Genomic DNA, 89650 nt, shown 5'->3' with positions numbered 1-89650 from the left:
CTAAAAACAAGAACAAAAAAAAATTCGAAAAAAGTTAATTATGAGACAGCCTCAATTATAATCCTTAACCTTGAAAACAATAAATCAATGCTTAAATAAATCATTTAATTCAATATAATTTTTTAGAGATTTACAAGTTTGTATAATTAACAAAATTATAAATAATTATTATTGAACAAACAAATAAAGCAGAATATTAAATGAAAGGATATTTAGTCTTGATTTATAGAATAAACATTCAAAAATATGTTGATATAAATACATTATATAAAACAATATAAAATAAATTTTCTGGATTGGAATTTTTTAAACTTGATTTTATAAATAACTGCATATAAATGAGTATTTTTTATTAATTAATAAATTTTCAACTAATTATCTTAAATACAAAATAAAAATACTTAAATATTCTTAATAGTGATGTTAAATTGTTTATTTTGAAATTTTCTTTTCAATGATACTCAAAAGAAATCCAAATATAGAATTTATAACAAAGTAATCAGTGATATAGGTGATAAGACATGCTTGATATGTTTAATGCTAAATCAGTTGCAGTAATAGGTGCATCTGAGACAAAAGGTAAAATTGGATACGATTTAATGACATCTCTTTTAAATAATTATAAGGGAAAAATTATCCCAATCAACCCTAAAGGCGGCAAAGTATTAGGGATTCCTGCTTTTAGTTCAATAAAGGAATATGGTCACGTGGATCTTGCAGTAATAGTTATACCTGCATCTTTAGTTCCATTAACTGTTGAAGAATGTGGAGAAACCGGAATCAAAAATATTGTTGTTATCTCAGCAGGATTTAAAGAAGTTGATAAGGAAGGTTTCAAACTTGAGAAAAAACTGGTTGAAATATGCAAAAATTATGATATTGAACTTGTTGGTCCAAACTGTTTGGGAATAATGGATACATACAATGATATGAACGCATCATTTGCATCTGATATTGCACATAAAGGCAAAATAGCTTTTATGAGCCAATCAGGAGCTATAATGGCAGCAATACTTGACTATGCTGATAAAAAGAATATAGGTTTTTCTCGGATCATTAGCCTTGGAAATAAAGCCGGGATCAATGAAAATGATTGTATTGAAGATTTTATGGAAGATGAAAATACTGAAGTTATAACTGGATATCTTGAAGGCATTGTGGATGGTCAAGGATTTATAGAAGCAAGTAGAAAAGCATCCCAGAAAAAACCAATCTTACTTATAAAATCTGGAACGACAGCCAAGGGATCTGAAGCTGTTTCTTCCCATACAGGTACAATTGCAGGTTCTGATTCAGCATACGATGCAGCATTCTCACAAAGTGGAATTATACGTGTAACTTCTCTTGATGAAATGATGGATTATAGTAGTGCTTTTGCATTATCACCACTTCCAATGGGGAATAGAATAGCTATAATAACAAATGCTGGCGGTCCTGCAATTATGACAACAGACGCTGCGATTAAGGCCGGTCTTGAACTTTCAAAGCTTACATGTGATACCCAAGAAAAGTTAAAAGCAGGATTACCTTCTACTGCTAATGTTAAAAATCCTGTGGATGTGTTGGGTGATGCAAGTCCAGATAGGTTTAGATTTGCACTTGAAATTGTTTTAAAAGATCCAAATGTTGATGGAGTAATTTATCTGGTTACACCCCAGTCAGTAACAGATCCTGAAGGAACAGCTAATGTAGCAATTGAACTGGCAAAAAAATCCGAAAAACCAGTTTTATGTAGTTTCTTTGGTGGAACACGTTTTGAAGGTGCTGAAAGACTTCTTGCAGGAAAAAGGGTTCCAAATTATTTGTATCCTAAAAGAGCTGTTAAAAGCATGAAAAGATTGTATGATTATTCCATTATAAAAAATCAAGAATATCCAAAACATCCTAAATTTGATGTTGATAAGGATGCAGTTAGGAATATAATCAATGATGCAAAGAAAAAGGGTGTTAACACATTTGGTCTTGAATCATTTGATATACTAAAGGCATATGGAATTCCAACCGTAGGTACTGCTCTTACTACAACAGTTGAGGAAACTGTGAAAGCTGCTGAAGAAATTGGATATCCTTTGGTTATGAAAATAGTTTCTCCACAAATTTCCCATAAATCTGATGTTGGTGGAATAAAACTTTATTTGAATAATGCAGAAGAAATCAGAACAGCCTACGAAGATATGATGGAGAATATACCTAAAAAGGAACCAGAAGCACAACTTGAAGGTGTGCAATTACAACAAATGTTGTCGGGAGATAAAGAAGTAATCATAGGTATGATCCAAGATCCTACTTTTGGACCTATGTTAATGTTTGGACTTGGTGGTATTTACGTTGAAATTGTAAAGGATGTTAAATTTGCAATAGTTCCTGTAAGTGAAATTGAAGCAAACAATATGATAACTGGAATTAAAACCCATAAACTGCTTGAAGGAACAAGAGGAGATAAAGCAAGCGATATCGATTCTATTTCGGATATTATATTGAGGATTTCACAGTTGGTAACAGATTTCCCTGAGATCAATGAATTTGAAATCAATCCATTGATGGTTTTTGAGGAAGGAAAAGGAGCATTAGCCGTCGATATGAGGTTGATACTGAAGGAAGATTAAACTCTTTAATAATTTTTTTTCAAAATTTTAGATTCATCTCAAATAGAAAATACGTATTCTTTTGGTTAAATAAGATAAATTAGAGATAAATATATATTTAAAAAAAGTCTACAGTATAATTAAAGATAATTTCATTTGATTGAATCCACAAAGTAATCTATTAGATGTAAATAATATTTATCTTAGGATGATCAAAATCTTCATTTTTTTTCTTTAAATGTGGGAGGTCAGTTTATGGATGAAGAAAAAAGTAAACTACTTGAAGCTGCAGAAAAGGGAGTAACTAAAAATTATTTACTGTCCAAGGCTCTTTTAAAAAAATATTTTAGAACACTATATGAAAATAATGGAATGGAATGGACACAAGAAAATAATAATGAAATTGAATTTATTGTTGAAGCAATTAAAAATAAGGCAGTATTCCAGTCTATAAAAACAGTGAATGATTCATTAGACAATAGATCATCTGAATAATGCTAACTACCATTTATTTGGATAAAAGATATTTTAAAGAAAATGAACAAATATTATGTAATTAGTATGGTGTTTTTTCTATCTCTTCTAAATAAAAAACAGCGGGTTTACCAACTACACCTGCTTTTAACATTGTATTTTTCAAATCATCAGATTCAGTAAAATCTTTGGCTTTTTCCAAGTTTTCCCATTCGGTTATTACTACTAAATGATTGGGATCTTTTGTATTTCTAAGAACAGAAGCACCTTTAGAACCTTTGGCTTTTCGTGTAGCACCATCTTCATCATATACTGGTTTCCATTTAGTATAATCCTCTACTCTGTGTATCACCAAAACAAATGTCATATTCTATCAACTCCTATTTCATTGGATTCAAATATTTCTATTTTATATTTCTGTTCTAGGTGTCATTTTAATTTTTATAGAAATATATAGGAAATAAATAGACTTTATAAAAAAATTTCATTTGATTATTATCTGAAAAATCTATATAGAAAAATCAATATATTAACCATATGACAAAAAATGTGGATGAAAAACATCATTTAAAATTTAGGGTGGTTGTTGAAAGGGATAAGTGTACATCATGTGGTTCATGTGAGGATTTATGTCCAGAACTTTTTGAATTAGATGAAGGTGGCATAGCACATATCATTGGTTCAGAAAGGGTAGAAAATAATGATGAACTTGAAATGGAAGAAGAAAACTGTAGTGTTGATGCCGCAGAAAGCTGTCCAGTTATGATCATCCATGTATACAAAGATGATGTGGAACTCCTATAAAATATGTAGTATATTATTGAAAATAGGGAAGTAAAAATAATGGAAAATGAATCAATAACTTATAAATTATTTTTAAGTCAACTAAAAGAATCAACTTATGAATATGATAAATTAATTGGTAAATTGGAATCTGTTAATGATTTTCAATACATCAATCATAGTATTGCAGATAAAACAGATAAAGATGATTTAAAAGAACAGATGAAATCTGTTGATGTTGTTGTAATATTATCTGGCCTATATTCAGCGGATAAAGATTTGATTCAACGTGAAATAGACGTTGCTGTGGAACTTGGCAAACCCATTGTTATGATAAGACCATATGGTTTAGAAACAGTTCCAGGAAACATTGAAAAAAAAGCATCAGAAGTTATTGGTTGGAATGCGGGATGTATTGTTGATTCAATACATGAAAGTTTAGATGAAGAAGGATATGATGATTAAAATTATCCTATATTTAAATACCTGAATGTTTTAACTAAATCACATATTCTGTATAGACATATCTAGAAGTTCTAAAGTTTTATTATAAGCTTCAATATAACCTGATAATCCGGGCATTTCATAAACAATTGCCCTATATCCCTTTTTTACAAGTGGATCTGTGAAATGGATATTAGAAGTACCTTTCTCAGAGTTATTATTATTTTTGTAGTAGTTAAAATCTGGAATTTTCTGTTTCAATGATTCGGCAAATTGTACAGAGTTGGCATCCATTTCAGGGGTTGCAAAATAAAATCCTTGCCCATATCCTGGCTCATGGTCATGACATACTATTATCATTTTATAATTTGATTCAGCTATGTCGAGGAGTATATATGTGGCTGCAAGGGTTTCACCATTATTTCTTCCCAATGTAAAATCATCAGGCTCATCAACAACGTTGATATCATATTGAACAATTTCAATACCTGGTGGCACATTATAATTCTTCAATAGATCGGTCCAAACAGTCTTTGAAAGATGTTCCCTGGGATGTATGCCTGTAACAATAGCTATTTTATTTGAAGTTTTGTTTAATTTAGAAGATTGATAAATATATTTGGTTACATAACCCTTTGTATTGTGTCCAAGTGTGTATTGATTGGAAATGCTGTTGTTGTCTTTAGCTACAAAACTGTTGAATGATGCAGCTGCTACTAAAGAAATCATAAAAATGAATAATACTAAAAATGTGAATTTATATCCTCTAATCGGATTTTTATCTTCCAATGTGTTTTCAGAAGAATGTCTTAAATCTACATCATTATCATTGATAATATCATTGGATGCCATTGTTGATTGTTTCTTAGCATTATCTCTAAGTTCATTGAAAAATGTTAAATTTCCACCACATTGACACTCTTGAAAATCTTCCTTTGATTCTCCTTCCTGGAGCTCATAATAGCCATTACATCTGTCACATATCAAATATGGCATTTAATCCCTATCTATTAGTTGTATTTACTCATTTAAAATATTTTTTTTTATTATAATTAAAATTGTTCATATAGATATAATTCCTCATATTAGGAAAATTTATAATTTCGTTTGGACAATACAAATACTTATGAAAGATAGTGAAATTACTATGGAATCACTTAAAAATAACTTAATTAAAAACCATTATATACCTGATAATAGTACGGTTACTACGATATATCTAGCTTTTAAATTAAAAAAACCTGTTCTTGTAGAAGGTCCTCCGGGTGTAGGTAAAACAGAACTTTCAAAAGCTGTTAGCAGGTCATTTGGAATGGATTTTTTCAGAGTACAATGCTATGAGGGTATAACATTCGAACAGATAGTCGGTGAGTGGAATTATCAAAAACAATTACTTCACCTAGAGATGTCAAGGATAAAAGAAATTGACCAAGACATATTCAACGAAGAGTTTTTTATTAAAAGACCGCTTTTACAGGGATTTATGAATAAAAATCCATCAGTAATTTTAATAGACGAAATAGATAAGGCTGATGAGGAAGTTGAAAGTTTTTTACTACAAGCTTTGGGAGAGGGACAGATCACAGTTAACGACCTTGGAACATTTGACATTCAAAATGATTTAATGGTTATAATGACATCAAATTCCCAGAGATCCCTTTTAGATGAAACTAAAGATCGTTGTTTATTCCTTTACATTGATTATCCTTCTTTTGATAGAGAAGTGGAGATCGTAAGTGCAAATGTACCTGCAGCTTCCAGTGAACTAGTTGAAAGCGTAGTTACTATGATCAATAAATTAAGGGAAATGAATCTCCTTAAAAAACCATCAATTAGAGCTACTGTTGATTGGGTTAAAACACTACTGGAATTTAATTCAGAAAAACTGGACGATGAAACTTTCAAAAAAACAGTTTCAGTGGTTTTAAAAAACGAATCAGATAAAAAAAAGGTTTTGAAAAAATTTTCTAGTGAAAGATAACTGAGTGAATTAATATGGAAAAGATAGTTAAGTTTTCAAGGCTTCTACGGGAAAATAATATACCTGCCAGTTTAAGAAGCACCCAAACAGCTCATGAAACAATGCAAATGTTCAAAGACAATGAAGAAATTTTGAATGATGCTCTAGCTTCGGTGTATATAAAAAATAATCAGCAGCGTGCTAAATTTGATAAAGTTTTTAGATCGGTATTTGGTGATGGAAATGAAAGTGATGAATCTGTTGGATCAGATGGTTCTTCTAAATCAAAAACATCTAATAATAAAAATCTTTTAAAGGGTTACAACTATTCTTTCAAAATGTTAGACCCTTCTAAAACCAAAATATATGTATCTGAATCTGATATTACAAGTTATAGACCTCCACTTGATGAGTTAAACAGAAATATGGATGAATCTGAACTCCTTAGAAAAGATATTAACCATTTAACAACATTTGAACCTGAACTATTGGATCTTTGCCAGAAACTAGGGAATAAAATTGCAAATAAAAGGGTTAGAAGACGTAAACAATCCAAAAATATGCGTCCAGATATAAGAAAAACACTTAGAAAGAATCTTAAATATGGTAACACTTTGATTGAGATTATCAAAACAAAACCTAGAATGAAAAAAAACAGACACTTCTTTCTTAACGATGTTAGTGGATCCTGCGATTGGATAAGTAACTGGTTTTTCTTAATGGTTTATGCAGCACAAAATTCATTTAAAAAGGCAAAAACTTTCGAATTTGATAATAAAACAGTAGAAACAACATCTGCACTTGAAGAACCAAATCTTTTAGATGCTTTTATTAAGGTTAGGGATATTCGTCAAAAAAATCAGATGATACATGGAACTTCAAACATGCACAGTGCTTTTGAAAGTTTCAAAGAACAGGCTGATCTTAACAATAAATCTTATGTTTTGATTTTAAGTGACTGTCGTGACTGGGCAGGCCCTAAATCCGGTAAAAGACCGTTAAGTTCTGATGGTATGGAGTATATAGTAGATAAGTCCAAAAAAGTGATTATTCTAAATCCTGAGCCGCGAAACAAATGGAATGTTGTTGATAGCTGTGTTTCATATTATGAAGACTCTGGTGCAGAATTCTTTGAGGTAAGAAACCTCGAACAACTTGCAGAGCTTATCTCAACAATATAATGGGCATTATTAATTGTTTGTGATAAACAGCGGATTAAAATTATTTCATTAATAAATCTATTTTAAATTTAATTATAAATTCTCTTTGTAATATGCTTGCCAAATATTAATGGATGCATACATGTTCCAGTGACCAAAAAGTTTTCAATGAATTAAATTATAAGACAATCAAAAATATCAAGTACTCCCAACAAACAGATGTTTGTGATGTTACTAGGTACATCTCAATGCAATGATCTTCATGTTTCTTCAATATAACCAAAAATTTAAGTCCAATTTAAATTCTACTAGATCCAAATAATAATGATTTCCTGTCCTCATTTGGTAATTCAACTAGTTTCCTATTGAATTAAACCCAGTATTAATAACCAATCTTTTAGTATAGAACAAATGAATATAAAATCTTAATAAAATTAATATAAAAATTTTGATATTAAGAAAAAATATAGATGAATTAAAACCTTCAGAAAATCCAATTTATCCACAAAAAATATGATTTTATGATTACAATTTCATGTATTGAAAAAGGATATATACTATTCTAAACTATTTATTTACTGGGAATTATTACGCTTATTATTAACAATATCTTATTATTATAATGGAAGAATCTTATGTACAAGTATATACCCATTAAAAAGACAAATAGAAATTTGGTAGCATTCATAATGTCTTTTGGGGTCTTTATATGGTCTTTTAGTGCAGGTATTGTTACTATAGCACTTCCAACAATTTCCCAATATCTCGACGTTAGCACTTCGCTTGTTTCGTGGGTTGTTGTGGCACATCTTCTGGTTTTGACAAGTTTTCTCCTGATATTTGGAAAAATAGGAGATTATGTGGGATATAAGAAGATTTTTTTAGGAGGATTATTCCTATTTACCATTGGATCATACTTTTCTGGAATATCATTGGATATATATCAGTTGATATCTTCAAGAATTCTTCAGGGCATTGGTTCTGCAATGTTACTATCCATGACCCCTGCTATTATATCAACCACATTTCCTCATATTACAAGAGGTAAAGTATTCGGATATATTTCACTTGCAACAACAGTTGCCCTATCATTGGGTTATGGTGTGGGAGGATTTATCACAGAATATTTTGGATGGCACTGGATTTTTTTCATTACGGTACCTTTAGGTATTATTGCAATGATTCTAGCCTATCAATTTTTACCTGAAATGCATGCCACTGAAGATTACCAGGGATTTGACTTAATTGGATCACTTTTAATATTCCTTGCTGTAATCGCTCTTATAATATCACTTGAAATGGGTGGAAGATTGGGTTGGACCTCACCATTAATTTTAAGTGGTTTTTTATCTTCAATAGTTCTTATATTCCTGTTTTATAAATGGGAATTACTCTATCCTCACCCTCTTTTCAATATGTGTCTTCTTAAACAGAAATATCTAAATCTTTCAATAGCAGCGGGGTTCATGACGAGCTTCGTGCTTACTGGTACCATATTTTTATTACCATTTTACCTTGAACTGATAATGAATTACAGTACAGATATTGCAGGTCTCATCATACTTGTACCAACGCTGTTAATTGTATTTGTAGGACCTTTATCTGGTAGGATTTCTGACCGCATGGGTTCTAAAATACCATCTCTTGTTGGTGCTATTTGTCTTGCAATTGCACTTTTCGTTTTAACAGTTTTAGACCCTACAATTGGTAAATTTGGGATATTATTTGTGTTGATAGCACTTCTAATGAGATCCCTTTCTGATGGTATGTTTTCACCAGCCAATAATAAACTTGTTATGAGCCACAGCCCTCCAGGAATGATGGGATCAGTTTCAAGCCTTTTAAACACAGCCAAATATCTTGGACTTGTAATGGGTGTTGTGATCTTCGAAACAATATTTGACAGTACAGTAAGCCATATATCTTCCAATGTTGAGGGTGTTACATCAACTGGTGCTTTCCAGTTTAGTGTACCAGTTGAAACACTTCTCACTGGTTTCCACCAAGCATTCCTAATAGGTGCCATCATAAGTGTTTTGATTATCGTTGCATCATTATTCTCCAAGGAAAACCCTTTAGCCAATGAATATGATACAAAAAATTCAAAAGAAGATATAAAAAAAGAATTAATGTTAGAAGATGATTTTAATTAGTTTTAATATTAAAAAATAAAGAATTAATATTAGATTATGTAGGTAAGAAATTCAAATCTAATACTTGTTCAAGTGTTAAATTATTCTTTACATAACCCAACTCTTTTTGAACATCAATTAATTTAATTATCTTAGCATCAAATTCAGGTGTAGGTATTGCTATAAATTCAACATGTTTTAATGCTTCATGTTCTACATTAATATTAGTACCTAATTTTTTTGATAAAATTGCTGCTGTTTCATTTCTATGGGTGTTAACATAATCAGTTGCTTCTACATGTATCTTAAGGAATTTTCTAAGTTGATCTGGCTTTTGTTTCATAAATTTATTTGTTGTAATAACAACACAACATGGATGATTCGGCCAAATATCCTTAGAATACATGAAAACATCATCATTTCCTATGAAATCGGCTTGAGATACGTATGGTTCCCAAGCAATGTATCCATCAACCTTTCCCGCAGCCAGTGCATTCTGCATAAGAGGAGTTTCAAGTTCTGTTATGTTAATGCTTGATGAACTTATATTATTGTTCATAAGCAGATATCTGAAAAGAACATCCTGAATTCCTCCCTCCTTGGGTACTAAAAATTTTTTATCAACAAATTGGCTAACATTGGTTATATTATTATTTTCAGAAACAACAATTCCACTACCTTCCTGATTTACAGCTGCAACAATTTTTACAGTTGAATTTTGATCTATTGCACTGGTTACAGGAGTGATTCCACAGTATCCAACATCAATCCTGTTTTGATTGGCTGCATCTGTTATCTCAGAACCAGCCCTGAAAGGAACCAATTGAACCTTAAGACCCTCCTTTTGATACATTCCCAAAGCGTCCGCAACAAATAAAGCAGAGTCATGGTTACTTGGTAGGTATCCCACAACAATAGTATCCTGTGTAACAGTATAATAGTTGTATGTTCCAAACACTAATAATATTACTAAAACAACCATTCCCACAGCTGCTAACAATTTTTTTTTCATTTGTTCCCCATAAAAAATTCTTAATTCAACATGATAAATGATTATAAAATACTAAACTTAATAGTTTTTTGAATCAGCTTGATTGAAAAAATCTAATGTTAAATTTTTATCATTTCCAAATTCCCTAGGCGGTTCCAAAGATTTATATTCCAGTTTATATTCCTCAAGAAGTTCTTCGGCATCCCCAGTGATACTTGGAGCTACTAGAATACCTCTAACAAATTCTTTATGATCAGAAAAACAGTCCAAATACTTTTTGAGTTGTTTAACAGCATTAATACCTGCACGTCTACTTTTTAATTCAATAACCATCAAATTTCCGTTTTTGTCCTTACCCAAAACATCAATAAATCCATTAGGTGTTGAATATTCTCGATTTGATGGTCTGAAACCTTCTTCTATTATTTCAGGGTTTTCAAATACCAGTTCTCTCATATTTTCTTCGTAACCCGTTAACTCTAGGTCCTTAGAATCTTCTCCATTAAAGTAGGATGCAATGTAAGTGTTGTGTATTTCAACTTCAAGTCTTTCAGGAGGGTTTCGTCGCTTTCCTTCAATATACATAATTCCTTTTTTTAAACTAGCTTTGCACTGTGATTTTGGTGGCTGCCAGTTAACTGGTTCAAGGTTTCTATCTTGATGGATCATGAACGAACCATCTGATTTTATAATAATCATTCTGTCCCCAGAAGCTAGTTTGCTCCTCGCTCTTCCTTCATAAATAACTCTACAACATACCATTAACACAATCACTGCTTTCTTGGATAATCCTTCATTTATTATCTCAAATGTGCGTTGTTGATCTGGATTCTTTTCAGATAAAAATTTCATAAATATCTGTTTAAACGAACTATAACAAATATTTCACCCTACATTGTATTCATTAAAATTTTATAGACTAAATTTGTTCTTGACATTATAATTTAAAAAAAGTATACTTTCTCAAAATAATAATTTGGAATTAAATTAAATAATATTTAAGAATATTTAATATTTTCAAAAACCATATAGTTTTAGGAAATAAAAAATGCAAAGGTAAACTTATATCCTCTAATTAAATAATCAATATATTATGAACCTAGATATTTAACTGATTAAAGAGGTTTAATTGATGAATAAAGATGCGTATTTACTTGCTAAAGAAATTGTAACCAAACAATTTAAATCTCAGGGAGAATTCAACAATTATTATGGAGAATCTGAATTTAAAAAGTACATTGAAGATACTGAATATAGTCTATCATATCTTTTTGAGGCAATTGAAGCTTCAAGTCCGGATTTATTTGCAGATTACATATCATGGGAAAGAATCTTCCTTGTTAATTTAGGCTTTCCGGAAGAACGTCTAAAAGAGAGATTGGAAATTATGGAAGATGTGATTATTAAAAATTTACCTCCCAAAAAGAGTAGTGTTGCAGTTAAGTATATTGAGGAAAGTATTGATAATTTAGCCATACCCTCAAATTACGCATCCTTTGTGAATGCAGATAAACCACTTGTAAAACTTCTTGAACAGTATTTAAAATTACTACTTGATGGTGATCGCCATTCAGCAGGAAAAATGATTATGGAAGCTGTTGATAATGGAATAAGTGTTAAAGATATTTATCTTCATGTTTTTCAAAGTTCACTCTATGAAATTGGTAGGTTATGGCAGGAGAATAAGATTACAGTAGGTCAAGAACATTACTTTACAGCAGCTACTCAGCTAATAATGTCTCAACTTTATCCCTATATTTCAATGAACGAAAAAACAGGCAAAGTTCTTGTTGCAATGAGTGTTAGTAGAGAACTTCATGAAATTGGTGTGAGGATGGTTGCAGATTTCTTTGAAATGGATGGTTGGAATACATTTTATTTAGGAGCTAACACTCCAAAAGATAGTATAATACAGACCATAATAAGTAAAAAAGCTGATCTGGTCTTGATATCTGCTACCATTGGTTCGCATATTGGTGAGGTAATTGATCTTGTAAAATCTGTTCGTGGGTGTAGCGAATGTAGTGATCCCAAGATAATTGTAGGAGGATATCCTTTTAGAATAGATATGGATCTTTGGAAAAAAGTTGGTGCTGATGGACAGGCAGAAGATGCTGAAACTGCAGTTGAAATGGGTGAAAAACTCGTAATGGAAAATTATAATGAATTTTAAAATAAAATATAAATTTTTGGTAATAACATAAACAAAAAAAGTCCGGTGCGATTCCATAAGCTAAACATTTTATTTTTCTGTTTCTTTTGATTGAATATCCTTAACTGCTTCTTCTATTTGAAGCCTAACATACCATTTTTCATTTTTCTGAGCATCCCGAAGTGGTTTTATAGCTTTTTCATCTCCGATTTTTCCAAGTGCTCCTGCTGCATGTCTTTTTACACTCACATCATTATCATTCAAAAGTTTGATCAATGGTTCTACTGCACTAACATCCCCTATAATACCCAATGCTTCCTCTGCAGCCGTTCTATAAGTGAAATCATCTACTTTAAGAGCATTTATTAGATATTTCACTGCTCTGTCATCACCCAACATTCCTAAAGCCAATGCTGCGTGGTTTCTAACTTTTTCAGAGTTTAATTCTCCAATTAAGGGTTCAACAGCACTAATATCACCTAACATACCTAGTGAATCAGCTGCATGAACCTTTACATACGATTTATCATGTTTAAGCGTATTTATTAAAGGTTTTACTGCTCTTTTATCCCCAATCATGCCAAGTGCACTAGCAGAATTCCATCTTACGTCCTCACTTTCATCTTCCAATGATTCTAATAGACCATTAACTGCTTTTTTATCTTTAAGTCTCCCAAGAGCTCTTGCAGCATCACATCTGGTGTTTTCATCACCATTTTTAAGAATCTTAAGAATAACGTTTATATTTCGATCCTTTTCAAGTTTTTCAAGATCTTTATTCCTAATACCGTCCAAAAAACCCATGTTTACACCTTTAAACCTTTAATATTTTTTTTATGAATTAATTTTTATAAAAAAGTTTCACAAATTATTTATGTAGTTTTTATTGTGTTATTAAGTATATTTTGGTTTAAACCAATAAAAATTCTTGGATTTCTTAGATTGATAATTGGATGGGATCTATAAAATTTTGAGAGATATGTTAAATGGTTTTTATGTTGGTAATTTCCCATTTTCTCATAATATTTAAATGAATATAATAATTCATCTGTATTTGCCAAATTTCAGTAGATTCTGCGAACTTTTTTAATTTTTTTATTGTTGTAACGTCTAGAACATGTTCCATGGAACATGCATCTTCAACTGCTGTTGCCATATCTACACCAATGATATGCAAAAAATTTTTAAGAATTTTATGTTTGTGTATCACATCTTCAGCTATTTCAACTTTTTATTTATATTCCTCTTTAAATTTCCATTCACCAACTTAAACGAACCAGTGATACAATACAAAAATTCAAATCCATAAACCATTTTTTTATTTTAAATGGTACTAAAGTTTAATCTTTATGATACAATCAAATATTAAGTAAGGTTTCAATTTTAAAACCTATATAAAATGTTTTATTTGTATTTGGCAAATAATGAACTCTAAAAATAATAATAATGTAATTTTTAAAAAAATATTAACGATTAAGAAGTTTAATAATCAATAGAGTTAAATTCAATAAAAATATTTTAGTAACATTTAACTGTAATCAAAAAGGATAACTATCCGTAGAAATAATTTTATGTCATAATGTTCACACTATAACAAGTATTACTATATTTATTTTGGGAGTATCAAAATGCCAAATTTCAATATTGAAACTGCAATAATTATTAGCTTCATATTAGGTATTATCCTACCTTTAGTTGGTATTGGAGGGGTTATCTCTCTAATAATTATGGGATTTATTGCAACTTATCTTACTCGACCTGAAGATACAAGTTATAAGGTTGGAGGTATTGCAACAGGCATTTTCTGCATATTCTTTTTCTTTTTCGGATTTATAACACCCCCAACATTACCATATGTTCTTCCAAATCCACTTTCACTCGGTGTTTTAGTTGCATTCAGCGGCATATTAAATCTTATATTCAGCTTAATTGTTTCGCTAATAATATATGGAGGATTTGGTTTATTGGGAGGATTTTTAGCAGTTAGATTCTTCATGGAAAAAAAAGAGAAAAAACAGGAATTTAAGCCAAGCCAACCTCGTAGAACACTGAAAAGAGCTTAATTTTAATCTAAATTTAATGTTGATGATTTTATGAAAAAATTTATTATCGTTGGATCGGGCGCAGGTGGCGCAACAGTTGCTAGGGAACTAGCAAAAAAAGGAAAAAATGTTACCCTAATAGAAAAAGGACCGTATACCAAAATTAAAGATGCTTTTAAACACTATGAAAATGCTGAAGTTGGTGTTGAGCTATTAAAAACTAGTTGCGTCGGTGGAACAACACTGGTAACTGCAGGAAATGCTGTTCGAACATGTCAAGAACAGTTAAAAAATATTGGTATTGATCTTGAAGATCACTTCAAAGAAATTGAAATTGAAATGGGTGTATCAACACTTCCAGATTCACATTTTGGACCTGGCACTAAACTTATAATGGATAAGGCAGAATCACTTGGTTTTAAAACACAAAAAATGCCCAAATTTATTAATCATGAAACTTGTAAACCCTGTGGTAAATGTACTTTTGGATGTCCAAGGGATTCTAAATGGACAAGCAGAAAATATGTGGATGAAGCAGTAGATTTTGGTGCAAAAGTTATTGATAACACAGCTATCACGGAAATTATCATTAAAAATGGTGAATTAAGGGGTGTAAAAAGTAAAGACAAAGAATTTTTAGCTGATTGTGTTGTGTTGTCTGCAGGTGGTATTGGAACTCCTAGAATATTAAACAGATCAGGTATAGATGCTGGTAACAATCTTTTTGTTGACACATTTGTAACTGTAGGCGGGATATTAGGGAAAATAGATTTTAACACTGAAGTAACAATGAATGCTCTAATTACATTAGATGACGTTATTTTATCTCCACACTACTCAGGCATACTCAATAATAAACTCATGAAGTTCAACGTCAGTAAAGGAGATATAATAGGATTAATGATTAAAATAGCAGATGAACCAAGCGGAACTGTTCTTGAGAATAGTGTTAAAAAGTATAGTACATCCAATGATGTAAGTCTTCTTGCCAAAGGATCTGCTGTCGCAGGAGCCATATTAACGGAGGCGGGCGTTGATCCTACCACTTTAACATCTACCCCTGCTAGAGGAGCCCATCCAGGAGGAACCGCTGCAATTGGGCAAGTAATTGATAAAAATCTTGAAACTGAATTGTCCAATCTATTTGTTGCAGATGCCAGCGTTTTCCCAAAGGCTCCAGGAGCACCTCCTGTTCTTACAATTGTTGCTTTAGCAAGGAGACTTGGTAAATATCTTGGAAATGAATTTTAAAACTGTAAATTTTCTTTTTTATGGAATATGTCTTTTAAATATATTAAAATATAAAATTAATATATGAAGATATTTTTTTTTATTTAATCATTTATGAAACGCTTCACATCTATTATTGATACTTTAAACTCTTTGAATTTCTCTTCTTTATCATATATTGGGTTGGTTTCAATATAAGATTTGAATGAATCTCCTTCGGCCCTTACAATTTCGAGTTCGTATCCCAGTTTTTGTCTGTTTTCAATTGCAGTTTTATTATTTTGATTAAATTTTGTCCTTGAATCTGGTTTAAGGAAACTGATGAAGGAAGTTTTAATTAATCCTGTTTTTGAAATGCCTAAAATTGATGCTCCAGTATTATTTATATCGAGTATTAATCCATTTTTAAGTATTGTGAAGTATCCTATCGGGGCGGAATTGTAAAGGTCCAAATACTTTTTCTTAGTATCAATGTTCTCTTTTCTTAATCGTTTTAATTCTTCCTTCTGCATATCATTTTCAATCTGTTGTACCTGAAGATCCTGTATCAATTCTCTTAAATCCTTGGGCATATCTCCCCAATTATCAATACTATTACTGAACAGTTCTTTGGCGTGTCTTCTGAGTTCTCTTGATTGATACGCAGTCACAATTGTTTCTTTAATTCCTGCCCTTGTTTCATATGTCAATTCTTCAAATAATATACTGAATTTAGTGCCATTTTTAACATCCAAATCAATTTTTCCGTCGAGCTGATTTGTTAGATTGTTGATTAGTCTGAATCCGAGTGATTGGGTGTTTTTGAAGTCTATATCTGTTGGTAGTCCAATACCATTATCTTTGATGGTTAATAAATATTTGTTGTCGTTGTTATGCATTAAACTTACATAAATTTCGCCTTTACCATTGGGAAATGCATATTTTAGAGCATTTGAAACTAGTTCATTGATGATCAATCCGCAAGGTATTGCTGTTTCCATGTTGAAGGAAATATTTTCTATGTCTGCCTTTAGTCTGATACCTGGTGGGGCCCTATGGGAACTGAAAAGATCGTTTAAAAGACTCATTCCATATTCTGCAAATTGGACGCTTGAAAGATCATTTGATTGATATAATCGTTCATGTATCTTTGCCATTGATTTAACTCGATTTTGACTGTCTATAAAAAGATCTAAATCTCTTTTATCCTTTACCTGTGTTGATTGAAGAGATAACAGGCTTGATATAATCTGCATGTTGTTGTTGACTCTGTGATGTATCTCTCTAAGTAGTGTTTCTTGTTCCTTTAATGATTTTTTCAGGAATTCATTTTTAGCTGTTACTTCTGTTAATTTTATTCTCTCTTTTTCTGCTTTGTGTCTGTTGAGTACTATCTCAACATTTGTACGAAGTTCCCTTTCTTCGAATGGTTTGACTATGTAAGCGTATGGCTCGGTTAATTTTGCTCGTTCAAGGATTTCTTCATTTCTATATGCTGTCAGGTAAATAATGGGTATGCCAAGATCGTTATTGATGTGATGAGCAGCTTCTATACCATCTATGTCGCCTTCTAACATAATATCCATTAGAACAAGATCTGCATGTGCTTCTCTTGCAAGAGAAATGGCTTCTTCACCTGAAGGTACAAGGTCAACAACTTCGTATCCCAGATCTTCCAGGAGTATTTTTATGTCTTGGCCTATGAGTTCTTCATCTTCAACAACCAATATTTTTTCATTAACCATTTGAATTTACCCTATCTTTATATTTCAATTCGTTGAATTTAAGCTGATATTTTGTTCCATTGTTGTTGTCCAGTTCTATTGTACCCTTTAATTGTTTGGTAAGGTATTTAATGAGTTGCATTCCAAATGTTTCAGCTTTTTCTGGATCAATTTCTTCAGGAATACCCACTCCATTATCACTTACTGTTAGTTTAAATTGATCTTCATTATTTGAATGGAGTTCAATTTTTATTTCTCCATTTTTTTGATTTGGGAATGCATATTTTAATGAGTTAGCTACCATCTCATTTATCAAAAGTCCACAGGGAATTGCTGTTTCAATGTTAAGTGATACATCATCAATATCTAGAATCATGTTTATGTTGCTTTCTTCTAGTTCATAAAAGTACATCAAGTCTTCTGCTAGGATCTTCACATATTCGTCAATTTTAATTTTTGCAAGGTTGTCTGACTGGTAGAGTTTTTCATGTAGAATTGCTATGCTTCTAACTCTGTTTTGAGTTTCTTTGAAAATGTCAATTGAGTTTTGATCTTTAATAAATCTTGACTGGAGACGTAGAAGACTAGAAATTACTTGTAAATTGTTTTTTACCCTGTGGTGTATCTCTTGTAACAGCATTTCCTTATCTTTTAGTGATGATTTAATTTTTTCCTCTGCAATTTTATGTTCGGTTATATCTTGTTCAGTTCCTACTATTCTTAGAGGTTTTCCATTTGGATCTGTAATTACTTCACCTTTAGATGAAAGTATCCTAACAGTTCCATCCGGCCTTATTAATCTGTAGTCATTTGAAAAGGGCTTCTGTTCATTTACGGCACCCATTATACTTTCTTTAACACTCTGTCTATCATCGGGATGTATGATGTCCATCATTGCTTTGTAACTTTTTCCAAATTCTGTTGGTTCTAAACTCATAATATTATAAAATTCATCGGAACAATCCAATTCACGTGCTTTTAAATCCCATTCCCAACTACCAATATGTCCAATTTTCTGTGCTTCCTTCAGCTGTCTTAGACTATTTCTTAATGCCTCTTCAGCCATTTTACGTTTTGAATGTTCTTTAACTTCCTCTAGTGCACGATTTACTGCATGTACTATCTTTGATAGGCTGCCTTTAAGAACATAATCTGTTGCACCGCATTTTAAGGCTTCTATAGCAAAGTCTTCTCCCATCTTACCACTAACAAAAATAAAAGGTACGTCTGGACATTTGTTCTTCGCTATACGCAGAGCAGAAATACCATCAAAATGAGGAAGTGAATGATCTGCTAGAATTATATCGGGTTTAAATTCATTTAATTCATTCAAATATTCTTTTTCTTCTTCTACCCTTCTAGAAGAAAATTTCATTCCACTTCTTTCCAATTCTCTATTTATGAGCTCAGCATCGAAAGGAACGTCTTCGAGTATTAATATTTTGAGGTCTTCTACCATGTTAAACCTTCATTCATTTTCTTAAACTATTTGATAGCGTTTATCAATAAAATGGGCAATATACTACTATTTATAGAAATTTAATTTATATTTCCATTTATGTAAAGATGGTTAAAGCGGATATTTTTATATTTGATTAATTCATTTAATTGTTAAATTATCAATTAAATAACTCATTAATTTGATATTAATAACATTATTCTATCTATTATTTAAAATAAATATAGGTATTTATATGTTCCATTTGGTTTTTATGTAAAAAAAGAGGTTGAAGCTATCCTCAATAAGATATAATACTAGTTTAGTTATTATATCTAAAATTTCATTGGATAACTATTGCTTAAATAGTTAGTAAGGAGGCGATAACTATTTAAATAATTTTTAATGGTTATTATACAAGCAGAACATCTCTTTTGTAGGTTTCATTTATTACAAATGCAAGACCAACATACACAGCAGATAATCCTGTGAATATTCCCTCATATCCTGCTATTTGTGTTATAGTTGAGTTGCCAGTTAATTCTCCTGCAGTTAAGAGGAAGAATAAAATTGCCAGACTCATGAATACAACTTGTAAACCTCTGTTGTGTTTCAAGGTTGCAAAGAACATAACAAATGTGAATATTCCCCACATAAAAAGATATGCTGCTAGAGAAACTGGATCTGGTGCCGTTGCAAGACCCATCTTTGGAAGTATGAGCAGAAATACAAAGCTCCACCAGAACAATCCGTATGATCCAAATGCAACCATTCCAAATGTATTGCCCTTTTTGTATTCCATCCAACATGCAAGTATCTGGGCAATTCCACCATATGCCAAGCCCATAGCAAGTATCATACTATTCATAGGATAAAAACCGGCATTATGTATATTTAACAGCACAGTTGTTAATCCAAATCCCAAAAGTCCCAAAGGTGCAGGATTTGCTGTTAAATCTTTTAATACAACTTCATTTTCTGTTTCTTCTACCATTTTTATACTCCCTTTAGGGTTTTAATAATTTTTCTCCTGTATTTTATTATTCTTCGAGCGTTGATGTATCTCCAACATCTTCACCCAGTTCTCTTGCCCTAAGTACTCTTCTCATAATTTTTCCGCTTCTAGTTTTTGGAAGAGATTCTACCTGTTCAATATCTCCTATAACTGCTACAGGCCCTAATTCGTATCTTACATGCTTGTTGAGTTCTTCAATGAGTTTGGTTTTGAGTTTATATCCTTCTCTGAGTATTACAAATGCCTTAATAACTTGGCCTTTAATTGGGTCATGTTTTCCAATTACAGCTGCCTCTACAACTGCAGGATGGCTAACAAATGCCGATTCAACTTCAGATGTACCTACCCTATGCCCTGCTATTTTTAAAACATCATCAGATCTGCCTTGTATCCAAAAGTAACCATCTTCGTCTTTTCTGGCCATATCTCCTGCTTTGTAATATCCTGGTATCTGATTCCAGTAAACATCTTTGTATCTTTCTTCGTCTTCGTAAAGTGTTCTGAACATTGCGGGCCATGGTTTTTTAATTACCAGATATCCGCCCTTTCCCAGAGGTACAGGGTTACCATCTTCATCCACAACATCAGCATCTACACCAGGTACTGCTTTGGTTGCTGATCCTGGTTTCAGGTAAGCTGATGGTAAAGGAGATATTAGGTGCATTCCAGTTTCTGTTTGCCACCATGTATCCATTATTGGGGCTTTTTCCTTTCCAACATTTTTATAGTACCACATCCATGCCTCTGGATTTATGGGTTCCCCAACTGTTCCAAGTATTTTAAGTGAGGAAAGATTGTATAGGTTGGGGTATTTGTTACCGAATCTCATTAGATGTCTGATTGCTGTTGGTGCTGTATAAAACTTGGTTACACCATATTTTTCAACTATGTTCCACCATGCACCTGGGTCGGGATAGTCCGGTGCTCCCTCGTAGACCACTGTAGTAGTTCCTAAAAGTAAAGGTCCATATATAACATAACTATGACCTGTGATCCATCCTATGTCACCTGTACACCACCACATATCATTTTCATGGATATCAAAAATGTTTTTGAGTGTTGTTGACACTCCCACCATATACCCACCTGTTGTGTGAAGAACTCCCTTGGGTTTTCCAGTACTTCCAGAGGTGTATAATATAAAAAGTGGATCCTCTGAGTCCATAGGTTCACATTCACATTCTGCTGGTTCCCCTTCAATTAGTCGTTCATAGAATATTTCCCTTCCACTCAAGTCAGAAATGTCTATTTTACTTCCTGTGTGTTTTACAACTATAACTGTTTCTATGGTAGGACATTGGAGCATTGCTTCGTCTGATATTTTTTTCAGATCGATTATCTTTCCTCTTCTGTATGTTCCATCGGCAGTAATTAGGATCTTGACCTTAGCATCGTTCATCCTTTCAACAAATGCTCCTACACTTAATCCAGAGTATACAACACTGTGAACTGCCCCAATTTTGTTACATGCTAGCATTGAAATAAGTAGCTCGGGACACATTGGAAGATACATTGAGACTGTATCTCCTTTTTTTACTCCTAGGTTTTTTAGACCGTTGGCCATTTTATTGACCTCACGGTAGAGTTCATAGTAGGTTAATTTTTTCTCATCCCCTCTTTCGTTAACATAGAGGATTGCTACTTGGTTTCTTTTTTCGGTATTGATCCACCTGTCAACTGCGTTGTAGGCCAGATTTATCTTTCCGTTTACAAACCATTTGAAGAATGGTTTGTTACTTTCGTCAAGTACTTGGTCCCATCTTTCGAACCAATCAAGATCTTCTGCCTTCTCTTCCCAGTATTTCTCAAAGTTCTTTCCCTTCTCAATTTCAGTTTCCCAATTTTTAACATGGGCTCTTTCCACCGTTTCAACATTCGGCTTGAAAATCCTTTTTTCATCTAGTAAAACGGTTGTATCGCGTTTCATTTCTTTCCCACCACTTTTTTTATCCTCTTTTTTACGCTTAGTCTTATAATATATATTAAGTTGAATTTAGTATATATATTTACCTATTATTAATCATTATAAATATTGATTAATCATGATAAATTTTACATTATATTCTAATTCGATGATTAATAAGAGTAGAAAGATTTTTATTTGTAAGCAAATAAACAAAAGAAGAATTTTTAGATGAATCAGATAAAATTAAGGAAAAATAATAGTATAAGATAATATTCAAAAAAAATAAAGATGTATAATGTAAATAAAGGATTTAACCTTTAAATTACATCATTGGTGGCATTCCACCAGGCATTCCGCCCATTCCTTCCATTCCACCCATATCAGGTTCCCTTGGTGTTGTTGATGCTATTACATCATCAATCCGTAGGATCATTTCAGCTGCTTCAGCTGCTGACTGGATAGCCTGTTTTTTTACCCTGTGTGGTTCGATTACTCCAGCTTTGTACATGTCGCGTACTTCGCCTTTGAATACATCGAGTCCCATGTAAAGGGATTTTTCGTGTGCTGCTCTTAAGTCAACAAGTGAGTCTATGCTGTCGAGTCCTGCGTTTTCAGCAAGTGTTTTTGGTACAACTTCGAGTGCTTCTGCAAATGCAGCTACTGCTAATTGTTCCCTTCCACTTATGGTGTCTGCGTACTCTTTTAAGCCTCTGGCTATTGATATTTCTGCTGCTCCACCACCAGCTACTACTTTACCGTCTTCAACTGTTGCTGCAACTACTCCTATTGCATCGTCAACTGCTCTTTCGATTTCATCGACAACATGGTCTGTTGAACCTCTTACAAGTAAGGTTACAGATTTAGGATCTTTACATCCTTCAACAAAGAGCATTTCTTCGCCAGATATTCTTTTCTCTGCAACAGATCCTGCATCTCCAAGATCATCAAAGCTCATGTCTTCAATATTTGAAACAACTTTTGCTCCTGTTGCTCTTGAGAGTTTTTCCATATCGGATTTTTTAACTCTACGGACAGCCATTATACCAGCTTTAGATAGGTAGTGCTGTGCAAGATCATCTATACCTTTCTGACAGAATAGAACATTTGCACCTGCGTCTTCTATCTTGGTGATCATGTCCTTTATCATCTGCTCTTCTTGTTCAATAAATGCCTGCATCTGAGCCGGGTCTGTGATTCTTATTTCAGCATCAACTTCTGTTTCTTTCACTTCAATAGCACTGTTTAAAAGAGCTATTTTAGCGTCTTCTACTTTTTTAGGCATTCCGGGATGTACTCTTTCTTTATCTATGATTACACCCTGAACTAGAGTTGATTCGTCGACAATTGCGCCGTCTTTTTTCTCTATTTTGATATGATCAATATCAATTTCACCATTTTCTTCAACCTGTTTCACAGCAGCTACAATAAGCTCTGCTAAAGGTTCTCTGGCTTTTTCTGTTCCTTTGCCTGTCATTGCTGTCATTGCAACTTTCAAAAGAGTGTCTCTGTCGTCTGCATCTATTGATATGACGTTGAGGATTTCTTGTGCTTTTTCAGCTGCTTGTCTGTATCCCATTGCAATGATTGTTGGGTGTATATCCTGGTCGAGCAGTCCTTCTGCTTTTTTCAGTAATTCGCCTGCAATAATAACTGCTGTGGTTGTTCCATCCCCTACTTCATCTTCTTGGGTTTTTGCAACTTCTACTAACATTTTTGCTGCTGGGTGTTCAATGTCCATCTCTTTGAGTATGGTTACACCATCATTAGTCACAACAATATCTCCTAATGAATCAACTAGCATCTTATCCATTCCCTTAGGACCTAGGGTTGTTCTAACTGTTTCTGCAAGTACTTTACCTGCCATTATGTTCATTCTTTGAGCATCTCTTCCTAAAAACCTGTTGGTACCTTCAGGTAATATTAAAACTTGTTGGCCTTGGCCGCCTAATTGTGCCACAGTATCACCTCTTTTTTATATGTAATTCATTAGTGGGTTAGAGGTTCTATAAATAGTTTTTGATCGTGTTTTAATAAACTATTTTCAATGATTTCCTCTAAATTATTTGGTAAGTACAAAATAAATAATATTTAATGAATTAAATCGGCTAGTTTAACTAATTTTTTTATTAAATCCTAGTTAATTAGAATTAATCATTTCTATCCAATTTTTTCCATAGGTTTATTTTACCATTATTTCTTGATTGGAAATATCCCTTTCTTTCAAGATTTCTTAGAGCGTGTTCAAAATTTTCATTTGAAAGTTCACTGAAACCCAATGTTTTCAGTTGTAAATAGAGATTTTCTGATGAATCTTCTTTGTAAGGTAATAACTCATAGATCTGGGATTGGAATGAAGTAAGATCCTTTTTGGGCCGGGATATAATAGCCTCAAAATAAACTTTAATCTTTTCTAACTCAATAATTTCTTCTTCTTTACCATTAATAATTGCTTTTAATCTGTCTATTTCTTCATCTCTTCCTCTTATCTTATTTTGCAGTTCATCTTTAACTGCTTTTATATGAATGCTCTCAGTATCTGTTGATTTTGAAGATTCCTTCTGGCATTTTTTAAGTTCTATCTTCAACTTGCTGATCTCTAGTAGGCATGCTTTTACAAGTTGCCTCAATTGTTCCCTCTCAGTGTCCTTTAACAACGGCATTCTTATCACTACAATTATCTATGTACTAACCTGTTTTTAAGCTTTAAGATATTATCTTCAAAATGGATGACTATTATGCTAATTCCAATACCAAGTAACGCACCAGCAATAACATCGCTAGGATAATGAACACCAAGATATACTCTTGAAAATGATACTACAATTGCAAGTAAAAGAAACAATAAAATGTACCCATACTTTCTGCCAAGGATTACACATGCTATGAATACTTGTGTTGCATGGCCTGATGGAAATGAAGGACTATTAAGGGCTGCTAATTGGTGCACACTTGTTAAAACCTGATATGGTCTTGGTCTCATGAAAATATATTTTAAAGCTTCTGAAAGAATATAACCCATAACAATAGCTATTAAAAGAAGTAATGCCACATTTCTACCTTTCTCCCCACCAAAGATTGCAAGTATTGCACAAACTCCCAACCAGAATAAATAAAGTCCTGCATTTGTAATTAATGGCATTAAAAAATTGAAATATGAATTCTGGAGATTTGAATTGATTATATAAAATATAATCAAATCAACATTGCTAGCCACACCAATTAAATCCAACATTTTGTCTTATCCTTCAACTTCCAAAAAATAAAAAAAGTAAATTAGTTTACATTATCTCATTTATCAATTCTGCGTTAAGAATAGAAGCTCCAGCAGCGCCTCTAATGGTGTTATGACCAACTAATATGTACTTTAAACCTTTGTCAAAAACATCATCTTTACGAATCCTTCCTACAGATACAGCCATCCCATTACCTTCCATTCTATCCATACGTGGCTGTGGCCTGTTTTCTTCTTCCCGAATAACTACAGGATTCTTTGGAGCGGAATGAAGATTTAATTTTTGTGGCAGGCCTTTGAAGTCTGAAAATGATTGTTTTACATCATCAACTTCAAAGTCGTTTTGCATTTCTATGAAAACAGCTTCTGTATGTCCATCCAGAACTGCAACTCTATGACAAGATGTACTTACACCAAAGTTCGCATCTGTAACTGATTCCCCATCAAAGTCTCCTAAGAGATGGAGTGTTTCTGTTTCCATTTTCTCTTCTTCTTCACCTATGAATGGTACAAGATTATCAACTATGGCCATGGATGGTACTCCATTGTAACCTGCTCCTGAGACTGCTTGCATGGTGGATACATATACTCTTTTTATATTGAACTGGTCATAAAGTGGTTTTAATGTCATTACCAGGGCAATTGTAGAGCAATTTGGATTAGTAACTATAAATCCATCCCATCCTCTTTTTTTCTGCTGAATTTCTATGAGATCCAAATGTTCAGGGTTTACTTCTGGAACTACTAATGGTACATCTGGTTCCATTCGCATTGCACTTGCATTGGATGCAACTTTCATGCCTGCCTTTGCAAATTTGGGTTCAGCCACTGCCGCATTTTCTGATGGTAAGGCCGAAAATACTATTTCAACATCTTTTACTTGCTGGGGGTCTGTTTCAACCACTGTAATATCTTTTATTGATTCTGGTATTTTACTTTCAAGATTCCATGTTACTGCATCTTCGTATCTTTTTCCAGCAGATCTTGTGGAAGCTGTTAGTGCAGTTACCTCAAAATCAGGATGATTTGCCAACAATTCAATGAATCGCTGCCCAACCATTCCAGTTGCTCCTAGTATTCCTACATTTACCATTTTAACCACCTTTAATTATATTATTAACTGTTTCAATAATTTATTTCAATCCCAAAACATCGCCCATATCAGATATATTACCTTTATCTGTATTTATAACATATCTAATTCCTTTTATTACTCCATTTACAAATGCTTGTCTGCTGTTGGCTCTGTGAATTATTTCAAGACGTTCACCATCACCTGCAAAGAGAACCATATGATCCCCAACAATATCGCCCCCTCTTACAGCGTGAACTCCTATTTCTTCAGCTGTTCTTTCACCAACAATACCTTTTCGCCCATAAACACCTACTTCATCCATGTTGCGGTTGAGTTCTGTGGCAATGATCTCCGCAGCTTTAACCGCTGTGCCGGATGGTGCATCCTTCTTGTGTCTATGATGGGCTTCAATAATTTCCACATCGTAGTCTCCTAGAATATTTGCAAGATCCTTTAAGACCTTGAAAAATACATTTACTCCTACAGCCATATTAGGAGCTATAACTGCACTTACTTGGGCTTTTTTAATTGAGTCTATTATTTCGGACATTTGTTCGTCTGAAAATCCCGTTGTTCCTACTACAAGGTTCACACCACATTCAGAAGAAGTTTTTATGGTACCCACCGCAGCATTGGCTATGGTAAAGTCAACCAATACATCTGGTTTTTTACTTTTAAGGACGTCTTGAAGTTTTTCTGCCCCGTTAACTTCTACACCTATTTCTCCTATTCCAATTACTACTCCAACATCTTTACCTTGTAGAGGAGTGTTGGGAATTTCTATTGCTGCCACAACATCCATGTCTTCCTGTTCAAGTATTGTTTTTATTATCTTTGAACCCATTCTTCCGCATGCACCTGTTACAGCCACATTTATCATTTTATTCATCTCCTAATGATTGAAACAATAACAAAATTGATATTCCAATTGGAATCCCATTTTATAAGCTTAAAAATTAGTTTTATGAGTTTAAGAGGTATAAATCTAAAAAAGTTGAGTTTAGTTAGATTTAAATCCTTAAACTAAATCTAGGTCCTTTAAGACCTGTTTTAACTTTGAAATACTTTCGTCCTTCATTGGAGCGAGTGGCATTCTAACGTGCCCTGAGGGCCGTCCCATCATATTTAAGGATTCTTTTGCAGGTACAGGATTTGATTCTATGAAAAGAACCTTCATTAAGTCATAAAGCTCATAATGGAGTTTTCCAGCTTTTACAAAGTCTCCTTTGAGCGCTGCGTTAACCATTTGACTCATTCTTAATGGATCAACATTTGCAACAACACTAATAACACCCATTGCACCTTGTGAGATCATTGGTAGTGTGAGGTCGTCGTTTCCAGATAGAACCATGAAGTTTTCTATGTCTTGATCTTGAATCCCTTTTATTATTGCTGAAACCTTGTCCAGATTAGGGTTTGCCTCTTTTATGGCTACGATTTTATCTAGTTTGGCAACTTTTATAATGGTTTCAACATCTATGTCAGTACCTGTTCTTGAAGGTACATTATAAACTATTATAGGGATATCTGTTGATTCTTCGAGCATTTTATAATGTTCATAAAGTCCATGTTGCTGAGGTTTGTTGTAATATGGTGTTATTACCAGGGCAGCATCTGCACCTGCATTTTCAGCGTACTGAACAAGTCCTAGGGCTTCCTTTGATGAGTTACTTCCAGCACCGGCAATGGTATTTACCTTTCCATTGACCTCGTCAATTAGGATGTCGATCATTTTTCTTTGTTCGTCGTGGGTTATTGTGGCAGATTCACCGGTTGTACCTGCGGCCAATAATCCATCAACTCCTCTATCAATTAGATAGTTTATGTTTTCACGCATTCCTGCCTCATCAACCCCATCTTCTTTAGTAAATGGGGTTATCATGGCAACTGTTGTACCTTTCAAATTCATTCTAAGACGCTCCTTACAAGTTCATAAGCTCTTTTACCATCATTCCATTCTACAAAAATTACTACAGAAGTTTGACTTGAAGAGATTTCTACGATATTTATCTTATTTTTACGTAAAGGCTCAGTTATCCTTGTAATTATTCCAGGAGTATCTATAAAGTCCTGACTCGCTACTGTTATCATTGCTATGTCTGTTCCAACCGATAATGAACTTAGATCATTGCATTGTACCACTACATCGTGTAGTATTTCATGTGCTGTGTCAACTAATGATTTATCAATGAATAGGGTTACAGAATTTTGACCCGTTGATATACCATAGATATTAATTTTGTTCTCTGCGAGTGCATCAGTGAGCGCTGAAAGTACTCCAATTTTGGTTAGTATCTCTTCTCCAACTACTGCTATAACAGATATAGGTTCCACATTAAGTGCTGTGGTTTTCAACATATGGTTACCTGCTGGCCCTATGATTTCGGTTCCAATTGCAGATAGATCGCCGTGTTCAAATCCTATAATCTTGGCGTTTATGAGCGGATCCTTGTATCTTAAAGCATGGGGATGTAAAACCTTTGCACCATGTGTTGCAAGGTCTCTCATCTCTTCAACTGATATTTTATCCAGTTTTTTTGCAGATTGAAGTTTGTTTGGATCCGTTGACATTACACCGCCAACATCTGTTACAATAACAACCTCTTCGGCCTTGAGACAATGTCCAAGTAAAAAGGCAGTAATATCACTTCCACCGCGTCCTAGGGTGGTTAATGTACCATCCTCATCTTTACCAATGAAACCGCACAGAACAGGAATTATACCCTGATCTAATATCTTTATAAGTTCCTTTGTTTTAGCCTCTGTTATTTCAAAGTTAATATTAGCATTTAAATAATTGCTATCGGTAATAATGGGCCAGTTATCCATATAAGGATCCAAGTATTCGGATTTAACACCAAGAGACTCTATTGTTGAAGAGAATACTCTCACACTTGTAATTTCACCCATTGAAATTATGTCTGCAAGTTGTTTCTCTGTAATGGATTCTCCAATTGCATCGTCAACTGTCTTAAGAATCTCATCTGTTGTTTTGTTTATTGCTGATACAACAACAACTACCTTCTTTCCCTTCATATATTCTTTAACAACAGATTCTGCAGCTTTTTTTATTCTATCTCCATTACCTATAGAAGTTCCACCGAATTTGGCCACTATTATTTCCATTAAAATACACACCTTTAAATTCAACCCTAATTATTGTGAGAATTAAGAATTTTTGGAAAAAAAATAAGAAATTCTTGTTTAAGGTTGCTTAAGACTTTGCTTAAGATTGATTCCTTACTAATCTTGTTACATATCCAGCTATTTTATTTCTTAAATGTTTTGTGCTGACTGTAGTGAATTCTTCAACTAATTTTTTGTTCTCATCAAAATCTGTTGTGAATTTACCCTCGTAAGTTTCAATTAATTCTTTAGATGTTCTTTTAACAAATGATGTTCTAATATTTCCCATAATTTTACCTCCTTAAAATTTTCTTTTGTTCTTCTTTACTCATATCAGTTAATATTTTTATTATACGGGTAAGACTGACCTCATCAATATTCTTTTCTCTTGCTATTTCTTTAATTTTAGTATGGATATATTCTTCCCGTTTTTTATCTTCAATTTCTATGCCAAGAACTAACTTTGCATTAAGAATATCACGGGCAAGTAATGTTCTTTTCTCTATAAGATCAATTAACAATTCATCCATTTCATCTATCTTATTTCTTGATGTTTGAAGTAATCTTAAAGCTTCTTCCCTATCCACTGTCAATCACCATGGTACCTTCATTATCAACTTCTGTACAAAAGATCTGTCCTGGTAGGGAACTCCATGCTTCCAAAACCCTATCAACATTTTCATTTGATGCCATTGCAACAAATGCAGGCCCAGTTCCTGAAAGTCCTGCTGCAGTTGCGCCAGCGTCCAAAGCATCAAGGGCTATATTTGGGTCAAATGCCAACGAAGCACAGTACAATATTCCATTTAAAGTCATTGCATTGCATATATTTCCATGCAGAGCCTCATTAAAAGCCAGTTTAACTTGTGGGGCAATGAGTTTCATACGCCTCACATCTGATTGTGCAGTGGGTGAAATTCTATTAGGCATATACACTAATATATTTTGTTGCTCCATATCATGCATCTTTAGGATCTCTCTAGTGTTGTTATTTGTAACAGTGAAACCCCCATAAAATGATGCGCTTGCATCATCAAATGCGCCTGTAATGGTAACTCCTGCTTCTAAAGATGCATCAACCCCAATATTCAAGAGTTCAAGATCATTAAATGCAATTTTATCGGATTTTATATCATATTCCTTCATTAAAGCCTTTGATGTTGCCATTACAATAGAATTTGATGTTGCACTGCTGCTTGAAAGGCCAGATGAAACAGGAAGTGTTGAACTTGTTTTTACTGAAAATCCTGTATCAACTTCAATATCACCATAATTTTCTTTAAATTTGTTAATCACCATTTTCACACAGATCTCCATTAGAGACGTGTCAACGTCCCTATCAGCACTGCAAATTATTGATGAATCTGGTCCTTTTAATTGAACTTCAGCAGTAACATAACGTTTTATACCAAATGCAGAACCATATCCTGTTGCTATTGCATTTATGATTGTGGCAGAACCCGGAGATTTTACAATGGTTTTCATTATTTCACCGTAACTGATTATTTATAATTTTAACCAAAAATAATGTTGACAAATACACTAAAATCTTAATTTAAGAAATAAATAGTGGAATGCTTATTATTTTTATTAAGTTTGATTAACTATGGTAATTATAGATTTTTATGTATTTATAAAATTGTGAATTGTTCAATTTATTTCACTTGGATTGACAGTTACAGTAATATTAATTTCAAAATTTTAGTCTGTTCTATTTATTATCATATGCCGGATAAATAAACCAACATCTTTGAAATAATCTTCATGACTTATTCCTCTGTTTTCAAGGGCTTTTTCATGATCTGGAGGTATATGCGATAAATTTTTAGAAATGGCCGATAATAAAACTGCTACTTCAACAGGATCTAAATCTGGACGTATTGTTCCATCTTCAATACCCTTTTGAATTGAATTACATAGGATTGAAAATCTTTCTTTACGCAATCTATTTATCTCATTTGCACATTCATTAACGTAGGGGATGGAATTCATTGCAGGTTTGGGTTTTTTATTTGTTTTTTCTTGATTTGCAAGGTTGAATCGGCCAGACTGAAAATAGTTATAAATTTGGATATAATCAGGATACTGTTTTGTAAATTTATAATATGCATTTCTATATGCTGACATTTTATCCATGCCATTATACTCATTTTCTACTTGTTCAAGGATCATTGAGTTAAGAATTTTCGTGCCTCGAAGAACAATGGCAAAAAACAACGACTCCTTGTTTTCAAAGTAAAGATAAAGAGTTGCTTTGGATAATTCCACTGCTAAAGCTATATCATTCATAGAAACCTTGTCGTAACCTTTAGAAAAGAATAATTTCTCGGCGGCATTAATAATATCATGCTGTCGTTTCTTTTTTTCCCTTTCTCGTCTATCTGCCATTGCCATGACAATCACCTTGAATTATATTTATTTAATTATCTTTTAATCATTATTGTATTGATCTTATTTTAAATTTGTCTAATTTAGTAGTTATAACCCTTTAAATATCATTCACTTAAAAGAATTGATCTTATATTAACAAAATTATTTTTTGAAATGTTGGTATATTATAAATAAAAAAAAATAAGTGGATATTATCCACTTTAAAGTCAAATATATTTTATTTTAACCGGATGGGTTAATTAAGTCCCTTTCTCCGCCAGGCATAAATTCTCTTAAAGCCCCTTTGGCAATGGATTTTCTTGGATTTTTAAAGTCGAATCCGAGGTTTTTATCTGCGAATGCAATTTTTATTAAAGGATTGACACAAAATGCATCTCCCCTTGCTGCGTGAGGAGCCTGAGCAATTCCTGCATATTCCGGCTGATGTCCCACATTCATTGCATAGTTAGGATAATTTGGACCTCTTAATTCATGAATTAAACCTTCATCACTTCTAACTGAAAGAGAATTAGATGCTCCACATTGATCCTGAAGATCGTATCCATAGAAACCTAACCTGCTGTGGACCTCTTTATGTAGTATCTGACTGAGATACCATCCATTAATTCCTGCATTGGAATTTCCTGTTGCAAATGCTGTTGAACATCCTGCTGCTGCTGATGCCACTGCAGCTCTTTGTGATCCTCCAAAGTGATCTTCTAAAAGAGCGGGAATCTCATATTGTTCCATTGCATAAAGTGTAACTTCGGTAGAAATGTCTTTAACAACTTCCATATCTGCCTTTGTTCCACATATTCCATATTTTTTATCCACATATTCCATTCCATAATAAACAAAATCGTCTAGAATGTCATCTGTGTATGCTGCTGTTGCATATTGGGTGAATCCAACACCACCAGACATATATGATCCTAACCATATTTGGTCATAAATTGCTGCTGCAGCAGCTATTACCTCAAGGGTAATTTCTGCTGGATCTTCAGATATTCTTGATGTTTGGATCATATCTGCCAATACACCAAATGCAATTCCACCCGGCTCATTAGGCCCTCTTGCTCTTCTGGCAGGTAAAAATGTTCCCATTTCAATTACATCTGCATGTTTTGCAGCGTACGAAAAATCAGCTATAGCTGCTTCTCCTGCACAGAGTTTGTAAGCAGAAATGAAACTCATTCCTATTTGCATTGCAGACCATCTTGATACGGTTCCACCATCACAGGTTCTTACAACAAGCGTTGGAACTCTGCTTATCTGGTATGTTTTTGCACCGATATAATTTTTCAGCATTTCAGCTTGTTCTTCTGGAAATTCCCTGTTAATATCTATAAGGAAACGTGGATCTAGTTCATCAGCAAGGCCATCATCTCCTGTGAATATCTTGGCGTAACAATCACCAACAAGACCAGGGTGAACCTCAACCATATGTTCCTGTACAACTGCTCCTCCAGGTAATGCATGGTTTATTGTTTCCATGTATTCATTAATTGTTTCGGGAGTTACTTCTACACCCAAACGTTTTTCAAGCACTGAATGAGCCGTATCCATACCTACTATAATTGTTCTTTTAATATCATCTGAAAGCTGCTGAATAGCACTGTTGTTACAGAAATGAAGATCATCACCTTCCACATATGAGTCTGTTCCAGAGACTTTGTAAGACATTAACTTCCTCTGACCCAGTGGCACACCAATGTCAGGGTTATAAAATGGAAGTCCTCCCCTTTCTTTAACTAGTTTTTCAGAATATTCATTGAATTCCTTTTTTCGAGGTGACTGTTCCCAACCACCATAGCAGTAATAGTTGGTGTAATGTTCGTTAGGATCCTCATTAAATTTACTTTTTAAAGCTTTTAAAAACAACTTCTTGTCTTGTTCCATTTCACTCACCTAATTTACGCTTTAAATCATTTTTGAAAACTTCTAAACCAAACCCACCATCAGTTCTAGCTGCGTGGATAGTTTCAACTGCCTGAATTGCTTCTTTGTCATCACGCATACTGATGTTGTCACTTCGGTAAATGGTGGTTATTTCTTTGAGATGTTCCTCATCCAGGGGCTCTCCCATGTTAACTGGTTTATCCAGATGTCTTCCTACTTGGTCCTTAATATAAGATACCTGATCAGTTTCTTCATTGTAGACATACCGTTGTAGGGCATCGAACATCAGTCCGTTCTCATCTAATCTTAATGAGTGTCCATGAACTGTTGCACCTCTAATACCAGTCTTTGCTGGATCGAATAATTCGGTTTCAATCAGTGTTTTAGATATTTTCTCGAGATCAAGTTCTCTGATTTCTATAACCTGTCTTCCTGAAAGTGTTCCAGTATCTACACCTCTAAATCTCCACATGTATGTTCTTGCCCGGTCATAAGGTTGAGCAGGTGCATTGTACATAGAATCTGTAAATTGAACATATCTTGTTCTGTTACCTTCCTTAGCCCCCGGTATTGGTTCAACCATTTCTTTCATCATGTCCTCCTCAAAATCTATTTCTTCGAGGGGAGGATGAACACTTTTATAACCTTCTCCAGGGTTTCTGTGCCCTAAAATTCTTACTATATCCTCATCAGCTATTTCCCTGATTTTTTTAAGGTCAAAATCCGGGTCCATATGATTCTTACGGTTTTCAGCAATCTTTGTTTCTCCAGGGGAGTATTGTATTTCATAAGACATTCTAATCACCTATTAATTTTACAGTTTCTTTGGATTTTGAATTTGGATCTACCATCCCTATAAGATGGAGATCAATATTTTCTTCTAATCCCAAACCCAATTTTAAATAATCCGATACAGTGACGTCTGTTTTTGTAAAAATACCCACTTTAATATCATATTTAAATGATAAATTATTATCAAGTAGGTTTTCTAATTTTTCCAGAAATAAATCCAGTTCTTCATACATTATGGTTATTATTATCTCTCCAACAGATACTAAAAGTTGAAAATTATCTTTTTTTACTTCAATAACCTTCCTATCAGTATGATTTACCTGAATTCCCTTTGCAGGACCATTTCCAACAATTTTAGGAATTGATTTACCATTAATCAAAATCCTAAGAATTCCATTTAGATCCATGACCCCATTAAGTAATTTTTCTGTAGTTTCGGGTTTTAATCGCCTGTAAGGAAATATTTTCACGTCTACAGCTTTAATTTCTTCCACATCATCACCGTAAAACTTTTTAAATATTATCTTTTATTTCACGCGCACCATCAGCAACATACTTGATAGGCTCTTTGAAATATTCTATATCCCCATAAACTGTTCCCACTAATCCTGAAGTAGCTTCAGTAGAAAACATCTGAGTTCCTGCATCTAAACACATTGCAGCTGCAGCACAGGGTACTGCAAATCCTTTACTATGTCTTGTAACCACATGGTTTCCATGGAAAGTACCTGGACCTCCACCACCATAAATTGAATGAGAGAAAAAGCTCATTCCTACTCCTGTTCCCTCAACACGCCCATAGTCCACACCAGGAAGACTTGTTTCAAATTCTAATATATCGTTGTAATATAGAATTGTGGATGCTATTCCCTGAGCAGCTCTTGATGCACCAATATTTACTATTACAGAACTTATAAGTCCTGATGCAGCATATGCATTCCATAATGCCCAATCATTTGGTTCATATATCTTGTATCCTGATGGCATGGTTTTTTCTACTTTAATCACTCCATCGTCAAGAGCTCTTTCTACCAGTGATGCAACAACAGTACCGACAGTTCCCTTTCCATTTTCTTTTACAAGATCAAAAACAAGATTATTAGCGTTTAATCCCTGATATGCCATTCCCAATAAATGATATCTTTCAAAAGCACCTAATGCATCACCAGTTTCAAACATAGCAGTGTGTTCAAGAATTGAAGATAATGCCACCGCATTGAGTGTGTTTTTCTTAGTAATTGCAACAACATGGTTGGCCATAATATTTCTAAGACCATATCCAAGTCCTTCGAGCATAACAGGTGGTCCAAGTAGTGCAGTGACATTTGCACCCATGAAATCCACACTTTGAGGATATCTTCCTAGTACTGCTGTTTTAACAGCAGGAGCATCAAATTTATCTATATCAAATGTGTCGATTATCGCCTGAATAACTGCTCCGCCGGTAACTAGAGTAGAAACTGTGTAATCAGCTGCCATTGTCATTCTTTGTGACGGCATCTGTACAAGCATCTGATCCCCACCATTGATCAATTTGATGTTGAAATCATCATCATCTGAAACCTGGATCATCTTTCTAATCTTTTCAGATAGTACATCTGCATTTTCGGTCAAGGCAATCTTCAATTCTCTTCCAGGGACAAAATTTGATTTACCACCAAAGGCTGCTTTTTCCAGAGAATTTTCAATCCCTGATAAGTTTACAGCAACAGAACGTTTAACTTCATGTACTATTTTCTCGATTGTAGGGTTCATCATTGGACTTACAGCTTCTAAAGGAACATTTTCCTCTAAAAGTTTTCCATTAACCCCGTATAGGTCTATTCTATCTTCATACGTTGGCATTACTTTTACACCTCTTTGAGTTGTTTTCATTATAAAATGAAATTAAGATGGAATGAAAAGTTACAATTTTTTTTGGAAAAATACAGTTAAACTTCCATATAATTGATTTTGTTTTTGTAGGAGGGAAAATAATTAAATTTTATTGTTTTTGATTAATATTATTCCAAATTCTGTTGTAAGCTTGGAAAAGAACATTTGAACAGGTTTTTAAATATGATCTGTTCTTTCTTCATTCCATAGTGGATATTACAATATCCATCTAACTAATAGTAACAATATGACCATCAGTTATTTTATTATTGATAGTCATTTACTATATAAAGTTTACATTTAGAAAACAAACATTTTAATTGGCAGTAATACTTATTTTCATTTTTCAGCGGCATATTTAATAAAAAAAATAATAAATATCAATCTAAAATTCAACTACTGTATAAATACAATAAGAATAATACAAAAAAAATGTGTTTCCATGCTTCAATAAAAAGAATAATACATATTGTTCCGATTTCTAACCATAAAAATTGTTTAGAAATTGATTAAATTTTACATGTAAAAGTTTAAATATTTAATAATTAATACCCATGTCATTGATTAGATAAAATAAAGTGATAAATAATCCTTGATATTCCATAAATCAAAGGAATTAAGGATAAAAAAAATGAAAAAATCGATAACAACAATAATATTGGGAATAATTCTTATTTCATTGGCATTTTTTACTTATAAAACATTTTTAAGTTTTTATTTAGGTATTTATGGTTTTATAGCCATATTAGATACAACATTCTTTTTAAAGGAATATTACAACAAAACTACCTATATAATAATAGTAACTGTAGTTGTGTTAGGAATGTCAATTCTGTATTTTTCTCCGTTATTTCCCCATAACATGATTATACACTCAAATTACATTGTAAATGGGTTAAGTACACTTTCAATAAATATATTGGTTATAGGAACTTTGCTTTTAATTTTACTGTTGATAGGATCAATTTTAAAATTAGAAAAATATAAAAAAGCATTGGATTTATACAATAAATCCCTTAAATTGGACTCTGAAAATCCTAAAGTATTATACAGTAAAGGACTTGCATTATTAGAATTGGAAGAATATAATAAAGCAATTAAAATATTTAGCAAAATTTTAAAATCACATCCTGAAAATACAAAGATTCTTTACAGTAAAGGACTTGCACTAGCAGAAATTGAAGAATATGACAATGCATTGGAAATATTTAACAGGCTATTGAAATTAGATCCAGAGAATATCAATGCAATATATTGTAAATTATTTATCCTTAAAATCTTGAACAGAAATGAAGAAGCTTTAAGATATCGTGACGAAGCAGTTGCATTGGATGAGAAGATTTTGGAATACTGTCTAGAAGAAAACCCATTTAAATCTTGGAAAGAAAATAAAAATGATAGACAGAATTATATTTGTAATCGAAACAAAAACAGTCCAAAATGATTCATAATCAAAATAAAATACATATTAATCTATTTTAAATTTGTAAACGAATATTTAACCTATAATAACCTTATAACTCCATATATATGACTACATAATGCCTTAATAAGGAGAAATGAACTAGCATGAGAGAAGGTTTAAAATTCATAATCTATTTTATAATAGGAGGTTCTATACTAACTCTTGTCACTTATTAAGGGACTCGTGATAAGGGAATATTAGCTGCATTCATTGCAATGTTTCCAATTATTACCGCCATGAGTATTATAACCATCTATAGCCAAATAGGAAGTTTACCCGTATTAAATTATATTAAAGGGCTTCTGATTTTACCACCAGTATGGATCTTATTCCTATTTTGCTTAGTTTATTTACTTCCCCGACTCGAATTATTTGCAGCTTTAGGAATTGGTATAATAATTTATCTAATATTATCCATTTACATAATCTATTATCTTTAAACTGTTCCTAAGTTATTCACAAATTATTTACACATTTGGTCTAGATTTCAAATATGATATTTAAAGGATTTGATATTCAAGGACATTAAAAAAATAATATAAAACGGCATTTATAGGTTAATGGTTAAGTAAAATTAATATCTAATAAATATTTTCAGGATATAACATTAAATAAATTAATTAATCATGTAGTTTTTTACTTAGGTTTAGTAAATAACCCTATTTAATGATGGAATAAATAAGTTGATTATAAAAATTATAATATTATACAAATTTTGAAGTTATGATTAAACAATGCAAATTCCAACTTAAATGGCTTAATAAACTTGAATGTATGATTTTTGTGACATGTGAGGGCATTCTATAAGATGTATTAAGATTTTTTCAAAGAGATTAGATATATATGGTTTTATTAACAGAATATTTATGGTATATCAAATAAAAATTCTTAGTTCAATATTATAACAAATTTGAGTGAAATATAATTTATGAATAAAATATTTAAATTTACAAATATACCTTTAAAATTTATTCATTAATTGAGTGATATTGATGAAAAGAGACAGCAAAATCGTTTTATCCATAGTTTTTGGAGGATTATTTTTTATAATAATCCTAATATTAGGAATATCAGCTTTAGTTGGAAGTTCTAACGGTACGATAAATATGAGTCCAAATGGTGATACAGTTGCAATTATACCTTTACAAGGAGAGATTGCATATGGATCATCCGGTATTAATGGAGGAAGTGTTATCACTCCCGAAACAGTGCAAGATGCAATTTCAAAGGCCGAAGCTGATAGCAGTGTTAGTTCAATACTTCTAGATGTTAATAGTCCCGGAGGATCTCCTGTTGCTAGTGAAGAAATAATGGAAATAATTAAAGACAGTAAAAAACCAGTAGTTGTATGGATTAGTGACGTTGGAGCTTCTGGGGCGTATCTAGCAGCTTCTTCAGCAGATAAGATAGTTGCAAGTCCATCATCCATGGTGGGTAGTATAGGTGTGATAATGGAACTAACAGATCTGTCAAAATATTACCAGATGAATGGTATAAACAAATATTCCATTAAAGCAGGCCAGTACAAAGATATGGGTGCGGACTATAGAAATTTAACCACCGATGAAAAAAATATGCTTCAAGGAATGGTTGATCAAGATTATGATCATTTTATTACAATTGTTTCAGATAATAGACATCTAGACAAAAATTATACAAGCAGTATTGCAGAGGGTAAAATATATACCGGAACACAAGCTAAAGATTTAAAACTGGTAGATGACACTGGTGGAAAAACTCATGCACTAGATATAGCTGCAAAACTCGGCGGTATAAAAGGAAGTTATAATACCGTTACAATATCAACAACATCCGGGCTTTTAGACATCCTCAATAGTTTGTCATCAAAAATTGCATATTCAATTGGATTGGGTATTGGAAACAATTTAAAGAACGGTACCGACAACAATATTAATATGCCTTCAATTTATTGAATGATTAAGTAACAGAAAAGCTAGATAAATTTTAATATTCCGAGGTGAAAAATATGGTAGTTAAAATTGAAGTGTTTACATCCCCATCTTGTCCATACTGCCCTATGGCTGTTCAACTGGTGGAAGATGTTAAAAAAGACATGCCGAATGATATAGAAGTTGAAAAAATAGATATAATGGTTGATCAAGAAAAAGCTAGAGAATATGGCCTAATGGCTGTTCCTGCTGTTGCACTAAATGGTGTTGTTAGATTTGTTGGTGCTCCAGGTAAAGAAGAACTTTTAGAAGCTATCAAAGAAGAGATGGCAGAAAAAAAAGCTTAAAAGATGTTTAATAAAAATGGCTAAAGGGGCAGTTTCAGGCAGATTTCACTTAAAAGAGTCTGAATATGGGATAACCACAGGGAGTGCAGCTACTGCAGCTGCACTTGCAGCCCTACTCTCTATAAATGGAAGCATAACTGAAGTTGAAATAAAAACACCCCTTGGAGATCTAAATGTTCTTGTTGAACATTCTGAAAAATTAAATACTTATTCTGGAAGAGCATCTGTAATTAAATTTCCATATAATGATCCCGATGTTACAAAGAACATTGAAATTTTTGCTGATCTAATTATAACTGAAACTTCTGGTGTAATCATTAACGGTGGAGATGGGGTTGGAACAGTTACAAAGCCAGGTTTACAAATTCCAGTGGGAGAACCTGCAATAAATCCTACTCCCCGGGAAATGATAATATCAAACCTACAAAAGAATTTACCAGAAGGTAAAGGTGCAGAAGTGATAATTACTGTACCTGGCGGAAAAGAACTTGCAAAAAGGACTCTTAATCCTCGACTGGGTATTGTGGATGGTATTTCCATACTGGGGACAACTGGTTTTGCTCGTTCAATGAACTTGAAAAGTTATAAAACATCCTACAGATGTCAAATTGATGTTGCTGTGGCTGAAGGGTATAAAGATCTTGTTTTTGTACCTGGAAATATTGGTGAGAAAATTGCTAAAAGAATATTAGATGTTAATAGCGATCAGATAATTCAAATGGGAAACTTTGTTGGATACATGCTTGAAGAAGCATCAAAAGAGGGAGTAAATAGAATAACATTATTAGGTCATGCTGGAAAGCTCATTAAAATCTCTGCAAGTATTTTTAATACTAAACATTCCATAGCGGATGGGCGAAGAGAAGTAATATCGGTTCATTCTGCTCTTTCAGGTGCAAATAAAGAATTTATTATGAAAATTTATGAATCCAACACAACAGAAGAAATGATAATTCTGCTAGAAAAACAGAACTTGGTTATACCCGTATTTAACAGCATAGCCGAAAGCATTAAACATATTTGTTCTGAAAGATTTAAAATGGAATTTGACTGCATGATAGTTAACATGAATGGTGATGTTCTAAACAACAACTACAACAAATCATAATTATTAAAATATTCAAAGTAATTCTAACGTTGCAAAGAAAGATTTTATTTTACAAATTGCAAAGAATTAATTTTCATCTTTTTCCACTTTAGTTATTATATATGTAGATCAAAATTTTTAGATATTTTAGAAAACTTAAGAATATTAATTAACTTAAATACCATATTAACATAATGTTCAGAAATAATATAGAAAATTCCAATTTAAATTAACCTGGAGAAGAGTATTATGGCTAAAGAATTCACACACCTCTCAAATACAGGAGTAAAGATGGTAGAGGTGGGTAATAAGGCCGTTGTAAAAAGAACTGCAACTGCAAAAGGTAAAATACATTTACAAAAATTTACAATTGATTTGATTAAACGAGAAGAAATTAAGAAGGGAAATGTTCTCACAACTGCCCAGATCGCAGCAATAAGTGCTGTCAAATCAACCCATCATCTAATCCCTCTATGTCATTCTCTCACAATAACAGGAGTGGATGTTGATTTTGAGTTTGGAGATGATTTTATTGAAACAAATGTCATAGTTCGATGCAATGGTAAGACAGGTGTAGAAATGGAAGCACTAACCGGAGTTAGTGTGGCTCTTTTAACTGTGTGGGATATGGTAAAAAGTGTTGAAAAAGACGAAAATGGACAATATCCATCAACAAGAATATCGGATATTGTTGTTTCTGAGAAGAGGAAAGAATAATTATTTTAAATAATGAAGATTATTGTGTATAGATTAAGAGGTAAACTGATTTTTATGGATTCTAAAGATTCTGAGATTAAGGAAATTGTAAAGGAAAGTTATCCAAATATTAAAGAATTTAATCCTGCCCAGAAAGCAGTTATAGATTCAGGATTTTTGGAAGACAAAAACAATTACATAATTGCAATACCAACAGCCAGTGGAAAAACAGTTCTTGGAGTTATGGCAGCATTAAATGCTATTTTAAATGGAGGTAAAGCTGTTTATGCGGTTCCACTCATTTCTATACAAAATGAAAAGGTTAAGGAATTTAAAAAGTTTGAGAAATTTGGGATAAAAGTTGGAAAGCATCCTTCATCCTCTGATCTAGCAGTTATGGTATTTGAATCATTTGATGCAATAACCCGGTTTTCATGGAATACCCTCCGAGACATTGATCTACTAATTGTTGATGAGTTCCATATGATTGGGGAATACTCAAGGGGCCCAACCATGGAATGTGCAATAACACGTTCCAGAATATTGAATCCTAGTATGAGGATCATAGCACTTTCAGCAACTCTAAAAAATATGAATGAAATTTCTTCATGGTTAGATGCTCATGTTGTTCAACATGATTATCGTCCAGTCCCACTTTATAAAGATGTGCTGGCAACTGAAGAAATGGAAATAAAGAACAAAAATGATGTTATTGTGAAAATTCTCAACACTTCCATAAAAGAATCATCCCAAGCTCTTGTGTTTGTATCAACTAGAAGGTTTACAGAATCACTTGCAAATTACACATCAGGAAAGATCAAAAGGAAAATTACCAGTGAACAAAGAACTAGATTCCATGAGGTAAGCCAGAAAATACTCGATGTTCCAAAAAAACGTGGGTCTCTACCAACAGCTGTATGTCTAAAACTTGCTGAATGCATTGAAAATGGAGTTGCATTCCATCATGCAGGTCTATTCGACAAACAAAAAGAGATAATCGAAGATGAATTTAGGGCAGGGAACCTTTTAATGATTACAGCAACCCCAAGCCTCATGTATGGTGTAAATCTCCCATCAAAAAATGTTGTAATTAGAGATTACACTCGATGGACCAGTCAAGGACCTCAGCCAATACCTGTATTTGATTACGAGCAGATGTCTGGTCGTGCTGGCAGACCGGGATATGATACAGAAGGATATTCGTACCTTATTGCAAAGAGTATCGATGAAGCTTACAACCTTAAAGATCATTATATTCATGGAGAAATAGAATCAACCAATTCTAAACTCATAGAAAATAAAGATGCAGTTTACAAACAGATAATAACACAAATTGCATCCACCCTTGCAAAAAAACCAGCAGATATACTTGAATTTTTTTCTGAAACATTTTATGGTTGGCAAATGGCTAACAACGAATATTTAAATTCATATTGTGCAGATTCAATGGAGTATGAAGTTAATAATGCACTTGAATTCCTTATAAAAAATGGTATTATCAAACCAACACCAGATGGGCTTAAAACCACTGAATTTGGAATGCTCATTGCAAAGAGTAATTATGCTGTGGAAACTGCTGTTAGACTAAGAGAGTTTGCAAGTAGATCCAATGAAATTGATCCAAACCAGCTGATCTACGAATTAACTAAAACACCAGATATGCCACGAATAAGTTTCAAAGGTCGGAAAAGTAAAGAACCTGTTAGGGATAAATTAAACAAAGCGGGAGTTTTTGTTGTAGATATAGGTAATAATGAGGCAACAGCTGCAACATTAATGGAATGGATGGATGAAAGGAATGAATATGAAATTGAAAATGCATTTAATGTATATGCCGCTGCAACACGAAGGTCTGCATACGAGGCATCACTGCTTGTAAAATTTTTCAAAAACATATGTAATATTATGAACTTCTATTCAGGATTAGACCTACTCGACATGTTATCTGCACGTCTTTATTATGGAGTAAAACCCGATATTGTTCCATTAGTTGTGAGTATAAAAAGATTAGGAAGAAAACGGGCCAGATCTCTTGTAAAAGTTTTTGGAGAAGATTTGAGATACGTAACCCGTGATGAACTCTTGAAAATAGATGGAATTGGCCCTAAGACAGCAGAAGCTATATTAAATAAATATTTGGCGATTAATTATAATTGATAAATATTAAAGAATATGATAAAAATGATCTTGAACAGAGATGAACTAGAACATAATATGGGAATAACCAGACTGGAACTACTAAGATTACTGAAATCTGAGGCAGTTAAAATTCATATAACACATATTATGAAAGCGTGTAATTATCTTATTGAAGAAGGTAAATATGTTCAACCAAGTTACAGGAAAAAATTCTATGATGCTTACATAAAAAGTTTTATTTTAAGAATAAAGGAAATAAGAGAGGATAAAAATATTTATTCCGATACAGTGGATATGGATGAACTCAAAGAGTCACTCACACTGCTTGAAGAACAAGAAAAAATAATGATGGAAATTTATCCTAAAGATCCCTATTTCCCAATAATATACCAAATTATATCTATTTACACCAGTTTTGTATTAGATGAACCTATACATGTTGTTGGAACAGAGTTTCCGGGCGGTTTTAAAGTCAAATTTGATGGAGAGAAATATTTGTGCCCTGTGAAAGAAAAACAAAAAACAAATCCCAATGCTGTATGTGGTTTCTGCATTGCAGAACAAGACCCTGAACTATTTGAGGACATAACTCAATCTGAAAATTGATTTTTTTATATCAATTTTGTATTTGGAGCTTTAAAATGCTAGAAAAATTTGAGATACTTGATCTAGAAAAATTATCAAGAAACCAGCTCAGGGATATTGTAAAAGCTGAAGCAAAAAATATTCATATGAAAGATATAATGCTTGCAGCAGCATTTCTTAGAGAAGATGCAAAGTACATGCCAAAGTCTTACAGAGAAGATTATATTGAAAGATTTTCCAAGGCTTTTTTCTTGAGGATAAAGGAATTAAAAGAGGATAAAAATGATTATTGCGGATATGTTGATGTAGAAAAGCTTCAAGAATTTTTAAAAGTATTAAATCAACAGAATATTGATGCTGAAGGAAATAATGAAAGATGTTTTGTTAGAATAGCTAGGATAATAGCTACCTATACAACATTTGTGCGTGAAGAACCTATACATCCCATTGGAACACGATTTCCTGGAGGATTTGTATTACATAGTGAGAATGGAATATATTTCTGTCCAGTAAAAAAACGTCAATTAAAAAATCCAAATGCACTATGCAGATTCTGTGTATCTGAACAACAATTACTTCACTGACATACTTTTTTGAAAGTTAATATCAAATTTTTTTATAATTTAAATTATGATCTATGATTCATAAACATCTTGACATCTATTTGACTACACTTTTGACTATTTTTAGGGATAAACGAAACCATGAAATTTATATTAAATTAAACTGATTGATATTTTTTTGTTACACTTGCACTCTATGACTGGTTTTTAGTGACAAACATCACAAACTCCCTTTTTTTTAATAAGATATATCCTTTCTCAAGTTCATAATAATATAATAGGGGCTTTAATTTTGTTAAAATTTCTTGATATTAAAATGAATGAAATTAAGCCTGGTTGTACTAGGATATTGCTTAAATTTATAGATAGTGAAGTTAGCCCTGAAATATATTTATTTTTAAAAGATCGATTGGAAAATCTAGAATGTTATATGAATAATGAGTATTCCATTAAACTTGGAATGGATTATAATGAACATTATGAGCAATTGACAATCGAAGTTAGTATCTTGACTCCTGAACACCTTATGCCTAAAGATTTTGAGAGTGCCATAAAAATATTTATGGATCATCTGGGAACGATTGAAAATTTTTATGAAGCACAATGCTCAATATTTGATAAGTCATGTTCAAAGGCTTTAAGATGTTAATTAATTTTTTTAATATAATTATAAATAGTAACTATTAAATCATAGTTCCAATTACTTAATTTTGAAGTAAAATGGCTGAAAATATCAAATGTCCCCGTTGTGGATTTGAAGGTCAAAAAAACCGTTATCAGATCAAAGGGTAATAAATATCTTACTATCATTGTTACTGAGTATATTGTCCTGAATGTAAAAAGTGGTTTAAAATTTAATTTTGGAATTTAATTTGAACCATAATGACTGGTTTTTGTGATAATAGTCACTATAATATACTATTTTCATTAGATTTATCTATAATGAATGTTAATTATGAATTGGTGATGTATATTTTAAAATTTATCAAATTTGAAATGTTAGATCAAACAAAACCTTTTGCAACCGATATATTGCTGAAATTTGAAGATAATAAAGTTAACAAAGCACACTGTGCCTTTATTGAGGGTCGTTTGAGTAATTATAATTTACATTTTGATCGTGGATATACAATGACATATGATTCACTCTATGATGAATCTGATGAACAATTGTTTATAGACATTATAATATCAATACCAGATCGTCTTAAACCACAAGACCAAGAGGAATTTACACAATTATGTAAGGGTTTAATAGAAGAATTTCAGAAATATTATGAACGAAGCATTCAATTTTTAAATAATAAAAATAGAAAAGGATCAGACTTAAACCCATCTTACATATTATCCTGAACATTCACAATTCATGAGTCCATGAAATTTGATAAAAATCACATCCCTGCCCGCATCATAATTATAAAATCTAAAAATAAAATAAACCAAATTATCAAATAGGACAGTGCCCATAATATAATATGGGCAGGGAATAAGCGCCTTTCAACACTTATTTTTTAGTTTTTCTAAAATTTATCCCTGCCCGCCTGATAATTATATAATAAACCATATTATCAAATAGAACATTCACCCTATAATAAATAGGAGTATGGGATGGTGTTTTCTTCTCTAATTTTTTACCAATTCCTCCACGAATTGGTCCCCCAAATATGTGGAAAATACCTCCCTACCCCTCATAACAAAAAAAAGGGTTTAATTCATTATTTCTCTACTTCGACTGTTAAATCGTACTAGATTTAGAGGTAGAATATGCCTCCAATTTTTTATGCGAAGAATTTACTTAATAATATAATATACCAAGATGAATATGTTGCTACTATAATTTCATCTTCTACTATTAAGATCTTCGAATTTTTCGTTCAAAAGACCCCCATTATATAATCAATACATTTCGGTATGATATTGTTTAAATATCCCTTCTATTTTTAATGTAACAGATATCTTTACCTAAAAATAATATTTTTGTTTTATATTCAAACGAACAGTACTATTTTTTTAATTAAAACTCTGATTTTTCTTATTTTCGATAAATATATCCATTCCTAAGTTCAATATATAACTTAAGGAGATTATGAATGATAAAAATTGTCGATATTAAAACAAACGAGAACCAAACATCTACCCATATTTTTCTTAAATTCGAAGATACCCTTGTTAACCAAGATTTATACACCTATCTAAAAGAACAATTAGACAAATTCAAATTATATACAAATAACGATTACTCCACGAAACTTGAAATAAAATATAATGAACATAACGAAACATTAATAATTGAAATAACTATTATAATCCCAGTTAAAATCATGCCAAAAGAACTAGATAAATCCGTTGAGATAATCATGAATAAAATAAACCTATTTAGAAACTACTATGAATCACAAACTGAAATATTTAAAAGAACAAAATATATCTCTGATTAATCCAAACTTTTAAGTTATAAAAAAGTAGAGTATAAGTGGTTTTATAAACCTGCTCTATCTACTATTACCTTTGCTACTTCTTGGGATGATTTAAATGGGAAGTCATTTGGTTTAATAATTTTACTAGCATCTTGTACGGTTAATACAATATCACCAGATCTACATGTGGTTTGTCCACCATCTGGAAAGGATCCTAAAAGTTTTTCAGGTGTGTCTATTGGAAACTTGGCATGCTTAAGTTCCCTAATTATCTGCGTTCGTATATCTTCTTTAACGCTCATTTTATTATAATCCCTCCTAAATTTAAAAAACAAATCCATTATATAATTATTTGTTAATCAAAGATGATATAATTGACTGTAATTTAATGATTTTTTATGAAAAATTAAATAACCCACAATACATATAAATATTATTTAGAGGTATGTCCGTCATGTTACACTATAAAGGATTGATACATCCAGAACCTTGGATAACAATCAAACCATTAAAAGATACTGATATGAATACAACAGAAACATTGGGCTTTTATGATGATGAACTTCCTGAAAACTCTTGTAACAGGATAAGAGAAGAATTACAAGAACATTATGGTGGAGATGCTCTAATACATGTCTATTATGAAAAAGATAAAAACTATGCAGTAATTGAAATAACTAAATATTTCAATAAAAAAGACGATATATCCAAATTAGTTTTTAAATTCAAGTCTTCATTCGAAGAATATTATAATGAAACATTTTATGAATACAGGATTTAAAATTTATTCAAATACCCTGGTAGTGAATATATAAAATAAAAAGAAAGGAAAAAATAGTATTTTTGTTCCTGTTTTGAATTTGAAGGTGTATGTTGCTTTTAGGTTGTTGCTTGCGTTGTCTTTAATTGCTGCTTTTGGTATAGTTACTGTGTACCATGTGTTTGCTGTTCTTTTAGCGGTTTGATATAGATTGTGTTTACTTTAATTATTTTGTTGCTTATTTTTAATATTTTATGTGTGATAGTGTTTTTGATAGTTATTTTCTTGAAATAATTACTTGCTTTGATGTTTTCATTGAATTTAATTATAATTGTGGATATCTAATAAAAATATTTTCATTAATTTTTGTAGTAATTTTTTTTAATAAAAAGGAGTAGTTTTTCCATTATTTTTTAAATTGAATAGATATTATTCGGCAAAAGTTTTCTTAAACACAGCAATCCATGTTACTTTGAGTTTTTCCTTTTTTTTGACCATTATACTATCCATGAGTTCTAATTTATCCTCAAATTCATCCCCATATTTATCTTTGAATTCAATCCATTTATCATTATCATTAAAAGACAATTCCCTAGTTTTACTGCCAATATCATCCAGCCAAGTATCTAATATTAATTGTTCCATCTTATTCTGTGACGGATATATTTTATCTTCAAGGATTTTGGCACTTTCCTCTTTGTCAAGAATCTGACTTGCCTTTTTTATTTTGATCATGTTATAACCAAAGAAATTTTAGTTTCTATTATTATCCTTGTGCCCTTCAGCATTGTTAACTTGTTTTTGATGATTTCTCTAGCAATTCTAAAAGAACAACTGCATTATTATGCTTTTCATCCTTTGCAGAGTAAATCATAGTTACTGTCTTGTTGATCTTTTCCATATCGTACAGTTGGTTAATTAATTCCTTCTTTTCTGCAAGCTCATTGATATATTTATTTTTGAATTTTCCCCATTTTTCAGGTTCGTGTCCAAACCATTTTCTTAGTTCATTGCTAGGCGCAATCTCTTTCATCCATAAATCAAATTTGGCCTTTTCTTTTGAAACTCCCCTAGGCCATAACCTATCAACTAAAATTCTATATCCATCTTCATCTTCTGGATCTTGGTAAGCTCTTTTGATTTTAAACATAGTAACCAATATTAATATCTTTGTTATAGTTTATTATTTTATTGGTGTATTATTCCATATTATTAGAGAATTAGTAGTTATATAGAGAATTTATTCCTATTTATCCACATTTATGTTACATTATTGGAAATATTGTCTGATCCCACATTTGATTATTAGTTTGAATTTTGATTAGATTTTTTTTCATAAGCTTGATTAAATTAAATTGTATATTAAATTTTTATCCATATTAGATCCTTTTTTCCAGTTTTGACTCCTATTCAATCTAATCTATCAGTCTTATTTTTAACAAAGTCATTCGCTTTAACGGCGCTGTAAGTATTTCCTTTATATGTTAGTATTGATTTTATTGCATGTCGTGGACACATTGAAACACATCGCATACAGTATTCACATTTATTTTGTGTTACAGGGTATTTATCTAAGACAATATTATTTAAAGGACAGATATCAATGCATATCCCACAATTATTGCATTTGGACTTGTCTGTTTTAAATTTAAAGTATTTTTGGTGCAGATCAATTGCCGAAAGTTTAAATCCTACAATTGAAATTAAATACATAATATCTGAAAAAAATGGAACTCTACCCCAATTTGTTGTTCCTTCAATTAATGCTTCGGCATATTTTTCTGCTTTTTCAAGTCCTTTTCTAATCTTAAGATCATTTGTTTTTTTGTCTTGTATAAAAAAGATGTTAATAGGCATTATGATTTCACAAGACCCTATAGGTTTGTATCCTTTCTTTTCCAAGATATTACGAAGAGGACCAACCAGCCCTCCTGAATAGCCCCCCAATGTATCGACCATGAATATTTCAGTTCCTTGTACATTGGGTAAACTGTTTATAAATTCCCATACTAGAGTATAGGTGGATAGTATTGCCACTGGAAATCCCAATCCAATTGTATTTTCAATATTTATATTTGAACCATTAGATAATTCCATTCTTTTCAAATTAACATGACATCCATTTTCGATAAATGTTTCAGTCATTTTACGGGCAATTAACATTGTGTTACCAGTTCCAGAAAAGTAATAGAAATCTATGTTATTATTCATGGTTTACAACCCATACCTTCTTTTAATAATATTTGAATTCTCATCAACTAATTTATTTATTTTTCTATATCATTCACAACACAATTAAAACATATATTCGGTTTATTTTTAAGATTCTGCCTAAAAACTGGTTACAAACAATAATATTATAAAGTTTTATAATCTTATTGTATATAATTATCTAATAAGTAATATTAAAATATAAGATAATATAAACAGCCTAAGCCCAAAATTAGCATATAAATTATTTATTTGAATGTAAAAACATGTTTTCATCCTTATAAGTTGCTATGAGTTCTTTAAATCAATTATATAATTTTTTTTACCAAAGTATATACCATAGTAAGAACAATAGGAACTTGAAGTTAAAATTTTAGAGAAATTATTCATAGTAAATAATAATAAAAGTCTCAATTTTAAATTTCTATTTCTAAATGGATATAGTCCATTTTTTTTAAATGATATATATTGGAGAGGATAATATAAGCGATATAAACGATTTTTTAGAGGCTTCGGGCAAAATTAAAGAAATAAACAATTTTGACGAAAAAATTATCAATTATGAAAATGAATTGAATACTCTAGAATCAGAAAGAATTAGTTCTCAGCTTAAAGTATCTGAAGCCGAGGATAAACTCCAGGAACTCAAAGATAAACTTAAAGGTTCCAATAATGGTGTTGAAGGTAAAATCGAAAAGGAAAATACAGAGCTCAAACAACTTTTAGACTCAATATCCGAACTAGAAATCAATATCTCTGAAAAAACCAGCGAAAAGGATGAATTGCAAACTGAAAGAGATGAACTAGTTAAAAAAAGTTTGATGATATTACATTCAACAATGAAAAAGGAACATCAAAAAGCAGATAAAGAACATGCTCGTTATGTTGAGTTATACACCCAAGAAAGGGCAAAAAAACATGATTTAGAGCGTAAAATGATGAACCTTAAGATGATGGTATATAAAAATTATGGTTTAAGGTTAATTTAACCCATTATCTAATTATTACTAGAGATTTATTTTTCCTATTTTAATTCTGTTTTTGACTCCTAAGGGATTTTATAGAGTATTTCCATAACTTTTATTATTTAAATAATTTTAATATGTTTTATTTTAAAAGGAATATAAGACTATTGATAACGAATATACAGAACTTATATTTTAGTTTTTATTAGGAATTTCTGAATTAATTGCTTTTTTATTTTAGTATCCCAATAACCTCCTCTTTACATATTATGCTTTATTATGAAATTCTCTTTTTATTTATATAATCATATAAATAACAACAATAAATATTGGTTTTTTTAAATCCTATGGTATATTCATCGTTTTATTGTGCAAAAAGAAAATTAAGATAATAAAATTAATCCTATGCTAACAAAAAACAGTTTATGACTTTAAAAATTTAAATACAATGTTATGTTAGTAAATTTCAATCTATGCTAAGCAATAATTTTGAATATAATAATCAATATAGAATAAATTATATTTGGGATTGTTGAAAAATAACATTGGGGTGATTTGGTGGTTTCGAATGATGAGATAAGGAAGAAATTATCAGATAAAAAGGAAGGAAAAAAACAAATAAAAAAGAATTTAGCAGAAGATAGGACTCCATCAAGTGAAGAAATCAAAATGAAATTTAAGCAAAAAAAAGAAGTTCCAAGTGAAAATAGAGGATATTTATTTTGTAAAACTTGTAACGGATATTATGAACTCCAACAGGGGGAATCTGCTTCTAATTTCGAGAGTTGTCAATGTGGAGGGAAATTAAAACATATAGATACTCTAGATTCATTAAATTTAAGCTACAAACCAAATAAAAATAAATGAATAAGAACCTCATTAGAAACAAAAAATGATAATTGAGATGAATGGAAATTTGGTTAGAATGTTTCGATTCTACTGTTAGAATTAGACTTTGTATTTTTTCCTTTTTCTAGTAAATTTTGATACTAAAATCCAATGAACATATAATTTACAATATTTCAATAAAATATACGTATTTTTATTAAGATAATTATTAGCATAATAAGATTAAAATTTATAAAAAATTATAATATTTTAATCTTCAAGTGCCCTAATATAATCAAATAGTTCAGGATATTTTGATCTAAATATTCTTGGATCTGATTCGATTTGTTTGTTTATTATTTGCATGGATTCATTAGAAAGAGTTAGTTGAATTCCTTTTACTATTGCATTCTGTTCATCTCTTACTATATCATGAATATTTTTAAATCCTTTAATTTCTTCCATAGGATCTAAATTTGCTCTGATTTGAACCTCTGAAGCTTTTTTCATTTCCTCTAAAAGTTCAATGATTTCTGGATCAACATTTTCTTGTGTTTTTAAAATATCAATTCGCCTTTGTATGTCTTCAATTTTTGGAAATGAACAGCTCTCTTTTTCCATTTTTTTGTATATATCTGGCAATCCTATTCCTAATGGAGCGCAACTATCATCTAGATATGCAGGTTCTTTTATTAAGGAATTTTTAGTTTTTAATATACTAAATTCTTTTGGAAATCTCTTTTTAGTTTCTTCATCCATTTTAATCACAACAATATAATTAGGTCTGTTTTTTAAATTTGATCAACCTACTAGATAACTCTTCCATTACATCAGGACATAAAATTTGATTATTTAAATTAAATTTTTTATTTACCATTAGGTTGAATGTATCCATAATTTATTCAAGAATTAAAGAGATATAATCTACATTAAAGTAAACGAGGAATTATTTTTGTAAAAAAACCATTAATTATTGGATTTGTATTGGTTATTATATCTCTTTTTTCCATTTTTCAAGAATTTCCAAGTAAAATTTGAGCTTATTTTTTGACTTAAAGAAATATTTTATTCCAAATTTCAAATCAGTTCAGTTTTTGGATAAAATGTTTAATTAATTCGATCTGTCAATTTAATTTGATTATTTTTAGTTATTATTTAATTTTATAATTATTTCTATTTTTATATATCATATCAATAACTTTAAATATTCTAATGTTTAAAGTATACATGCAAAGTTTAAGGTGATATTATTTTATTGATAGATAGAAAATTTATGATTTTGTCTTTGTTTTTGATTTTCTTAGTAGTTAGTATAACCCCAATAAGTGCACAATTGAAAGGTGAAATAGAAGTTAATAACCAAACTAACATAGACACAAGTTTAAACTCTTTAACAAATAGTTCAAATAAAATAAACATAACAAGTACGGAATTAAGTAGACATACGGAGAATATTAAAGTTTCGGCCGAATATGTGAAGGATAATTGGTGGAAATTCTGGAAATTTAAGAAAATTAAAGAACATATATCCATCATAAAAACCGAAACAAAACAAATTGAAACACTGACTAAAGAAATAGAAATAGAAGCGCAGAACATTAATGAAACTTTCTACACGGCCGACAAACAAGTTGAACAATACAACGACTCTATGAACAATGCACAATTAATGGCAGACAAATTAGAATCATATTTTAAAGTTTCCTTTACAATCTCACAAACTAATCCCTTTGATTTACATAATAGTGAAATAATTCAGTTAAAAACTGATAGCGGAAATTATGTATATCTAAGTTTCGATAGAATTGATAACTCAAGTGGATTTGCTTATTTTAACGGGACAGATAACAGAGCTATAAGTATTCCTATTGAAAAACTTCCAAAAATGATTAAGCTCAAATTAACATCAAATCAACCTATTAACAGCAAAGAAGTAATAAATCAGGCATATAGAATACAAAAAGCAAATATAGACCATAAAATTCAAAAATCCAATGATTTGAAAGATAAATCAAAAAAATTTAAAATAATATTTGCAAGTTTATTTTATCTAGATTGCCTTTTAATATTAGTTTCTGGCATATTGTCTATTTTGGCAGGAGGTATAATCTTGTCAGTAGTTATGATCCCATATGCCCCCACTCTTATGTATGCTATTATTCTTATGATGGGTATTGGTTCTTTAATCGCTGCTGCATCGGGTATAATTGCAAAAGTGTCTACTGACTTGTTAAAGGATGCAAATAAATTAAAAAATTCTGCAGAATCGGAACTAGCTGATTTGAACTTTTATCATAATGGGGTTGTAAACCATGTACCAACAGCTGGAAACATGTCTTTAAATACTAAGGTGAATGAGACTTTGAGATGTGTTTTTAATGCAACCGATGCAGATGATGATTTGGCCTATACAAATTTAGTTTCTGAACCGGAACATGGTAACATAACTATCAATGGCACTAATTTTGTTTACACACCTGTAAATAATTATGTGGGTAATGATACATTCATTTACACATCAGTAGATAAAACAGGTTTAACATCTAATACTGCAGGGGTTAATATCCAAGTCATAAATAATCAAATTATAAATAAATCTTTAAATGTTACAGCGCAGAATTTAACTAGAAATATTACCAAAAATATATCTTTAAACATTGATATCCTCTCTAATTATCATGTAGTTCTTGTTCAAATGCCGTTACATGGAACTGCCACAGTAGAAGACACTATGTTTGATCATACAGTAATATATTATAGACCCTTTAAGGATTACGTTGGAAATGATTCGTTATCCTACAAACTACAATCATCAGAAGGAAATATGTCAAATATTGTATGGATAAACATAACAATTAAAGATTGGCCTCTTTAAAATCCCTTCAATTAACATCTGCAATGAAAATAATAAGGTATTAATGTTAATTAACCTCCGCCATCACATAGTTCGTTGCTCATGTCAACATCTTCAAATTTACCTTTAGATCTTTTGATTTTTCCTTTGATGTCTTCTTTCTCATCAACATCTTGTTTTTCTTTTATTTGATAATTGGATTGTTTATTTAATTTTTCGTGTGCTGATTCACCCATAACTTCAAGTGATTCGCTATTATACCATAAATCAGTTGTGTCCACTAATACCCATGTTCCATTATCATCAGATTTAAAATCAACTGCTTCCCCTGCACTTCCAGTACCAGCATATCTTACTTGAAAACCTTTTAAAATAGGTTTTCCCCTTACATCTTTTACTTGCACAAGATCACCCCATATTTCTTAAAAACAATTATGATCTTAATTATTTATAATTTAATCAACATCTATATCTGATTTTTCAATATTTAGGAGAAGATAATCGCCAAGTACAGCTATTTCATTGGGTTTAATCTCAATATCTTTTTTTCTTATGCCAAATTCACCAGCAGATATGGTTATAATATTTATTTGACCCGCTAGAGGATCCACAATCATATCAGAAACTTTACCTATTTCTACAGCGTTTTTATCTAAAACTTTTGTTCCTAGAAATTCACTAACCTTCATTAAAACACCTTTATTTATTATCTATTTTTTGTTTTATTTAATTTTTTAAGGAAATTCTTAAAAAGTTAATTGATGATGTTCCTAATATTAATAGTTTAACTTTACAAATAATAATATCAGTCTAAAGTTTTGGATCGTGAAAAATGAAGTACTCATTTAAGATATTTAGTATATTTGGAATACCCGTGGAACTTCACATATCATTCCTAGTCCTCATGTTGTTAATTTACATTATAGCTCTTTTTAATTTAATTCCTTCTGTAAATATTTTAACCGCTGTATTAATAACTTTAATTTTTGCTACAGTAGTAATACATGAGTTGAGCCATTCTTATATTGCAAAACGTTATGGTATTAAAATTCAAAGGATAGTTTTGCTTCCAATTGGTGGTATCTCTGAAATGGAAGAAATACCCAAAGAACCCGCAAAAGAATTGAGAATTGCCTTGGCAGGTCCTGTTTCTAATTTAATTATTGCTGTAATTACATTTGCTATCCTCATAATATTTGGAACCTTTCTTTCAGCTATACTTTCAGGAGCATTGTACTATTTCACAGTTGTCAACTTACTTCTAGGTTTGTTTAATCTTCTTCCTGCATTTCCAATGGATGGTGGAAGGATTTTAAGAGCATTTTTAGCTGAAAGAATGGATTTCATAAAAGCGACAAAACTTGCTGCAACTATTGGTAAACAATTTGCAATAATAATGGCGGTTATTGGAGTTTTTTTTAATTTTCTATTAATACTGGTAGCTATATTTGTTTATCTAGGTGCTGAAGGAGAGTATAGATCGGTTGTGGTTTCTACACTTTTGGGAGATGAAAAGGTAAAAGACATAATGACATCAGATGTCCATACATTAAATCCAGATAATTCTGTACAAGAAACTTTGAAAATAATGTTCCGTGAAAAACATATGGGATATCCAATAACAGAGGATGGAAAGTTAATTGGAATTATCACATTTCATGATGTATCAAAGATACCAGAAAATAATCGGGACATGCTGATCAAAGAAATAATGAGCACCGAAATGATAATATCTGATCCAAATGAAAATCTTGTTGAAACAATTGGAAAACTCAATAGAAATAATATTGGACGTTTGCCTGTAATTGAAAATGGCGAGCTTGTAGGAATAATATCAAAAACTGATATAACAAAAATACTCGATAAGAAAGAACCTAAATTAGATTAATACTTAATCTAAATTTATTTTTAAATAATAATCTGAATCCAAATATCTTTAACTAAATAAAAAATTTATTGATAATAGATGAATAGAAAAATAGTTAATAAATACTTACCATTATTATAATCTAATTTAACCATACTAAATAAGGAGATTTTTATATGAAAGATGCTTGTAGGTTCATAATCAACGAAATAATGGAGGGGAAAGTTAAAACAAAAAAAGACCTAGAAAAGCTTAAGTTGAAGGCTTGTCGAGATTTTAAACTAATGGAATTTATGAGCAACTCTTTAATACTTGAAAATGCTACCCCTTCTGAAAGAACGGAAATATCTCCTATTATTCGTAAAAAGCCAACTAGAACAATTTCGGGAGTTGCAGTAGTTGCAGTAATGTGTAAACCACATAAATGTCCCCATGGAAGATGTACATACTGTCCTGAAAGTGATATTGCCCCTCCAAGTTATACTGGAGAAGAACCTGCCGCACTTAGAGCTCGTATGTATGATTTCGACCCCTACAAACAGACTTACAATAGACTGTCACAACTTGAAAGTATTGGACATCCACTGGATAAGATCGAACTCATAATCATGGGTGGAACATTCTCCTCCTATTTCCTATGCTACCAGGAATGGTTTGTAACACGTTGTATTGAAGCAATGAACGATTTTGGAATTGAAAATCTAGATAGACATATTGAAATTCGTAAGAATGGAGATTTAAAGATCCCCTCAAAATTCAAATACTTGGAAGAAGCACAAATCACCAATGAACAGTCTCCTGTAAGATGTGTAGGTATGACATTTGAAACCCGTCCAGATTATGCTAAAATTGAAGATATTGATCGAATGCTCCAGATGGGAGTTACAAGGGTAGAACTTGGTGTCCAAACCATCTATAACTTTATTTATAAACGTATCGAACGGGGGCATAGGATTAATGATGTTATTGAATCTTCTAGAATATTAAGAGATTCTGGAATTAAAGTTGCAATGCACTTAATGCCAGGATTATACTCAGACCCTGAAAGAGACCTGAGGATATTTCGTAGGATATTCAAAGATGAGAACTTCAAACCGGATATGTTGAAAATATATCCGTGTCTCGTTACCCAAGGATCTAAAATCCATGAATTATGGCAGAAAGGTGATTACACACCATACACAACTGAGGAAGCTGTTGATCTAATTGTTAATGTTAAAAAAATGCTTCCAAAATGGGTTAGAACTATGAGGATTCAGCGCGACATACCTTCACAATTAATTGAGGCGGGTGTTAAAAAATCTAATCTTGGTGAACTTGTTTACCAAAAACTAGCCCTAGAACATGTAAAATGTCAGTGCATAAGATGCAGGGAAGTGGGTCATCAAGATATTCTAGGTATTAATCCCGACTTTGGAAAAATAAAACTTATGAAAGAGGAATATAATGCTGGTAAGGGTCTTGAAATTTTCTTATCCAAGGAAGATCCTAAAAATGACATATTAATTGGATTTCTAAGATTGAGAATACCTTCTCTTAAAGCCCATAGAATGGAAGTAACCTCGAAAACGGCCATTATTAGAGAACTTCATGTTTACGGTCAAATGGCTGAATTAGGTCAGAAAAAAAATGAACTATGGCAACATATGGGATATGGAGAAGAATTACTATTTGAAGCTGAAAAAATAGCTTCAGAAAATTATGATAAGAATAAAATGCTCATAATAAGTGGCGTTGGGGCCCGTAACTATTACAGAAAATTTGGTTACGAAAGGGAAGGCCCTTACATGTCCAAAATAATTAAGTAATATAATTCTCTTATAAACCAAAATTAAGGAGTTGATCTATTTGATATCCCCTGAAAAATTGGCTTCAATGATAGACCATACAAATATAAAACCAAATGCAACTGTAAAAGATATAAATAACCTTTGTAATGATGCTATGGAATACAATTTCTCATCTGCATGTGTTACACCAACAAATGTGGCATTAGCCCATGAAATTCTGAAATCAAATGATGTAAATGTCTGTTCTGTAATTGGATTTCCATTTGGAGCAAATAAATCTGAAATAAAAGCATTCGAAGCCCTTGTAGCCGTAGAAGATGGCGCAGTAGAACTGGACATGGTCATGAATATTGGGGCATTGAAATCATGTGCAGATTCACTTGTTAAAAGAGATATCGAAGGTGTAGTCGAATCAGCAGATGGGATGGTTGTGAAAGTTATATTAGAAACAGCATTATTAACAAATAGTGAAAAAATAAGGGCTTGTAACATTTCAATGGAAGCTGGAGCAGATTATATTAAAACATCTACAGGGATTGGATATCCTGGAGCAAATATCCAAGATATATCACTTATAAGAGAAACAGTAGGGCATGATATGGGCGTTAAAGCATCAGGAGGGATTAGACACCTTAATACTGTACTTGATATGATTAATGCAGGAGCATCAAAAATTGGGACTTCCACTGGACCAGCAATAATGAAAGAACTGGAAAAGACTATACATAAATAATTTCTAAATTATTATTACAGAAACTATATGGGAGGAATACAATGGAAATAGAAATAGAAGTGATTGGAAAAGGAAAAGTTAAAGCTATTCTTGATAACAGAAACCCATATACTGCAAGAACGATCTATGAAAACCTCCCTCTTGAAGGGGAAGCTAATCTATGGCTCCATGAAATATATTTCGATGTTCCATTAAAATTGGACTATGAAAATCCCAGTTCAACAACTGAAAAGGGAGATCTATCCTATTGGCCTCCAGGATCTGCGTTTTGTATATTTTATGGTGGATCACAACCTGCATCAGATGTAAATAACATAGGAAAGATAAAAGATAATCTTGAACTCTTTTTTGATGTTGAAAATGATGATAAAATTGTTATAAGAAAATTTTAATTATTTAAATAATTTATACAATTTTTTTGTCCATTATTATCCTATTATTATTGGTCTTAAATCCTTTTTTAAGATAAAACTCTTCTGCAGGTAAATCTATATTGGTCAACAGGATTAAACGATTGCAATCATCGGTTGCTCGGTTGCATTCAACATAATCAAGTAACTTAGTTCCAATTCCATTTCACTGCATTTCATTCGCAACAAATAATTCGTCTATAAAAAAATCATTTCCAGTCCACCATGAACGTTTATGACCAAAACATGCTCCAACCAATTTGGATTTTTCATAGGCAACAAAACCCTCAAAAACAGGATTTTCAATTAGTTCATTAAAATAAGTTCTTACTTGATCAATAGATATCCAATCATCATTCCAGGGATCTGAAGAGAATACATCTTTGTATAATTCAACACATTCATCGATATCCCCTAGTGTGAATTTCTTTATTTCAGCAGTTCCATAATACGTCAAAACAGTATTTGTTGAATTTTTATCTAAAAAAATTGTTCCATGTTTCTTAAAATGTTCAGATATTGGTCCATGTGTAAAATGTTCTATAAAAATAGATTTAACAGACATAGTATAACCTCATAAAGTTTAGTAGCTAAACTATGTTATAATAATTCATGTTTTAAAAAAGTATCTATGAATTCTTCAATCTTACCCATAATTTCAATGAATGATTCTAATTTTTCTTCTTCAATACCCTCCATATAACCGAAAAATTCCTCTTCCATTTGTTTATGTACTTCATCCATAATGTAAAATGCTTTCCAACCTTTTTCAGTGAGTGACAGAACAATTTCCTTAGCATTACCGTTTTTTTTATCTTTTTTAAGAAATCCTTTATCAAAAAGTTTGTTTACAACTTGTGAAACTGCTCCTTTGGTAATACCAAATTTTTTACTCATTTCTGTTACACTATTACCATAGTTATTTGCAACAGAATCTATAACATGCAATTCAGAAGGATAAAGTTTCTCATCTGAACCAATATCAATGGACATTTTTTCTAATTCATTGAATTTTTTTGTAATTCGCAAAATAAGAATCATAATTTTAAATGTAACTTCATGATTGATCTGTGTGTTTTCCATTTTAACCACTGAAATTATACAACATGAATATTCTTGTACAAAGTATCCCTTTCTGCAGGTATTCTTCCCATATTCCGGATTACCCTTTGAAAATTGGCAGGATTTGTTCTCACTCCATGCTGGGCCCCGGCAGATTTGGATATACTTTCCTCACCTAATGTACCTCCTAGATCATTTGCACCGGCACCTAAACAAACTTGTGCAAATTTAAACCCTAGTTTAACCCATGAAACTTGAATATTGGGCAGAATATTTCCAAACATTAATCTTGAAACTGCATATACCTTTAGATCCTCAATTCCGGTTGATCCTGGAGCAGCTTTTCCATCTTTGTAAATTTGTGTATTTTTATGCATAAATGTTAATGGCACGAATTCTGTGAATCCACCAGTTCTCTTCTGTATACTTCTTAGGATGTCTATATGTTCAACTCTATGTTTTATTTCTTCAATATGTCCGTACATCATGGTACAAGTTGTTGGTATCCCAGTTTTATGCGCTGTTTCAACAATTTCAATCCATTTGGCAGTGTTCATCTTACTTGGACACAGAATTTTCCTGATATCATCGTTTAATATCTCAGCTGCATTTCCAGGGATTGAATCTAACCCTGCTTTCTTTAGCATTTTTAATTCTTCTGAAATGGATATGTCTGATTTTTCTGCCCCATATAAAATTTCCATTGGAGAAAATGCATGTATGTATATGTCAGGAAGTTCTGATCTCAATTTTTGTAAAAGTTCTTCATAGTAATATGCATCAACTTTGGGGTGAAGTCCACCTTGTATACACACTTCATTTGCACCATTATTCCAAGCGGTTTCAGCTCTCTTAACAATTTCATCGGTACTCAAAAAGTATGATTCACTGTTTTTTTCTTCCCTTTTAAATGCACAGAAACCACAGGTTCCAGTACATATATTGGTGAAATTAATGTTCCAGTTCTGAATGTAAGTAATTTTATCACCAACAATCTCTTCGCGTCGTGCATCTGCAGCAATTAAAAGAGCTTGAAATTCTCTTCCAGTGGTATTCATGAGTATAAGTGCATCTTCATTAGATATCGGGGTTTCTAAAGATTTTTCTAGTATCTCTTCTATATGGGTGTCAATGTTTAACAAATCAAACATGGAATTTGATATTTTACTTAGTAACCTTATAAGTTTTGGTTACATAATGATCTCATTGATTGATTGATTATTGTATAAGTCATGGCTAAAAATCCGAGTAAAACCGATAAATTTAAATATTAATTATCCCTAGGTTAAATAGGAGGTGAAATTATGGCCGAATTACCAATTGCTCCAGTTGGAAGGATCATAAAAAACGCTGGTGCTCAAAGAATAAGTGATGATGCAAAAGAGGCTTTAGCCAAATCACTCGAAGAAAAAGGTGAAGAAATAGCTAAAAAAGCCGTAGAGCTTGCAAAACACGCTGGAAGAAAAACTGTCAAAGCAGATGATATAGACATGGCTGTTAAAACAGCCTAATTTTCTTCCTTTTTTATTTGTTTTTATTTTTAATTACCAAATCTTAATGTACTAGTATGAAATTAATTATTAAAATTAAACCACATAATATTGAATTATATCTATTTTTAAGGGAAATTAATCTTTAAACAACACTTATAAAATATTTAGAAATTATAACCGATATTCTGTTACAAAACAAATTTTAGTAATGGAGTTATAATAAATTTATAAGATTTTATGTTGATAAATTTGTGAGGGTAACAATATGAGTTCAAAAGAAAATTTAATGGAAGCATTTGCAGGTGAATCACAGGCAAACCGAAAATATTTAGCATTTGCTAAAAAAGCAGACAAAGAAGGATTTAAACAAGTTGCAAAATTGTTTAGGGCAGCTGCTGAAGCAGAAACAGTGCATGCACATAACCATCTTGAAATAGCGGGCGGAATAAACGAAACAAAAGAAAATCTCCTTGAAGCCATAGCAGGAGAGACCGAAGAATTCACAGAGATGTATCCAAATTTTATTGCTGAATCAAAAGCAGAGAAAGATGACGCAGCTAGATGGACATTTGAAGTTGCTAACAAAGTAGAACAAATACACGCCGTGTTATATCAAAAGGCCCTTGAAAATCTTGATGACACTCCTGAAGTAGATTATTATGTCTGTGCCCTTTGCGGAAATACAGTTGAAGACAATGCCCCAGAAAAATGTCCAATATGTGGAGCATCCAATTCAGAATTTATGAAAATTGACTAAAAATATTTTATTCTATTTTTTTTTATTACATGGAGTGTTTCAATTTCACTCAATTTATGCTGGTCATGATGCCATCTAATGTTAACACAACAACTCAAGTGAACATTTACTTATTCTTCCTCGGCATTTCGTTAAACTCCAATATTTTTTCAACTAAAATTGCTACCATGAGCCCTATGTAGACGTAAACATGTATCTAAATAATATAAATTTTTAATTAATAAGATATACAAAATGAGTCTATTATTAAAAATGCTAAACATTTACAAGAATAATGTTAATTTTAATACAAATGCAAAAAAATTTAGTTTAAAATTTATTTCCGCTTAGGATTCTATTTTGATAAAGGTCAATAATCTCTTCTGAATTAACTTTTTCTTCTGTCAATGGTAAAATATATTTTATTGAGGGTTCAATAACCAATAAAGCAATTGGAGAAATTTGTTCTGAAAAAGAACTATCCATTTCTATTGTTGAAATTTGTACCACCGGATAAAATGTTCTTTCTCCTATTTTAAACTCCTTTCCAATTTCTTTGACATTCTTATTTTTAAAATTCATTGTATTGCCCTAAATATATGTAATATAGTAGATTGGATACCTTTTTTTATTGGATAACTACAATATTTTTAAAAATTAAATTATCATGCTCTGATTTCATTTATAAAGTTTCTCACAGGCTTTTTAGTAATTGATTTTAATGATTCAATAACTATCCATAAAAGCTTTAATTTTAATTCAAGTTCTATATCTCCCTCTAATGTGGTTTTCATAAATTCTGGTTGAATATACAATGAAACATTAGGATATAGATTCACCCATGAAGATATTGACCAGAATATACCCGCAACTTGGGCAGTATCCACAGGACTATCCATTCCCATTTTAATATGAATAATCAATTTTTCCAGTATAAACGAATTGATAACCGCAGAGAAAACCTTTTGAAAATGTGGAAGAGCTTCCAAAAAAAGATTGAAAACCTTTTGGACCCTTTCAATAGTCCATTGAGATTTTTCTTTTTTCTCTTCTTCCTTTTTCTCTTCTTCCTCTTCTTTGGAGGGTATATCCCGTTTAAATAACCTGATCCTCATCCATGTTACTTTAAAATATCCCTTAAATTCTAAACCACTATTACCCAATATTAGGGAAATATGAAAGGGGATCATCATAATACTTACAAAAAAAAGTATTATAAGAAGTATTATGATGATTAGAATGTTGATCAACTGGAGTCTCCCAAATTTTATTATTTAAAAGAGTGTTATTATTTGTCTTTCACATCTAAACTGGTTTCATCCTTTGTATCTTTGAATTTAGCCTCTTTATTCTTACCTTCGTATTTTACTTCTTTCTTTTTATGACCCTTTTCCTTCATCATTTTGCTTCCCTGCCCCATAATCTCAACGGCAGCATTACTTATCTCGCCTATGGCTCTTGATAAAGGATCTGGATTTTTCAAAGACATTACTTTTACGCCTTCGGGACCATCAACTCCTTTGAAGACAACAACCATGGCTATAGGTTCAATACCTGCTGCACCACCAGCTCCAGCACCTGCTCCACCAGACTTATCAGGTCCATTACCTTCAGCTTTGCCTGCTCCGAATCCCATACCCATTCGTGTAATGGGAATCAAAATTTTGTCTTCAGTTTCTATGGTTTCTCCGACTACATTTTCAATGTTTAATACTTTTCGAATTTCTTCTACAGTTGTTTTAATAGGATCTCCAATATCCAAATTAAATTCCTCCTTAAACATTTAAGTAACTTTTAACACTATTTATTATGTAAGCTAAAGCATATAAAATTTGTTGGCTTCGATTTTCAATGGACTTAAAATCATTTCAACGTGTTAAACTCGGGCAGTTTAATTAATATTAGATAATTTTAGCTTTAAAGGATATGTTAAAATAGATTATAAAGTATTTTTAATAAATTTACGAATTTAAATGGTTTTTTCATATAACTCTCAATTTTTATTAAATATTATCAAAATAAGATGATTATATACTGATTTTCAATACCCCAGTGGAAAAGGTTATATATGAATAACTTTTATTGAACATAGACTTATCACTATTCTCTAATGTTATAGTGAGATCTTCTTTGCATAAACTAATTTTGATATTAATTTGACTACTATTTTTGACTACCTATTTGACTAATTGTAAATATGTTCCCACTGTGGGAACATTCCTTGAGGATGTTCAAAACTTTCCAAAACTTTTATTTTTATCAATAAATATTATTGTGTAGTAATTATACGAATCATGATAATATTTTTAGGGTGATAACTTTAGATATCAAATGCAATGGGTAATGTTAGTAAATCAAATTTAATTAGAATAAGCAATAACTGAATATATAATGAAATATAAGGATTTATTAGAGTAGTATTTGGGTGTTGTTTGGAATATATTGGAGAGTTGTTGGAATTTAATATAACGTACTCTTATTTAGTAATTTCACACCAAATTTCCTGATAAAAATTCTTTGAAGAAAATATTTTATTCAATTTCCCAACTATAAAACGTGGAATTCTGTTGTTCCAAAGATTTACTCCAATGGTTGCATCTCTTAAAACCATATCTTTATAATTAGATATTTTACCACCACTTAAAGAAACGATATTATAAATCTCTTCTTTTGAGAATCCGCAGTGTTTATGTGTTTTATCCAGCTGGTGAAATTCAACAATACCTTTCATCCACATTTCTTCGTTTCTTTGGGGAACATAAATGAGTACATTTTCTCTACATGCTTTAATAGATTTTTCTAATAGCAAAAGAGGTTCATCAACATGTTCAAGTATATTATACAAGATTACAGTATCAACTTTTGGAATTTCCGTTTCTGATGCATCACCTATTATCAAATTTATATCCGAAGGATATGAAATGTCATATTTCGTATTATCAATTCCATAATATTTATCTTTCCAGCCATTATTTCTTAAAAATTTATACAATTCACAAGTCGCACATCCAACATCTACAACACTGCCTTTTTGATATTCAAATGCAAGATGTGCATAATGGGGGGCATCTTGCCATTCTTTCCAACCAAAATCAAATTCAGTTTTAATTAAACCGTTTCCCATTTTATCTTATTCCATCACTATAATAGTTATTCAGGTTTCCTAGGGTAACCACTAATTAATAATTCAAATCTAATAAGGATAAACTGAATATATAATGATTTATTAGAGTAGTACTAAACTTAACACATTATGAAAAAGGATGTTTTCTATAATAATGATACAGGATTAGGTCATGTAAACCTTAATACAAGTATGGCCTACTAATGTGAATAATAGAGATTACTATATAGATTAAACAATATGAATCTAACTTTCTACTTTTCTAGATCGTGTAAAAACTTATTGAAATCCTCAAAGTGGAAGACTACTACCCGATCCCCATTCTGAAATTGCTTAAGTTCATTTTCCCATCCTTCAGCTGGTTTAACTGTTTGGCCTGTTAGAACCCCATTATAATTCCTAACATCTTGTAATCTCATAGAACCTTTTTCTTTAATTATCTTTCTACCTATTTTATCTTTTGGCATAAACTACCACCACCATAATAATTGTTTATTTAATCCATAGATACAAGTAGCGATCACATGGTTTATTTTGAATGTACCATTATTTACCACCTTAAACATATTACAATCTAAAACCATTTAACCCTGTAGTTAATATTCTACAGGGTCTTCCATCTTTTCAATGTACAAATAATGTTCTAAAATTACCAAAAAGGAACCTTTTTTTATGTTGGTAAAATTGTGTAATTTTTAGTTCTATTTTTGGATCTACTTATGGTTCACATAAAAAGATCTAAAAGAAAAGAATCAAAAAGGTTCATAGAAATTCTCTATATATATTTAAAGTTTTATGTGCTGATTTATCCCAATTAAATATTTTAGCTCTTTTTAATCCTTTATTTATCATGTTATCTTTCAAGGTATCATTTGTCAGCACGTCATGCATTTTATCAGCCATTAATTCAATATCTTGTGGGTCTATCATTATCCCTGCATCACCAACAACTTCAGGTAATGATGTTGTGTTTGAGGTAATTACTGGTGTTCCACAGGCCATTGCCTCCAATGGTGGAAGACCAAAACCTGCATAGGCACACGGATAAACCAGGATATCTGCAGCATTGTACCATTTGGGCATGTCTTCTTCTGGTATGTATCCAACAAAAATAACATCTTCTTGTAAATGGAAATCCTTGATCAATTTTAAAATATTTTCACGTCCACGATACCCTTGAGATTCTCCTATTTTCACCATTTTAATGCCTGGAATTTTTTTCTTAAGTTGTGCAAAAGCTTTTATCAAAACAGGAACGTTTTGTCGCGAAGTTTCAGAACCCACATAAAGCACAACTTTCTGATCATTTGAAATATTAAGTTTACTTAAAATCTTTTTATCCCGATTCTCATAATAAATAGAATGATCAACAGCGGGATAAACAATTCTAATCCTTTCTTCGGGATAATCTAAATATTTCATAATTTCCTCCTTAGAAAACTTAGAGATTGTAATTATAATATCCGCAAGTCCTAGCCCTTTCATGTTTTCTTTCCATATGGAAGACCTGTCTTTGTCGTATACCCAAGGGATAATATCGTAACAGGTTACAATATTATTTTCAAGTTTAATAGAATTTAGGATATATGCAAATCCCTGTGAGGTTATATGTTTGATATTGCCCTCTTTAACTTCATTCTTGACTGTGTGGATATACCTGTATTTATCAATGGTTTTTAAAGTTTTTTTTCCTATATCTGTAATAAATTTTAGTGATTTATTTTCATATGAGTCTGATCTGAGGGGCATTAATGAATTATATTCAATAACGTTCAATTTAGCATTTAACCTTTTAACGATCTCCATCTGGTACTTAGATATAGATATCCAAAATTTTTTATCTGTTCTGGACCCGTTTATATAATCGATTTCCATTTTCACCATATTACAAACTATGTAACCATATTAATGTATATCAATAGGGTTAAACTTGAAAAAAAAATGAAAATGAAACAAATTAAACCTAAAACTAACAGGAAAACAACTAGATCTTTTGGACAGCTCTCAAATTCAATGGGTAAATATTAATAAATCCAATCTAATTAGAATACATCCAAAATAATATTAAACCACGTTTCATATAGAATATTCAACCAATATAATAATAGGGGGGGAATGTATATTACATGTTTCACCCAAAAAAATCTATCTCTTTATACATTTTTGTGCCGTGAAATTTGATAAAATCCCATCCCTACCCTCTTTAATATAAAAAATTTAAAAAAAGAAATTAAATCCTGAAATGTTCCAAGAACAAGAAGAAGTAATTGTATATACAAGAAATGAATTTAATCGATTTTACACTTCTATGATGGAACAAATAAACTATATAAATCAAATAGACCTGTACCTGGACAAAAATGAAGACTGGAAACTAATAGGATACTGGCCTAAACTAATGGAAAAAGTACACATCCTAGACGTGAACATGGAATCAATACTAACAAAAGAACCAATACAAGCATATATGAATTCATCACCATATAATACAGTTAAAAGTTCACAGAAGAACATTGCAAGATCTAAAAGAAAAGTATCAGGACAAATAAAGCTTCCAATTTGAATCTAGAAAAGTATCCTTAAATGATTATTTTTTAAGAATTTTTGAAAACATTTAATTAAATAGATATTAATACATGATTTAATAATGAAATATGATCATTTTAATCTGTTGAAAAGTATTATTAAGTTAATTATTATAATTTGGATAGTTGCAGATATTATTTTGCTTACTTCTTTGTATTTCATTAATTTAGATACTGTTTATGGCTTGATTGTTATTTTTGATACATTATTATGTCTTGTTTTATTTGTTCAATTTGTGTTTAAATTGCATTCAAAAGAAAATATACAACAATATGTAAGAGAAGATTGGAAAGGCGTTGTTATTGATATAATTGCTATGTTACCTTATGAACTTTTAACATTAGGGGCGTTTGGTTTTATAAGGCTTTTAAGGTTAGTGAGGATTTTTGGTCTTTTTGAAAAGGGTAAAAGTAGTATGTTTGACTTTATTGAAAAACTAAGCTCAATTACGTATTTTTTAGTCTTTTAATCATTGTTATTGCAGGATCTATTGCAATGTTAGTTTTAGAAAGTTCGCCGGACGATAAAATTAATACACCCTTGGATGCATTATGGTTCGTTATGACCACAATAACTACTGTTGGTTATGGAAATATCACTCCTATGTCTTTTGGAGGTAAAATATTTGGTATTATTTTAATGATAGTAGGTGTTGGATTTTTCAGTTTATTAACAGCAACTTTGTCCTCATGGTTCATGAGAGGGATAGAATCCGAAGAAGAAGAGCTAAAAAATAAGATAATAAGTATGGAAAAATCAATGAACGAAATGAAATTGGAAATAAAGGAATTTAAAGAATTATTGAAAAAATGATTAATAATTTGGGGGAATTCGAATGGATTTAATAGATAATTTTAAAAATATTTCAGCTACAATACCTAAACAGATGGATTTAATCCAAACAGAATAAGCCACTAAAAATGCCATAGTGTTGCCATTCATCAAAGCTTTGGGATACAATATTTTTGACCCTAGTGAAGTAGTTCCAGAATTTACTGCGGATATTGTTGGTAAAAAAGGAGAGAAAGTGGATTATGCTATAATGAGTAAGGGTAATCCAATTATTTTGATTGAATGCAAGTCAATTAATGATAATTTGGATACAGAAAAACATGCTCAACTATTTAGATATTTCATGGGTACAGAGGCACGTTTTGGAATATTAACTAATGGAATAATATATAGGTTCTTTACTGACATAGAAAAACCTAATACAATGGATTCTAAACCATTCTTTGAATTTAATTGTATAGAATGAATATTTTCTTTTGTCTAATTTGATATTTTCTTCTTCTTCCTTGTCTGCTTCATAGTAGAGTTCTCTTATTGTTTTACCTATTAATTCTGAGTATTGTTTCATTGCAAGTGTGTACAACTCTCTTGAGTTTTTGCTCAGGTTTTTCTTTTCAAACCAGTAATCAAGTATATCCTCATCTGATTGCATACTATTATACATCTCCCTGTGGATCTACATTTCTTCTAGGAAATATAGGTCTAATGTGAGAGCAGATGATAAGTTCACCCATGCAAAGTGTTATATATGAATAGAGTTATATTCAAGATGGACTCATTTTGGGCCGGTGGTCTAGGGGTATGATACCTCCCTGACACGGAGGTGATCACGAGTTCGAATCTCGTCCGGCCCATTTGCCGTGGTAGTTCAGTTGGGAGAACGCCAGACTGAAGATCTGGATGTCGCTGGTTCAAGTCCGGCCCACGGCACTTTATTTTAATATTTACATTTATTAATGTATTATATTTTTTTTTGAAGTTCTTTTAAGTATTATCTGGGTAATGTAAGATTATACAAGTAATTTAAAAGTAATTAGTCCATAAAATAAACTAAAAAAATAGAGTATAATAAATTCATTAAGTTTTCAGAAGTTATCTCAATACAATACAAAATTTGAAGATACTTTTTTTAAAAATAGATGTTAAAAGACATAACCATAAATATCAAATTTACTAAATTAATATTACATATATAATTTGTAATATTCTAATATTATAAGGAGAATAATAAAATGACAAAAACTAGTTCATGCCCCAGATGTGGTTCAAAAAAAATGAAAATACACAATCCACAGGCACCAATATGGGAATGTTCAAAATGTGGATATAGTGGTTCGGTTGTTGTGGAAGATGGTAACCTTGAAAAACAGATTAAAAGCCTCAAAAAGATGGATAAATTAAGTAAAAAACTTATTAGAGGTAGATAATAGCTTAAAATGTGGGATGTTTTTGAGCCTCTTTAAAAAACATTCGTAGAATATTCTTTATACATGATATTAACTTGATTTTTATAAAATATATTGAAAGCACTAATTCCATTGTAATTCCAATTAAAACACCTAAAATAATTCCAAAAAAATAAATTCGAATTTTAAACATATTTTATGGAGATATGGTCAAAATGGCGAGTTCATGCCTCAAATGTGGTTCAAACCAAATGAAAATACATGATCCTCAGGCAAAATTATGGGAATGTTCAAAATGTGGATATACTGGGTATATAGCGATTGAAGACGATAACTTGGAAAAACAGATCAAAGAAGCTAAAAAAATGGAAAAATTAAGTAAAAAGATTATGAAAGGAAGATAATTCATATTTTTATTATAATTTTTTTCGCTTTAAAAGTGTTCCAAATATTCCCCCAACAACTGATAATGAACCAAATATTGCTATAACTCCAAAGAAAGCCAGACTTCCACTTGTAATTCCAACCATAATCCCTAAAATAACCCCAACGAGACCCCCATTTATAATTCCATTTTTGAAGTTGATACTTCCGCCTATGTACGAAGAAATCAACCCTGAAATTATTGCCACACACATAGCCAATATTCCAAAGGCGATTAAAAAGTTTTGGGGAATATCTTCAGCTTTCTGAGGAATATTAGTTCCGAATATTGCTAGTACAGATAATACAATTGCAATGATTAAAAATCCAAATCCTACTGCAACTCCAAGTATACTTATACTTACATTTGGAGATTTTTTCGATGCAGTTATTAATTCTCTGCCACAACCAGAACATATATCCGAATTTTCGGAATTTACAACTCCACAGGTTGAACAGGTGATTTTTTGATCATTAGAAGTTATATAATTTTTTTTAGATCCATTTAATGTAGATGAATAATTTAATTTTCCACCACACTCGCATTTGGCATAACTGAAGGAATTTTTACCCTCATTTAGTTCATAGTATTTCCCACATTCTTCACAGATTAAATAAGACATAAAATCACCACTTATTTGGTTAAATTCATAAATTTAAGCGTAATAATACCAATTTTTTAGACATTGATGAATTATTTCATTAAGATTTATTATTTGGATAAATAAAATTTCTGTAATTTTTAGTATATGTTGTCTGCAATTATATTAAAAGTTAGGATTATCTAAAAAAAAGTACAAACAAATCATTCACAATAAATGTAGATATTATACCTTAGATTAATTAATTATCTAAAAATCTAACCTCCTTTTTTTTTAATTGGGATTATATCTTTCTATTTTATACATTAATCTCTTTTTTCTTAATATTCTATTGGTTTAGTGAGTAAATATAGATTAAAATTCTTGGTTAATTTACAATTTTTTTTGAAACAAGTTTATACATATCATCATAAAGTTTATATATGGTCATATGTACATTTAACCATATGAAAAATAATGATCTCTGTGAAATTCAATCTAGTAACAATGAAGTAGTTAAAGAAGTCAAATCAAATATGCTGGATGATTCTATTCTATTAAATGTATCAGAGAACTTTAAGATATTTGGTGATCTAACAAGAATCAGAATACTACATGCATTGTATCAAAAAGAACTTTGTGTCTGTGATATATCTGCTGTTCTTGGTGCAAACCAATCAACTATATCCCATCAGTTACGAATTTTAAGGGGTAAAAATCTAGTTAAATTTAGAAAAGAAGGTAAAATGGCTTATTATTCACTAGCAGACGAACATGTTATAAGAATAATAGAAATGGGAGTAGAACATGCCACAGAGTGATATGGACAAAAGCAATGTAGAATCAGTTGAATCATGTAAATATTGTTCAGCTAACATATTCGAAGAAAAAGAACCAGAAAACAAATTTAAAGCCATGTATATCATTGGAATATCCGCTATAATCTTGATATTAGGTCTATATTTAAACTTCTTTACTGATCAAAAAACTTTTGCATTAATCCTATTTTTAACAGTTGCAATAATTTCAGGATATGAAATAATTTCCAATGGAATTAAAGCACTTATTAAAGGGAAATTCAGTATTAGTTTGTTAATTACAATAGCTGCCATAGGGGCATTTTTAATTGGGGAAGGAGCCGAAGGAGCATCTGTAATATTCTTATTCTATATAGCAGAATACCTAGAAGACTACGCTGGAGAAAGAGCTAGAAAATCCATTGGATCTCTTATAAAACTAGCTCCACAAACAGCCATTGTCAAAAGAGGGGAAAAAAATTTCAAATTACATGCCCATGCAGTAGAAATAAACGAAGTGGTAGTTGTTAAACCTGGAGATAAAATTCCCTTAGATGGTATTGTTATTAATGGTATTTCCACAGTTAATCAATCAGCAATAACAGGTGAAAGTTTACCTGTAATTAAAAAAGAAGGAAATAATGTTTTTGCAGGTACAATAAATGAAGAGGGATATTTAGAAGTAAAAGTAACAAAAACCTCTGATGAAACAGTAATATCAAAAATTATAGAACTGGTTAAAGCTTCACAACAAAAAAAATCAAAAACAGAAGCATTTATAGACAAATTTTCCAATTATTATACACCAGGAGTATTGGGACTTGCAGTATTGGTTGCAACCATACCTCCATTTATTTTTAGATTAAATTTTGACACCTGGTTTTACAGAGCCTTAGTATTACTTGTAGTATCCTGCCCATGTGCATTGGCAATATCAACCCCAGTTTCAATGGTTTCTGGGATAACTGCAGGTACAAAAAACGGGGTGTTGATAAAAGGAGGAGAATATATTGAAGAAATGCAGAATATCAAAACTATGGTGTTCGACAAAACAGGAACACTTACAGAAGGTAAGTTAGAGTTAACAGACATAATAGAATTAAATAACTACTCAAAAAATGAATTACTTCAAATTGCAAGTTCATTGGAAGCCAAATCTAAACATCCACTGGCAGAAGCTATAATAAGTTACAGTGAAAAAGAAATTGATTTGAAATTTAAGAAAGTTTACGACTTTGAATCTGTTACAGGGATGGGCATTAAAGGCAATATCGATAATAAAATATTTTATATTGGAAAAAAAGGTTTATTTAAAAATAATCCAGAATTTCCTGATAAAATAATAAATAAAATTGAAAACGAAGGCAAAACAATTGTTATGATAGGTGATGATCAACATATTATTGGGTTAATAGGATTAATGGACAAAATTAGGCCTCTTTCTAAAAAAACCATTACAATACTTAAAGAAAAGAATATAAGAACCATAATGCTTACTGGAGATAATAAAGGAACAGCTAGAGCAGTATCTTCTGAAATAGGTATAAATGATTATTATTCCGGATTATTACCCAAAGATAAAGTTGAAATTATCAACAAACTAATTGATAAAGATAAACACGTTGCAATGGTTGGTGATGGTGTAAATGATGCACCCGCACTAGCCATATCAAATGTAGGTATTGCAATGGGGACAGCAGGTTCTGATGTAGCCATAGAAACTGCAGATATTGCTTTAATGCACGATGACATCTCAAAAATTAATTATCTAATAGACTTAAGTAGAAGGACAATGTCCATTGTCAAACAAAACGTTTCTTTATCAATTATTGTTAAGGGGTCATTCGCTATTTTTGCTGTACTCGGATTCGTATCATTGTGGATGGCAGTAGCATTTGGAGACATGGGACTAACCCTGGCTGTTATTTTAAATGCAATAAGAATCGGAACAAACTAAAACAAAAAAAATAGATAATCTACTAATATTTTTTTGAAAATACTTCAATAAAATTAGAATGAAATACACATGAATAAAACAAAGTAGAAATTTTATTTTTTTATTGCGTTATTCTCAGTTAAAATATTGCATTTAATCTAATTTTGATCCAATTAAATACGTGGGCTTTGCATCAGTTATAACAACATCTAAAAATGTTCCAATAATAGCATTTTCAATAATAACTGTTTTATATGAATTTGTACGTGCAACATATCCACCTTTACTACCTTTATTTGTTACTAAAACCTTCTGAGTTGTTCCAATCAATTCCATATTATTTTCAATTGCAATTTTTTCTTTCAAGTATTTAAGTGCCTTGGAACGTTTCTTCATGGTATTATATCCTATTTCTTCAAGATCAGAAGAGGGTGTACCTGGCCTGTGCATATATTTAGAAATATGTAGAAAATCAGGTTTTATTTCTTGAATTAATTCCATAGTATCTAAAAATGCATCATCATCTTCTGTTGGATATCCCACTATGATATCAGTTGAAATTGAAATATCTGTTATTTCTTCTTTAAACTTAGTTACTATATCTTTGAATTCTTCTACACTGTGGCAACGATTCATATCACTAAGTATTTTATTATTTCCACTTTGAATAGGAATATGGAGAAACTTATAGAATTTATCTCGTTTGAATGCATCAATTATCCCTCCAACATCACCCATCATACTTTTTGGATGCATCATACCCACTCTAATCTTAAAATCGCCTTCAATATCTGCAATATGGTTCATCAAATTAGAAAGTGATTCTCCACTGTCTCTACCGAACGCCGCTGAGTCCTGCGCAGTTAGTTGTATTTCTTTACATCCTTCAGATACTGCCTGTTCAGCTTCTCTTTTAATCATTTCAATGGAGTAACTCTGAAGACTTCCTCTTGCAAATCTTGTGCAACAGTAACTACACGCACCATCACAGCCCTCGCATATTTGGATAATATGTATTAAAGGGTTTGAACGTATTTTTGGAAGACAAACCTTTGATTTATTAGAATAACCTGTAGCTCTAACAATATTTCCATCCATAACTGATTTAACTATTTCTGGTGCATTTTGGATTTTATGAGGCCCTATCCAGCTAGCTTCTGGAGCGGCTTTTTCAAGTTTTTCTGGATCTATTTCAACCATACACCCTGAAATTATCAATTTTTTATCTGGAAACCTATTCTTTAACCTTTGAATCTTGGTTATAACCTTCTGTTCAGTGGGATGCTTTACATAACATGTGTTTATAATGATTACATCAGCATCTTCAATAGAACTTGTTAAACTTCCATTATTCTCATTCAATAATCCCGCCATTATTTGAGAATCTGCTTGATTAAATGTACATCCAAATGTATCAATGTATATCTTCATTTTCTTCTTCCTTTTAACTATAGGTCAATTTAACATATGTTATTTAATCTATCAATGAATTATCTAAATATTTTGAGTTAAATTTAAATTAGAAATTTTATTTGGTTTGATTTTTAATTGAATAATGAAATAAATTACCTAAACTTTTATTTAAAAATAGGAATACTACCAAGCAATAATTTAGGTTTAATTTACTCTGGCCAACCATGTTCCCATATCATTGGAACAAAAACAACACCACCAAGATTATGGGACTTGTAATCATTCTCATTGATCCTTGTTAAACAAAGTAACTCTTGAACTGATGTATCCTGACCAATTGGAGTCATCAATCGTCCCCCAATTTTTAACTGTTTTTTTAAAGGCTCTGGTATCTTTGGTGCACTCGCAGTAGCGTATATTCGATCGTAAGGTGCCTGTTCATTGTATCCATTGGTACCATCACCCAATATTAGAGTAACATTTTTAGAATAACCTGTACGATTCAAATTCTGTTCGGCAGTATTTTTTAAATTTTCAATTCGTTCAATAGTATAAACATGCCCTTCGGGGCCAATTATCTCTGCCACCACAGCAGCATTATACCCAAAACCGGTTCCTATCTCTAAAACCTTCATACCTTTTTTTAGGCCAAGTTTTTCGCATATAATAGCAACCATATGAGGTGCAGATATTGTTTGACCATTTTTCAAAGGTATTGGCCTATCAAGATATGCATAACTCTTTGTTTCAGGAGTCATGAATTCTTCACGCGGAACCTTTATCATAGCATCTTTGACTATTTCAGAATTTATATATCCCCTATCTGAAAGGTTGGAAACTAACTGTTCTCTATCTTTCCTCATCTGTTTCAACACCATCCAACTTAAATATTTTAGAAGTTAAATCATATTGGTAACGCTTTAAATCATCTCCAGGCCGACCATATACTCTTTTAATCACAAATGCCTTAGCAAAACCCTTTCTCATCTTTCTATCTTGAGTTTTCATAGCTCTTATTTTAAAAATTACATCTCCTAATTTAACAACATCCCCAATTGTGAATTCAAATTCCCTATCAACTTGAACCTTTCTAGATAGTATTCTTCCACCATAATCAACAGAAATTCCAACACGAGCGGGAGTATCTATATATGTGGCCCATATAGTGTCAATCTCTGAAACAGGACTCACCATTACCCTACCACCTCTCTTATTTTCAATGGAAGTTATCTGAGCAGGACGACCATCAAGATCTAGAACTCCTTCAAACTCCAAAAATTCATCGGGATACAGCTTCACCAATGTTTTATGGGATGATTCATATTCACTTACAACAACACGCACATCAACGGGTTTTTCTACTTCTACAGTTTCTCTAAAAATGTTTCCACATTTGTTACATTTCAATAAAAGCTCTTTGGAGGTTTTACCCTTGGATTTTAATATTTCGCAGGATTCAGATCCGCAAACAGTACACTTCATTTTCTACTTCCTCAAAATTTGAATAAATTTAAAATATATTATTATTAATTAAATTTTATATAGGAATATAATATGTAATAACTCCCATATTAATTTCATTAAACTAAAAACTTTACAAAAAAATAAAAATTTCCATAAAAAATAGTCTAATTTTTTTTTGATTATATTATTTCCAAACTCAGAAAATATTTGTAAATAAACCAATTCTAAATATGAATATTAATAAATTATTCTTCGTTAGCTTTAAGGTAATGTTTTACAAGTCCTCCGTTGTTCAAGATATCCAGCATAAATTGATCAAAAGGTTTTATTTTAAATTCATTACCAGAGGTCTTATTCAATATTACTCCATTTTCAAGGTCTATACACATGATATCTTCACTTTCTGCTTCAACATCGGCTGTTATTACAGGAAGCCCTATATTTATTGCATTTCTATAAAATATTCTTGCAAAAGATTTTGCAATTATTGCTGATACACCTACATGTTTAAGGGCAACAGGAGCTTGTTCCCTTGAGGATCCACATCCGAAATTCCAACCAGCAACAATTATATCTCCTTTTTGAACCTTTTCTGCAAATTTAGGATCTTCTGCTTCCATTACATGCGATGCAAGATCATCAAGACTGAATGTTCTAAGATATCTGCCAGCAATTATAACATCTGTATCAATACTATCCCTAAATTTCCAAACCTTTCCTTCTATCTTTTCCATGACATATCCCTTCATAAAATTTATTCAATTAATTTTGCACCCTTATTCCTTGCACGAGTTTTGATAATTTCTCCACCAACATTTTCAATTGCATCATTTGCCGCACTTACTATATCTTGTTCATTTGTATCTGTAACTGCATAAACAGTTGGACCAAAACTACTCATACCTGCTCCTGCAGCACCGGCATCTCGTAAATTCTTCATTATTTGACCAATACATGGATTTTGGAGTTTATTTTCGATTTTCTTAAAGCCTATATCCTGTATAATATTTATAGATTTTCCAAATGAATCCAAGTCAGATTCTAAAACTGAAGGCATAAGTTTCATTAAAAGAAGATGGGTTAATTTTTCAACTTCATGCAATTGTATTGGACAATGGTTTTTAAATGCATCTATTTCCTTTGCACCTGAAACTCCTCTCTCAACATCGGGTATCACAAGAATGATTTTCCAATCCCTTGGAAAATCGTACCTTGCTATTATTGGTGGTGGCGAAGCATTAGAAGCAGATGATGGAAGGAAACTAGATTTTTCAACACTTTCATGACCGCCATCTACTATGAAACCACCATTTTCAAATGATTCCACACCTATCCCCGATGTGCCACCTCTTCCTACAATTTTAGCCAGATCGGAAGCTTTTATATTCTTATTATTCATCATGGAAACAAGTTTAGCAGCAGCAAGGGATAATTGAGTACCTGAACCCAAACCTGAATGGGGAGGATATGCTTCATCTATTGTAAATTTGTATCCTCCTTCAATTTCAAGTGCATTCATAATCTTAAGTGTAGATTGTTGAATTTTTAGTGTATAATCCTCAATTATATCTGAGGTTTTATTACTGGATTTAGAAAATAAAACTTCAATTCCATCATCTGTTGGTTCAGCTTCAAGATTGAGGCATGGCTTTTCTATAGTGATTCCTACTCCACCGTCAATCCTACCATAGATACCGTTAAGATCTATTAGGGTTAAGTGAAGCCTGGATGGAGTTTCAATTATCAATTAAACAACCAAAAATTTTGTATTTAAATTATTTAGATACTGGTTTAAAAGGTTTAGAAAATTTCTTCTCGATATCTTTTCTGTATATTGCATTCATTGAACAGAAAGGAATTATCCTACCATCAGGTACAGCATAATGAATAACACATCTTCTAACCCTATCTTGGTCGAAATTAAATGGATCCATGAAGTGCATGCACGATACAAGGAGAGTTTTATGATGGAAATCTCCAAGAGATTTGTATGATCTATCTCTGAAAACTGCTGTGAGTATACTTCTTAGATCAATGGAATCTGGTGATTTTGACATGTCAACTGTTTTTGGAAGCTCAACAGTAGCCCTAGCAACAATCTTAGCCTTTGCAACCAATCCCCCTTCTTCCATATTTTCAGTACTGTTACTTAAAAGATTAAAAAACCTATCAACATCAATAAACTGAGTAATTGGAATCATTCCACTATCATCAACAAAAACATAGGTAGCAGTACCACAATGTGGATGGCAAGTAAATGTAACCTGGGCATCCTTCCCATCTATAGCCTCAATAAACTCTGAAACCGGTGTAACACAGCTTGCAGGATAAAAGTCTTCAACTTTTATCTGAGCATCGGTTTGTTCTTCAACCATACTCTCAAAATCAGGAATTGTTACTCGTTGAGATTCAACTTCATCTGTTGGAGTTCTTCCTGCAAAGGAAACTGGCTGAAAGTTGACTCCTCGAATAATATCAATATTATCAGCAGCAAAACGAAGTATATCCCCAATCTGATCATGGTTAACTCCCTTTAATAATGTTGGAACCAAAACTATTCCAAGACCAACTTTACGACAGTTTTCTATTGCTTGTAATTTTATTGAAAGTAAATTTCTGTTCCTTATTTTAATATATGGTTCTTCAGTTATTCCATCAAACTGAAGATAAACTGTATTTAACCCGGCTTCCTTAAGCTCTTTAGCAAGTGAAGGGAGTCTAGCAAGTCTCAAACCATTTGTTGCTATTTGTGTATGTGAAAATCCTTCTTCTTTGGCCAGCTTCACAAGATCGACAAGATCTTTACGAACTGTAGGTTCACCACCAGCAAATTGAATTGCAGGAGTTGGAACTGGTTTGTTATTCCTTAAATTTTGAAGCATCGTTCTTATTTCTTCATAAGACGGCTCATATAATGTTTTTGAAACAGCTGCATTGGCAAAACAAACTGGGCACTTCATGTTACATCTATTGGTAACATCAATCAATCCTAGAACTGTGTGACTCTCGTGTTCTTCACATAACCCGCAGTTTTGGGGACATTCAGAATCAGCAATTGTCTGAGGATTTTCAACTCCAAGGCCTACTTTTTCATATTTTTTTACTTTTTTATATATATCTGAACTGCTCCAGTATGTATTATTAAATTCACCGTGCTTTTCACACGTTTTCTTTATCATTATTTTGTCTTTGTCCTCATATACTTCAGCATCTAATACTGTAAGACATTCCGGACACAGACTCTTGGTATTTTTTATAACCATTATCTCACCCATAACGTTATTTAGTAGCTAACATAATTATTATCTTGTTTTAAATTGGAGGTAAACTATGGACTCAAGTGTAGTCAGTGTAATAAATTTATCAGCATATGCTATATACTTTATGTTACCAGCGTACCTTGCCAACGTTACAGCTTTAGCATTTGGCGGTGGAAAACCGCTGGATTTTAATCATGAATTTCGTGACGGTCGAAGAATACTTGGTGATGGAGTAACATGGAGAGGAACATTAATTGGGACATTAATTGGAACCACTGTAGGACTTATTCAAGGGATAATAACTGGAAATGTAATACAAGGAATTTTATTAGGACTTTGTCTTGGCGGAGGAGCATTAATAGGCGATGCTTGTGGAAGTTTTATTAAACGACGTTTAAAACTTCAAAGAGGGAAACCGGCCCCAATTTTAGACCAACTCGACTTTGTTGTAGGTGCATTAGTATTTGCATCCTTAATAATACCTATACCATTTGAAATGATTGTTATTATATTGGTGATCAGTGTATTTTTACACCTTGGAGCTAACATAATTGCCTATCTTTTGGGCTTGAAAAATGTATGGTACTGATAAAAATATTAAATAAAAATTATTAAATTCTTATAATGATTTTTAATTATAATAAAATTATAACATTGTTCTCAAATAACCACATAATTTCAATTTTCAATTGAATAAATGGAATATTATTATAATATTTATTGTCTAAAAAGAATTGTCGGGTAATATATTTTTATTAACTTTATTTTCTTTTCTTTTTTTGATTCAAATAATAAAAGTAAATTAATTGTAAATATTATTTGCTCTGAATTACCTTTACAGATGTGTCTATAAGAGAATATGTATTCCAGAATGCGTCCCAATAACCATACCATTCAGGAATTTCATATACAAAAACACCCGCTCCTGTAGATGCTATCGGTATATCAACCTGATTTATTGATGAACTTTGAGCCTTTTCATCTGTTGATCTTTGGTAGTAGTTGAAATTTGTGAGCAATGAGTGAACTGCAGTTCCAAGTGTCACAGATTTAGAATCCATACTAGGAGTTGCAATGTAAAATCCATCACCATATCCCTTTTCATGGTCATGACATATGATTACTAAACTTTCATTGGATTTCTTAATGTCCGGTGTAATGTACTTTGCAACTAGAGCCTGGCCATTTGCACGTCCTATATCAAAATTTGTTGGATTGTCCTGTACAGTCACTAGGTAGTTGGTTATCTCCACATTATGAGTTAATGCATAGAATTTAATAACATATGGAACTACAGTGGACGATAATGTCTCTCGCGGATGCACACCTGTTATCACTGCAATTTTAGTATTAGATTGACCATAATGCGAGTAAACATCTTTAGTTACATAACCTGTACTATCCGAACCAATTGATGAATGTGCACTTAGATTAACAAATATAATAACTCCAACAATCAATAAGAGCATTATCATCAGAAAATATCTTTTTTTAAGATTCATTTTAATCGTTTTATGTTTAAATTTGAATTGTAATTGGATTATGCTTTGTTTATATACTGTTCCATTAATATTGCGGTTCCCACTGCTGGGGCAACTACACAATCATCCTTTTTTAGTATTTTATCCATTCCAGTGTGTTTGAGCCCTGCTTTTTCACATGCCTTCGCCCCGATAATATCCATTCCAAGACCTGTTGTTACAACATTTGAAAGGTTATTTTGTTTTGATACTTCCAATAATGCTTCAGAAATCCTATTAATCTGTACAGAGTATATATATTCAGCAATAGCCATTATTTCATCGAATTTCAGGATATCTAAATCACCACACACAACTCTTGAAATTCTTCGCATAGACTCTTTAATGGATTTTCCGGCTCCATCCATAGTGCTGCATGAATATTCATGTTCAGTAATATTTCCAAGTACCATTTGGACATCTGCAGTTATTGCAAATAGTTCAGATGCCACCCTTATCATTGTTCCATCAAGGGGGACTTTTTCAACCAGAGCAGCTACATTTGTTCGTAAAGTTCCGCTATAAACCAGTTCCCCAGTTTTCAGTCTTTCCAGATCTGATCTTCCCGTTGCATGTTCTTGACCGTGTTTAATTGGGATTATATCTGTTGTGGTACTTCCAGTATCTATTAATATACAGTTTGGATCAATTTTAGCTGCAAGAGTTGTTGTTGCAATCCAGTTGGCTGCTGCAACTTTCATTGGATCTTTAATAACATTTGACATTTCTATTATTCCGTTGAGTCCTACAAAACCAACTGGAACATTGAATGTATCAACTGATTTCTGTGCAATATCCAGAACTCCTTCTTTTTTTGTTTTGTATGCATCAACTAGTTCAGCTGTCATGGATACTCCAACTGCATTAATCTCATTGTCCCCTATGAGATCATCCAAAGCTTCTTTTAGCTCGTCCTTCTTCATCCACATTGGTAAATACATAAAATCTGTTTCTATGGAGATAATGTTACCAGATTCATCAAAATCAACTATGGCAATATCGGTGTTTGCCCCTCCAATATCAAATCCTGCAATTTTCATTTTAAAACACTAACCCTGAGGGTTTTACCCTCCTTATAAAAGTGTACTTGTCCATTTAACTCAATTTCAGTTGGAAGTTCTCCATGAACAGAATTTATTATGGCCTCACCTAAGTTGAAGTTTAGTAACTTTCTAAGTGCAACATATGGAGTTGTAACTCTAGAGTTAATCTCAACAACATATACATTATTCTTTTCATCATCAATTATCATGTCAACTCCAACATAACCTATAAGACCATCAATCGATTCAACTGCATTTTTTGCAGTTTCCATGGCAACATCTGATAGCCTATGTTCAAAAGGTACCTTTCCACCATGGTATTTAATTTCACCAGATTTCAAACTTACATCCTGAAGATTTAAGCTCAACGGAATAGCAGTTTCACCATTACTTAACAAACTGACGCTTACATTAACTCCAGAGATATAATCCTGCAAAATAAAATAGGGAAGTTGAGTGTGCATCTTTATTTGATCTTTTGCTGCTATAAATTCATTGAAGGAATTTATAACATTTACACCAGAACATGAAACACCATCAGCGGGTTTTAATACTTGAGATTGTTTATGTAAACCTGTATTGAATTTATCTATTTGTTCTTTGAATTTTTTAATGCTGTCCTCGAAGTAGACCTTTTCAGTTTTTATGATGGAAACTTTATTCTTCAATGCATTGTATGTATCACATTTATTCGTTGTTTTCTTAACAGCATTTGAATTGGAACCAATAACTTCAACATCCTGTTCTTCAATGATTCGTGTGAGATCGTAAAGTAAATTATTTTCTTCGGGTGCTATTGGTATACATGCATCGAATTGATTAATATTACTACGAATCCAGTCCTTTAAATCTCCAGTAATAGAAATTGAATTGGATTTGAAGGATTTAATGGTTTCAGATCCATTTGGAATCAGGTTATATGTTTTAAATTCATCAAGATCTTCTAGAAGCGCTTGAAGCATTGCACTGCCTTCAGCTGTAATGGATGAATCTTCTAGTTTGTTTAATGTGGCAAATTCAAAAACAAGTATTTTCATTGATTCATTCTCCAATAAAGATAATTAAATTTCCATTTATTCTTTTGTTCTTCATTGGGATAGGAATAAGATAAACTTTTGTATATAAATATTTTGGTTAATTGAAAATAAACAATTAATTATCATTCAATCCTGAATTTGTTTACAATTATTACTTTATTTTTCAAATTGAGTTCAGAATGAGGAAATCTTGGATTATTATCTGCAAATACCATACAAATTTTTGAACCAGGATTAAGTTCTTCATATTGAGATACAGATATATCGTTATCAATCTTTAAAAGTTCTCTACCATCATAATCTACTATTTTTTCCGGAATACTAATTTTTAATTTATCTGATTTTTTAGCAACTAATATTGATTTTAAAATATTATCCGAAGAGTTACCGTCACCAAATGGGTTTTTAGCATTCTTCATTTTATTGTAGATCCCAAGGTCATTACATATTTTATTGAATGCATCTAATATTCTTTCTTTTTCTGCACCAACTAATATATTCCCGCCAGCCGTTACTGTTTCTGGACGCTCAGTATTGTATCTTAAAGTTATACATGGCACATTGAGTGTTATAGCCTCTTCCTGTAATCCTCCAGAGTCTGTCATTACTACTTTGGACTTGGAGAGAAGTAACAGAAAGTCCAAGTATCCGATGGGTTTAATGAGTTTGATATGGGAAACACTTTCGAGTTTGTTGTATAATCCAAATTTTTTTAGATTCTTTAAAGTTCTTGGATGTACCGGGAAAATCACTGTAATGTTTTTTAAATCCAAAAGTGCGTCTACAATATTTTTGAGTCTTTCTGGATCATCCACATTCTCTGCTCTGTGCATTGTAAGGGTTAATAAATCTCCTGTTATTCCCAGTTTGGATAGTATGTTAGATTTTCTTTCAGCAATTTTCAGATGTCTAATACAAGCATCAACTATTGTATTTCCTGTAATGAAAATTTTATTTGGATCAATATTTTCAAATAGCAGGTTGATAGCTGATTCTTCTGTTGGTACAAAGAACATTGCGGAACAAACATCTGCTATCTGTCTGTTTATCTCTTCAGGCATGGTTTTATCATATGACCTTAACCCTGCTTCCACATGGCCTACTGGTATATGCATCTTGGATGCTGTAATGGCACCTGCAAGCACTGCGTTGGTATCTCCTTGAACCAGTACTATATGTGGTTTTTCAATCTTTAAAATATCTTCAATTTTTTCAATCATTAGAGCAGTTTGTTTACCATGAGAATTTGAACCAACTTCAATATTGTATTCTGGTTTCTTGAGTTCTAAATCTAAAAAAAATTGTTGCGACATCTCATAATCGTAGTGTTGCCCTGTATGGATTAAAATATTATCAATATCATCCTTTTCCATTTGAGCCAATACAGGAGCCATTTTAATTATTTCAGGTCTGGTGCCTACGATAGTAACAATTTTCATATTTGATAATCCTTAATATTATTTAAAATCTAGTGTAATTCTATTTGGATGTTGATTTTTTGAAGATTAATAATATTAGTATTCTATCTTTTAAATTTATTTTAAATTATTGATCAGATGATCTCCTTCTCTGGGCCCGATACTCCTCAACAAGATTCATTAACTTTTTTTCATCCTCAGTTTTCCTCTGATCCATTACAGTTTCGTTCCATTTATCTATCTCCCTTTTTAGGGATTTAGAATTTATTGTAGCAAATTCATTCATAGAATTGATTTTAACATCACTAGCTGGAATCAATGGAATCAAATTTTTTTTGAATATATTTTCTGCAGGATCAGAAATTTTATCCATAGTTATAACTGCTTTAACATCAAGCTGCACAATCATCAAAGCAGTTTGTGATCCGCCGCCTTCCGAATTTTTAAGCAGGACAACATCATCCCTTTTAATTTTCCAACGATCAAAAGCATCTCTTATACCCTCCTTAGTAAAAGATTCTATGATCTTCACAGGTACTGCATTTTCAGATAGTTCCAGTGCACTAATATCTTTTCTTGACTCCAATTTTTTCTCAAGTTCGATTCTTTTGGCTTTTTCATTAGAATACTGTTCTTGGAGTCTTTTTATCATAGTTATTTTTGATGATAGTTCTTTCTTCTGTAGAATTTTTTTTGTATATTCCCTGTGGAGTTTATTGATTTTTGATCGGAGTTTTGAGATTTCAGATTGATTCTCAATAATTTCATCTTCAAGTAGGGCATTTTTCAACTTTAAATTTTTGATATATTTCTGTTGTGATTTTAATTTATTATTCAATTTAGAAATCGAAACATTATCATTTAGATTCGAATTAATTATCCTGTTTGGATCATTTGAAAGCTTTTCATCTAATTTTCCTTCATCTAACTGGATATTCCTTTCAGATTCAGAGTTTCCATAAGTTATTATATCTTTTGATTCTTTATTTAATTTATTTGAATCATTTTTTTTAATTTCTCCATCAATAACTATCTGATCTATAGCTGTACTAATTGAGGTACCATTTATTACCATTGTTTTGACGCTATCAATTTCATTATAAGATAAATCCGCCTTTTCTGCACGTTTCTCTATCTGTTGAAATTTTTTAAGATAATCTCTGTAGGTTTTTACTGCTGCCGCAAGTGCATCCCTCTCATGTGCATTTTGAGGTAAGTTAAATGATTTTTTATCGGTGAAAATATTTTGTAAATAAGAATCAACAATGTAAATTTTCGATTCTACAGACATACTTCTATAAGGAGACCATATTTTAGAATTTAATGTAGATGCAATTTTTTTGACATTTTTTGGTGCGGGAAAAACATCAGTAGCTATTAAAACAGCCCTTCCATAGTTTATAATGTGACTAACTATTTCTGACCTTCTGATCTCTTTAAAACTAGCAAGTGAAATTAAATTTCCTTTAAGGTCTAGTATGGCTATCCCTACTGTCAGTCCAGGATCATGTCCTACTATAACTGCCCTATGGGATCCTTCGATTTTTAAAAATAAATCTAAATCTTTCATACCATATGAACTATCATTCCTATATACCAGGTGATTTCCTCCATTGGTTGATTATGGGGATCTATTGTTCACATAATATTTATGGTTATCTGGGATTTCTACGGGGCTTTTAAAACTTTCATCATCTCTTCTTCAGCTGCAGCAATTGTCCTTCTACGAATATATTCTTCTTTAAGAGTTTTAAAGAAGTTATTTCTTGCATATTTATCGTATGTAAAGTCTATGTCCTTGTACTTAATATCCATCAGTATCAGGCCTTCAGGAGGTACTGGGGTAATTGGAGCATGATTATCTGGATTTAACAAGAGATTTATTTCAGTGTCTTCCATTTTTCCATTTCCTACCATGGTTATTACTTGTACCATTTTACGGACCATATTCCAGAGGAAACTTTCTCCAATTACATCTATAACTATTAATTGCCCAATTTGGTTAACATTTAGCTCTTTAACATTTCTTATGGGGGATCTTTCACTTCTCTTGGAAAAATTATGAAAATTGTGTGTGCCCTCCAACATCTTTGCAGCATTTTTCATCAGTTCTAAATTCAAAATTTTTTCATTATAGGGATCCATGAAGAATATATATTTGTAATGTCGGTATTCTGCAAATCTCGGTTTAAATCCATGTGGAACTTCTACTTTACCAATGATCTGAATACTAGCCGGAAGATAATAGTTGATTTGATTTATTGTTGCATTTGAATCTGCATGGAGAGATATTACATTGCCAAGTGAATGTACTCCTCTATCTGTCCTTCCTGCTATTGAATAATTTGATTTATTGGGATCATCCATAACACCGGCCTTTTTAAATCCCCTTAGAAGTTCACCTTCTACTGTGGGTAGATCAGGCTGCCTCTGGAACCCATAGAAATCTGTCCCAATGTAAGCTATTTTAAATGCAGTTTTAACCATTGAATAACCTCAAATTTCTAACAAATATTTTTATTGTTTTTGATTATTTATGTTGTTGATATTAAGTCCCTGTTTAAAGATATAAAAAAATTAGAGGGAAATCTAATTAATTGGAATATTTAATACAGATTTTGTGAATTATTAATTTAATCTAAAAAACTGAAATTAAACCCGGATTGTTTCCTGTAATACATTCTCCACCATTAGATGTGACTATGAATGTGTTTTCAATTCCAACCATTCCAATATCTTTAATTCCCTTTTTAGGTTCCAATGCCAATACCATTCCTTCTTGTAAAGGTTCATTGAATCCATTTGCAATTACAGGGGTTTCATCTATTAATAATCCAATTCCATGACCTAGGAAATTTACTCTACGATTTCCAAACCCCATGAAGTTTTTGAGAAAGTCCTTTTCAAGAGAATTTATTATTGTATTGTAAATTTCTGAAGGTATAGCACCTGGTTTTAACAATTCTGCAATTTCATTTTGAATAGAAACGCATTTACTATGGATCTCTAAAACATATTTTGGCAATGGTTGGCCATACATGTATGTCATTGTTTTATCTGTATTGTAGCCTTCTACGCCACATCCAACGTCAATAAATACAAGATCTCCACTTTTCAATTTCCTATCACGACATCCTATGACAGGAACTGCTGGACTCATCCCATAATTTCCACCAGGTCCATTAAAATAATTTGGATATATTGAACTCTCACCAAAACCTATCTGACCTAAAACTATTTCGGTGTCAAACATACCAAAACGGGTAACACCATGATGTCCTTCGTTAATCATTACCCTAAAAAGCTCTGCAGCAAGATCTGTTTCACTCATTTTCTCCTTTAACATCTCTGGCACCATGTCTTCCAATACATGTTGATGAATTTGACCCGCTTTCCTCATAAAAGCTAATTCATATTCACTTTTAATTGCCCTAACTGTGGAAATAACATTATCAAGAGGTTTAAAATTGTTGAATGGGAAATGTTTCTGAAATCGTTTGTAAAATGCAAGTGGAACAACTTCAGTTTCCAGATGAACAGTATCTGGA

Annotated in this window: 95 protein-coding genes, 2 tRNA genes and 1 pseudogene (1 of these 98 running past the window's edge); 42 read left to right on the top strand and 56 right to left on the bottom strand. The window is 31.6% G+C overall.

Translation table 11 applies throughout. The features are described from left to right. The first annotated feature begins 521 nt into the window (after positions 1-521). Both K8N75_RS07605 and K8N75_RS07600 read left to right on the top strand, forming a co-directional pair. Complete coding sequence (locus K8N75_RS07605) at positions 522-2606, top strand: acetate--CoA ligase family protein (RefSeq protein WP_223791469.1); 2085 nt, start codon at positions 522-524, stop codon at positions 2604-2606. 234 nt (positions 2607-2840) lie between these two features. Then, positions 2841-3080: a hypothetical protein gene (locus tag K8N75_RS07600; protein ID WP_223791468.1), complete on the top strand. Its 240-nt coding sequence runs from the start codon at positions 2841-2843 to the stop codon at positions 3078-3080. Positions 3081-3141: 61 nt separating this feature from the next. On the opposite strand, the gene K8N75_RS07595 is transcribed toward K8N75_RS07600, so the two are convergent. Then, entirely contained in the window at positions 3142-3426 is a 285-nt protein-coding gene (locus tag K8N75_RS07595; protein WP_048190207.1) for an antibiotic biosynthesis monooxygenase, read from the bottom strand. A 170-nt stretch (positions 3427-3596) separates the two neighbouring features. Between K8N75_RS07595 and K8N75_RS07590 the strand changes: the two genes are divergently transcribed. Next, positions 3597-3863, top strand: a complete 267-nt coding sequence (locus K8N75_RS07590; RefSeq protein WP_223791467.1) for a ferredoxin — start codon at positions 3597-3599, stop codon at positions 3861-3863. 39 nt (positions 3864-3902) lie between these two features. Continuing rightward, a complete protein-coding gene (locus K8N75_RS07585) occupies positions 3903-4307 on the top strand; it encodes a TIR domain-containing protein (RefSeq protein ID WP_223791466.1) in 405 nt (134 codons plus the stop codon). 39 nt (positions 4308-4346) lie between these two features. On the opposite strand, the gene K8N75_RS07580 is transcribed toward K8N75_RS07585, so the two are convergent. Beyond that, positions 4347-5282, bottom strand: coding sequence for a hypothetical protein (locus tag K8N75_RS07580; RefSeq protein WP_223791465.1), 936 nt, complete (start codon positions 5280-5282; stop codon positions 4347-4349). Between the two features lie 130 nt (positions 5283-5412). On the opposite strand from K8N75_RS07580, the gene K8N75_RS07575 reads away from it, so the two are divergent. From K8N75_RS07575 to K8N75_RS07565, 3 genes are all read left to right on the top strand, one after another. After that, complete coding sequence (locus K8N75_RS07575) at positions 5413-6267, top strand: AAA family ATPase (RefSeq protein WP_223791464.1); 855 nt, start codon at positions 5413-5415, stop codon at positions 6265-6267. Between the two features lie 14 nt (positions 6268-6281). Continuing rightward, a complete protein-coding gene (locus K8N75_RS07570; RefSeq protein ID WP_223791463.1) occupies positions 6282-7427 on the top strand; it encodes a VWA domain-containing protein in 1146 nt (381 codons plus the stop codon). Positions 7428-8041: 614 nt separating this feature from the next. After that, positions 8042-9559, top strand: coding sequence for an MFS transporter (locus tag K8N75_RS07565; protein WP_223791462.1), 1518 nt, complete (start codon positions 8042-8044; stop codon positions 9557-9559). A 34-nt stretch (positions 9560-9593) separates the two neighbouring features. Here the strand turns inward: K8N75_RS07565 and K8N75_RS07560 are convergent, their stop codons facing one another. Then, on the bottom strand, positions 9594-10550 hold the full coding sequence (locus K8N75_RS07560) for an ABC transporter substrate-binding protein (protein ID WP_223791461.1): 957 nt from the start codon (positions 10548-10550) through the stop codon (positions 9594-9596). A gap of 57 nt (positions 10551-10607) precedes the next feature. Next, the gene (gene nucS, locus K8N75_RS07555; protein ID WP_223791460.1) at positions 10608-11381 is read right to left on the bottom strand and encodes an endonuclease NucS; all 774 of its coding nucleotides are present in this window, start codon (positions 11379-11381) and stop codon (positions 10608-10610) included. A gap of 280 nt (positions 11382-11661) precedes the next feature. Here nucS and K8N75_RS07550 point away from each other — a divergent pair, with 280 nt between their 5' ends. Further along, positions 11662-12702, top strand: a complete 1041-nt coding sequence (locus K8N75_RS07550) for a cobalamin B12-binding domain-containing protein (protein ID WP_223791459.1) — start codon at positions 11662-11664, stop codon at positions 12700-12702. A gap of 69 nt (positions 12703-12771) precedes the next feature. On the opposite strand, the gene K8N75_RS07545 is transcribed toward K8N75_RS07550, so the two are convergent. Further along, entirely contained in the window at positions 12772-13485 is a 714-nt protein-coding gene (locus K8N75_RS07545; protein ID WP_223791458.1) for a HEAT repeat domain-containing protein, read from the bottom strand. A 178-nt stretch (positions 13486-13663) separates the two neighbouring features. After that, positions 13664-13891: an iron dependent repressor, metal binding and dimerization domain protein gene (locus K8N75_RS07540; protein ID WP_223791457.1), complete on the bottom strand. Its 228-nt coding sequence runs from the start codon at positions 13889-13891 to the stop codon at positions 13664-13666. A 418-nt stretch (positions 13892-14309) separates the two neighbouring features. On the opposite strand from K8N75_RS07540, the gene K8N75_RS07535 reads away from it, so the two are divergent. Both K8N75_RS07535 and K8N75_RS07530 read left to right on the top strand, forming a co-directional pair. Beyond that, a complete protein-coding gene (locus K8N75_RS07535) occupies positions 14310-14744 on the top strand; it encodes a hypothetical protein (RefSeq protein ID WP_223791456.1) in 435 nt (144 codons plus the stop codon). Between the two features lie 30 nt (positions 14745-14774). Next, positions 14775-15974 (top strand): GMC family oxidoreductase N-terminal domain-containing protein, encoded by a 1200-nt coding sequence (locus tag K8N75_RS07530; protein WP_223791455.1) that lies wholly within the window; start codon positions 14775-14777, stop codon positions 15972-15974. A gap of 83 nt (positions 15975-16057) precedes the next feature. Here K8N75_RS07530 and K8N75_RS07525 read toward each other — a convergent pair whose 3' ends face one another. From K8N75_RS07525 to mcrB, 19 genes are all read right to left on the bottom strand, one after another. After that, positions 16058-17677 carry a histidine kinase dimerization/phosphoacceptor domain -containing protein gene (locus K8N75_RS07525; RefSeq protein WP_223791454.1) on the bottom strand — a complete coding sequence of 540 codons (1620 nt, stop codon included), beginning with the start codon at positions 17675-17677 and terminating at the stop codon, positions 16058-16060. After that, a complete protein-coding gene (locus tag K8N75_RS07520; RefSeq protein ID WP_223791453.1) occupies positions 17670-19115 on the bottom strand; it encodes a histidine kinase dimerization/phosphoacceptor domain -containing protein in 1446 nt (481 codons plus the stop codon). Before K8N75_RS07520 ends, K8N75_RS07525 begins: the two co-directional genes overlap by 8 nt. Before the next feature lie 391 nt (positions 19116-19506). Beyond that, entirely contained in the window at positions 19507-20088 is a 582-nt protein-coding gene (locus tag K8N75_RS07515; protein WP_048190187.1) for an acetate uptake transporter, read from the bottom strand. Between the two features lie 46 nt (positions 20089-20134). After that, positions 20135-22036 carry an acetate--CoA ligase gene (gene acs, locus K8N75_RS07510; protein ID WP_223791452.1) on the bottom strand — a complete coding sequence of 634 codons (1902 nt, stop codon included), beginning with the start codon at positions 22034-22036 and terminating at the stop codon, positions 20135-20137. Between the two features lie 301 nt (positions 22037-22337). Next, the gene (gene thsA, locus K8N75_RS07505; protein WP_223791451.1) at positions 22338-23972 is read right to left on the bottom strand and encodes a thermosome subunit alpha; all 1635 of its coding nucleotides are present in this window, start codon (positions 23970-23972) and stop codon (positions 22338-22340) included. A 190-nt stretch (positions 23973-24162) separates the two neighbouring features. Then, a complete protein-coding gene (locus tag K8N75_RS07500; protein ID WP_223791450.1) occupies positions 24163-24675 on the bottom strand; it encodes a hypothetical protein in 513 nt (170 codons plus the stop codon). A gap of 14 nt (positions 24676-24689) precedes the next feature. After that, on the bottom strand, positions 24690-25247 hold the full coding sequence (locus K8N75_RS07495) for a phosphatase PAP2 family protein (RefSeq protein ID WP_223791449.1): 558 nt from the start codon (positions 25245-25247) through the stop codon (positions 24690-24692). Positions 25248-25293: 46 nt separating this feature from the next. After that, entirely contained in the window at positions 25294-26340 is a 1047-nt protein-coding gene (gene asd / locus K8N75_RS07490; protein WP_223791448.1) for an aspartate-semialdehyde dehydrogenase, read from the bottom strand. Between the two features lie 40 nt (positions 26341-26380). Beyond that, positions 26381-27202 (bottom strand): 4-hydroxy-tetrahydrodipicolinate reductase, encoded by an 822-nt coding sequence (dapB, locus tag K8N75_RS07485; RefSeq protein ID WP_223791447.1) that lies wholly within the window; start codon positions 27200-27202, stop codon positions 26381-26383. A 138-nt stretch (positions 27203-27340) separates the two neighbouring features. Next, on the bottom strand, positions 27341-28231 hold the full coding sequence (gene dapA, locus K8N75_RS07480) for a 4-hydroxy-tetrahydrodipicolinate synthase (RefSeq protein ID WP_223791446.1): 891 nt from the start codon (positions 28229-28231) through the stop codon (positions 27341-27343). Further along, positions 28228-29448, bottom strand: a complete 1221-nt coding sequence (locus K8N75_RS07475; protein WP_223791445.1) for an aspartate kinase — start codon at positions 29446-29448, stop codon at positions 28228-28230. Before K8N75_RS07475 ends, dapA begins: the two co-directional genes overlap by 4 nt. Before the next feature lie 100 nt (positions 29449-29548). Beyond that, positions 29549-29737, bottom strand: coding sequence for a 30S ribosomal protein S17e (locus K8N75_RS07470; protein WP_048190173.1), 189 nt, complete (start codon positions 29735-29737; stop codon positions 29549-29551). Positions 29738-29741: 4 nt separating this feature from the next. Beyond that, the gene (locus K8N75_RS07465) at positions 29742-30035 is read right to left on the bottom strand and encodes a chorismate mutase (RefSeq protein WP_223791444.1); all 294 of its coding nucleotides are present in this window, start codon (positions 30033-30035) and stop codon (positions 29742-29744) included. Then, entirely contained in the window at positions 30028-30933 is a 906-nt protein-coding gene (locus tag K8N75_RS07460) for a shikimate kinase (protein WP_223791443.1), read from the bottom strand. The genes K8N75_RS07465 and K8N75_RS07460 overlap by 8 nt, the downstream gene beginning before the upstream one ends. 216 nt (positions 30934-31149) lie before the next feature. After that, positions 31150-31842 carry a TetR/AcrR family transcriptional regulator gene (locus K8N75_RS07455; RefSeq protein WP_223791442.1) on the bottom strand — a complete coding sequence of 231 codons (693 nt, stop codon included), beginning with the start codon at positions 31840-31842 and terminating at the stop codon, positions 31150-31152. 219 nt (positions 31843-32061) lie between these two features. Further along, a complete protein-coding gene (gene mcrA / locus K8N75_RS07450) occupies positions 32062-33717 on the bottom strand; it encodes a coenzyme-B sulfoethylthiotransferase subunit alpha (protein WP_223791441.1) in 1656 nt (551 codons plus the stop codon). Position 33718: 1 nt separating this feature from the next. Then, the gene (gene mcrG / locus K8N75_RS07445; protein ID WP_223791440.1) at positions 33719-34513 is read right to left on the bottom strand and encodes a coenzyme-B sulfoethylthiotransferase subunit gamma; all 795 of its coding nucleotides are present in this window, start codon (positions 34511-34513) and stop codon (positions 33719-33721) included. 1 nt (position 34514) lies between these two features. After that, positions 34515-35003, bottom strand: a complete 489-nt coding sequence (mcrD, locus tag K8N75_RS07440; protein WP_223791439.1) for a methyl-coenzyme M reductase operon protein D — start codon at positions 35001-35003, stop codon at positions 34515-34517. A gap of 19 nt (positions 35004-35022) precedes the next feature. Further along, the gene (gene mcrB, locus K8N75_RS07435; protein WP_223791438.1) at positions 35023-36354 is read right to left on the bottom strand and encodes a coenzyme-B sulfoethylthiotransferase subunit beta; all 1332 of its coding nucleotides are present in this window, start codon (positions 36352-36354) and stop codon (positions 35023-35025) included. 661 nt (positions 36355-37015) lie between these two features. Here mcrB and K8N75_RS07430 point away from each other — a divergent pair. From K8N75_RS07430 to K8N75_RS07380, 11 genes are all read left to right on the top strand, one after another. Beyond that, complete coding sequence (locus K8N75_RS07430) at positions 37016-37828, top strand: tetratricopeptide repeat protein (RefSeq protein WP_223791437.1); 813 nt, start codon at positions 37016-37018, stop codon at positions 37826-37828. 1013 nt (positions 37829-38841) lie between these two features. Continuing rightward, positions 38842-39783, top strand: coding sequence for a signal peptide peptidase SppA (gene sppA / locus K8N75_RS07425; protein ID WP_223791436.1), 942 nt, complete (start codon positions 38842-38844; stop codon positions 39781-39783). 53 nt (positions 39784-39836) lie between these two features. Continuing rightward, positions 39837-40106 (top strand): MJ0307 family thioredoxin, encoded by a 270-nt coding sequence (locus K8N75_RS07420; RefSeq protein WP_223791435.1) that lies wholly within the window; start codon positions 39837-39839, stop codon positions 40104-40106. A gap of 16 nt (positions 40107-40122) precedes the next feature. Continuing rightward, a complete protein-coding gene (cbiD, locus tag K8N75_RS07415) occupies positions 40123-41214 on the top strand; it encodes a cobalt-precorrin-5B (C(1))-methyltransferase CbiD (protein WP_223791434.1) in 1092 nt (363 codons plus the stop codon). Positions 41215-41442: 228 nt separating this feature from the next. After that, a complete protein-coding gene (gene moaC, locus K8N75_RS07410) occupies positions 41443-41910 on the top strand; it encodes a cyclic pyranopterin monophosphate synthase MoaC (RefSeq protein ID WP_223791433.1) in 468 nt (155 codons plus the stop codon). Positions 41911-41955: 45 nt separating this feature from the next. Beyond that, positions 41956-44046: a DEAD/DEAH box helicase gene (locus K8N75_RS07405; RefSeq protein WP_223791488.1), complete on the top strand. Its 2091-nt coding sequence runs from the start codon at positions 41956-41958 to the stop codon at positions 44044-44046. A gap of 24 nt (positions 44047-44070) precedes the next feature. Beyond that, positions 44071-44634, top strand: a complete 564-nt coding sequence (locus K8N75_RS07400) for a DUF2115 domain-containing protein (RefSeq protein WP_223791432.1) — start codon at positions 44071-44073, stop codon at positions 44632-44634. Positions 44635-44669: 35 nt separating this feature from the next. Next, entirely contained in the window at positions 44670-45197 is a 528-nt protein-coding gene (locus tag K8N75_RS07395; protein ID WP_048190163.1) for a DUF2115 domain-containing protein, read from the top strand. A gap of 328 nt (positions 45198-45525) precedes the next feature. Then, the gene (locus K8N75_RS07390) at positions 45526-45825 is read left to right on the top strand and encodes a hypothetical protein (RefSeq protein WP_223791431.1); all 300 of its coding nucleotides are present in this window, start codon (positions 45526-45528) and stop codon (positions 45823-45825) included. Positions 45826-46172: 347 nt separating this feature from the next. After that, positions 46173-46529 carry a hypothetical protein gene (locus K8N75_RS07385; RefSeq protein WP_223791430.1) on the top strand — a complete coding sequence of 119 codons (357 nt, stop codon included), beginning with the start codon at positions 46173-46175 and terminating at the stop codon, positions 46527-46529. Positions 46530-47266: 737 nt separating this feature from the next. Continuing rightward, entirely contained in the window at positions 47267-47614 is a 348-nt protein-coding gene (locus K8N75_RS07380) for a hypothetical protein (protein WP_223791429.1), read from the top strand. Between the two features lie 41 nt (positions 47615-47655). On the opposite strand, the gene K8N75_RS07375 is transcribed toward K8N75_RS07380, so the two are convergent. Continuing rightward, positions 47656-47895 (bottom strand): MTH865 family protein, encoded by a 240-nt coding sequence (locus tag K8N75_RS07375; RefSeq protein ID WP_223791428.1) that lies wholly within the window; start codon positions 47893-47895, stop codon positions 47656-47658. A gap of 152 nt (positions 47896-48047) precedes the next feature. Between K8N75_RS07375 and K8N75_RS07370 the strand changes: the two genes are divergently transcribed. Continuing rightward, positions 48048-48374 carry a hypothetical protein gene (locus K8N75_RS07370; RefSeq protein WP_223791427.1) on the top strand — a complete coding sequence of 109 codons (327 nt, stop codon included), beginning with the start codon at positions 48048-48050 and terminating at the stop codon, positions 48372-48374. A 3-nt stretch (positions 48375-48377) separates the two neighbouring features. Here the strand turns inward: K8N75_RS07370 and K8N75_RS14295 are convergent. The 4 genes and pseudogenes from K8N75_RS14295 to K8N75_RS07350 form a co-directional block, all read right to left on the bottom strand. Then, positions 48378-48542 (bottom strand): annotated as a pseudogene (locus K8N75_RS14295) (Ig-like domain-containing protein); the annotation flags it as partial. 240 nt (positions 48543-48782) lie between these two features. Next, positions 48783-49088, bottom strand: coding sequence for a DUF488 family protein, N3 subclade (locus K8N75_RS07360; protein WP_223791426.1), 306 nt, complete (start codon positions 49086-49088; stop codon positions 48783-48785). Between the two features lie 55 nt (positions 49089-49143). Next, positions 49144-49503: a DUF488 domain-containing protein gene (locus K8N75_RS07355; RefSeq protein WP_223791425.1), complete on the bottom strand. Its 360-nt coding sequence runs from the start codon at positions 49501-49503 to the stop codon at positions 49144-49146. Positions 49504-49763: 260 nt separating this feature from the next. Continuing rightward, positions 49764-50564: an EFR1 family ferrodoxin gene (locus tag K8N75_RS07350; RefSeq protein ID WP_223791424.1), complete on the bottom strand. Its 801-nt coding sequence runs from the start codon at positions 50562-50564 to the stop codon at positions 49764-49766. 458 nt (positions 50565-51022) lie between these two features. On the opposite strand from K8N75_RS07350, the gene K8N75_RS07345 reads away from it, so the two are divergent. Then, positions 51023-51553, top strand: coding sequence for a hypothetical protein (locus K8N75_RS07345; protein WP_223791423.1), 531 nt, complete (start codon positions 51023-51025; stop codon positions 51551-51553). Between the two features lie 534 nt (positions 51554-52087). Further along, the gene (locus K8N75_RS07340) at positions 52088-52396 is read left to right on the top strand and encodes a protease htpX (protein WP_223791422.1); all 309 of its coding nucleotides are present in this window, start codon (positions 52088-52090) and stop codon (positions 52394-52396) included. 231 nt (positions 52397-52627) lie between these two features. Here the strand turns inward: K8N75_RS07340 and K8N75_RS07335 are convergent, their stop codons facing one another. Further along, positions 52628-53116 (bottom strand): hypothetical protein, encoded by a 489-nt coding sequence (locus tag K8N75_RS07335; RefSeq protein WP_223791421.1) that lies wholly within the window; start codon positions 53114-53116, stop codon positions 52628-52630. A gap of 574 nt (positions 53117-53690) precedes the next feature. On the opposite strand from K8N75_RS07335, the gene K8N75_RS07330 reads away from it, so the two are divergent. After that, positions 53691-55232 carry an Ig-like domain-containing protein gene (locus tag K8N75_RS07330; RefSeq protein ID WP_223791420.1) on the top strand — a complete coding sequence of 514 codons (1542 nt, stop codon included), beginning with the start codon at positions 53691-53693 and terminating at the stop codon, positions 55230-55232. A 50-nt stretch (positions 55233-55282) separates the two neighbouring features. Here K8N75_RS07330 and K8N75_RS07325 read toward each other — a convergent pair whose 3' ends face one another. Continuing rightward, positions 55283-55615, bottom strand: a complete 333-nt coding sequence (locus tag K8N75_RS07325) for a DUF2098 domain-containing protein (protein WP_223791419.1) — start codon at positions 55613-55615, stop codon at positions 55283-55285. Positions 55616-55666: 51 nt separating this feature from the next. Next, positions 55667-55900, bottom strand: coding sequence for a PRC-barrel domain-containing protein (locus K8N75_RS07320; protein WP_223791418.1), 234 nt, complete (start codon positions 55898-55900; stop codon positions 55667-55669). A gap of 143 nt (positions 55901-56043) precedes the next feature. Between K8N75_RS07320 and K8N75_RS07315 the strand changes: the two genes are divergently transcribed. The 4 genes from K8N75_RS07315 to K8N75_RS07300 all read left to right on the top strand — a co-directional run bounded on the left by K8N75_RS07315 (position 56044) and on the right by K8N75_RS07300 (position 59993). Further along, positions 56044-57099 carry a CBS domain-containing protein gene (locus K8N75_RS07315; RefSeq protein WP_223791417.1) on the top strand — a complete coding sequence of 352 codons (1056 nt, stop codon included), beginning with the start codon at positions 56044-56046 and terminating at the stop codon, positions 57097-57099. Between the two features lie 155 nt (positions 57100-57254). After that, positions 57255-58886 (top strand): tRNA uridine(34) 5-carboxymethylaminomethyl modification radical SAM/GNAT enzyme Elp3, encoded by a 1632-nt coding sequence (locus tag K8N75_RS07310; protein ID WP_223791416.1) that lies wholly within the window; start codon positions 57255-57257, stop codon positions 58884-58886. Positions 58887-58926: 40 nt separating this feature from the next. Next, positions 58927-59601 carry a deoxyribose-phosphate aldolase gene (gene deoC / locus K8N75_RS07305; RefSeq protein ID WP_223791415.1) on the top strand — a complete coding sequence of 225 codons (675 nt, stop codon included), beginning with the start codon at positions 58927-58929 and terminating at the stop codon, positions 59599-59601. 41 nt (positions 59602-59642) lie between these two features. Further along, positions 59643-59993, top strand: coding sequence for a cyclophilin-like fold protein (locus K8N75_RS07300; protein ID WP_223791414.1), 351 nt, complete (start codon positions 59643-59645; stop codon positions 59991-59993). Between the two features lie 184 nt (positions 59994-60177). Here K8N75_RS07300 and K8N75_RS07295 read toward each other — a convergent pair whose 3' ends face one another. The 3 genes from K8N75_RS07295 to cofH are packed head-to-tail and all read right to left on the bottom strand — an operon-like array spanning position 60178 to position 62224. Next, a complete protein-coding gene (locus tag K8N75_RS07295) occupies positions 60178-60576 on the bottom strand; it encodes a GNAT family N-acetyltransferase (protein ID WP_223791413.1) in 399 nt (132 codons plus the stop codon). A gap of 35 nt (positions 60577-60611) precedes the next feature. Further along, positions 60612-61094 carry a MarR family winged helix-turn-helix transcriptional regulator gene (locus tag K8N75_RS07290; RefSeq protein WP_223791412.1) on the bottom strand — a complete coding sequence of 161 codons (483 nt, stop codon included), beginning with the start codon at positions 61092-61094 and terminating at the stop codon, positions 60612-60614. Positions 61095-61108: 14 nt separating this feature from the next. Continuing rightward, positions 61109-62224: a 5-amino-6-(D-ribitylamino)uracil--L-tyrosine 4-hydroxyphenyl transferase CofH gene (cofH, locus tag K8N75_RS07285; protein ID WP_223791411.1), complete on the bottom strand. Its 1116-nt coding sequence runs from the start codon at positions 62222-62224 to the stop codon at positions 61109-61111. A 153-nt stretch (positions 62225-62377) separates the two neighbouring features. Here cofH and K8N75_RS07280 point away from each other — a divergent pair, with 153 nt between their 5' ends. Beyond that, on the top strand, positions 62378-62584 hold the full coding sequence (locus K8N75_RS07280) for a histone family protein (protein WP_013645503.1): 207 nt from the start codon (positions 62378-62380) through the stop codon (positions 62582-62584). A gap of 247 nt (positions 62585-62831) precedes the next feature. Then, on the top strand, positions 62832-63323 hold the full coding sequence (locus K8N75_RS07275; RefSeq protein WP_223791410.1) for a rubrerythrin family protein: 492 nt from the start codon (positions 62832-62834) through the stop codon (positions 63321-63323). Positions 63324-63632: 309 nt separating this feature from the next. Here the strand turns inward: K8N75_RS07275 and K8N75_RS07270 are convergent, their stop codons facing one another. The 6 genes from K8N75_RS07270 to K8N75_RS07245 all read right to left on the bottom strand — a co-directional run bounded on the left by K8N75_RS07270 (position 63633) and on the right by K8N75_RS07245 (position 68301). Next, a complete protein-coding gene (locus tag K8N75_RS07270) occupies positions 63633-63884 on the bottom strand; it encodes a hypothetical protein (protein ID WP_223791409.1) in 252 nt (83 codons plus the stop codon). Between the two features lie 83 nt (positions 63885-63967). Then, positions 63968-64552, bottom strand: a complete 585-nt coding sequence (locus K8N75_RS07265) for a DUF2953 domain-containing protein (protein WP_223791408.1) — start codon at positions 64550-64552, stop codon at positions 63968-63970. A gap of 38 nt (positions 64553-64590) precedes the next feature. Then, entirely contained in the window at positions 64591-65064 is a 474-nt protein-coding gene (locus K8N75_RS07260) for a GerW family sporulation protein (RefSeq protein ID WP_223791407.1), read from the bottom strand. A 714-nt stretch (positions 65065-65778) separates the two neighbouring features. Next, positions 65779-66426 carry a class I SAM-dependent methyltransferase gene (locus tag K8N75_RS07255; RefSeq protein ID WP_223791406.1) on the bottom strand — a complete coding sequence of 216 codons (648 nt, stop codon included), beginning with the start codon at positions 66424-66426 and terminating at the stop codon, positions 65779-65781. A gap of 254 nt (positions 66427-66680) precedes the next feature. Then, entirely contained in the window at positions 66681-66893 is a 213-nt protein-coding gene (locus tag K8N75_RS07250) for a hypothetical protein (protein WP_048190783.1), read from the bottom strand. A 295-nt stretch (positions 66894-67188) separates the two neighbouring features. Continuing rightward, entirely contained in the window at positions 67189-68301 is a 1113-nt protein-coding gene (locus K8N75_RS07245) for a glycosyltransferase family 4 protein (protein ID WP_223791405.1), read from the bottom strand. 367 nt (positions 68302-68668) lie between these two features. Here K8N75_RS07245 and K8N75_RS07240 point away from each other — a divergent pair, with 367 nt between their 5' ends. The 8 genes from K8N75_RS07240 to K8N75_RS07205 all read left to right on the top strand — a co-directional run bounded on the left by K8N75_RS07240 (position 68669) and on the right by K8N75_RS07205 (position 71614). Continuing rightward, positions 68669-68989: a hypothetical protein gene (locus K8N75_RS07240; protein ID WP_223791404.1), complete on the top strand. Its 321-nt coding sequence runs from the start codon at positions 68669-68671 to the stop codon at positions 68987-68989. Between the two features lie 84 nt (positions 68990-69073). Continuing rightward, the gene (locus K8N75_RS07235) at positions 69074-69481 is read left to right on the top strand and encodes a hypothetical protein (protein WP_223791403.1); all 408 of its coding nucleotides are present in this window, start codon (positions 69074-69076) and stop codon (positions 69479-69481) included. A 26-nt stretch (positions 69482-69507) separates the two neighbouring features. Next, on the top strand, positions 69508-69825 hold the full coding sequence (locus K8N75_RS07230; RefSeq protein ID WP_255590847.1) for a potassium channel family protein: 318 nt from the start codon (positions 69508-69510) through the stop codon (positions 69823-69825). Positions 69826-69943: 118 nt separating this feature from the next. Continuing rightward, positions 69944-70270: a type I restriction endonuclease gene (locus tag K8N75_RS07225; protein WP_255590846.1), complete on the top strand. Its 327-nt coding sequence runs from the start codon at positions 69944-69946 to the stop codon at positions 70268-70270. A 316-nt stretch (positions 70271-70586) separates the two neighbouring features. Further along, positions 70587-70658 (top strand) — tRNA-Val (locus tag K8N75_RS07220). Between the two features lie 3 nt (positions 70659-70661). Further along, positions 70662-70734 (top strand) — tRNA-Phe (locus tag K8N75_RS07215). Positions 70735-71036: 302 nt separating this feature from the next. Continuing rightward, complete coding sequence (locus K8N75_RS07210) at positions 71037-71231, top strand: eL43 family ribosomal protein (RefSeq protein ID WP_223791401.1); 195 nt, start codon at positions 71037-71039, stop codon at positions 71229-71231. Positions 71232-71425: 194 nt separating this feature from the next. Next, complete coding sequence (locus tag K8N75_RS07205; RefSeq protein WP_223791400.1) at positions 71426-71614, top strand: hypothetical protein; 189 nt, start codon at positions 71426-71428, stop codon at positions 71612-71614. Between the two features lie 12 nt (positions 71615-71626). On the opposite strand, the gene K8N75_RS07200 is transcribed toward K8N75_RS07205, so the two are convergent. Beyond that, positions 71627-72256: a YrzE family protein gene (locus K8N75_RS07200; RefSeq protein WP_223791399.1), complete on the bottom strand. Its 630-nt coding sequence runs from the start codon at positions 72254-72256 to the stop codon at positions 71627-71629. A gap of 401 nt (positions 72257-72657) precedes the next feature. On the opposite strand from K8N75_RS07200, the gene K8N75_RS07195 reads away from it, so the two are divergent. After that, positions 72658-73035 carry an ArsR/SmtB family transcription factor gene (locus K8N75_RS07195; RefSeq protein WP_223791398.1) on the top strand — a complete coding sequence of 126 codons (378 nt, stop codon included), beginning with the start codon at positions 72658-72660 and terminating at the stop codon, positions 73033-73035. Further along, positions 73022-74968, top strand: coding sequence for a heavy metal translocating P-type ATPase (locus K8N75_RS07190; protein WP_223791397.1), 1947 nt, complete (start codon positions 73022-73024; stop codon positions 74966-74968). Before K8N75_RS07195 ends, K8N75_RS07190 begins: the two co-directional genes overlap by 14 nt. A 132-nt stretch (positions 74969-75100) precedes the next feature. Here K8N75_RS07190 and K8N75_RS07185 read toward each other — a convergent pair whose 3' ends face one another. The 6 genes from K8N75_RS07185 to tes form a co-directional block, all read right to left on the bottom strand. Further along, the gene (locus tag K8N75_RS07185) at positions 75101-76378 is read right to left on the bottom strand and encodes a tRNA (N(6)-L-threonylcarbamoyladenosine(37)-C(2))-methylthiotransferase (RefSeq protein WP_223791396.1); all 1278 of its coding nucleotides are present in this window, start codon (positions 76376-76378) and stop codon (positions 75101-75103) included. A 191-nt stretch (positions 76379-76569) separates the two neighbouring features. Next, positions 76570-77223: a protein-L-isoaspartate(D-aspartate) O-methyltransferase gene (locus tag K8N75_RS07180; RefSeq protein ID WP_223791395.1), complete on the bottom strand. Its 654-nt coding sequence runs from the start codon at positions 77221-77223 to the stop codon at positions 76570-76572. Then, positions 77210-77842, bottom strand: coding sequence for an HVO_0476 family zinc finger protein (locus K8N75_RS07175; protein WP_223791394.1), 633 nt, complete (start codon positions 77840-77842; stop codon positions 77210-77212). The genes K8N75_RS07180 and K8N75_RS07175 overlap by 14 nt, the downstream gene beginning before the upstream one ends. A 227-nt stretch (positions 77843-78069) precedes the next feature. Further along, entirely contained in the window at positions 78070-78558 is a 489-nt protein-coding gene (gene hacB / locus K8N75_RS07170) for a homoaconitase small subunit (RefSeq protein ID WP_223791393.1), read from the bottom strand. 20 nt (positions 78559-78578) lie between these two features. Next, the gene (locus K8N75_RS07165) at positions 78579-79571 is read right to left on the bottom strand and encodes a beta-ribofuranosylaminobenzene 5'-phosphate synthase (RefSeq protein ID WP_223791392.1); all 993 of its coding nucleotides are present in this window, start codon (positions 79569-79571) and stop codon (positions 78579-78581) included. Between the two features lie 28 nt (positions 79572-79599). Next, complete coding sequence (gene tes, locus K8N75_RS07160) at positions 79600-81087, bottom strand: tetraether lipid synthase Tes (protein WP_223791391.1); 1488 nt, start codon at positions 81085-81087, stop codon at positions 79600-79602. Between the two features lie 67 nt (positions 81088-81154). On the opposite strand from tes, the gene K8N75_RS07155 reads away from it, so the two are divergent. Beyond that, positions 81155-81673, top strand: coding sequence for a CDP-2,3-bis-(O-geranylgeranyl)-sn-glycerol synthase (locus K8N75_RS07155; RefSeq protein ID WP_048190120.1), 519 nt, complete (start codon positions 81155-81157; stop codon positions 81671-81673). 226 nt (positions 81674-81899) lie between these two features. On the opposite strand, the gene K8N75_RS07150 is transcribed toward K8N75_RS07155, so the two are convergent. From K8N75_RS07150 to K8N75_RS07120, 7 genes are all read right to left on the bottom strand, one after another. Continuing rightward, positions 81900-82559: a hypothetical protein gene (locus tag K8N75_RS07150; RefSeq protein WP_223791390.1), complete on the bottom strand. Its 660-nt coding sequence runs from the start codon at positions 82557-82559 to the stop codon at positions 81900-81902. 65 nt (positions 82560-82624) lie between these two features. Next, the gene (locus tag K8N75_RS07145) at positions 82625-83644 is read right to left on the bottom strand and encodes a hydantoinase/oxoprolinase family protein (RefSeq protein ID WP_223791389.1); all 1020 of its coding nucleotides are present in this window, start codon (positions 83642-83644) and stop codon (positions 82625-82627) included. Beyond that, the gene (locus K8N75_RS07140; RefSeq protein WP_223791388.1) at positions 83641-84684 is read right to left on the bottom strand and encodes an ATP-grasp domain-containing protein; all 1044 of its coding nucleotides are present in this window, start codon (positions 84682-84684) and stop codon (positions 83641-83643) included. The genes K8N75_RS07145 and K8N75_RS07140 overlap by 4 nt, the downstream gene beginning before the upstream one ends. Positions 84685-84806: 122 nt before the next feature. Next, positions 84807-86123, bottom strand: coding sequence for a non-hydrolyzing UDP-N-acetylglucosamine 2-epimerase (gene wecB / locus K8N75_RS07135; RefSeq protein WP_223791387.1), 1317 nt, complete (start codon positions 86121-86123; stop codon positions 84807-84809). A 106-nt stretch (positions 86124-86229) separates the two neighbouring features. Beyond that, entirely contained in the window at positions 86230-87672 is a 1443-nt protein-coding gene (locus K8N75_RS07130; RefSeq protein WP_223791386.1) for a DUF460 domain-containing protein, read from the bottom strand. A gap of 98 nt (positions 87673-87770) precedes the next feature. Further along, positions 87771-88589, bottom strand: a complete 819-nt coding sequence (gene truA / locus K8N75_RS07125; RefSeq protein WP_223791385.1) for a tRNA pseudouridine(38-40) synthase TruA — start codon at positions 88587-88589, stop codon at positions 87771-87773. Between the two features lie 151 nt (positions 88590-88740). After that, a protein-coding gene (locus K8N75_RS07120) for a M24 family metallopeptidase (RefSeq protein WP_223791384.1) crosses the window boundary here: on the bottom strand, positions 88741-89650 show its 3' portion. 281 nt of this gene lie beyond the right edge of the window; only the last 910 of its 1191 coding nucleotides appear in the window; the start codon falls outside the window, past its right edge; the stop codon is at positions 88741-88743.

This window comes from Methanobacterium spitsbergense (assembly GCF_019931065.1).
GTDB lineage: Archaea > Methanobacteriota > Methanobacteria > Methanobacteriales > Methanobacteriaceae > Methanobacterium_B > Methanobacterium_B spitsbergense.
The sequence above is the reverse complement of the archived record's forward strand: the minus strand, read 5'-3'. Positions and strand labels throughout refer to the sequence as shown.

Bases quoted from the DNA above. Each gene is read 5' to 3' on its own strand.
- K8N75_RS07605 (WP_223791469.1), top strand. From the start codon at position 522: ATGCTTGATATGTTTAATGCTAAATCAGTTGCAGTAATAGGTGCATCT.
- K8N75_RS07600 (WP_223791468.1), top strand. From the start codon at position 2,841: ATGGATGAAGAAAAAAGTAAACTACTTGAAGCTGCAGAAAAGGGAGTA.
- K8N75_RS07595 (WP_048190207.1), bottom strand. From the start codon at position 3,426: ATGACATTTGTTTTGGTGATACACAGAGTAGAGGATTATACTAAATGG.
- K8N75_RS07590 (WP_223791467.1), top strand. From the start codon at position 3,597: ATGACAAAAAATGTGGATGAAAAACATCATTTAAAATTTAGGGTGGTT.
- K8N75_RS07585 (WP_223791466.1), top strand. From the start codon at position 3,903: ATGGAAAATGAATCAATAACTTATAAATTATTTTTAAGTCAACTAAAA.
- K8N75_RS07580 (WP_223791465.1), bottom strand. From the start codon at position 5,282: ATGCCATATTTGATATGTGACAGATGTAATGGCTATTATGAGCTCCAG.
- K8N75_RS07575 (WP_223791464.1), top strand. From the start codon at position 5,413: ATGAAAGATAGTGAAATTACTATGGAATCACTTAAAAATAACTTAATT.
- K8N75_RS07570 (WP_223791463.1), top strand. From the start codon at position 6,282: ATGGAAAAGATAGTTAAGTTTTCAAGGCTTCTACGGGAAAATAATATA.
- K8N75_RS07565 (WP_223791462.1), top strand. From the start codon at position 8,042: ATGTACAAGTATATACCCATTAAAAAGACAAATAGAAATTTGGTAGCA.
- K8N75_RS07560 (WP_223791461.1), bottom strand. From the start codon at position 10,550: ATGAAAAAAAAATTGTTAGCAGCTGTGGGAATGGTTGTTTTAGTAATA.
- nucS (WP_223791460.1), bottom strand. From the start codon at position 11,381: ATGAAATTTTTATCTGAAAAGAATCCAGATCAACAACGCACATTTGAG.
- K8N75_RS07550 (WP_223791459.1), top strand. From the start codon at position 11,662: ATGAATAAAGATGCGTATTTACTTGCTAAAGAAATTGTAACCAAACAA.
- K8N75_RS07545 (WP_223791458.1), bottom strand. From the start codon at position 13,485: ATGGGTTTTTTGGACGGTATTAGGAATAAAGATCTTGAAAAACTTGAA.
- K8N75_RS07535 (WP_223791456.1), top strand. From the start codon at position 14,310: ATGCCAAATTTCAATATTGAAACTGCAATAATTATTAGCTTCATATTA.
- K8N75_RS07530 (WP_223791455.1), top strand. From the start codon at position 14,775: ATGAAAAAATTTATTATCGTTGGATCGGGCGCAGGTGGCGCAACAGTT.
- K8N75_RS07525 (WP_223791454.1), bottom strand. From the start codon at position 17,677: ATGGTTAATGAAAAAATATTGGTTGTTGAAGATGAAGAACTCATAGGC.
- K8N75_RS07520 (WP_223791453.1), bottom strand. From the start codon at position 19,115: ATGGTAGAAGACCTCAAAATATTAATACTCGAAGACGTTCCTTTCGAT.
- K8N75_RS07515 (WP_048190187.1), bottom strand. From the start codon at position 20,088: ATGGTAGAAGAAACAGAAAATGAAGTTGTATTAAAAGATTTAACAGCA.
- acs (WP_223791452.1), bottom strand. From the start codon at position 22,036: ATGAAACGCGATACAACCGTTTTACTAGATGAAAAAAGGATTTTCAAG.
- K8N75_RS07500 (WP_223791450.1), bottom strand. From the start codon at position 24,675: ATGCCGTTGTTAAAGGACACTGAGAGGGAACAATTGAGGCAACTTGTA.
- K8N75_RS07495 (WP_223791449.1), bottom strand. From the start codon at position 25,247: ATGTTGGATTTAATTGGTGTGGCTAGCAATGTTGATTTGATTATATTT.
- asd (WP_223791448.1), bottom strand. From the start codon at position 26,340: ATGGTAAATGTAGGAATACTAGGAGCAACTGGAATGGTTGGGCAGCGA.
- dapB (WP_223791447.1), bottom strand. From the start codon at position 27,202: ATGATAAATGTGGCTGTAACAGGTGCATGCGGAAGAATGGGTTCAAAG.
- dapA (WP_223791446.1), bottom strand. From the start codon at position 28,231: ATGAATTTGAAAGGTACAACAGTTGCCATGATAACCCCATTTACTAAA.
- K8N75_RS07475 (WP_223791445.1), bottom strand. From the start codon at position 29,448: ATGGAAATAATAGTGGCCAAATTCGGTGGAACTTCTATAGGTAATGGA.
- K8N75_RS07470 (WP_048190173.1), bottom strand. From the start codon at position 29,737: ATGGGAAATATTAGAACATCATTTGTTAAAAGAACATCTAAAGAATTA.
- K8N75_RS07460 (WP_223791443.1), bottom strand. From the start codon at position 30,933: ATGAAAACCATTGTAAAATCTCCGGGTTCTGCCACAATCATAAATGCA.
- K8N75_RS07455 (WP_223791442.1), bottom strand. From the start codon at position 31,842: ATGGCAATGGCAGATAGACGAGAAAGGGAAAAAAAGAAACGACAGCAT.
- mcrA (WP_223791441.1), bottom strand. From the start codon at position 33,717: ATGGAACAAGACAAGAAGTTGTTTTTAAAAGCTTTAAAAAGTAAATTT.
- mcrG (WP_223791440.1), bottom strand. From the start codon at position 34,513: ATGTCTTATGAAATACAATACTCCCCTGGAGAAACAAAGATTGCTGAA.
- mcrB (WP_223791438.1), bottom strand. From the start codon at position 36,354: ATGCCAACGTATGAAGATAGAATAGACCTATACGGGGTTAATGGAAAA.
- K8N75_RS07430 (WP_223791437.1), top strand. From the start codon at position 37,016: ATGAAAAAATCGATAACAACAATAATATTGGGAATAATTCTTATTTCA.
- sppA (WP_223791436.1), top strand. From the start codon at position 38,842: ATGAAAAGAGACAGCAAAATCGTTTTATCCATAGTTTTTGGAGGATTA.
- K8N75_RS07420 (WP_223791435.1), top strand. From the start codon at position 39,837: ATGGTAGTTAAAATTGAAGTGTTTACATCCCCATCTTGTCCATACTGC.
- cbiD (WP_223791434.1), top strand. From the start codon at position 40,123: ATGGCTAAAGGGGCAGTTTCAGGCAGATTTCACTTAAAAGAGTCTGAA.
- moaC (WP_223791433.1), top strand. From the start codon at position 41,443: ATGGCTAAAGAATTCACACACCTCTCAAATACAGGAGTAAAGATGGTA.
- K8N75_RS07400 (WP_223791432.1), top strand. From the start codon at position 44,071: ATGATCTTGAACAGAGATGAACTAGAACATAATATGGGAATAACCAGA.
- K8N75_RS07395 (WP_048190163.1), top strand. From the start codon at position 44,670: ATGCTAGAAAAATTTGAGATACTTGATCTAGAAAAATTATCAAGAAAC.
- K8N75_RS07385 (WP_223791430.1), top strand. From the start codon at position 46,173: ATGTTAGATCAAACAAAACCTTTTGCAACCGATATATTGCTGAAATTT.
- K8N75_RS07380 (WP_223791429.1), top strand. From the start codon at position 47,267: ATGATAAAAATTGTCGATATTAAAACAAACGAGAACCAAACATCTACC.
- K8N75_RS07375 (WP_223791428.1), bottom strand. From the start codon at position 47,895: ATGAGCGTTAAAGAAGATATACGAACGCAGATAATTAGGGAACTTAAG.
- K8N75_RS07370 (WP_223791427.1), top strand. From the start codon at position 48,048: ATGTTACACTATAAAGGATTGATACATCCAGAACCTTGGATAACAATC.
- K8N75_RS07360 (WP_223791426.1), bottom strand. From the start codon at position 49,088: ATGATCAAAATAAAAAAGGCAAGTCAGATTCTTGACAAAGAGGAAAGT.
- K8N75_RS07355 (WP_223791425.1), bottom strand. From the start codon at position 49,503: ATGTTTAAAATCAAAAGAGCTTACCAAGATCCAGAAGATGAAGATGGA.
- K8N75_RS07350 (WP_223791424.1), bottom strand. From the start codon at position 50,564: ATGAATAATAACATAGATTTCTATTACTTTTCTGGAACTGGTAACACA.
- K8N75_RS07345 (WP_223791423.1), top strand. From the start codon at position 51,023: ATGATATATATTGGAGAGGATAATATAAGCGATATAAACGATTTTTTA.
- K8N75_RS07335 (WP_223791421.1), bottom strand. From the start codon at position 53,116: ATGGATGAAGAAACTAAAAAGAGATTTCCAAAAGAATTTAGTATATTA.
- K8N75_RS07320 (WP_223791418.1), bottom strand. From the start codon at position 55,900: ATGAAGGTTAGTGAATTTCTAGGAACAAAAGTTTTAGATAAAAACGCT.
- K8N75_RS07315 (WP_223791417.1), top strand. From the start codon at position 56,044: ATGAAGTACTCATTTAAGATATTTAGTATATTTGGAATACCCGTGGAA.
- K8N75_RS07310 (WP_223791416.1), top strand. From the start codon at position 57,255: ATGAAAGATGCTTGTAGGTTCATAATCAACGAAATAATGGAGGGGAAA.
- K8N75_RS07300 (WP_223791414.1), top strand. From the start codon at position 59,643: ATGGAAATAGAAATAGAAGTGATTGGAAAAGGAAAAGTTAAAGCTATT.
- K8N75_RS07295 (WP_223791413.1), bottom strand. From the start codon at position 60,576: ATGTCTGTTAAATCTATTTTTATAGAACATTTTACACATGGACCAATA.
- K8N75_RS07290 (WP_223791412.1), bottom strand. From the start codon at position 61,094: ATGGAAAACACACAGATCAATCATGAAGTTACATTTAAAATTATGATT.
- cofH (WP_223791411.1), bottom strand. From the start codon at position 62,224: ATGTTTGATTTGTTAAACATTGACACCCATATAGAAGAGATACTAGAA.
- K8N75_RS07280 (WP_013645503.1), top strand. From the start codon at position 62,378: ATGGCCGAATTACCAATTGCTCCAGTTGGAAGGATCATAAAAAACGCT.
- K8N75_RS07275 (WP_223791410.1), top strand. From the start codon at position 62,832: ATGAGTTCAAAAGAAAATTTAATGGAAGCATTTGCAGGTGAATCACAG.
- K8N75_RS07270 (WP_223791409.1), bottom strand. From the start codon at position 63,884: ATGAATTTTAAAAATAAGAATGTCAAAGAAATTGGAAAGGAGTTTAAA.
- K8N75_RS07255 (WP_223791406.1), bottom strand. From the start codon at position 66,426: ATGGGAAACGGTTTAATTAAAACTGAATTTGATTTTGGTTGGAAAGAA.
- K8N75_RS07250 (WP_048190783.1), bottom strand. From the start codon at position 66,893: ATGCCAAAAGATAAAATAGGTAGAAAGATAATTAAAGAAAAAGGTTCT.
- K8N75_RS07245 (WP_223791405.1), bottom strand. From the start codon at position 68,301: ATGGAAATCGATTATATAAACGGGTCCAGAACAGATAAAAAATTTTGG.
- K8N75_RS07240 (WP_223791404.1), top strand. From the start codon at position 68,669: ATGTTCCAAGAACAAGAAGAAGTAATTGTATATACAAGAAATGAATTT.
- K8N75_RS07235 (WP_223791403.1), top strand. From the start codon at position 69,074: ATGAAATATGATCATTTTAATCTGTTGAAAAGTATTATTAAGTTAATT.
- K8N75_RS07230 (WP_255590847.1), top strand. From the start codon at position 69,508: ATGTTAGTTTTAGAAAGTTCGCCGGACGATAAAATTAATACACCCTTG.
- K8N75_RS07210 (WP_223791401.1), top strand. From the start codon at position 71,037: ATGACAAAAACTAGTTCATGCCCCAGATGTGGTTCAAAAAAAATGAAA.
- K8N75_RS07205 (WP_223791400.1), top strand. From the start codon at position 71,426: ATGGCGAGTTCATGCCTCAAATGTGGTTCAAACCAAATGAAAATACAT.
- K8N75_RS07200 (WP_223791399.1), bottom strand. From the start codon at position 72,256: ATGTCTTATTTAATCTGTGAAGAATGTGGGAAATACTATGAACTAAAT.
- K8N75_RS07195 (WP_223791398.1), top strand. From the start codon at position 72,658: ATGGTCATATGTACATTTAACCATATGAAAAATAATGATCTCTGTGAA.
- K8N75_RS07190 (WP_223791397.1), top strand. From the start codon at position 73,022: ATGCCACAGAGTGATATGGACAAAAGCAATGTAGAATCAGTTGAATCA.
- K8N75_RS07185 (WP_223791396.1), bottom strand. From the start codon at position 76,378: ATGAAGATATACATTGATACATTTGGATGTACATTTAATCAAGCAGAT.
- K8N75_RS07180 (WP_223791395.1), bottom strand. From the start codon at position 77,223: ATGAGGAAAGATAGAGAACAGTTAGTTTCCAACCTTTCAGATAGGGGA.
- K8N75_RS07175 (WP_223791394.1), bottom strand. From the start codon at position 77,842: ATGAAGTGTACTGTTTGCGGATCTGAATCCTGCGAAATATTAAAATCC.
- hacB (WP_223791393.1), bottom strand. From the start codon at position 78,558: ATGGAAAAGATAGAAGGAAAGGTTTGGAAATTTAGGGATAGTATTGAT.
- tes (WP_223791391.1), bottom strand. From the start codon at position 81,087: ATGGTTATAAAAAATACCAAGAGTCTGTGTCCGGAATGTCTTACAGTA.
- K8N75_RS07155 (WP_048190120.1), top strand. From the start codon at position 81,155: ATGGACTCAAGTGTAGTCAGTGTAATAAATTTATCAGCATATGCTATA.
- K8N75_RS07150 (WP_223791390.1), bottom strand. From the start codon at position 82,559: ATGATAATGCTCTTATTGATTGTTGGAGTTATTATATTTGTTAATCTA.
- K8N75_RS07145 (WP_223791389.1), bottom strand. From the start codon at position 83,644: ATGAAAATTGCAGGATTTGATATTGGAGGGGCAAACACCGATATTGCC.
- K8N75_RS07140 (WP_223791388.1), bottom strand. From the start codon at position 84,684: ATGAAAATACTTGTTTTTGAATTTGCCACATTAAACAAACTAGAAGAT.
- wecB (WP_223791387.1), bottom strand. From the start codon at position 86,123: ATGAAAATTGTTACTATCGTAGGCACCAGACCTGAAATAATTAAAATG.
- K8N75_RS07130 (WP_223791386.1), bottom strand. From the start codon at position 87,672: ATGAAAGATTTAGATTTATTTTTAAAAATCGAAGGATCCCATAGGGCA.
- truA (WP_223791385.1), bottom strand. From the start codon at position 88,589: ATGGTTAAAACTGCATTTAAAATAGCTTACATTGGGACAGATTTCTAT.